This is a genomic window from Pantoea phyllosphaerae (genome assembly GCF_051025595.1).
GTDB lineage: Bacteria > Pseudomonadota > Gammaproteobacteria > Enterobacterales > Enterobacteriaceae > Pantoea.
The window spans coordinates 1-114,456 of record NZ_JBPFDE010000007.1 but is presented as its reverse complement, the minus strand read 5'-3'; the positions used below and the strand labels follow the sequence as shown (position 1 = coordinate 114,456).

Here is a 114,456-nt window from a genome sequence, read left to right as displayed (position 1 = left end):
CTGGTGGAGATTGGGCATACCCAGATCGATCCCTACGGTCAGCAGTGCTACTGCGGCAATCACGGCTGTCTGGAGACGGTTGCCAGCACCGGTAGCCTGCTGGCGCTGGCTGCGCAGCGCCTGGCCGCGCAGCCCGACAGCGTGCTGCACCAGCAGCCGTTAACGCTGGAGACGCTCTGTGTAGCGGCCCAGCAGGGCGATCGGCTGGCGCGCGATGCCATCGCGAGCGTCGGGCATCATGTCGGCCGGATGCTGGCGATGATGGTCAATATCTTCAATCCGCAGCATATCCTGATCGGCTCGCCGCTCAACGAGGCGGCTGACGTCCTGTTTCCCGCCGTCAGCAACACCATCCGCCAGCAGGCGCTGCCCGCCTACAGCGAGGCGATTCAGCTGGCCCCCACGGCGTTCCGTGAACCGGGCACCCTCGGCGCGGCGGCCCTGATTAAAGACGCGCTCTACAGCGGCTATCTGCTGGTGAAGCTGTTGCAAGGTTAAGCGCGACTGAACCTTGCGCTAACGCAAGCTGCCTGCTGTCCGCACTCCTTACAATGGGTTTTGCTTTTTTGTAAAACAAAACCGTTACGTTGAGGAGGAGTGGGGTGAAAAATCTGTTCATTACCGGCACTGATACCGCTGTAGGGAAGACCGTTGTTTCGCGCGCGCTTCTGCAGTATCTCGCCCGCGCTGGCCTGAGCGCAGTCGGTTTCAAACCGGTTGCCCGAAACGCCACGCGTAGCGCGGAGGGCCTGCGCAGTAAAGATGCGCTGGTGTTGCAGAGCAGTTCGACCGTAACCCTGCCATACGACGCGATCAATCCGTTGATTTACGAAGAAGATGAGGTCAGCATTCGGCCGCGCAGGCCCGTGGACTATCCGCTGCTGAGTCAAAGCCTGCAGCGGCTGGGTCAGCAGGCCGACTGCGTCGTGGTCGAAGGCACCGGCGGCTGGCGCAGCCTGATGAACGATGCGAAGCCGCTTTCCGGCTGGGTGGCGCAGCACCACATGCCCGTGGTGCTGGTGGTCGGCATCAAGCAGGGCTGTCTCAGCCACGCGCTGTTGACCGCCGAGGCGATCGCGCGCGACGGGCTGCCGCTGGCCGGCTGGGTCGCCAACCGCATCAACCCCGGTCTGGCGCACTATGCCGAACTGATCGATGTGCTGCGCGACAGTCTCGACGCGCCGCTGCTCGGGGAGTTGCCCTATCTGCCGCGCGCCGAACAGCGCGACCTGGCCGGTTATCTCGATCTCTCTTCGATGGGCATCACCGCACTGCCCGATTCAGGTGCAAAGATCGCCTGACAGTGAAACAGGATGTTGCAAAGCCGCTGCGGCTGAATCGATGGTTTCAGGGTTCAGCGCAGCGCTTCCTGTTTTTAACTGCTTCGTGATCAACAGGTTACCTCTTTAACCTTTTGCTGCCCGCGCGCGTGGCGTGATAAATGCATTAACAGCGTTAATCACAATACCGCCGGAGCACGATTATGTCGCATTCAGAAGAGAAAACATTGCTGTACGGGCTGGACGAGCGCATCAGGCCCGCGCCCGCGTTTTTCGCCGCGCTGCAGCATCTGCTGGCCAGCGTGGTCGGCATTATCACGCCGCCGCTTATCATCGGCTCGGTGCTGGGGCTGCAGGCTTATATTCCCTATCTGATTAGCATGTCGCTGCTGGTTTCCGGCATGGGCACCTTTCTTCAGGCGCGGCGCATGGCGGGGATCGGCGCAGGCATGATCTGCCTGCAGGGCACCAGCTTCGCCTTTCTCGGCGTGATCCTTTCCGGCGGAATGATCGTCAAAAGCCGCGGCGGGTCGCCGGAGGATATTATGGCGATGATCTTCGGCTGCACGCTGGTCGCCGCGCTGATCCCCTTATTGATTAGCCGCTGCGTCGCACAGCTGCGCCGCGTGCTGACGCCGGTCGTGACCGGGACGGTGATCACGCTGATTGGCATCAGCCTGATTAAGGTGAGCATCACGGACTGGGCGGGCGGGCATAACGCCGTGAATTTCGGCGCGCCCGGCAACCTGGCGCTCGGTGCCCTGACGCTGCTGGTGATTATCGCGCTGAACCGGATGCGCAACCGCTGGGCGCGGCTGATCGCGGTGATCGCAGGCATTGCCGTCGGCTGTCTTGCCGCAGCGCTAAGCGGCACGCTGGTGCTGAAGCCGCTGCCGGAGACGGGCTGGCTGGCGCTGCCGGGCTTTTTCCGATTCGGCTTCGCCTTCGACTGGACCATCTTTCTGCCGATTGCGCTGGTGTCGGTGATTTCAGTGATTGAGGCGGTGGGCGACCTGACCGCCAACTGTATGCTGTCGCAGCAGCCCATCAGCGGCCCGCAGTTTCAGCGCCGCCTGCAGGGCGGCATCTGCGCCGACGGCGTGAGCTGCGTGCTGGCGGCGGTTTTCTCCGCGTTTCCCAACACCACCTTTGCGCAGAATAACGGCGTGATTCAGATGACCGGCGTGGCGAGCCGCTATGTCGGCATGGTGATGGGGGGAATGCTGGCGCTGCTCGGGCTGTTTCCCGTCGTGGGCGCGCTGATGCAGCAGATCCCGCCGCCGGTGCTGGGCGGCGCGACGCTGGTGATGTTCGGCAGCGTGGTCGCCGCCGGGATCCGCGTGATGACGCAAACCCCGCTGGGGCGTCGTGAGATGCTGATTGTCGCTGTCTCTTTTGGTCTGGGGCTGGGCGTCGAAGCGGTGCCGGAAGTGCTGAAGCAGTTCCCGCCGCTGGTGAGTCAGATTTTTGGCCATGCGGTAACCACCGGCGGCGTGCTGGCGATCCTGCTGAATCTGGTACTGCCCAGCGAGCCGCGCGCGGTCGCCTTGCCGCAGGGTGAAGCGGTGGAGAAAGGGCTGTAAAAATGAGGCAGCCCAGGCGATAAGGTTTGCGTCTGGACTGCTTCCCCCCGAAACAAAACCTTCCCGCTATAGCGTTCTTCGCCCTTGACCCTCCATGAACTCTCGGCATCCAGCGCGGCTGTACGCCTGCAGCCTGATCTTTCCTGTCGTTATCGCCGCACGCCGGGCACAGCAGCAACGCGAATTTAGGCTAGCCTTGCTGAATAACAAAAGGGAGAGATATGACTGAGAGCGCACACCTGCAGGTCAGCCACCGCGGCTGGATCCTCTTCGCCTGTATGCTGGCGATGTTTATGGCCGCTATCGAGGTGACCATCGTCGCCACAGCGATGCCGACCATCATTGCCGACCTGGGCGGTTTTTCACAGTTTGGCTGGGTTTTCTCTGTCTATCTGCTGACGCAGGCGGTGAGCGTACCGCTCTATGGTCGCCTCGCGGATATGTGGGGGCGGCGCAAAATGTTTTTCATCGGCACTTCGCTGTTTCTGATCGGCTCGGTGCTCTGCGGCTTTGCGCACAGCATGCTGTGGCTCATTCTCTTCCGCGCCTTTCAGGGGCTGGGCGCTGGCGCCATTATGCCGCTCAGTTCGACCATCGTGGCGGATATCTATTCGCCGCGCGAGCGCGCCAGCGTGCAGGGCTGGCTCTCCAGCGTCTGGGGCGTGGCGGCGATCGTCGGTCCGCTGACCGGCGCCTGGCTGGTGCAGCACTTTAGCTGGTCGCTGATCTTCTGGGTCAATCTGCCGATAGGGCTGCTCAGCATGGCGATGCTGGCGCGCTTCCTGCCCGCCCACTGCGTCGATGAGAAGCCGCAGCCGCTGAACGTCGCGGGCAGCCTGTGGCTGACGATCTGCGTCAGCGCGCTGCTGATGGCGCTGCTGCAGGCGGAGTGGCTCGGCTACTGGCTGGTCGCCTTTCTCATTCTGGCACTGTTCGCCGGCTGGCAGCTGAAAAGGCATGAGCTGCGCGCCGATGCGCCGCTGTTTCCGCTGGCGATCTGGCGTAGCCGCCTGATTATCGCCGGCAACGCCGGAAACTTGATTATCGGCGCGGCGATGATGGGGATCAGCGCCTTTCTGCCGACCTGGATCCAGGGCATCACCGGCGGCACGCCGCTGCAGGCGGGCAGCGCGCTGGCGATGATGTCGATCGGCTGGCCGCTCGCCAGCACGCTAAGCGGGCGGCTGATGCTGCGCACCTCGTACCGCTTTACCGCCCAGCTCGGCGCGTTGCTGCTGGTGGCGGGCAGTGCCTTGCTGCTGCTGCTGCGCGCGGAGAGCCCAATCTGGCAGGCGGGTGCGACCGCCTTTGTTATCGGCACCGGCATGGGAATGACCAGCACCACCTTTCTGGTCTCGGTGCAGAACCATGCGCATTACGATATTCGCGGCATCTGCACCGCATCGATCATGTTCAGCCGCATGATGGGATCGGCTATCGGCACCGCGCTGATGGGGGCAGTGCTGAACCTGAATCTGGTGCAGCGGCTGCCGCACGCCGCCGATCCGGTGCAGCAGGTGATGTCGTCGCCGTCGCGTGAGGCGCTCTCCAGCGAGACGCTGCACCATATGGTGCAGGCGATCGCCGCCTCGCTGCACTGGGTGTTCGTGGTGGCGCTGGTCATCGCGCTGTTTGCGCTGCGGGTGGCGTGGATGATGCCGCGACAGCGGCCGGAACAGGCGGAATAGAAAAGGGCGACAGCGTCGCCCTTATCAGGAGCCGACGCGGATAAGAGGGTCGGCTTTGGCAGCAGCGTAAGCTTACTGCGCTGGCGCATCCTGCGAGCTGCCTGCGCTGTCAGGCACGCTGCCTTCGTCGCCGCGTCCCACGCGCTTATAAACGATTTTCTGCGTGTCGTTTTCGCAATGGCCCACGACCTGGCCGCCCGCCTGGTCGACCTGATCGTTAGGCACGATATCCAGCGAAAAACCCGATTCCGGGACGCCGTTCTGAATGATTTTCTGGCTGATGTCCGCTTTCACGGACTCGCAGGAGGCGTGCGCCAGCATCGGCAGCGCCAGTAAAGTTGCGATTAACATTCCGGTCTGTTTCTTCATCACCTTCTCCTTTTGCGTAGTGAACCTTACTGACTATAGCAGCCCGTAGAAAAAATCAGGGCGCGACCGGTCGGCCGGTGCGGCGATCGAGACAGCGCAGGGTATTGGCTTCCCAGTAAGCGTTGACGTTATAGCTCTTTTCGCAGGCGTCGCGGGTATCGAAGGCGCGATCTGCTTTATCGAACTCTTTCTCTACGCGGGAGTTCACCTTATGGCGCAGCCGTTGCGTGTCATTCCATTGCTCTTTGCTCTGGCGCGCGGCCTCATTACTGGCGGCATTATTGCCATCTTCAATAATCAGACGGCTGGTATTGGCGCTGGCCTGCACGGCGGTCAGCATCGCACTGCTGGCGAGCAGCGCGGCGAACAGGGTCGGAAACCATTTTTTCATCGTCTTTTCCTTCGGTTAATGCCTGGCGCGCAGGGATGGTTCAGGGTTGCGGCAGACGAGGCATAGTATATCATCGCGCTTTATTTGCTCACCAGTGGTGGGCGATCGGTTTATCTTTGCGAGAGGATCCCATGCTGATCAAAACCGCGCTGCTCTTTTTTCTCACCGCCATCGCAGAGATTGTCGGCTGCTTTTTACCCTGGCTCTGGCTGAAAAAGAACGGCTCCGTCTGGCTGTTGTTGCCTGCCGCCCTGAGCCTGACCGCCTTTGTCTGGCTGCTGACGCTGCATCCGGCGGCGAGCGGGCGCGTCTATGCGGCCTACGGTGGGGTTTACGTGCTGACCGCGCTGTTATGGCTGCGGGTGGTGGACGGCGTGAGGCTCAGCGCCTGGGACTGGAGTGGGGCGCTGGTGGCGTTTTGCGGCATGCTGATTATCGTGGCGGGCTGGGGGCGCGCCTGAGAGGAGACCAGCCCGGCGGGCTGGCCTCAGGCGCCGTCAGGGCTTGTGCACTTTCAGGCCAGCCTGCGTCTGGCTCACCGGCATCATCTCCAGGGTGTTGATATTGACATGCTTCGGCAGCGTCGCGACCCAGTACACCGCCTCGGTGACATCCTCCGCCGTCAGCGCCGTCGCGCCTTCGTAAACCTTATCCGCTTTTTCATCGTCGCCTTTAAAGCGCACGTTAGAGAACTCGGTGCCGCCGACCAGGCCGGGCTCAATATCGGTTACGCGTAGCGCCGTGCCGTGCAGGTCGGTACGCAGGTTGAGGCTAAACTGGCGCACAAAGGCTTTGGTCGCGCCGTAAACGTTGCCGCCCGCGTAAGGCCAGCTGCCGGCGACGGAGCCGATATTGATAATGTGGCCGACGTTGCGCGCCACCATATCCGGCAGCAGGGCGCGGGTCATAAAGACCAGCCCTTTGGTGTTGGTGTCAATCATATTTTCCCAGTCGTCGACGCTGGCGCGATGCGCCGGCTCGATGCCAAGCGCCAGTCCGGCGTTATTCACCAGTACGTCGATATTGCGCCACTCGGCGGGCAGCGAGGCGACCGCTTCCTCGATCGCGGCGCGGTTGCGCACGTCGAGCTGTAGGGGATAGAGGTTCTCACCCAGCTCCTCTTTCAGCGCCTGCAGACGTTCGGCACGGCGGCCGCTGGCAATCACCTTATGACCTGTTTCAATGAATCGGCGGGTGATACTTTGACCAAAACCGGCCGTCGCGCCGGTAACAAAAATAATCATCTCACTGTTCCTTAACACGTTTTCAGTTGACCTGTTGTCACCATACCACTTCAGCGCCGCGGCTGCGCAACAAAAGCACGCGCGGGCCGTAAAGGAATGTTGCGGGCGTTGCGCTGCGCTATTCTGGCGCGCGCTGCACCAAAGACGGGCAGCGGCGCGCGCAATCTCCACGGCCTGTTTTCAGCGCGGTTATCTTGCCAGGGAAGCAACCGGTTGCGCATACGATACCGTTTTTCTCGCCGTGGCAAAAATGCCTTTTTTACATAACATATTGAACAGGCAGGAGGTTCTGGCATGCAGGTTGCACTTTATCGCCACGCTATTAACGGTTAACTCCCTGTGTACGGAAAAGGAAAGCGTATGACATCCCCCCTGACGGCCATTCGCGCCAGCTTTTTTGATTTTACCGATGTGGCGCGGCAGCCCGAGGCGATTATGGCGCAGGCGCGCTATATCGACGATGGCGTGCTGCTGCTGGAGGAAGGGCGCATCGTCGGGCTGCATGCCTGGGAGAGGCGGCCGCAGGTGCCAGACGATCTTATCGATCTGCGCGGCCACCTGATTGTGCCAGGCTTTGTCGACACCCATATCCACTATCCGCAGACCGAGATGATCGGCGCCTACGGCGAGCAGCTGCTGCAGTGGCTCAGCCACTATACTTTTCCGGTGGAAAGCCAGTATCACTGCGCCGACCACGCCGCCGCCATGTCCGCCTTTTTTCTGCAGCAGCTGCTGGCGAATGGCACCACCAGCGCGCTGGTATTCGGCACGGTGCATCCCCAGTCGGTGGAGGCGCTGTTCAGCGCCGCCGACGCGCTCGCTATGCGGCTAATCGCTGGCAAGGTGATGATGGATCGCCATGCGCCGGACGCCCTGCTGGAGACGCCGGAGCAGAGCTATGCCGACACGCGGGCGCTAATTGAACGCTGGCACGGGCGCGGTCGGCTCAGCTACGCGCTGACGCCGCGCTTTGCCCCCACCTCGACGCCAGCGCTGCTTGAAAAGGTGCGTCAGCTGCGTCAGGAGTATCCCGACGTCTGGCTGCATACTCATTTGAGCGAAAACCCGCAGGAGGTCGCCTGGGTGAAGTCGCTGTTTCCGCAGCATGATGGCTATCTGGATGTTTATCATCGCCATCAGCTCACCGGACGACGCAGCCTGTTCGCGCACTGCCTGCATCTGGAGGATCATGAGTGGCAGTGTCTGCATGACACCGATTCCGCCATCGCCTTCTGCCCGACCTCGAACCTGTTTCTCGGCAGCGGACTGTTTAACCTCAATCGCAGCTGGCAGCAGGGGGTCAGGATCGGCATCGGTACCGACGTCGGCGCGGGCACCACCTTCAATATGCTGCAGACGCTGGGTGAGGCCTACAAGGTCGGGCAGCTGCAGCAGTATCGGCTCAGTGCGGCAGAGGCGTTCTACCACGCCACGCTTGGCGGCGCGCACGCGCTGGATCTGCACCCGCACATCGGCAACTTTGCGCCCGGCAAAGAGGCGGATTTTGTGGTGCTGGATCTGGCCGTCTCGCCGCTGCAGCGGCTGCGCATCAGCAACAGTAAAGATATCTGGGAGCGGCTGTTTGTCCTGATGACGCTGGGCGACGATCGCAATATCGCCCAGACCTGGGTTAACGGACGCGCGGTATGGCGGCGCGACGAGGCGAAAGCGAGTTGTTGCGAGCGCGGCAACCTGCCAGGATAGTTTTTTGCACGGTAATCAGGAGCGAGGCATGAACGTCAGACAAAATCCGTTTTTTCAGGTAAGCACGCTGCCCTGGCAGGCGCCGCCGTTTGATCAGATTCAGGAAGCGGACTTTCTGCCTGCGCTGCTGGCGGGCATCGAGGAGAAGCGTAAAGAGGTGCAGGCGATTGCGCAAAATCCGGAGACGCCCACCTTTGCCAACACCTTTGAGGCGCTGGAGCGCAGCGGACAGCTGCTTGAACGCGTTAACCTGGTCTTCGGCGCCATGACCTCCGCCAATACCAGCGATTATCTGCAACAGGTCGATGAAGAGATCGCGCCGCAGCTGACCGCGCTCAACGACGAGATTGTCCTGAACAGCGCGCTGTTCGCCCGCCTTGACGCTCTCTATCAGCAGCGCGAGACCCTGGCGCTCGATCCGGAATCGCTGCGGCTGGTGGAGGTGACCTGGCAGCACTATCAGCTGTCGGGTGCCAGTCTGGAGGAAGGGGCTAAACAGCGGCTTAAGGCGCTCAACCAGCAGGCGGCGCGCCTCAGCACGCGCTTTACCAATAAGCTGCTGGCCGCGACCAAAGCGGGCGGGCTGGTAGTGCAGCACGCCGAGGCGCTGGCGGGCCTGAGTCCGGCCGATCTAGCGGTGGCGCAGGCGGCGGCGCAGGCGCGCGGGCTGGAGAACGCCTGGCTGCTGGTGCTGCAGAATACCACTCAGCAGCCAGCGCTGCAGGCATTGCGTTCGCGCGCGACGCGCCAGGCGCTGTTCGCCGCCTCGGTCGGCCGCAGCGAGAAGGGCGATGAAAACGATACCCGCGCGCTGGTGCTGGAGCTGGCTCAGGTGCGCGCGCAGCAGGCGCAGCTGCTCGGCTTCGCCAGCTTCGCCGAATGGCAGCTGCAGGATCAGATGGCAAAAACTCCCGACGCGGCGTTCGCCTTTATGCGTCATATTGTTCCGGCCGCGCGGGCGCGCGCCGAACGCGAAGCGGCCGCCATCCAGCAGATTATCGACCAGCAGCAGGGCGACTTTACCCTGGCCGCCTGGGACTGGAGCTTCTATGCCGAGCAGGTGCGCAAAGCGCAGTACGATCTCGATGAAAGCGAAATTCGCCCCTATTTCGAGCTTAACAACGTGCTGGAGAAAGGGGTGTTTTGGGCGGCGAACCAGCTTTACGGCATCCGTGTCAGCGAGCGTCACGATCTGCCGGTCTACCATCCCGACGTGCGCGTTTATGAGATCTTCGATGTCGACGACGCGCCGCTGGCGCTGTTCTATACCGACTACTTTAAGCGCGACAATAAAGGCGGTGGCGCGTGGATGAGCAACCTCGTCAACCAGTCAAGGCTGCTGGCGACGCGTCCGGTGATCTACAACGTCTGCAACTACACCCGACCGCCGAAAGGCGAACCCGCGCTGCTCAGCTGGGACGAGGTCATAACCCTGTTCCATGAGTTCGGCCATACGCTGCACGGGCTGTTCGCCACCCAGCGCTATCCGAGTCTCTCCGGCACCGCGACGCCGCGCGACTTCGTCGAGTTTCCCTCGCAGTTCAATGAGCACTGGGCGAGTGAGCCGCTGGTGTTCCTTAACTATGCGCGTCACTATCAGAGCGGCGAGGCGATGCCGGAGGCGCTGCACCAGAAGATCGTGCGCGCCAGCCGGTTTAACAAAGGCTACGACATGAGTGAGCTGCTGGCCGCTGCGCTGCTGGATCTGCACTGGCACAGCGTTGCCGTCGGCGAGACGCCGCAGTCGGTAGAGGGCTTTGAGCAGCAGGCGCTGCAGAGCGACAACCTGGCGCTGAAGGCCGTGCCGCCGCGCTATCGCTCCAGCTATTTCCAGCATATCTGGGGCGGTGGCTACGCGGCCGGTTATTACGCCTATATCTGGACACAGATGCTGGCAGACGACGGCTATCAGTGGTTTGTGGAGAATGGCGGCCTGTCGCGCGAGAACGGCGACCGTTTCCGCCAGATGATCCTGTCGCGCGGCAACAGCAGCGATTTGAAACAGCTCTATGAGAACTGGCGCGGCGGTGAACCGCAGCTGGAGCCGATGCTGAAAAATCGCGGCCTGGCCGACTAACCTTTAGCGGGCGCAATGCCCGCTTTTTTTATCCCAGCGGGCCGCCCTCAATGGTTTCGCACATGCCCGCCAGCACGCGTTCGCCGGTTTCCTGACGCAGTTCCTGATACCAGGCCGCGGTCGCTGCGGGATCTTTGCCGTGGGTCACGTCGCAGCGCTTGCGCGCTTTCAGCACCAGATCGCGGGTGCGGCTCACGCGCCGCGCCTCATAGCGCAGCAGCGCATCCTCAATGCCCAGCGAGTGGGCAGCGAGCGAGGCAGCCAGCACCAGCGCATCCTCCATTGCCGCGCAGCCGCCCTGACCAATGTCCGGCGTGGTACTGTGCGCCGCATCGCCCAGCAGCGCGACGCGACCGCTGACGAAACGGCTGAAGGGATCGATATCGTGGATTTCGACGCGGTTGGTGGTCGCCGGATCGATGGCGTCGATAAGACACTGCACCGGCTGCGCCCAGCCCTGGAAGTAGCGGCGCAGGTCCGCTTTTACCGTACTGCGGTCTTCCGCGAGGCCTTTCGGCAAAGGTACGTCAAAAAAGAAGTAGAAGCGGTTGCCGCTCACCGGCATCAGCGAGACGCGTTTGCCTTCGCCGACGAAGGTGGTCCACTGATCGGCAGGCGCCAGCGCCGCGTCGATCTCCACCAGGCCGTTCCAGTTGACGTAGCCAGCATAGCGGCGTTCAACTTTTTCGCCCAGTACGCTTTGACGGATTACCGAATGCGCGCCGTCGGCGGCGATCAGCAGGTCGCCGTGGGCGGTGGTGCCGTCTTCGAAGCGCGCGGAGACGCCGTGCTGATGCTGTTCGACCTGCGCGACGCGTTTGCCAAAGCTGACGCGTTCGCGTCCGTAGCTGTCGATTAGCATCGCCTGCAGCTCGGCGCGCGCCACCGGCGAGGGATACTCCCCAACCTGGCGCACCAGCGGTTCCATGCTGAAGCGCGTCAGGGTCGCGCCGCTGGCGAAATCCTGATAGGCCATAAAGGCCATATTGCCGCTCAGGGCGCGCAGCTGCGCTTTCAGACCCAGCGCGTTCAGACATTTCACGCCGTTCGGCCAGACCGAGATGGCGGCGCCGACCGGCTTCATCTCTTTTACCGCTTCAAACACCGCTGTTTCAATACCTGCCTTTTCCAGCGCGAGCGCCGCGCTCATGCCGCCAATGCCGCCGCCAATTACAATCGCTTTCATATCTGTCTCCTTTTCGATGGGAGAAAAGCTGCAACTTTTGTACCAACCCGACAGCGCCCGTCAGGCAGGCTTCTGGCCCTGCCAGCAGGCGAGGGCGCGCCAGCAGCAGGCACCCAGGCAAGAGAAATGCTTTATTTTGGTGCTTAACCGGCCGGATGAATCTTTTGTTTCAGGCTGACCGCTGAAGTGTGACCGCCAGGCGCTTTTGGGTGCGGGCCGCAGACGTTTTTCTGTTCGCCAGCCATACTTAGCCGGTATCAAATCCGGGGAGAGTCAAAATGAAAAGTCGTTACATCATACTGCTACTTACTGCTTTACTGCTGGGGCAGAGCGCTACCGCTCAGCCGACGGCGTCATCAGCGCTGCTGTTTAGCGGACGGGCGCCCATCGCTCAGCTGACGCCGATAGCGGCGAAGTGCGACCTCGCCAGCTGTCAGCAGAACTGCTACGTCGAGCGCTCGCACTGCAATACGCGCGGCAACGGCTCCTGCAGCAGCCAGACGCAAATCTGCGTGCAGAACTGCGCCAGCCAGTGCAGATAGGGTCCTGAGCGGCAAATCTGTTGGTTTGCCGTTTATTGATTCAGGTCAAACCGGCCTGCTGCCGTTTCCCTTTCCTGCCGGTCATCGCCTAAAATAGCGCTTTTGCGCTGCCTGAAGCGGCGCTGCCGCCGGACAATCTTCGCGCTTTTTTAGGGATGTTATGACTTACCTTTATCTGTTTATCGCCATCGTGGCGGAAGTGATTGCGACCAGCAGCCTCAAGGCTTCGGCATCCTTTACCCGGCTCTGGCCCGCCGTGGTGACGCTGGTCGGCTACATCATCGCTTTCTATTTTCTGACGCTGGTGCTGCGCACCATGCCAACCGGCATCGCCTATGCTATCTGGTCCGGAGTGGGTATCGTGCTGATTTCCGTTGTCGGCTGGGTGGTGTTCAAACAGAAGCTCGACCTGCCTGCTATTATCGGCCTCGGGCTAATCATCGCTGGGGTGCTGGTAGTGAATCTTTTTTCCAAAACGGTGGGGCACTGAAGTTATCTTTTTTCCTTTATCGACGCGAGATAAACGTGAAAAAACAGCTCACCGAGTCCGATATTCATGGTTGAGGTGGGTGGCATCGCCTTATACGCCAGCTGTGCATAGCCGTCGCCTGGCCGCTGAACGCGAGCATTCCAGCCAGAAGAGAGGGGCACAAAAGCGGGAGAGACAGGGCTCCCTTTTTCCATATGTCACGAATTATATAGCAAGCATGAAGAACACAAGATTGGCCTTCTGTATTAGTTACATCATACAATAGCACCTGTAAAAACATCGCACTTAACTTCTGTGCCTGTCATAGAGGTCAAGCAGGTAAAAAAGCGGCTGGCTTAACGATCCGGAAGCGCAAGGCTTCCGGATGTTTGCCGCCTGTCAGACACCATGCTCCAGCCACGCCGTAATCTGCGTCACCATTGCCTGCGTCGAAATGCCATAGCGATCGTGCAGCGTTGGCAGCGCGCCTGCATCGAGAAAGGCGTCGGGCAGGGCGACCTGCCGGAAACGGGGCGTCACGCCGTGGCGCAGCAGCGTCGCCGCGATAGCTTCGCCCAGGCCGCCGGTAATTGAGTGGTTTTCCGCTGTAATCACCAGCCGTCCCGCGCTGACCGCTTCGCCGGCCTCGCGCAGTATCGTCGCCTCGTCCAGCGGCTTGATCACCGGGGAGTGCACCACGCCGACCTCAATGCCGCGGCTTTCCAGCTGTTCAGCCGCCTCCAGCGCGCGCATCGTCATTAAGCCGCTGCTGATAATCACCGCATGTTTGCCTGAGCGCAGCCGCTGCGCTTTGCCGTGCTGATAGTGATAGTCATACTTATCCAGCACCAGCGGCACCTTGCCGCGCAGCAGGCGCATATAAACCGGCCCCTGATGGTCGGCGATGGCTGGCACAACCTGGCTGATTTCCCGCGCATCGCAGGGATCGATAATCGTCAGGTTGGGCATACCGCGAAAAATCGCCAGATCCTCGGTCGCCTGATGGCTCGGGCCGTAGCCGGTGGTGAGGCCGGGCAGGGCGCAGGCGATTTTCACGTTCAGGTTCTCTTCGGCGATCGCCATGCAGATAAAGTCATAGGCGCGGCGAGAGGCGAACACCGCGTAGGTGGTGACGAAGGGCGTAAAGCCTTCGCGCGCCATGCCGGCGGCGGCGCTCATCAGCAGCTGCTCCGCCATGCCCATTTGAAAGAAACGGTCGGGGAAGGCGTCGCCGAAGAGGTGCAGATCGGTATATTTGCTCAGGTCGGCGGTTAAACCGACGATATCCTGACGCTGACGCGCCAGTTCGACCAGCGCATGGCCAAAAGGCGCCGCCTCCGTTGGCTGTCCTTCGGCGGCAATCGAGGCGATCATCGCCGAGGTGGTCAGGCGTTTTTTTGCTGTTGATGTGCTCATCTTATTCTCCCTGTTCCAGCGCAGTAAGGGCTTTATCCCACTCATCGGCATCGACGCGGATAAAGTGAGTTTTCTCCCGGGTTTCCAGGAAAGGCACGCCTTTGCCCATTCGGGTATCGCAAATAATGACGCGTGGCTGCGCTTGCGGCCAGTCACGCGCAGCGTCAAAGGCGGCGACCAGCGCATCAATATCGTTGCCGTCCACCCGCTGCGCATACCAGCCGAAAGCCTGCCAGCGATCGACGATAGGCTCGAATGCCAGAATCTCGCTGCTGTGTCCGTCCGCCTGCTGGTTATTGACGTCGATAATCGCAATCAGATTATCGAGCCGCCAGTGCGACGCCGACATAGCGGCCTCCCAGGTCGAGCCCTCATTCAGTTCCCCGTCGGAAAGCAGGTTATAGACCCGCGAGGTCGAGCCCTTACGCTTCAGCCCCAGGCAGGCGCCAACCGCAATGCCCAGGCCGTGGCCGAGCGAGCCGCCGGTGATCTCCATACCAGGCGTATAGGCTGCCATGCCCGACATCGGCAGACGGCTCTCGTCGCTGCCGTAGGTTTCGCGCTCCGCTTCAGGGATGACACCCGCCTCCAGCAGCGCCGCATAGAGGGCGATAGCGTAGTGGCCGATAGAGAGATAGAAACGATCGCGACCTTCCCATTCGGGATCCTCGGCGCGATAGTTCAGCGCATGGAAATAGCTCACGGCGAGCAGATCGGCGGCGCCCAGCGCCTGACCGATATAGCCCTGGCCCTGAACCTGGCCCATCAGCAGCGCATGGCGACGAATGCGCGTGGCGCGCTGCCGCAGGGTCAGCGGAACCGATGAAGTAAGAGTATGCATAGAACCTCCAGATTAACGATTAACGTCCGCTGCCCGAATACGCAGCACGCAGAGCGCGCCGAGCAGCAGAACCGCAGCGATAAAGTACATGCCCGACGCGGGCGAGCCGGTCAGGGTGGTAATTGAGCCGATAAGCCAGGGCGAAAAGAAGCCGGCGAGATTAGCGATACAGTTGACTGCCGCGATGCCCGCGGCGGCGGAGACGCCGCCCAGCAGGTTGGTCGGCAGCATCCAGAACAGCGACGAGGCGGAGAGAATGCCCGCAGCCGCCAGACAGAGAAAGAGCAGCGACAGCGTGACGCTATGGCCCAGCAGGGTCGCCATCGTCAGGCCCGCCATGCCGAGCACCATCGGCACGATAAGGTGCCAGCGCCGCTCACGATGGCGATCGCCGCTGCGGCCCGCCATCAGCATAAACATGATGGCGCACAGATAGGGCAGACTGGTCAGCAAACCGATATGCAGCGGCTCGCGGATGCCGGCGTTTCTCACCAGCGTCGGCAGCCAGAAGGTCAGGGCGTACTGACCCATCACGACGCAAAAGTAGATCGCCGCCAGCGTCCAGAGGCGTTTGTCCGCCACAAACTCTTTAATGGTGCCGTGATGCGACTTCTGCTGGTTATCCTCATCCAGATCGGCGCGCACCATGCGTTTTTCGCCCTCATCGAGCCAGCTCGCCTGCTCGACGCGATCTTTCAGCACCACCAGCACCACAAACCCCATCAGAATGGTCGGGATCGCCTCCAGCATGAACATCCACTGCCAGCCGGCCCAGCCGTGCGAACCAGCAAAGGTTTCCATAATCCAGCCGGAGAGCGGGCCGCCGATCATACCGGAGAGCGGAATGGCGACGAACCAGAGCACCGTCATGCGCGCCCGACGTTGAGCGGGAAACCAGTAGGTGAGATAGAGCAGCAATCCGGGCGCCAGTCCGGCTTCGGCCACGCCAAGCAGGAAGCGCAGCAGATAGAACTGCCAGGCGGTCTCGACAAAGGCGAAGGCGCCAGAGATCAGGCCCCAGGTGATCATAATGCGGGCGATCCATCGGCGCGCGCCGACGCGATGCAGGATCAGGTTGCTGGGCACCTCAAAGAAAAAGTAACCGAGAAAAAAGATCCCGGCGCCAAGGCCGTAGACCGTTTCGCTTAGCGAGAGATCGTCCATCATTTGCAGCTTGGCGAAGCCAACGTTGACGCGATCAAGATAGGCGCAGAGGTAGCACAACATTAAGAACGGCATCAGGCGCCAGGCAATTTTGCGATAGGCGCCGTCGCGCGCAGCGACCGCCGCACCGATATTCAGCGTTGTCATGGTTATCACTCCGGGAGTGAACCAGCAGCCAGGCTGCTGGAGAAAAGGGGGACGATCAGTGGATCAGCATGCCGCCGTTCACGTCTAAAGTGACGCCGGTGAGGTAGCTGGAGAGATCGCTGGCGAGAAACAGCGCGGCGTGCGCCACATCGTCAGCTGCGCCGAGGCGTCCAAGGGGAATCGAATCGATAATGGCGTGACGGCGCTCGTCGTGCAGGAGTCCGCCGGTGATATCGGTCTGGATGAGGCCGGGCGTCAGGGCGTTGATGCGGATCTGATCCGGCCCGAATTCGCGCGCCATCGCTTTGGTCAGGCCCAGGACGCCCGCCTTTGCGGCGCTGTAGTGCGGACCGCCGAAGATGCCGCCGCCGCGCTGCGCCGATACCGACGAGAGAGAGACGATACTGCCACCGCCCTGGCGCTGCATCGTAGGGATCACCGCCTGGGACATCAGCAGCGTGCCGCGCAGGTTGACATCCAGGATGCGGTTATAATCTTCAAGCCCAATCTCCAGCGTTTTCACCGGCTGCGTAATACCAGCGTTATTCACCAGCACGTCGATGCGGCCATACTCCTTCAAAACCTCCGCGACAGCGCGCTGAATCGCCTCGGCGTCGGTGACGTTGGCTGCAAGGCCCAGATGGCCAGATCCCAGCTCCAGCGCGGTACGCTGCGCTGCCGCTTCATCGAGATCGAGCACCACTACGCGCGCGCCATGGTGAGCGAAGCAGGCGGCGGTGGCGCGTCCGATACCGCGCTGGGACGCGGCGCCCGTAATAATCGCAACTTTCTCTTTCAGCAACATAAGTGACTCCAGATTCTTTTTTTATAGGGTTCGGTATCGCTACCGGCAGGGTTCATCCTCAGCATCAGAAATAGCGCTCAAAGTGGCAATGCAAAAAAATTCATTTGATGCTGAATGAAATTGTTGGTTTGATGCAGTTAACAATTTTCAATGTTTAAAACGGACATAAATCACAAAATTTTGAGCGGGAAGAGTTATGGAAAAGCCAGTCAGCCAGCTTCCTTCATTAAAATCGCTGCGCGTGTTTGAAGAAGTGGCGCAATCGGGAAACGTGGCGCGTGCGGCGGAAAAATTAAATATCACCCCCTCAGCGGCGAGCCACCAGCTGGCGAAACTGGAAAAAGAGCTGGGCTCGATTCTGTTTAACCGCTCGGCGAAAGGGGTAGCGTTAACCCTGGCGGGCGAGCGCTATTTAGCGGAGATCCGGCCGCTGATCCTCAGCCTGACGCAGGCGACGGCACGGCTGCGCAACGAGAAAGATCGCAGCGCGCTGCGCATTCACTGCGCGCCCAGTTTTGGGCTGTTATGGCTGCTGCCGCGTATTCATCAGTTTCGCGAAGCGCACCCGGACATACAGGTTTCGCTCTCCTGCTCCTATGAGAACTTATCTTTCAGTCGCGATAATATCGATATCGCGGTGCGTCATGGCTTTCCGGAATGGAAGGCGTTTGAAATAAAAACGATTCGCCATGAAAAAATGTCGGTACTGGCGTCGCCCGACTATCTAAATAAATATCCGCTGCGCTCGCCGGACGAATTAAATAACCACGCGCTGATCCTTTCCGAATCGCCGTTAATTCAGTGGCCGCAGTGGTTCGCCACGCAGCAATTGCCGCAGCCGACCCAGGAGTGGCTGTTTCGCTTTGACCGATCCTACATGAGTCTGGAGGCGGCGATGCTCGGCCACGGGCTGATTTTCGAAAGCGAACTGCTGGCCGCCGACTATCTTCGCAGCGGCAAACTGGTCAGGGTATTTGATGACGCCATGAGTCTGCCGGTCAGCGCGCATCACCTGGTTTATCCGCGCGGCTATGCGCAGTTCCCGCGCGTCAGCTACTTTTTGCAGTGGATTCAGGCGCAGCTGGAAGACTGACGCGCGCCCTCAGCCGCGATAGCGGATAGCCTCAACAAAAGCGGCGAAGGCGGAAGAGGTATTGCGTCGGTTGGGATAGTAAAGGTGATAGCCTTCGAACAGCGGGCTCCAGTCGGCGAGCACTTCAATCAGGCGGCCCGCCTCGATATGGGGACGCGCCATATGCTCCGGCACGCAGGCCAGACCGATACCGTCCAGCGCGCCGTTCAGCACGTGAATAATGCTGTTGGACAGCAGTGGACCGTTGACCCGAATCGATAACTTGCGGCCTGCTTTTTCAAACTCCCAGGCGTAGACGCTGCCGCCCGGCGAGTGGCGGATATTGATACAGCGGTGCGACGTGAGATCCTGCGGAACCACCGGAACCGGATGCGCCTGAAAATAGGCGGGCGTGCCGACCACCGCCAGTCGCCAGTCAGGCCCGAGGCGCACCGCAATCATATCGCGGCTGATCGATTCCCCCAGCCGAATGCCGGCATCGAAACGTTCGGTGACGATATTGGTAAAGCCGTAGTCGATGCAGATTTCCACGCTGATATCGGGATAGGTGGCAAAAAAGGTGGGCAGCGCAGGGCGCAACAGGATCTCGGCGGCATCGTCGGAACAGGTGATGCGTATATTGCCAGCCGGGGTATTGCGTAATTCGCCAATGCGCGCAATTTCGCTGTTTATCTGTTCGAACAGGGGCGCCACGGACTGCAGCAACCGTTCGCCCGCTTCGGTCGGCGCGACATTGCGCGTGGTGCGCGCCAGCAGGCGCACGCCGATACGCTCTTCCAGATTGCGAATGGTATGGCTGAGCGCCGACGGACTCACACCCAGGCCTGCCGCTGCTTTGGTAAAACTCTGCTCGCGCGCCACAGCAATAAATGCCTGAATATCATTCATCTTATCCCGTCCTTATTTATGATTTTAATTCACAGAGACTGGAAAATTAGCCTGGTCAGGAGAGGGAATCCAACGCCATTTCGCGAATCGCACGGATCATTAAAACCTGCAACGCGCTGTTAAATGGCGCTGTGCGGGCGTTTCGTTAATTAATGAATTTTATTCAGCAGCGTATGCGGCGAGAGCCGGTTAATCATTCCACTCATCTCTGTAAGGATAGGGCGAAAGCAAAAGCCATTAAGACCGGAGCACTATGGATATTCAGATAAATAATAAAAACGTTCAGGTCGATGCCGAAGGGGACACGCCATTACTCTGGGTATTACGCGACGATCTGGGCATGACGGGAACGAAATATGGCTGCGGTCTGGCGCAGTGCGGCGCCTGTTCGGTGATGATCGACGGGCAGGTGGTACGATCCTGCGTGACCCCGATCGATAAGGTCGCCGGAAAGCAGATCACTACCATTGAAGCGATCGAGAGCGACGATGTGGGCAAGCGCGTGGTGGCGGCCTGGGTGAAGCATCAGGTGCCGCAGTGCGGCTACTGCCAGTCGGGACAGGTGATGGCGGCGACCGCGCTACTCAGGCAGAACGCGCATCCCTCGGACCAGGAGATCGCGGCGGCGATGGTCAATCTTTGCCGCTGCGGCACTTATAACGCCATTAGCGCGGCCATCCACGAGGTGGCGGGCCAGGGAGGCGATCGGTGAGAGAAAAGTCCGCATCATCCGAATTTCCCCGCGGCGAAGACCCCGCCAACCTGTCGCGCCGCCGCTTTTTACTGGCGTCGGGCAGCGTAGCGGGGGCGCTGGTGCTGGGCATTGGCCTGCCATTAGGCCAGCCGCGCGCCCAGGCGGCGCAGCAGAGCCTGCCGCCCGGCACGCGCGTGCCCGCCTTTCTTGAGATCCGTCCAGACAGCAGCGTGCGTTTTCTATCACCGTTTATCGAAGGCGGACAGGGGATCTTTACCGCTATGGCGCAGATCGTCGGCGAAGAGCTGGATGCCGATCCCGCCACCTTTGTCGTTGAGAACGCACCGGCCGGCGACGAGTACAAGGTCATGGACAGCGGCATGCGCATCACCGGCGGCAGTCAGTCGGTGCGTACCAGCTACACCACCATGCGCCGCCTCGGCGCGCTGGCGCGCCATATGCTGCTGCAGGCGGCGGCAAGCGCGCTGGCGGTGCCGCTCGCCTCGCTGCGAACCGAGCCGGGGAAGGTGATACACGACGCTTCAGGGCGGACGCTGACCTACGGCGAGCTGGCCAGCCGCGCGCGCGATCTCCCGATTCCGCCTGCGGACGCGGTCAGCCTGAAAGATCCCGCGCAGTTCCGCTGGATCGGCAAGCCCATCAAGCGCCTGGATGCCTGGGAGAAATCAACCGGGCAGGCGGTTTACACCATCGACTGCCGCGTCGACGATATGCTGCATGCGGCGGTGCAGCACGCGCCGCGTTTTGGCATGACGCCGGGCGCATGGCGCAACGAGTCGCAGGTCAGGGCGATGAAGGGCGTGCACTCGGTGCACCGGCTGCCGGGCGCGGTGGCGGTGGTCGCCGAGCGTTGGTGGCAGGCGAAACGCGCGGTTGAGGCGCTCCAGGTCGAATGGCTGGCGCCTGCCGACGCCGGGCTAATGCCGCCGGATTTTTCCTCCGACGATTTCGCCCGCACGCTGGCGAACGAACCGGGCGACGGCCAGGAGGCGGAGGTCAAAGGCGACCTGGCTGCGGGCATGTCCGCCGCCAAAACCACTCTCAGCGCCACCTACCACAGTCAGTATCTTAATCATGCTCAGCTGGAGCCGCCTTCGGCGCTGGCGCGCTTTAACGGCGACGGCACGCTGGAGCTGTGGATCCCTAACCAGGCGCCAGAGATGTTTCAGGGCGAGGTGGCGAAGCGCACCGGGCTCGACGCCAGCAAAATCCTGATTCACTCCCCGTTGCTGGGCGGCTTTTTCGGGCGACACTTTGTCTATGACGGCGCGATGGCCTGGCCGCAGGCGGTTGAGCTGGCAAAGGCGGTCGGCCGTCCGGTTAAGCTAATCTGGAGCCGCGAAGAGGAGTTTCTGCGCGACACCCATCGCCCAATGGCGGCGGTGCGCTTCCGCGCCGGACTGGATGACGAGGGCTATCCGCTGGCGCTGGAAGCGGTCAGCATCTGCGAAGGCCCGACCGAAGGCATCTCCGGCAAACAGGGCGATAAGCTCGATCCCACCGCTACCGAGGGGTTGACCGGCAAATCCTATGACATTCCTCACCTGCGCATCGCGCAGATCTATAAAAAAGGGCCGGTGAAGCTGGGCTACTGGCGCTCGGTCGGCAACTCGATGAACGACTTCCTCTACGAGAGCTTTCTCGACGAAATCGCGGACCACGGCAGGCTCGATCCCTTTGAGCTGCGTCTGCGGCTGCTGAAGGGCAATGCGCGCCTGACGACGCTGCTGCACGCGGTGGCCGATCTCTCCGGCGGCTGGAAACCGGGCCCCTATACCGCCGAAGATGGCAGCCGGCGCGCCCGCGGCGTGGCGATGGCGTCGCCGTTCGGCACCGAAGCGGCGGCGATTGCGGAAGTCGCGATTGAGAACGGGCAGGTCAGGGTGCACCGGATCTGGGAAGCGATCGATCCCGGCAGCATCGTTAATCCGGCCATCGTCGAGGCGCAGGTCAACAGCGCGGTCGCGCTGGGGCTGTCGCAGGTTCTGCTGGAAGAGGCGCAGTTTGAGAAAGGACAGCCCGTAGCGCGTAATTTCGATCTCTATCCGATCCTGCCAGCGTCGCGCATGGCGCAGGTCGAGGTACGCATTATCGAGAGCGGCGCCAAAATGGGCGGCATCGGCGAACCGCCGCTGCCCGCCGTGCCGCCCGCGGTGGCGAATGCGGTCTCCAGGCTGACCGGTCAGCGTATCCGCTCTATGCCGCTTTCACGCTACAACTTTACCTGAGCCGCAGGTTCGTAAGGAAAACATCATGACCAGGAAAAGGCTCTGCCTGCTGCTGATTGCAGCGCTCACTATCGTGGCGGGCGCGCTGCTTTGGATGCTGCGTACGCCAGCGTCGCCTTTCGACAATGAAGCGAACGCCGGGACCGCCGCGCCGCCGGATCTTATCCAGCGCGGCGAATATGTCGCGCGTCTGAGCGACTGCGTCGCCTGCCACAGCACGCCGGAGAACGCGCCGTTTTCCGGCGGCCTGGCGATGGAGACGCCGGTCGGGAAAATCTATACCACCAATATTACGCCCGACCGCGAGAGCGGTATTGGCCGCTATTCGCTGGCTGACTTCGATCGCGCGGTGCGTCAGGGCGTGGCGCAGGACGGACATCGGCTCTATCCGGCAATGCCATTTCCCTCTTATCAGAAGCTGAGCGATGAAGATATTCGCGCGCTCTATGCTTTTATGATGCACGGCGTGCAGCCCGCCTCGCGGCAAAATCAGCCGTCAGAGATTCCCTGGCCGCTCAATATGCGCTGGCCGCTGGCGCTGTGGCGCGCCGCCTTCGCCAGCGGTGAACCCTGGCAGACGGTGGCGAACCGCGACGCGCTCTGGAACCGCGGCGCCTACCTGGTGGAGGGCCCCGGCCACTGCGGCAGTTGCCATACGCCGCGCGGCCTGGCCTTCAACGAAAAAGCGCTGGATGCGCGCAGCCCGGACTATCTGGCGGGCGCGCTGCTTGACGGCTGGTATGCGCCCAGCCTGCGCGGCGATGCCAGCACCGGGATAAGCCGCTGGAGCGAAGAGGAGGTGGTAACCTTTCTGAAAACCGGACGCAACGCCCACGGCGTGGTGTTCGGCTCGATGACGGATGCGTTCAACAACTCCACCCAGTTTATGCGTGACGACGATCTGCGCGCCATCGCGCACTACCTCAAGTCGCTGCCGCCGGGCAGCAACGACAGCGGCAACGGCTGGCATTACGCGGCGAGAAGCGAACAGGGCGCGCGCCCCCCCGGCGAGCAAACCTTTATCGCGCGCTGCAGCAGCTGCCATGGCGCCGACGGACGCGGGCAGGCGCCGTGGATTCCGCCGCTGGCAGGCGCCACCTCGATGCAGGTCGATGCCTCTTCGGCGATCAATATCGTGCTGAATGGCTCCGCCCGCGTGGTCGCCAACGGCGTGCTGGACGCCTATCGGATGCCGCCATACCGCAAACAGCTTTCCGATCGTGAGGCAGCGGACGTGCTCAACTATATTCGCTTATCCTGGGGCAACAGCGGGGCGCAGACAGAGGCGAAAGCGGTAGCGGAGATGCGTCAGCACACCGATCCCGCCAGCAGCAACCCCATTATTTTGCAGATGCGTTAGGCCATACCGAGGGGCGCTACCTGGTTTTAGCACGGCGCCCCTAGGCTATTACTGAATTTTATTCACAATTACATCCCGTTTATCCAGGTTAATTCATGCCGGCAGTTTGGGTAGCATTTTACGGCATTGAAACTTATGGATTAACGTATGACAACGATGACAACACACTCCGCCTCGCGTCACCACGCTGCCTGGGGCGCTATCTTCTCTATGGCGCTTGGCGTGGTGGTGCTGATCGCCTCGGAATTTATGCCCGTCAGTCTGTTGACGCCGGTGGCGCAGGATCTGGGCATTAGCCAGGGACAGGCGGGCCAGGCGATCTCCGTCAGCGGTTTTTTCGCGGTGCTGACCAGCCTGCTTAATACGCCGTTAACCGGTCGTTTCGACCGTAAAAAAGTGCTGCTCGCCTTTACGCTTTTACTGACAATTTCCGGTCTGACTGTCACATTCGCGCCAGACGGACTAATTTTTATTGTCGGACGCGCGCTGCTCGGCGTGGCGATCGGCGGATTCTGGTCGATGTCGACGGCGACCATTATGCGCCTCGCGCCGCCGCATGCCGTGGCGAAAGGGCTGGCGCTGATTAACGGCGGCAACGCGCTGGCGGCCACCGTCGCCGCGCCGCTGGGGAGTTTTCTCGGCCAGTATATCGGCTGGCGCGGGGCGTTTTTTATCGTCGTGCCGCTGGCCGTCGGCGCCTTTATCTGGCAGTGGCGCGCGATTCCGTCGCTGCCTGCGCAGGGCGACAACCACACCGCGAATCCGCTGCGTCTGCTTGGCTTGCCGCACGTCGCGGCAGGCATGGCCGCGCTGCTAACGCTGTTTATGGGGCAGTTTGCGATTTTCACCTATCTGCGCCCGTTTATGGAGTCGGTTACGGGAGCCAGCGTCAGCGAGCTTTCGTTTATTTTGCTACTGTTGGGCGCAGCGGGTCTGCTGGGAACCTGGTCGGTTGGCCTGCTGCTGCAGCGACATCTGTTTCGCTGGCTGATCCTGATCCCGCTGGCGATGGCCGCGCTGGCTGCGCTGCTGATCTGGCAGGGAGATTCGCTGCTGATAACCGGCGCGCTGTTAGCCGCGTGGGGCCTGATCTCCACGCCGGCGCCGGTCGCATGGGGGCTATGGCTGAGCCGCGCGCTGCCGGAAAACGCGGAGGCGGGCGGCGGCCTGATGGTAGCCGTGATCCAGCTGGCGATTACCCTGGGCGCGGCGCTGGGCGGCGAACTGTTTGACGCAGTAGGTTGGTGGAGTCCCTTCGCCTTTGGCCTGGCGCTGCTAATTATCTCGGCTATCTTTGCCGTGCTGGCGAGCCGCCGCGATCGTCACCGACATGCCGTACGCTAAGGCGGCATTGTCGACTTAATTACCGCCAGGGCAAGCGCCCTGGCTTAACCGTTGCCGGAGGCACCAGGTCATGCACAACCTTGATATGCAGGTATTAAAAGCAGGATTGCAGTGGGTTGACGCGCATGAAGTATGGCTCTGTACGGTGCTTTCTACCTATGGATCGTCGCCGCGTCCGCCCGGCGCGATGATGATTATCCGCAAAGGGGGGCATCACTGCGGTTCGCTTTCAGGCGGCTGCGTTGAAGAGAGTTTTATCGAACGCATCGATCGCAACGCTTTCCCGGCCGCCAGCCAGGTGGTGCGCTACGGCGAAGGCGGATTTGAGCCGGACAGGGCGCTGCCGTGCGGCGGCGTGCTCGATATTCTGGTGGAAAAGCTGTCGCCCGGCGCTGAGAGCCGCGCCTATTTGCAGAAGATGCACGATGCGTTGGTCGCCGCCACAGCGGTGAAAAAGAAAATTTTTCTGCCGCATGCCTGTCATGCGCTGGAGCCGGCCGCCTATACCAACAGCACCCTGACTTACCGCGACGGCGCCGCCATTACCCTGACGCTCTCCACCGCGCCCAGGCTGGTGATCGGCGGGCTTTCCAGCGTCGCGGTGTTCTGCGCCAATTTTGCCGTCGCGCTCGGCTTCGAAACCATCGTGTGCGAACACCGGGATGAGGCGCTGGAGAATATGGCCGCCTTGCTGGACGCGAACGTCAGGCTGATTAAGCAGTTTCCCGCCGTGTATCTGGAGCGGGAAGGGTGTCATGCCGGGACGGCGATCCTGTCGCTTACCCACGATCCGCGCATTGACGATCTCACCATGATGGAAGCGGTCAATCTGCCAGCGTTCTATATCGGCGCGATGGGGTCAAAAAAGAACAGCCTGAGAAGAAAAGAGCGGCTTGGAGAGTATGGCGATCTTACGCCGGAGCAGGTCAGCCGCATTCACGCGCCGGTCGGGATCGATATCGGCAGTAAAACGCCGTCGGAGATTGCGCTGTCGGTAATGGCGGACATCGTGCGCTATAAAAACGGCTGCGCAGAGGCGGTTGAGCCAGCTCTGGCAGAGCCGTGGGAGCAGGGAAGTCTGCTATGAGATTCGCCATTCTGGTGATGGCGGCAGGCTTCAGCCGCCGCTTTAAGGCGAGCGGCGGAGAGCATAAGCTACTGGCCTCGCTGAACGGCAAGCCGGTTTTGCAGCACACGCTGGAGCATGCTGTTGCCACGGAGCTCGACGTTTTCGCGGTGACGCGGCCGGAGGATACGGCAATCCATGCGCTGATTTCCGGTGGTCGTGCGATTGTCTGCAGCAGCGCGGGCATCGGCGACTCTATCGCCGCGGGGGTAAAAGCCACCGCAGAGTACGACGGCTGGCTGATCACGCTGGGCGATATGCCGTTTTTAACTGTGGAAAGCCTGCTGGCCGTGGCGGAGGCGCTGCATCACGCGCCGCTGGTTCGGGCAGAAGTCGAAGGCGTGCCTGGACATCCGGTGGGATTTCAGCGCGCCTTCTTTTCCGCGCTCGCCAGTCTGAGCGGCGACAGCGGGGCGCGTGCGGTACTGAAGCGCGCGCCGTGCCTGCCAGTAGCGTTATCCGATCAAGGCTGCCTGCTGGATATTGACACCCCTTCAGATCTCAGTCGCAATTAAATCTGTCAGCGCAGACGATCGCCACTGCCGCAAATTCCCTGCATAGCGCGATCAGAGAGAGTCTGTCGACGGTGCGGCAGTGAACGCACAGGCCAGCCCAGGCGTGAGCATGGTATTATTCAGGGCGGTTTTATGCGTCTGGAGGATGCACTGCCTGGAATCACATTGGTTCGCATAATGTATATTATGTTAAATAAGAAATCACTCAGAGTCAGGACGCTGCGCGCATACGTCCTCTCTCTTCCCTTTTCTCTTCTTACAACTTAAACAGCGCAATCTGCCACAGCACCGATCGGCTTGTCGTCTTTCGTCTGTGATAAAGCGCCAACCCTTGTCGGCGCGTAGATTTTGCGAGCCGCCTCGGCTGCTGCGCTTTTCCCACTTTCGCATGCTAAAGGCGACTGCTAAGGTCCGGCAGACAAAAAGCTGGCCGAGACTTCAGGATGAAGCGAACTTGCACGCCGCATGATGCGGTCTTTAAAACCTTTCTGACACACCCGAGAACCGCTCGCGACTTTTTAACGCTGCATCTGCCGCCTGGGCTGCTGGCGCTCACCGTCAATAAGAACCGCCGCTTCAGGCGGTTCTTATTGTGTGCCCGCCTGCCTGCTACTGCTTAAAGCTGACGATACTCACCCAGTTTGCATCCTTGCCTACGGGCGCTTCAGCGACCCTTTTCAGTTCGCCGCTCGCTTTGGCAATAGCATAGCTGCCAATGACCGCGCTTTTCTCACCGCTGGCGATCAGCCAGCGTCCGTCAGGCGTAATCGCGATACCGCGCGGCTGCTTCTCAACCGGCCAGCTGTTAATGAGCTGCAATTTTCCATCCGGCTGGCTGATGCGATAGCCCGTTACCGTGCTGCTGGTTCGCTCTGTCACGTAAAGAAAACGCCCGTCAGGCGTAATCTTGATATCGGCCGCCCAGATGCGCGGCGTGGTGTCGCTGTAGCTGGCGGTGCGTTCTACGCCGTGCTGCAGATGATATTTCTCCGCGACTGCGTTGGGATAGTCAGCTACCCTGGTCAGCGTGCCATCCGCTTGCCGCGCGAACTGCACGATGGCGCCGCTCATTTCACCAACGTTATAGAGAAAGCGGTTATCTGGCGACAGCGCCGAGTGCCGCGGGCCGTTTTTCTCCGCCGTCGCGACGAAGCCTTTTCCGAGCGGCGTCAGCTGGCCATCCGGGTGCAGCGCCAGCTGCAGAACGCGATCGGTGCCCAGGACGCCAACGTAAGCGAAGCGATTTGTCGCGTCGACAATGACCGAATGCGCGGCGTGGCCGGTCTTGATCTCGTCAATGAATGGCGTCTCTATTTTTCCGCCAGCGCCGAGGCGATAAACATGCACCAGGCCGCTATCGTAGGAGGCCGCCAGTAAAAATCGCCCTTGCCTGTCCAGGCTGATATAGGGATAGCTTGCCGCGGCCGCGCCCTCAGACGACGGCGTCAGCGCCCCGGTTTTGCCGTTGATGGACCAGCTCACCAGCCGCATCGGCTGGCTGCGCACGGCGGCATAAAGCGTCTGCTTATTGGGACTTATCGCCATCGGCATCACTTTGCCGCCCGCTGGCGTTTCGCCAAGGTGCTTTAGCGCGCCGCTTCGATCGTCTAAGGCGTAGCGTGCGATAGTGCCATCTTCCGCCGCCGATACGTAAACAAAGGTCTGCGCTATCAGCGGGCCGCTAAAAGCGACGCCAGTCAGTAAAAATGCGTGACGTAATGCCGGGTTTACCTTCATGCCCCTCTCCTTTTAAGGCCTTAGCAGCGCAGGCCGCTTAGCGTCATAGCGCCAGTTTTCGATTAAATATTGCATACCAAGTGCATCGTTGCGGTTCTTTTCCGGCAGCGCGTTATAGCGCGCATGAGCCTGTTCCACCCGTTCCATATCCAGTTCGATGCCAAGCCCCGGGCCTTCTGGCAATTCAAGGTAACCGTCTCTTATCTGCGGAGCCTGACGTGTCAGCTGCTGACCATCCTGCCAGATCCAGTGAGTATCAAAGGCCGTCTGGCGATCGCCAGGTGCCGCGGCGCCCAGATGAGCAACCATCGCCAGCGACACGTCAAAATGATTATTGGAATGGCAGCCGGTAGTCAGCCCCCACTCGTTACATAGTTGCGCAACCACGTTAGCGTTACGCATGGTCCAGAAATGGGGATCGGCCAGAGGAATATCGATGGCGTTGAGCTGCAACGCATGATGCAGTTGACGCCAGTCATTGGCAATCATATTGGTTGCGACAGGCACGCCGGTTGCCCGGCGAAACTCCGCGAGGGTTTCACGCCCAGAATAGCCCTGCTCTGCGCCGCAGGGATCTTCCAGATAGGGAACCTTTCCCGCAAGCTCTTTGCCGTAGCGGATAGCGTCGTCCAGAGACCAGCTGGCGTTGGGATCGACGGTCACGCGGGCTTCAGGGAAACGCTGCAGCAGCGCATTGACGGTTTCTACCTCCACCTCGCCATGATGCACCCCTCCCTTGAGCTTAAAGTCACGAAAGCCATACTGCGCCTGTGCCGCTTCAGCCAGACGCACGACAGCCTCACTGGTCATAGCCTTTTCATGGCGCAGTCGGAACCAGTCGCTCTGCTGGGTGGTGCCCGACTGGTAATCCATCGGAGTTAACTTGCGGTCTGCGATATAGAAGAGATATCCCAGCACCGGTATGCGATCGCGCTGCTTGCCGCTGGCCAGCAAATCCGCTACAGGCAGGTTCAGATGCTGGCCCAGTAAATCGAGCAACGCCGCCTCAATCGCAGCGGCGGCGTTGTAGAATTTCTCTGGATTCATTTGCGGTATATGAATGTCGTTGGTATGCGCGGCGTGCTCAGTACGCGCATCGCTGCTGAATAGCTGGCTCAGCGTGGCATTAACCCGCAAAAGCGAGCTGCCTACCGTCTGCGCCTTAAAACGCTCCAGCAGCCTTAGCGTAGAAGCGTGACAAGGCGCTTCACCTACCCCGGTATGACCAGATGAATCGGTCAAAATAACCAAAATCCGGGTAAAGTAGCAGTTATGGGCGCCGCCGATATTGAGCAACATGCTGTCATAACCCGCTACGGGCACAATACGCATCGTCTTAATGACTGGACTGTCTGACATGAGAAGCCTCCTTGTTAGTCTGACCAGGGCGCATCGATTTGCGACGCAGCAATAGCCATAATCCCGTGACAACCGATACGCTGGTTAGCGCGTAGAGTCCGCCGGTGGTACTGCCGGTTTTCATTTCGAGATAGCCAAATAATGTCGGCGCAAAAAATCCGCCAAGGTTACCGATGGAATTAATCAGGGCGATGCCAGGCGCAGCAATGGAGGCAGGAAGTTCAGCCTGCGGCATTGGCCAGAAGAAAGCCGCGCTTACTTTTGAACCGATACAGGCGACAATCATCGCAACGAACCCAAACCAGGGCGTGCCCAGGGTTGCCATAAAGGTGCCGCAGCCCGCCAGCAGCATGGCCAGCCCCAGCCCTCTGTCCAGCCGCTCGTGCAGGCGATCGGTGGTTTTCCCCAGTAAAAAAATGGCGACAATCGCGCACAGCCACGGAATGGCAGTCAGCAGGCCTGTTTCAAAGCTGTTAAAACCTTCTATACGCTGAATAATCTGCGGTAGCCAGAACACCAGCGTATAGCCGGTCATGGTCATGGTAAAAAAGATCAGACAGTAAAACAGCAGGCCGCGATGGCCAATCAGGCCCCAGCGCCCTGACGCAGTCTGCTGCTCTTCCCGGGCCTCATCTTCCAGCTTCAGCTGCTGAGTCAGCGCCCTTTTCTCCTGCTCGCTAAGCCAGCTGGCCTTTTCCGGTCGCGAAACCAGCACCAGTGCAGCCAGTAACCCCACGATGACCGAGCCGCCGCCCTCAAGAAACATCACCCATTTCCAGCCGGCAATGCCCATAAAGTCGTGCATCATCAGGATGGCGCCGGTGAGCGGGCCGGAAAAAAGGAATGCGCTGGCGGTGGCGCTTAACGCCATTGCCGTGGCGCGACCGCGCCACGCATTGGGCACCCACTGGCGGAAATAGAACAGCACGCCCGGAAAAAAGCCCGCTTCGGCTACGCCAAGTAAGAAGCGCAGCAAATAAAAATGCAGCGGTGTGCTGACGAAGCCGGTAAGAAAAACCACAATCCCCCAGGTGATCATGATGCGCGTCAGCCAGACGCGTGCGCCTAGCTTTTTCAGCATCATGTTGCTCGGCACTTCAAATAACGCATAGCCAATAAAAAAAAGCCCGGCTCCCAGACCAAAGGCCGCTGCGCCGATACCGGCATCGGTTTGCAGCTCGGCCTTAACGAAGCCAATATTGGCGCGGTCAATCTGATTGATAATCAGCATTACCGCCAGCACAGGAATAATGCGGCGGAAGAATTTTCTGGTCGCGGAAGCGATCGCCATTGCGCGTTCGTCATGGGTCACGATGGACATGGTTTATCCCCTGTTAAAGCGTACCGCTACAGGTATACGCAGTCAGAGGCGCTGCCGTTATGTGTAACTGCCCGAGGCACATTGTGTACTCGCCCAGGAGACCAGCGGATTCAGTATGTTATAAAAATGTTGTAATTCATCGGTGTTCGAAATTGTGTGCTGGCTCACTCTGCTATCACCGCCAACGCTTTGAGCGAACAGAGATTATTTCCCATGGCCAGTGCGGTTAAATCTGGCCCTGCCCGAACCTGCTACGCTTAGCCTCCACACCAGGAGGATCCATGAATTCACTTATTGAAATTTTTACCAGCCATAAAAGCGAACGCAGTTTTACCGAGCAGCCTGTTGACGACGCGATGCTGGATCGCATTATCAGCACCGCCTGGCGTGCGCCGACCTCGGTCAATTCGCAGCAGGTTTCTGTGGTGGTGACCCGCGATGCGGCGAAGCGTAAGGAAATTTCGCAGATCGCCGGCGGCCAGCCGTGGATCGCCAAAGCGCCGGTGTTTCTGACCTTCGTGCTGGATATGCATAAATCACGCGTGGCGATGGAGGCGATTGGCCGCGAGCAGATCGCGCAGCAGAGTATCGAGAGCATCGTCTCCGGCGCCACCGATGTGGGCATCGCGCTGGGTTCCGTGATGGCCGCCGCGCGCGCGGAAGGCCTGGGTATCGTGCCGATCGGCGGCATCCGCCGCGATCCTGAGGCGTTAATCAGCCTGCTGGAGCTGCCGGAATATACCTTCCCGGTTGCGGGCGTGGTGATTGGCTATGTCGATGAGCCGTCGCACCAGAAGCCGCGCCTGCCGCTGGAAACCTTCCGCCATGAAGAGGCCTACCGCACCGCCGGGCTGGAGGAGAAGATCGCCGCCTATAATCAGGAGATGGTGCAGCACTGGCAGAACATTGGCCGTTCCGATGGCGAAAGCTGGAGCGAAAGCGTCAGCGGCTATTATCAGAACATCTATTTCCCACACGTGCTGGGCGCGCTAAAAAAACAGGGCTTCGGCAACGATAAGTAACTCTCCGCATAAAAAAAGCGCCCAAATGGGCGCTTTATCTTTTTCTGCGCGAGACGCAGCCACATCGCTATTTAAGCCGGAACGCCACCACGCTGTCGCCGCTTTTGGTGCCGAGCGAGCCGTGGCCGCCAGCGGCAATCACCACATACTGCTTGCCATCTTTACCCATAAAGGTCGACGGTGTAGCCTGCGCGCCCGCGCTCAGCTCGGTCTGCCACAGCAGCGCGCCGGTGGTACTGTCATAGGCGCGGAAGAAGTTATCCGCCGTCGCGCCGTGGAACACCACGTCGCCAGCCGTCACCAGCGGACCGCCGTGCGCCACCATCCCCATCGGGAAGCCGATCGGGAAACGCCCCGGCAGGAACGAGGTGTTGAGGTTTTTGGTGGTGCCGATGCGGCGCAGCCATTCGGTCTTGCCGGTTTTCAGATCGACGCCCACCATACGGCCCCACGGCGGCGCGATACAGGGTATGCCCAGCGCTGACGCGAACTGCTGAATATGGATCGCGTAATCGCCGTGGAAGTTTTCATTCCAGTAAGGCGAGCCATCTTTGGTGAACAGGCGCTCGGTCGCGGTCGCTGGCGTGCGCTTGATCAGGTTGTACTTATAGGCCAGACGCACCGGCGCGGCGATCAGCAGCTGACGCTCCGGATCAACCGCCACCGACCCCCAGTTAAATACGCCGATATTGCCCGGGAAAATCAGCGAGCCCTTCTCGGTCGCCGGCGTCCACGGGTTGCCGTCATAGCGCAGCTCGCGGAAGCCCATGCGGCAGCTCATCTGGTCAAACGGCGAAATGCCCCACATCGCTTTTTCCGTCAGCGGCTGCGGAATAAAGTTGAGGCTGGAGACCGGCTGCGTAGCGGCGAACTTCTCGCCTTCGACGCCGCCTTCTGTCGAGACCTTCACCTGATTAACCGGATAGATCGGCTGACCGGTCAGGCGGTTGAGCACGAACAGGTTGCCGGTTTTAGTCGGCAGGATGACCGCCGGCTGTTGGCTGCCCTGATAGTCGATATCCACCAGCGACGGCTGAGACGGGTTATCGCGGTCCCAGAGATCGTGGTTGGCGCTCTGATAACGCCATTTAAAGGCGCCGGTTTTCAGATCCAGCGCCACCAGCGCATCGCGGAACTTCTCCGTGTTGCTGTCAGGATCGCGCTCGATGCCTACTTCATCCGGCGAGGCGTTGCCGAACGGCACATAGACCAGGCCGTTTTTCAGGTCGGCGCTCAGCGTCGCCCAGGCCACCGGGGTATCCTGCGGATAGGTCGCGTCCGCCGCAATCGGCTGGGTCGCCTCCGGCTGAGCCGGATCGAAGTTCCACACCAGACGGCCGGTAACGGCGTCCCAGGCGCGGATGACGCCGGACGGGTTGCCGCGGTTAAAGCCGTTGTCCATTACCGAGCCGCCAACAATCACCAGGTTGCCCGCCACCAGCGGCGCAGAGGTTTGCATCAGCGCATGCGGACGCACCTCGCCCATATTGGCATGCAGATCGACCACGCCGTTCTGCCCAAAATCGGCGCACGGCTTGCCGCTGTCAGCATCCAGCGCCACCAGCTTCGCATCGGTGGTCGCGTTGTAGATACGCTGACGGCAGAGCGCCGGCTGCGCTGCGCTGCCGTCAGCTGCCGCACTGCCACCGTCGTAGAAGCTGACGCCGCGACAGGTCTGATGCTGCTGCATATAGGAGCGATCCTGCGGCGGCGCATATTTCCATTTTACCGCGCCGGTTTCCGGATCGAGGGCATGCACCTCGTTATGCGGCGTACAGAAGTAGAGCATGCCGTTCGCCTTGAGCGGCGTCGCCTCAAAGGTGTATTCGGTCGCGTCGTCGCTCTGACGCAGATCGCCGGTATGGTAGGTCCAGGCGACCTCAAGATCTTTCACGTTATCTTTGGTGATCTGATTCAGCGAAGAGAAGCGCAGCGCATTGGTGGAGCCGCCGTAGGCTGTCCAGTCGTTGCCCGCGCCATTTGAGGCAGACGGGGCGCGCGCATTGGCAATGGTTCCCTGCTGCGGCAGCGGATCGTAAAAGCAGAGACCGATCACCAGCGCGATCATCACCACTACCGTGGTGCCGAGGAAAGGATGGAACCGGCGCTGAGTCAGCGGACGCACCACCCAGGGCAGCGCCAGCCAGACGCCGAACAGACCAAACAGGTCGCCACGGGGGATCCACTGCCACTTGTCAAAGCCCACTTCCCAGATAATCCAGAACAGGGTAATCCACATCAGCAGCGCGTAAAGCGACAGCGCGCTGCGTTTATTCAGAAACAGCAGTATCGCGGTGAGCAGTAAGCCTGCGGCCATCAGCGCATAGAACGCGCTGCCCCCCAGCAGCAATAGCTTCCCGCCCATATAGAGCATCGCCACGGCGACAATCGCCATCACGATACTGGTTAGCTTGTTAACCATGATCCTTTTTTTCCTCATTAAAGGGTCGAAATAAAACAAATACACATAACTTCAACGTTATTTTAACTTAGGTAAATTTTTGTTAAAAACGCAATAACTTACGAGCCTTTAGCCGGGCTAATGGATCTGGTGCTGCGAAAGATGAAGCAGACGCGATTTGCAGGGGGCCATGACGAGCACAACCGAGCGCCATGGTACGATACGGCTTATCAGTTACCTGGCTTTACCGCATCATTTGTTCAATATGCTGACAAATAACACACATAAATTTAACGTCACCGCGCTTTATCGGGCGGGCTCCTCCCTGTGGACGCCGTCGGCGTTGCGTGACTGCACCTTAATGATGCGCAGGCTAACCATTAGGCTGGTTATTTCATCTCTGCCTCGCGCGTAGCGCCCAGCCAGCGGGCCTGCTAACGATTCGGCACCGATTTTGCTTCTCCCATGCAGACCCTATTCATGCAGGAGAGGCACCATGCAGCCAAGTCGCTATCGTTACGTTATCTTTTCCCTGTTGTTCTTTGTCGCGCTGATCAATTACATCGATCGCGGCGCGCTGTCGTTTGCCGCTAACGCCATCTCTCAGGAGTACCACTTCACTAAAGTGCAGCTCGGCGCAGTGCTGGGCTATTTCGGTTTCGGCTATCTGTTTGGATCGCTGTGCGGCGGATTCCTTGCGGATCGGCTCGGTACCCGTAAGGTCTGGCTGATGGCGGGCGTGCTCTGGTCGCTGCTGGAGATCGCCACCGCCTGGGCGGGTGACCTGGGCATGGCGCTGTTTGGCGGCTCGGCGATTATGGGCTTTGCCGCCCTGCGCATTCTGTTCGGCTTCTCCGAAGGCCCAGCTTACGCGCTGATGAACAAAGCCATCGCCCACTGGGCGCCGGATAACGAACGCGGCTTCGCGCTGAGCATCGGCCTGCTCTCCACGCAGGTAGGATCGCTGCTGACCGCGCCGATTGCGGTCGGCCTGCTGCTGTTGACCCATGACTGGCGCATGATGTTTATTCTGCTGGGCGCCTTTTCGCTGCTGGCGATGCTGCTGTTTGCGCGCACCTTCAGCGATACCCCGGAACAGCGACCGGCGGCGAACGCAGCGGAGCGCGCGCTGATCCGCGAGGGTCAGCGTCAGGAGGCGCACACCGATACGGTGCTGCCCTGGTGGCGTTTTTTCACCAGCCGCACCCTGGTGTGCAATGCCCTCGGCTACTTCTCCTTTCTCTATATCACCTTTACGCTGGTGACCTGGCTGCCGAAATATCTGCAGGACAGCTTCCATTACGATCTCCATTCGCTCTGGTACGTGGCGATGATCCCCTGGAGCGGCGCCTGCCTGACCGTACTCCTCGGCGGCCGACTCGCCGATCGCCTGCTGGCGCGCTTCAATAACCTGCGCGTGGCGCGCAACCTGTTCGCCGCCGTGACGCTGCTGGGCACCGCCTGCTGTTTTATGGCCATTCCCTACGCCGGATCGGCAACGGCGATTATTGCGCTAATGACGCTGGGCAACGCGCTCAACGCCATGGTGAACAACGTCTACTGGTCGGTGGTGATTGACGTGACGCCGAAGGCCTCCGTCGGCGCCTATAGCGGCATGACGCTGGCGATCGCCAACCTTGCCGCCATCGTCTCGCCGATGCTGTGCGGCTGGCTGGCGGAGTACTACGGCTACAACGCGATGTTTACCGTCACCGCCGTGATTGCGCTGGGCAGCATGCTGGCGATGACGCTATTGCAGCCGGAGAAACCGCTGCAGCCGCACAGCGCCAGCGGCGTGGTGCAGCAGGCGCTCTGACCTCTGGCGGCGCGCTACAGCTGGTTACGCGCCACCACGCTCTGCAGCGCTTTCTGCGCCGATAGGCCTCTTCGCGATGGGCGTCGGTACTCTTTTTCAGCTCCTGCGCCCCCGCGGCGGTCCAGCGCTGCGGATAGTCGCCATAGGTAAAGATGGGATAGACGGCGGCGACCAGCCACACCAGCCAGTGACAAAAACGCGCGCGCTGCGGGTCGCCGTGAGGCGGGATCAGCGCAGGATGGCGATCCGCCAGCATCAGCGCAATGGCGGCGCTCTCCGTCAGCACCGCGCCATCTTCGCTTTGCAGGGTCGGCACCTGCCCCAACGGATTAAGCGCCAGCAGCCGATCGCGCGCCTCGCCCGGCTGGTCGAAGCCGGAGACATCTACCCAGCGATAGAGTTCGCCGCAGAGGCTAAACATTAGCTCGCTGATGGCCGAGCCCCAGCCCGGTGCGCCATAGAGCGTGAACATAGCGCTCTCCTTTCAGGGTTGCGATGCGGTAAGTGTAGTCAGCCGTGGCGATTGCAGAAGCGCGCGATGTCGCCGGACTGAAAATCAGCCAGGTTCGCCATCAGCTTCTCCAGCGGCCACTCCCACCAGGCGATCTGCCGCAGGCGCGCGGCGATGGCGGGCGTAAAGCGCATGCGGATCGGTTTCGCCGGCACGCCGCCCACGATGCTGTAGGGCGCAACATCTTTCGTCACCACCGCGCCCGCCGCCAGCACCGCGCCGTCGCCGACCGTAACGCCCGGCAGCACAATCACGCCGTGGCCAATCCAGACGTCGTGGCCGACGATAACGCGCGCGGCGCGGCGGTCGGCGAAAAAGCCGCTGTCGCGCGCCGCGCTGGCGTCGTAATACTCCGGGCAGTAGATAAAGCGATGCTGCGAAGCGCGATCCATCGGGTGATTGGGCGCGCCAAGGCGCACAGGGTTGGCGATAGCGGTAAAGCGGCCTATCTGCGCGTCCGCCACGTGGCAGTGTTCGCCGATATAGGAGAAGTCGCCCAGGGTGCTGTATTCGAGGTAGCTGTGCGCCAGGATTTCGCACTGCTGCCCGACGGTGGTGTCGCGCAGGCGTACACTGTTGTCGATACAAGTCTGCTGCAGTCGGGCGGAAGAGAGAGCGTGCAAAGTCATAATGGCCTCGTCTGATCGGATGTCTGGATAAGCGGCGTGTGCGGCGCGGCGGAAACAGCGCTGACGGTAACGGGCGAAGATGACAGGCGGAAGACAGTGCGATGCGGCGGACTAGCGGGATAACGCGACGAAAAAGGCGGAGTGGTTAGCTCCGCCTTTGTTCAAGTTCCGGCTAGTGAGCCTGGCCGGTCAGTTGCAAAAGGGCAACGATGATCTGCAAGATGACCCGGACAAGATCCAGGAGCAATCTAATCAGTTCCATCACTTTCCTTCTCCTTCAACAGGAGCGCGCTGTTCGGCTACCGAGGCTTTGACTCTACCCGCCGGGCGCCTAAGCACATCTTGTGGAGAGCGCTGAGCGGCACTCGTTGCTAAAGCCACAGGCCAGCACCACCTGATGCCTGCCGGGATTTTTAAAACCGTGCCCCTGGGAGCGGCCAGTCAGCAAGTCGGCTCTGCTTCGCGCTCAACACCTGTATAACCATACAGTATTTTGGCGAAACTTGAAATATTTCTCCGCGCTATTTAGAATCGCAGGTGTGGAGAGTGCTGAGCACCTCGTTCGCAACGCGGTCACCAGCCGTTAAGCGAACAAAAAAATGAAAGGATTTGGCCGTGACGCCAAATCCTTTTTTTATGCCTGTAAAACGCTACTTCGCGCTGACGCGCCACACCGTGTTGCCGGCGTCATCCGCAATCAGCAGCCCGCCCTGGCGATCGGCGGCCAGACCGACCGGCAACCCTCTGACCTGCTTCTGATCGTCGGTCAGGAATCCCGTCACCACCGGCTGCGGCAATCCGACCGGCCTGCCGTTTTCAAATTTCACCCACACTACCTTGTAGCCGTTAAGCGGCGTGCGGTTCCAGCTGCCGTGCTCGCTGACGAAGGCACCGCCGCGATACTGCGGCATATTGTCCGCCTGATAGAAGAGCAGCCCCAGCGGCGCAACGTGCGAGCTGAGCGCATAGTCCGGCTTAATCGCCTTCTCCACCAGATCGGGACGCTGCGGCTGCGCGCGCGTATCCACATGCTGACCAAAATAGCTGTATGGCCAGCCGTAGAAGCCGTTCTCCTGCACCGACGTCATATAGTCCGGCACCAGATCGGAGCCGATCTCGTCGCGCTCGTTGACGATAGCCCACAGCCGGTTACTCTGCGGCTCAAACTGCAGGCCGGTCGGGTTGCGCAGCCCGGTGGCGTAAAGGCGCGTTGCACCGCTGGCGGCGTCGACCTCGAGCACCGCGGCGCGATGGTACTCCGCGCCGATGCCGTTCTCGGTGATATTGCTGTTAGAACCGATGCCGACATAGAGTTTGCTGCCGTCCGGGCTGGCGACCAGCGCTTTGGTCCAGTGGTGGTTAATCGGCCCGCCGGGCAGATCGGTTACAAGCTGAGGCGGCGTACGGATCTGGGTTTGCCCTTCCTGATAGGGAAATTTCACCAGGCTGTCGGCGTTGGCAACATAGAGCGTATTGCCGATCAGCTGCATGCCGAAGGGCGAAAAGAGGTTCTCGATAAAGACGTGCTGCTCCCACTTGCCGTTCACGTTGCGCAGCAGCGTGATGCGGTTGCCGCCCTCGCCGCCTTTGCCTGAGGCTTTCTGCACGATGCCCATAATCAGCTGCTTGGGACGCGTGGTGGGTTTGGCCGGGCCGTTGGCCTCCGCCACCAGCACGTCGCCGTTCGGCAGCGTCAACAGCTGACGCGGATGCTTGAGGTTCTCCGCGATCTTCTCGATTTTTAGCCCCTGCGCCACTTTCGGCATCTCGCCCTGCTTCCACGGCACCCCTTCCGGCACCTGCATCGGCGGCATAAAGAAGTTTTTCGCCTCAGGCAGCTCCGGGTTTGGCCCGGTCTGCTTCTGCGGATCGAGCTGTGCGCCGCTGTCGCAGCCCGCCAGCAGCGCGGTCAGCGCCATCGCGATAAGCGTTTGCTTTTTCATCGGTGCTTCTCCTTAAGCCGTGCGCTGACGCAGCGCGAGTTGAACATTGGCGATTAGCATCAGCGCCACCACGAGAGTCGACAGAATGACGCCGGACGGCACCACGGCGTAAGCGTCGCGGCTGTGAACGAAGGCGTTAACGATCGCCAGCAGGATCGCTACCAGCGTGAGCCAGAAGTGCACCTTCTCCTCGCGGCGGCTGCCGCCGAACAGACCGATCAGGGCGACAAAACGCGGAAGAATGGCGATAACCAGCCCGATGGCGATCAGCCAGCTGGCGGCGTGCGTCCACTCCACGACGTAACTGTTAAGGTAAATAATGTCGAAGATCCACGCCGCCACGAAAAAACCGAGCGGCACAGGTTCGAACAGCGTGTAAAGCGCCACGGCGAAAGCCGATCGTCCCGAAGTTCTGGTCATTATCCTCTCCCTATCAGTAAGCGTTACAGCGCGAAAAACGCGCTGCGCCTGTAAAATATTAGTAAATATGAAGAAAGATGACGGAAAGATTCAGGCGGTAACGCGGCGTCCCTGCCGCGGTGCGGCAATTAGCGCTTGTCGGCAGGCAGGGTTACCCAGTAACCGGGCTGGTAAGGCAGCGGTAAAAATTTCTCATGAAAGGCGCGGAAGGTCGCGTCCGGATCGAGATCGGCGAAGAGATCGGGATGCAGCCACTTCGCCAGCGCCTGAATGGCGACGAACTGATACGGGCTGTCGTAGAACTGATGCCAGATGGCGTGCGCGTGGCCGTTGTGCGCCACCGGCAGGGTTTTAAAGGCGTCGCGCATCATCAGCATCTGCAAACGCTTCTCCGCCGCCTTCACGTCGGCACCCGGCCCGACGCCGACCCACTTGCCGACGGTGTTATAGTTTTTCCAGTTGGCACCGGTCACCACCACCACGTCGGGACGGCTGGCGATAATCTGTTCAGGGTTGAGGGTGCCGAAGGTGCCGGGAATCAGATCCTTCGCGATATTGCTGCCGCCCGCGATCTCCACCATCTGCCCGAAGTTTTCATTGCCGAACGACATGCAGCACTCGTCGGTGTAGCCGCCTGCGCGGTCAATCATCACTTTGGGGCGCGTGCCGTGAAAATCGTTCAGCCGCGCGGTAACGCGCTCAATCTGCTGACGGCGAAAATCGATAATCGCCTGGGCACGTTGCGGCTTATTCAGCAGTTCGCCCATGATGCGAATGCTTTTTTCCGCGTTAACCATCGGCGCTTCGCGAAAGTCGATAAACACCACCGGGATGCCGACCGCCTGCAGCTTCTCAATCAGCTTGCCTTCGTCGGTCGCCGCTTTCGACTCCAGGTTCATCAGCACCAGATCGGGCTTCAGCGTCAGGGCCTGCTCGACGTTGAAAGTGCCGTCCTTGGCGCCGCCGAAGGTCGGCAGCGTTTTAATCTGCGGATAGCGCTTTTCGTACGCCTGATAGCCGTCCCAGTCCGCCTTATGAAAATCGTCGCGCCAGCCCACTACGCGCTGAAAAGGCGCGTCAGTGTCAAACGCTGCCAGCAGATAGATCTGCCGCCCCTCGCCCAGAATAATGCGTTTCGACTCAGCAGCGACCTCAACCTGACGGCCCGCCACGTCGGTGATGGTTTTGGCCGCAGCCGTCCCCGCCATGCACAACAACCCCAGCGCTAACATCCATTTCTTCATTGAATTAACCCATTCAAACGATAATGATAATTATTTATGTAAAGCGCCGTTACTATTACGCAAAATGGGTTGCAGGAAAAGAGATAAACAGAAATCTTTTACCGGCTGTCGAGCAGGCCCAGCTCGCGCCGGTCATGGCTGCAGAACAGCGTCACCTGCGCATCGGGTTGCAGGGAGAGCGCGCGCAGCCGCTGCTGGTTGGTGCGCCAGGCGTCGCGATCGCTGCACATCATCCACTGGTAGAAGCGCAGCCCTGGCGTGCAGTGCCGCTCCGCCTGCCGCATCTCCTCGCGGTAAAACCAGGCGTCGCCGCCGTGCAGCAGCCAGCCGTCGCCCTGCCGCACCGCGATGCCCGCGTGGCCGAGCGTGTGGCCGGGCAGCGGCACCAGCAGCACCTCGTCGTTGAGATCGTCGAGCGCCCTTACGGCATCAAAGCCAAACCAGCGTTCGCCACCGGCGGCATAGCCGCGCCAGCCGCTGTGGTTGCCCCACTGCTGCGGCCGGAAGCGCTGCCGCTGCAGCCAGCTCTGGCGCTGCGGCGCGGTATCCAGCTCCCGCTGCAGCAGATGCACGCGCGCCTGGGGAAAGTCGCTGATGCCGCCCGCGTGATCGAAGTCGAGGTGCGTCAGGATGATATGCCGCACATCCTCCGGCTTAAAGCCGAGATCGACAATCTGCTGCCAGGCGCTGAGCCTGCGGTCGAACTGAATATTGTTGAAGAGCCGGAAAAAGCCCGACAGGCGGCCGCGATGCACCATATCCTGCAGGCCGATGCCGGTATCCACCAGCACCAGCCCGTGCGCGTCGGTTTCCAGCAGCAGGCAGTGACAGCTCAGATGCGCCAGCGGCGAGCGGCTGAAGCCGTCGTAGAGCGCGCCGCCGAAGGGACACATACAGCCGCAGTTGAGGTGATGAACGCGCATGGTTTTCTCCTTGCCTTTCGCCATAGCGGCCAAAGAGCGGGTTAATGATGAACGGGTTAATGAAACAATAATGGTCAGCCCTGCCGCATCTGCAAGCGTGAGCGGCACAATCGGTGGCGCGTTTTTACGGTGCGGCCTTGCTCACAAAGTGGCCAGGCTTCGTGAATTTGTTCACATCGCCCTGTGCGGCTGCCCTAATTTACGGCTGCATTTACCTCGCTTTGGCTAATGCGTAAACAATCGGTGAACGCTAGATTACGAAATGAAACATCGTTTTACTTTTATTTCACACCCAGCGAGAGCCGTCGCATAAGGAGCCTGTGCCGTGAAGATCAGCGCCATAGAAGTCACCCAGTTTACTTATCCCAGCAGGCGTCATGCCGACAGCGCCGGACACTCCCACCCCGGTGATGAAACCGAGGCGCAGATGGCGCTGCTGACCCTGACCACCGAGGAGGGCCACAGCGGCTACGCCTTCGCGCCGCCGGAGGTGATCCGGCCGCACGTGGTCAACGCCTTCTTCCGCAAAGTGCTGATCGGGCAGAACGCCATGGATCGCGAACGGCTGTGGCAGGATCTGGCCCACTGGCAGCGCGGCAGCGCGCATCAGCTCACCGAGCGCGCCCTCTCCGCCGTCGAGCAGGCGCTGTGGGATCTTATCGGTCGCCGGCTGCAGCAGCCGGTGCACAAGCTGCTGGGCGGCTATCGCGAACGGGTGCCCGCCTACGGCAGCACCATGTGCGGCGACGAGCTGCCCGGTGGGCTGGCGACACCGGACGACTATGCGCGCTTCGCCGAGACGCTGGTGGCGCGCGGCTATAAGGCGATCAAGCTGCACACCTGGATGCCGCCGGTGGCGTTCGCCCCCAGCCCGCAGATGGATATCAACGCCTGCGCCGCGGTGCGCGAAGCGGTCGGCCCCGATATCGCCCTGATGCTCGACGGCTACCACTGGTACAGCCGCAGCGAGGCGCTCACCATCGGCAAGGCGCTGGAGAAGCTCAACTTCAGCTGGTTCGAAGAGCCGATGGAAGAGGAGAGCATGGCCTCCTACGCCTGGCTGGCGGAAAACCTCAGCATCGACGTGCTGGGGCCGGAGAGCCTCGGCGGCAAGCACCACAGCCGCGCCGACTGGGTGCGCGCTGGCGCCTGCGACATCCTGCGCGCCGGCGCCAACGGCGTGGGCGGCATCGCCGCCACTATGAAGGTCGCCAGCCTGGCGGAGGCGTTCGGCATGGACTGCGAGGTGCATGGCAACGGCGCGGCCAGCCTGGCGGTGGTCGGGGCGATCCGCAACTGCCGCTGGTACGAGCGCGGCCTGCTGCACCCCTTCCTCGACTATGAGCAGCCGCCGGCCTACCTCAACAGCCTGATCGATCCGATGGATGGTGAGGGCTATGTACAGCTGCCGACCCGGCCCGGCCTGGGCGAAGACATTAACTTCAGCTGGATTGAGACCCATACGCTGAACCGCTGGTAACGCTGAGAGAGAAGTACAGCAAAAAACAATAAACCTCTGACCTGCTGGACTGACCTTATGACTATCCGCACCCGCTGCGGCGCGTGGCTCGCCACGCTGCTGCTGCTGGCGGGCAGCGCGTCGCTTCAGGCGAATACGCCTGACGACCAGCTGATCGTCGGCATGAATATGAACAACCTGCTTACGCTCGATCCCGCCGCCATGACCGGCAACGAAGTGGTCGGTATCGTGGTTAACCTCTATGACGGGCTGGTGGAGCTCGATCCGCAGCAGCTGACGCATGTGCGACCGGCGCTGGCGGAGAGCTGGCGCATCAGCCCGGACAACAGCGCGCTGACCTTTCGGCTGCGCGACGACGTGCGCTTCCATTCGGGCAATGCCCTGACCAGCGCCGACGCCGTCTGGTCGATGCGCCGCGTGCTGCACCTTAACCTGGCGCAGGCGTCGGTGTGGAAATCCTACGGCTTCACCAAAGCGAACGTCGATGAGATGATCGCCGCGCCCGACGCGCGCACCCTGGTTATCCGCCTGCCGAAGCCCAACGATCCTCGTCTGGTGCTCTACTCCCTTGCCGCGCTCGGCAGCATGGTGGTGCTCGACAGCAAAACCGTGCAGGCGCACGCCGTCAATAATGACTGGGGCAACCGCTGGCTCACCACCCATGCGGCCGGTTCCGGCCCGTTTCGGCTCGACGGCTGGCAGGCGAAAGATGTGCTGACCATGAGCCGCGCGCCGGACTACTGGCGCGGCGCGGCGAAAATGCAGCGCGTGGTGTTTCGTCACCTCCAGGAGTCGCAGACCCTGCGCCTGATGATGGAGAAAGGCGATCTCGATATCGCCAGCAATATGGCGATCCCGGACGTGCGCGCCCTGCGTAACGATCCCGATCTCAGTATCGACAGCGTGCAGCGCGGCACAATCTACTACCTGGCGATGAGCATGAAAGACGCCCATTTCGCCAACCCGAAGGTGCGCGAAGCGCTGCGCTATCTGGTGGACTATCAGGGGATCAATAAAACGCTGATGGCAGGCTATGGCGTGCTGCATCAGCGGCCTATCCAGGCCGGGATGCCCGCGACGCTGCCCGATCCCGGCTACCGGCTGGACATAGCACGCGCCCGCACCCTGCTGGCGGAAGCGGGCTATCCCGACGGCTTCGACACCACGCTGCGCGTGCTGGCGGATCAGCCCTTTCTTAACGTCGCCATCGCCATCCAGTCGACGCTGATGCAGGCGGGGATCCGCGCGCGCATCATCACCGGCACCGGTAACCAGATCTATGGCGCGATGCGCGACCGGCAGTTCGGGCTGCTGGTGGGGCGCGGCGGCAGCGGCGTCGAGCCGCATCCCCACTCCAGCCTGCGCTCGCTGGTTTACAATCCGGACAACGCCGACAGCGCGCGGCTGACCAACTTCCAGGGCTGGCGCACCAGCTTCTACGACGCCCGGCTCAACAGCATGATTGACCAGGCGCTGACGGAGCGCGACCCGGCAAAGCAGCAGCAGGCCTATTTCGCTATCCAGCAGCGCTATGACCAGCTGATCCCGGCGCTGATGCCCCTTTCCCAGATGGTGGATTCGGTAGTGGTGAATAACCGCGTCCAGGCCTATCAGCCGCATCCGTCCGCCACCACCTTTTTACGCGACGTCTGGAAAACGCCAGAGAGCCTGGCAGGAGGCACCCCATGATCGCCGCTCTTCCGCAGCTGCGCCGCGTCAGCAAGCGCGCGACGCAGGTGTTTATCACCCTGTTCGGCCTGCTGCTGCTGACGTTTTTTATCGGCCGCGTGATGCCGCTCGATCCGGTGCTGGCGATCGTCGGCCCGGACGCCGATCAGACGACTTATCAGCAGGTTTACCATCAGCTCGGCTTCGACAAGCCGCTGTGGGCGCAGTTCGGCATCTATCTGAACGGGCTGCTGCACGGCGACCTCGGCCATGCGCTGCTGACCGGCCAGCCCGTCAGCCAGGATATTCTGCGCGTCTTTCCCGCCACGCTGGAGCTGGCGACGCTGGCGATCGTTATCGGCGCCGGCCTCGGCGTGCCGCTTGGCGTCATTGCCGCAGCGCGACGCAACGGCGCGATCGATTATGCCGTGCGCGTGGTAAGCCTTGCGGGCTACTCCACGCCCATCTTCTGGGTCGGCATGATCGGCCTGCTGCTCTTCTATGCCCATCTGGGCTGGGTCGGCGGCGCGGGCCGCGTCGATTTCAGTCTGGACGGCGTGGTGCCGCGCCGCACCGGCCTGATGCTGGTGGATGCGCTGCTGGCAGGCAACGCCACGGTCTTCTGGAACGCGCTGAACCATCTGGTGCTGCCCGCGTCGCTGCTCGGCTTTCACTCCCTCGCCTATATCAGCCGCATGACGCGCAGCTTTATGCTGGCGCAGCTGTCGCAGGAGTTCATTCTCACGGCGCGCGTTAAAGGGCTGACGGAGTGGCAGGTGATCTGGCAGCACGCCTTTCGCAATATTCTGGTGCAGCTGCTGACGGTGGTGGCGCTCGCCTACGGTTCGCTGCTGGAGGGGGCGGTGCTCATCGAGACGGTCTTCTCCTGGCCGGGCTTCGGCTCCTACCTGACCAGCAGTCTGATGCTGGGCGATATGAATGCGGTGATGGGCTGCGTGCTGGTGGTCGGGCTGATCTTCGTGCTGCTCAATCTGCTCTCCGACCTGCTCTATCAGGTATTTGATCCGAGGACCAAAGTATGACGCTATCGATCGATACGCCGCCCGTCGGCGCCGCGCGCGAACGGCTGGCGCGCTGCCAGCGCTTTGCCCTGCGCGCCGGCCATTTTCTGCTGCGCATGGCCTGCAACCCGCTGACCGCCATCGGCGGCGGCATTGTGCTGCTGCTCTGCCTGACGGCGCTGTTCGCGCCCTGGATCGCCCCCTGGCATCCGCTGGTGCAGGATCTTGACAACGCCCTCAGCCCGCCGGGCGCACAGCACTGGTTCGGCACCGACGAGTTTGGCCGCGACATCTTTAGCCGACTGGTGTGGGGCGCGCGCATTACGCTCTACATCGTGCTGCTGGTGTCGGTCACCGTCGGTCCGCTCGGACTGCTGCTGGGCGTCACCGCCGGCTATTTTGGCGGCAAGGTAGACGCGGCGCTGATGCGCATTACCGATATTTTTATCTCTTTCCCCAGCCTGGTGCTGGCGCTGGCGTTTGTGGCCGCGCTCGGCCCTGGCCTGGAGCATGTGGTGATCGCTATTACCCTTACCGCCTGGCCGCCCATCGCGCGGCTGGCGCGCGCCGAAACCCTGTCGCTGCGCCAGGCGGACTTTATCTCCGCCGTGCGGCTGCAGGGCGCGTCGCCGCTGCGCGTGCTCTGGCACCATATCGTGCCGCTCTGCCTGCCGTCGGTGATTATCCGCATCACCATGAATATGGCGGGCATTATTCTCACCGCCGCCGGGCTCGGCTTTCTCGGGCTCGGTTCGCAGCCGCCCGCGCCGGAATGGGGCGCGATGATCGCCAGCGGCCGGACCTACATGCTGGAGTGCTGGTGGGTGGTTACCGTGCCGGGGCTGGCGATCCTGATCAACAGCCTGGCATTTAACTTCTTAGGAGATGGCCTACGTGACCTGCTCGATCCCCGCAGTGAGTAACGGCGCGCCGTTGCTGGACGTGCACGATCTGCGCGTCGATTTTGTTAACGGACGTCACAGCACCCCGGCGGTGCGCGGCGTCTCCTTTCAGCTCGGCCGGGAAAAACTGGCGATCGTTGGCGAGTCCGGCTCAGGCAAATCCACCGTGGGCCGCGCCCTGCTGCAGCTGCATCCGGCGAAGGCGCGCATTGAGGCGGCGCGCATGCAGTTCGGCGAGATCGATCTGCTGCGCGCCAGCCCGGCCCAGATGCGTGACATCCGCGGCAGGCGCATCTCGATGATCATGCAGGATCCGAAATATTCGCTTAATCCGGTGGTGCGCGTCGGTGAGCAGATCGCCGAGGCCTGGCGCAGCCACCATCGCGGCCAGCATGCCGCCGCGAAAAAGCGCGCGCTGGAGATGCTGGAGGTGGTGCGCATTCGCGAGCCGGAGCGCCTTTATCAGCGCTATCCCCATGAAATTTCCGGCGGTCAGGGGCAGCGCGTGATGATCGCCATGATGCTGATCACCGAGCCAGAGCTGGTCATCGCCGATGAGCCAACCTCCGCGCTCGACGTCTCGGTTCGCCTGCAAATTCTGGCGTTGCTGGATGAGCTGGTAAAGGCGCGCGGGCTGGGGCTGATCTTTATCAGCCACGACATCAGCCTGGTGCGCAGCTTCTGCGACCGCGTGCTGGTGATGTACGCCGGGCGCGTGGTGGAGTCGCTGGCGGCAGGCGATCTCGATCGCGCACGCCATCCCTATACGCAGGGCCTGCTGGCGGCGCTGCCCGATATCGACCAGCGCCGCCCTCGTTTGCCGGTGCTGCAGCGCCAGGCAAGCTGGCTGAATGATTAAGGAGCGCGCATGATCGCTGTTGAGAATCTGAACCTGAGCTTCGGCGAAGAGGCGGCCCGAACCCAGGTGCTGTTCGACGTCGCTCTGAAGGTTAACGAAGGGGAAATCTTCGGTCTGGTGGGCGAGTCCGGCTCGGGGAAAACCACGGTGCTGAAGTGCCTGGCGGGGCTGATTACCCACTGGCACGGCGCGCTGGCGATAGGCGGAGCGCCGCTCGGGCACCGCATCGATCGCGCGCGCTGCAGACAGGTGCAGATGGTGTTTCAGGATCCTTACGGCTCCCTCCATCCGCGCCACACCATCGGCGATATTCTGGAGGAACCGCTGCTGATCCACGGCATCGGCCAGCGGCAGGCGCGCGTGGTGGCAATGCTGGAAAAAGTCGGGCTGAATCGCGCCTGGCTGACGCGCTATCCGCATCAGCTTTCCGGCGGTCAGCGCCAGCGCGTCGCCATCGCGCGCGCGCTGATACTCGAGCCGCGCGTGCTGCTGCTGGATGAGCCGACCTCGGCGCTCGACGTCTCGGTGCAGGCGGAAATACTTAACCTGCTGAGCGATCTGCAGCAGCAGGCGAATCTTACCTATCTGATGGTAACGCATGATTTAGGCGTAGTGGCGCATCTCTGCCATCGCGTGGCGGTGATGCAGCAGGGTCGCGTGCTGGAGACGCTCGACGTGCCGACGCTGGTGGGCGACCGCGCGGCGATGCCCTATACGCGCATGCTGGTAGAGGCGAGCCGTCACTACAGTCCGGCGCTGGCGAAAGAGATTTAGAGAGGAAAAAGAGGCGCGCGGCGAAGGCGGCGCGCCAGGAAGGCGTTACTGCGTCATCTGACGCACGAAGTCGGCGATTTCCGGCACCTGCCCATGCTCAAACAGGCAGTGCTGCACGCGCGGGCCGCTGAGCGCGGTGCGCACCAGCTCTGGATCCAGCGCGCGCAGCGTATCGAGATAGTTCTCTTTCAGCATCGCCGCTTTTACCTGATTCAGAATGCCGGCGTTACGCACCTGCGGCTCTTTACGCTCAGGCGGATAGCCCAGCCCTTTTTCACCGGTGAAGGCTTTTTCAAAAATAAAGCGCAGGTTCAGCTCCGCGCCCCAGCCAAAGCCTTTGGCGAACGGCAGCGACAGCGCGTTGCCGTTGTTGATCTGGGCGAACAGATAGGCGTCCGCCGGATCGATGCAGTAGCCGCAGACGACGCCCGGATGCAGGTTAAGGGACATTAACGCGCCCTGTCCGGTGCCGCAGCCAGCGATAACGAAATCGACCGCTTTGCTGTTAAGCAGCACGCTGGCCATGATACCGAGGTGAATATAGGTCAGATGGTGATCCTGTTCGTCGCTCATGCCGACGTTAAAGACCTGATGGCCCAACGGCTGCGCGACGTTTTCCAGCTCCTTGCGCACGACGGCGTTTTTAGCGGCCTGGCTGTTTTCCATCATTAATGCGATTTTCATGATCTGCCCTTAAGTATTTATGAAACACCGTTTCATTTTAATCAAAAGCGGCTAAAGTGCATGGACTAATCGCGCACTGAGGCGTGAGGCGTATCACAAAAACGGCAGGCAGAGGCCGATCCGTATGAGGAGGATAAATGTTTGTATATCGATCGCAGATGCAGCCTGAAGCAGCAGGCAATGGCGTGACGCGGCGCGTGCTGGCGCACGGCGGCACCATGATGGCGGTGGAAGTGACCTTTGAACAGGGCGCGATCGGTCCCCTGCACCATCATCCTCATGAGCAGCTGACCTGGGTGCTCAGTGGGCGCTTCGCTTTTACCATTGATGGCGTGACTCAGGAGGTCGGCGCAGGCGACACGCTCTATAAAGGGCCCAACGTGGTGCACGGATGCGTCTGCCTGGAGGCTGGCACGCTGCTGGATACCTTTACCCCGCAGCGTGAGGATTTTCTGTCGCCGGATTAAGTTCAGGCATGCAGGAACCGGCCAGGAAAATCAGGGGATACCGGGTGCTGCTTCTCATAGCGGCCAAACAGCCGGTAGCGATTTAGCGCAATACGGTTATATAAAAAGTCGCTGATAAAATGGGGGATCAGCAGGCCCGGCAGCGACAGCAGTCCCCAGGGAAAAGGCAGTAGCCGCATCACGCGTAAAATCGCCTGAGCACGGATCCAGTGGCGGTCACCATCAATCAGCACAATGGTGCGGATATTTTCATCGGGCAGGCCAGCAAAACGCAGCAGCGCCTTGCCCTCTTCACTCTGTACTGCCGCAAACCGGACGCGTCGGGAAAGCTTCAGGCGCAACAGGATATTGACCCAGCTATTACAAATTTTGCAGACGCCGTCATAGAGCACGACCTTTTCGCCGGGCTTGAGAAAGGGTGGCTGTGGCATAATTATCTCCTTAATTTAATGACGGGTACGATAGTTAAGTACGGTCATTAATTGCGCAGGCGTCAAGCGCAACGCAAATATAAAAAAACCGGCACGGCGGCCGGTTCTGTTTTAACCCTTCTGAATCAGGATGTTAATTTATTCAGAATAGCAAATAAGCGGAGGTTTATTTTGCGTAAGCTTCGGTTGAAATTGTTAGCGTCACGTCGTCGCTGACGGCCGGCACATATTTATCCAGCTTAAAGTCAGAACGCTTAATAGTACCGGTGGCATCAAAGCCGATCGCCTGCTTCTTCACCATCGGATGCTCGCCCTGCTTGTTCAGCGTGGCGTGCAGCGTTACCGGTTTGGTGATGCCTTTCAGCGTCAGGTTGCCCTCCACGTCGAATTTATTATCACCCTTTGCGGTCACTTTGGTGCTGTGGAACGTCGCGGTCGGATATTTCGCCGTGTCGAAGTACTCCGCGCCCTTGAACTCTTTGGTCAGCGCAGGCACATGGCTGTCGATGCTGGTTATCGGCAGGGTCACGTTAACGCGCGAAGCGGCCGGATTTTCACTGTCAAACACCAGCGTTCCTTTTGTGTCAGGAATGTCGGCGGTGGGATGTGAAAAACCGAAGTGGGTCCAGGTCACAATCACTGAAGTATGCGCAGGGTCAAGCTCATACTGTTGAGCGGCCGCCTGCGACAGCGGAGCGTAGAGTACAGAAGCGGCCAGCAGCGGCAGCGCGAGACGTTTGATCTTTTTCACTTTTAGGTTCCTTTTAAAACAGCCGAATCCATTCGAGTGTCCCCTAAACGCCCCCGCAGACATAGTGAAGAGTTTTGGTCTTAATTTTCAAATAAATTCAGCAATATCCTGGCGTGACTATTGCGGGTTAGCGTGGCGCGACTCCACCACAATGGTGTCATGCCAGCGGCGAAGCAGTTCCGTCTGCGCCTGACGGAGTTGCGCAGTCGTCAGCGCTGTGAGCGACGCGCGGTCGAGATCGCGTAGCCCGCCCTCCTGACGCAGCCCAAGCTGCAGCGCCGCTGTCGCGTCGGGCACGGCGTCCAGCTGGGCACACAGGCGCGCGCGTAACCTCTCCAGTACGTCAGCCTCCTCGGGGATCTGCAGCTGCTGCACGAAAAGGTGGCACGCTTCCAGCAGCGCGGCGGGCGCAACGTCTGGTGACTGCAGGGCGAACAGCACGCCGTCGCGATCGGCGCAGCGGTGATAGCGGCAGCTGACAACATAGCCGATCTGCTGCTCAACGCGCAGGCGCTGGAAAAAGCGCGGCTCCATCAGCAGCGCCAGCGCACGCAGCGCCGCCAGCGAGATCGCAGGCGGGCAAGGCAGAAACAGCAGCAGCGCGCCGTCGCGGCTCTGATGCGCCACCGTCAGCCGTTTGCCCTGCTCCGGCTCGGCACTATCGCCATGGCCCGCGCCCGCCAGCAGCGTCAGCCATCGCGCAATAACGGCATGCTGCGGCGGCGAACCGCCGTAGAGGGCCGCCCGCCAGCCGCCCGCCGATGCAGAAGCGGCAACCGCCTGCGGCAGCCGACGCAGCAGTTCGCGGATCGCCACATCATCGGGCGGCGGCTCGCCTTGCGGACATTCGTCAAGGCGTAACGCGTCCGGCAGCGACGCCAGCCAGGCCTCGCTGCCCGGGGGCAGCTGCGCCTCCAGCAGCCAGACGCCCTGCCTCTCCCGCCAGCTTGCCGCGCCCCCCTGATGACGCAGCAGCGCGAAAAGCGGACGCAGACGCCGGTCGATAGCCGCCGCCTGCGCGAGAGTAAGCGTGGTGAAAAAAGCCGGACGCAGCATCAGGGTGGCTGGCGGCTCGCCGGGCGCCAGATGCAGCAGCGGCGCGGATGCTGCGGGCGGCGTCCGATCGGCAAGCGGCTGCGCCAGCGGGTAAAACTGCAGGGCCGGCAGCGGTTCGTCAACGCGCGCGGGCCGCCAGGGCTGAAGCGCCAGGCTAAACCCCTGCGTCTCAATCGCCGTGCCCTGCACGTCGGCCGCGCTCCAAAGACGCGCTGGCGGCGCCTCTGCAAGCTGGTGCAGCAGCGGCGTAAAACCGGCTGTGTCGGTGGGCGGCGGGAAACCAAACGCCCGCTCGCGCAGCTGATCGAGCGGCGTCAGCGCCTTAAAGCGCCGCTGCGCCAGGCGCAGGTAGTGCTGCTGCTGCGCTGGTGAACTCTGCGCCAGCGCGCGCAGCACCTGTGGATACCAGGCGCAAATCGCGTCGGGCCGTTCCGTTTCTACCTGTAGCGCCAGCCATCCGCCTGCGCTGTCAAGATTCAGCCAGGCAAATTCAAGCCGCTGCGCCCAGCCGCGCTGGCGCAGACTCTGCATCGCCCCGCCTGGCGCCTCATCCTGTAAAAACTCCCGGATTAAGGTGACACTGTCACGCATCGCCGCCATCTCGCCGCGCAGCGCGGTAGCAATCCACAATTCGCTCGTGCCCTGCGTCTTCAGCGCAATATCCGCTTCTGCAACGAAGTGCATTTCTCTGGGCCGCGGCGCGCTTTCACCTGAGGGCAAAAGCGCCCCAAAAGCGCGCGCGATCTGCTCGAGCGTGGCCAGCGACTGTGGCCCCTGCAGCCACAGCTGCATCTGGCCCGCCAGAAAGAAACGCTGATGGAACTGGTGCAGCGCCTGCTTAAGCGCGCCGACGTCGTCGCCGAAGGCGACGCGGCTGCCAATATGAAAACGCTGGAAAGCGGCGGGCGCGCTGACGCGCGTATTGAGCGCCGCTTCCCGTCTGGAGGGGGTATGCTGCTGGATCAGCCGATATTCAGCATCGATGACCGCCGCTTCCTGAGCGATGGCCTCAGGGGCAAACTGCGGCGCGGCCAGCATATCCGCCAGCCGCGCCGCGCCTTCGCCAAGCAGGCCCGGCTCGGTTTCGAAAAACCAGGCGCTGCTGCGCGGCAGCGTGGTGGCGTTGAGCCGCCCGCCTGCCGCCTGCACCCAGGGCATCAGCCGCGCATCTCCCTGAAACCGGGCGCTGTCGCTGAACAGCAGATGCTCCAGCAGATGCGCCAGCCCTGGCCAGGCGTCGGGCTCATCGTGGCTGCCCGCCGCCACCTGCGCCAGCGCGGCGGCCTGGCGCGCGTCGGGCTGGTTAATCAGCGTGACGTGCAGACCGTTGCGCAGCCTCAGCTGACGCGTCTCCGCCATGATTAAAAGGTCCGGGTTTTATAGATAAGCTGCGAGTTGGCGCGGTTGCGGAACTGCAGCTGCCCGATTTTCACGTCGCTGCAGGCCGCTTCGCGTCTCGCCTCAAGGATCACGTCGTGGTGCGGCGACTTGCTGCACACCGGATCGGTATTATCGGCGTTGCCGGTCAGCATAAAGGCCTGGCAGCGACAGCCGCCGAAGTCCTTCTCTTTCTCGTCGCACGAGCGGCAGGGTTCCGGCATCCAGTCGAAGCCGCGATAGCGGTTGAAGCCGAAAGAGCGATACCAGATATCCTCCAGCGACTGTTCCAGCACCGACGGGAACTGCACCGGCAGCTGGCGTGCGCTGTGGCACGGCAGCGCGGTGCCCTCGGGCGTGACGCTGAGGAAGATCGCGCCCCAGCCGCCCATACAGGGCTTGGGACGCTCTTCATAGTAGTCCGGCGTCACGAACAGCAGGTTGGTCAGGTTGCCGCTGCCGCTCATGCGTTCGCGATAGCGGCTGACCACCGTTTCCGCCTGCGCAATCTGCTCGCGCGTCGGCAACAGGCCCTGCCGGTTAAGCTGCGCCCAGCCGTAAAACTGGCAGGTTGCCAGCTCGACATCGTCCGCTTCCAGCTCGATGCAGAGGTCGATAATCTTGTCGATCTGGTCAATATTGTGACGGTGTAACACAAAGTTCAGCACCATCGGGTAGCCGTGCTTCTTCACCGCGCGCGCCATCTCCAGCTTCTGCTGAAACGCTTTTTTCGATCCCGCCAGCGCGGCATTCAGCGTCTCGTCGCTCGCCTGGAAGCTGATCTGGATATGGTCCAGGCCCGCCTCGGCGAAGGCGTCGAGTTTCTTCTCGGTCAGGCCGATGCCGGAGGTGATCAGGTTGGTATAGAAGCCGAGATCGCGCGCGGCGCGGATCAGCTCCGGCAGATCTTTACGCGTCAGCGGTTCACCGCCCGAAAAGCCGAGCTGGACGCTGCCCATAGCGCGCGCCTGGCGGAAGACCTCAATCCACTGTCCGGTTGTCAGCTCTTTCTCCTGCTGCGCAAAGTCGAGCGGATTGGAGCAGTAAGGACACTGCAGCGGACAGCGGTAGGTTAGCTCCGCCAGCAGCCAGAGCGGCGGATTGACGGCGGGTTTATTCTGGGTCACGAAACATTATCCACTTTTGTTCATACGCCGCGCGCAGAAACTCTCTGACATCTTCGCCGACGCCGCCCGCTTCCGGGAAGCGCGCGTCGAGGGTGGCGATAATCGCGCTGACGCTCTCTTTGCCGTTGACCTGTTCCAGGATGGCGGCGGCGGTTTCATTCAGCTTCGCCATGCCTTCCGGATAAAGCACCACGTGGCTCTCCTGCGCGGCTTCCCACTGCATGCGATAGCCGCGGCGGAACGCGGGAATTGAGTTGTCATTCATGGTGTTATACCAGTCTCGTCGTGTGCCAGGCCGCCTTATCGGTGACCGTGTGGTAAGGCGGACGCTGCAGCGCGTAGGCCATGGTCATGGCGTCCAGCATCGTCCAGAGAATATCGAGCTTGAACTGCAGGATCTCCAGCATGCGGTTCTGTTTCTCGACCGTATCGCAAAACTCCAGCGCCAGCGCCAGGCCGTGCTCGACGTCGCGGTTCGCCTGGCTCAGACGGCTGCGGAAATAGAAGTAGCCCTCTTCCTTGATCCAGGGATAGTGCTGCGGCCAGCTGTCGAGACGCGACTGGTGGATCTGCGGCGCGAAAAGCTCGGTCAGCGAGCTGCAGGCCGCCTCCTGCCAGCTGGCGCGGCGCGCGAAGTTGAGGTAGGCGTCAACCGCGAAGCGCACGCCCGGCAGCACATGGCGTTCAGAGAGCAGCGCCTCGCGCGTCAGCCCGACCGCTTCGCCCAGCTGCAGCCAGGCTTCGATGCCGCCTTCGTGGCCGTTGCTGCCGTCGTGGTCGAGGATGCGCTGCACCCACTTGCGGCGCGTGGCGGGATCGGGGCAGTTCGCCATGATCGCTGCGTCTTTCAGCGGGATGCTGGTCTGATAATAGAAGCGGTTTGCCACCCAGCCCTGGATCTGCTCGCGCGTCGCGTCGCCGTTGTGCATCGCGATATGGTAAGGATGATGAATATGGTAGTAAGCGCCCTTATCGCGCAGCGCCTGTTCGAACGCCTGCGGCGTCAGCGTTTCGGTGATCTGCATCACTCACTCCTGAAGATGAATCGCCATGCCGTCCCAGCTAACTTCAATGCCCTGCTGCGTCAGAAACTGGCGCTGCGGCGACTGCTCGTTGAGGATCGGATTGGTGTTGTTAATGTGAATAAGGATCTTGCGTTTCGCCGGCAGCGAGGCGAGCAGCGCCATTAGCCCCTGCTCTTCAGAGAGCGCCAGGTGGCCCATCGCCTTGCCGGTGTTGGTGCCGACCCCGGTGGCCTGCAGCTCGTCATCTTTCCAGACGGTGCCGTCGATCAGCAGGCAATCCGCCTTCTGCAGCCAGGGCATAATCACCGCGTCCGGCTCGCCGAGGCCAGGCGCATAGAGCAGCGTCTGCTTGCTGGCGAGGTCCTCAATAAACAGCGCCACGTTGTGTCCCGGCAGCGGACGGCCGCGGTATGGCGAGTAAGGCGGCGCGTTGCTGAGGATGGGGATAGCGGTAAAGCGCAGGTTCGGACAGACGTCGACGCTGAACGGCTCCAGCGGCGCGATGGGACGATGCTGTAGCCCGCCGTTCCAGTGCTTCAGCATGGTGAACACCGGAAAACCGCTGGAGAGATCGGCGTGCACCTCCGGCGTGCACCAGACCTGATGCGGGCAGCCTTCGCGCAGGCTGAGCAGGCCGGTGGTGTGATCGATCTGGCTGTCGGTAAGAATAATGGCGCCGATGGCGGTGCCGCGCAGCACCCCTTTTTTTATCAGTTCAGGCGTATGGGCGATCTGCTGGCTGATGTCCGGCGAGGCGTTGCATAACACCCAGTTTTCGCCGTCGTCGCTGAGAATAATCGAGGACTGCGTACGCGGGCTGGCCTGAAGGGTGCCCTCGCGCACGCCCTGACAGTTAGCGCAGTTGCAGTTCCACTGAGGAAAACCGCCGCCAGCGGCGGATCCAAGGACTTTGATGAACATAGGAGAAACCCGGCGTTGAAACAAAATGCCCGCGCAGCTGGCGGGCATGAATATTAACGGTTGGAGATGTAGAGCGTTACTTCCAGACCGAGACGTAAGTCAACAAATTCAGGTTTTTTCCACATAATAGTCTTCCTCTAAGGTGAATGAACAAAGCGATACCCGTCAGGCATCATTACGTAAACAATCCAGTGATTATGCACGCAATTTTAGGCGGGCTGATGGTGCGCTAACGGCGCATCGAGATCAACCCGCAAATGTTAAGGAAATCAGTCAGCCCTGCCAGACCTGGCGCAGCACGCGCAGCCAGTTATCCGAGGCGAGCTTCTCCAGCCGATCCTGATCATAGCCCGCATCGCGGAATGCCGCGAACAGACGCGGCAGTCCCGCCACATCTTTTAGCGCGTCTGGCACGGAGATGCCGTCAAAATCGGAGCCGAATCCCACCCGATCGCTGCCCATTATCATTATGAGCCGTTCGTAGTGCCTGACGATGTCGCCCAGCGGCGTATTACCGTCGCGCTTGCCGTCGGCGCGCAGAAACGCATTGCCGAAGTTGATGCCGACCAGGCCGCCGCTGTCGCGAATAGCGCCCAGCTGCGCATCGGTCAGGTTGCGCGGCTGGGCGCAGAGCGCATGGGCATTGGAGTGGGTTGCCACCAGCGGCGAGCGGGAGAGCGCGGCGGTATCCCAGAACGCTTTTTCGTTCATATGCGACACGTCGATCAGCATATTTAGCGCGCTGGCCTGTTTAATCAGCGCTTTGCCAGCCTCGGTCAGGCCGGGCCCGCTGTCCGGCGAGCCGGGAAAGCCGCCGATCACGCCGACGCCGAAGCGGTTAGGCAGATTCCAGAAGGGCCCGATGCTGCGCACGCCGGCAGCGTAAAACGCCTGTAGCTGTTCGCCCTCTTCGTCCAGCGCGTCCGCGCCTTCGATATGGGCCACCAGCGCCAGCACGCCCGCGTCGCGGCAGGCGACAATCTCGGCGGCGCTGCGGCACAGCCGCGCCCGGCCCTGCGACTGCTCGGCGATCTGCGTGAGAATGTCCAGCTGCTGCCACATGATCTCCAGCGGCTGATAAAGCGTCTCGGCAAGGTGCGGCGCCATCTGGGCGATATAGGCCTGCGGCGGCACGAAGATAGCGAACAGGCCGCCGAAAAAGCCGCCCTGACGCATGCGTGGAAAATCGAGCTGGCCGCGTTCGATGCCATTAAAGAAGGCGTCGACCGGCGCGTCGCGATGATGCAGCCACAGATTGAGCAGCAGATCGTTATGGCCATCAAAAGTTAACATCGGAGAAATAAGCGCTTAAAGAACTCAACATCGCGCTATGTTACGCGGCTGCGGGATAAACGCCAAATCAGAGGGCACGAATGGTTACTCTGACTGCGGCGCAACCGAGAACTGGTCAAAAATCTTGTAGGTCGCGACGTCAAACAGCGAAACCGCCTCGACCTCCGCCATGGGAATCAGATGCCTGAAGTGCTGCAGGTTAAGGGGCTGGGAATCGGGGGTGATGTTTTGCGCCAGATAGAGCTCATAGTAGCGGTGCTGCTCGCAAAAGCGCAGCGTCTCTTTGTCGCGATAGCCGCTGATATAGGGTATAAGCGCCAGATGCTCCGTTTGCGTGTGTTCGATGCGCGGCGCGGCGACGTAGCCGATATAGACCTTGCGCGATTTCAGCGTCACGAACACCAGCTTCTCTTCTTCGATCGCCTGCAGCAGCAGCGACTCCATGCCATCTTCCCGCGCGACTTTCCGGTATTCCGCCATGCTGCTTTTCCCGTCTCGCATCGCGCGCCGTGCCGCTTCGCCCGCGCGCCAGGCGCGCAGCGCGGCGAGCGCCAGCCCCAGCTCGAAAAAGAGCGGATAGTTCATCAGGGTGGTATGGGTTAGCCAGGAGTAATAATCCTGCACGGCATAGCCTGTGAAAAAGAGATGGGGAAGAGAGAGCAGCAGGCTGAGCAGAAAAAGCGCCAGGTAGAGCAGCGCCACGCCGGAGAAGCCCTGAAGGGCAAATTTGGCGCCGTGCATCGCCACGTAAAAATAGGCGAGCCAGCCGCTTGAGCGCGCCTGCCGCGTGCGCGAGGGGTAGTGGTTTTCCGTATACCAGTAGCCGCAGACCAGTACGACCATAATGACCAGCGGTCCCATTACACGTCCTTAAGGTTTTTGCGCCAGCTCTTCCATACGGGCGCGCATCGCTCTGCCGACCTCCGGGTTATTCATATTCAGACGGGCGTTGCCGTTAACGTCGAGGATCAGCTTATCTTGATCGGAGTAGCGAAGATCTTCATTGGTTAAGCCGCGCATAAACTTATCCGGTGCGGCGAACCACGTGCCCATTAACCTTTTTAGCCTGTTCATTTTTCCACCTCGCCTTAACGGTGCGGCAACCTGAGCGGTTGCACCCTGTTGAGTATACCTCAGCCGCTGCAAACATTCCTTGTTCCGTTTTCTACGCTGTTTTGCGCGGGCGCGCAACCGCATCCTGATTTAACCGCCCTGCGCCACCGTCAGGCCGCGATAAAAGGTCGGCTTCACCTCGAGCGGCCGCTGGATCAGGCCATATTTCTGGTAAAAGTCGGCGGTCTCCTGCTGCTGCCGCACCGTCTGGTCGTCAATGCTCTGCCAGTGCGACTGGCGGCGCGAAAACGCTTTTTCCGCTGCCGCCGGTGGAAAGCCGATAATTTTCGCCAGCGTCTGCGCGTAGTCGGCGACATGGCTGTTGGCCCAGCGATCCGCCGCCGCCAGCCGGTTGACGTAGTCCTGTAGCGCAGCGCGCTTTTCGCTATCGTTGATGGCGCCGTCGGTGGCGGCCAGGAAGCTGTTGCCGGTCGAGAGCCCTACGCCGTTGACCAGTATGCGCCCGCTCTGGGTCACTTCCGCCAACGCGGTATAGGGATCCCAGGTCGCCCAGGCGTCTACCGCACCGGTAGACAGCGCAATACGCGCGTCGGCAGGCTGCAGAAAGCGCCAGCTGACATCCTTATCGCTCAGGCCCGCCTGCTCCAGGGTTTTCAGCGCCTGAAAATGGCCGATAGAGCCGCGTCCGGTGGCGATGCTTTTTCCTTTGAGATCGGCGGCGGTTTTGATGGACGAATCGGGCCGCACCAGTACCGCCAGACCGGCAGGCACCGATTTGCTGACCGCCACCGCTTTCACCTGCGAGCCGGCGGCGAGCGAAAAGAGCAGCGGCGCGTCGCCGATAATGCCCGCGTCCACCGCGCCCGCATTAAGCGCCTCCGCCAGCGGCGCGGCGGCGGGAAACTCCACCCACTCGATAGCGTAGCTTAGCTTGTCGAGCTGATGCGCCGCCGTCATCTCGGCGCGCATATTGCCTTTCTGATCGGCGATGCGCAGCGTGACGGCCTGCGCAGAGGAGGCGCTGGCCAGCGCAAGCGCGATATAAAGAGCATGGTATTTCATCCTGTTTTCTCCTGGCGCAAAAAAAACCAGCATAAACCGGACGTTGAGAAACGCCGATGCCGATTCCGCATGAGGTTAGCCAGCGGCCGCATAAGGCTGTCGCTTTTGCGTTATCGGTTGTCATTTTTGCGCGCGCGGCGGCGCGGTGCGACACGGCAGACTGCGTTGACACCATCAAGGAGGTTTTATGCTGACGCAACCCACCGAGAAGTACCGCGCTTTTCCCGTTATCGCCCTGCCCGATCGTCAGTGGCCAGATCGCCAGCTGACAAAGGCGCCGCGCTGGCTTTCCACCGACTTACGCGACGGTAATCAGGCGCTGGCGGAGCCGATGGACGCAGAACGCAAGCTGGCGTTTTGGGATCTGCTGCTGGCCTGCGGCTTCAAAGAGATAGAGGTCGCCTTTCCCGCGGCATCGCAAACCGATTTTCAATTTGTGCGCGATCTGATTGAGCAGCGCCGCATCCCCGAAGGGGTCACGATTCAGGTGCTGACGCAGGCGCGCGAAGCGCTTATCGCCCGCACTTTTGAGGCGTTGCAGGGCGCACCGCGCGCTATTCTGCATCTCTATAACGCCACTGCGCCGCTGTTTCGCGAACGGGTGTTCGGCCAGAGCCAGGCGGAGATCGTCGCGCTGGCCTGTGCGGGCGCGCGCCAGATCCGCGAGGGCTGCGACGCCCGGCCTGAAACCCACTGGACCTTCGAATACTCCCCGGAAACCTTCTGTTTTACCGAACCGGAATTTGCGCTGGCGATCTGCGAGGCGGTCGCGGATATCTGGCAGCCCTGCGCCGCCCGGCCGATGATCGTCAATCTGCCTGCGACCGTGGAGGTCAATACTCCGAACGTCTATGCCGATCAGATTGAATATTTTTGCCGTCACTTCAGCCGCCGCGATGCCGTTTGTATTAGCGTCCATCCCCATAATGACCGCGGCACCGGCACCGCCTGCGCGGAGCTGGCGATGCTGGCGGGCGCGGATCGCGTTGAAGGCTGCCTGTTCGGCAACGGCGAGCGCACCGGCAACGTCGATCTCGTCACGCTGGCGCTGAATCTCTACAGCCAGGGGATCGCACCTCATCTCGATTTCAGCGATATCAGCAAGGTGACGGAGGTGGTGACGCGCTGCAACCAGCTGCCGGTGCATCCGCGTCATCCTTATGCGGGCGAGCTGGTGTTCACCGCTTTTTCCGGTTCGCATCAGGATGCGATCCGCAAAGGGTTCGCCCTCCGTCAGCAGCGGCAGGAGACCATCTGGCAGATGCCTTATCTGACGATCGATCCGGCCGATATCGGCTGCAGCTATGAGGCGGTGATCCGCGTCAACAGCCAGTCGGGCAAGAGCGGCGCCGCCTGGCTGCTGGAGCAAAACCATGGCCTGACGCTACCGCGTGCGCTGATGCAGGATTTCAGCCAGCGGGTGCAGCAAGAGACGGACCGCCACGGCAAGGAGATGACGCAGCGCGCCATCTGGCGCAGCTTCTGCCTGCACTACGGCGTAGAGCAGCCGACGCTGAGGCTGCTGGAGGCGGAAAGCCGAAGCGACGGCGAAATGACGCGGCTTGAGGCGAGCCTGGAGATAAACGGCGGCATGCGCCGCCTGCGCGGCAGCGGTAACGGCCTGCTGTCGGCGGCGGTGGATGCGCTGCGCCGCGCGCTGGGTCTGGAGCTGACGATAGCGGATTACCACGAGCATACGCTGGGCAAACGCAGCGACAGCCGTTCGGTCGCCTACGTCTGCTGCCTGAATAGCCTGGGCGAGCGCGCCTGGGGCGTCAGTATCCACAGCGATATCGCCCGCGCCTCGGTACAGGCGCTGCTTAACGCGGCGACGGCCTCTCTGCCTGAGGAAAATAGGCGGCAGGCGCCACCCCCAGCAGGCGACGAAACATTGCGCTGAAGGCGCTGGGGCTGTCATAGCCGAGATCGAGCGCCACGCCCAGCACCGACTCGCCCTGCGCCAGCCGGGTCAGGGCGATGACCAGGCGCGCGCGACGCACCCAGTCGCTGAAATGCAGCCCCGTCTCGCGCTGAAAGTGGCGCGCCAGGGTGCGGCTGGAGAGGTTTAGCCGCCGCGCCCCCTCCTCCAGCGTCCAGCGATCTCCCGGCGCCTGCTGGATGGCGCGGCAGAGGCTTTGCAGCCGGGCGCTCTGCGGCTCTGGCAGATTGAACGGCAGCACGTCCAGGCCGCGCAGCTCATCGAGAATCAGCTCATAGATATGCTCGCTGCGGCTGCCGGGTGCGTAAACCTCCGGCAGGGGCAGCGCGCTGACGATCAGCTCACGCAGCAGCGGCGATACCGGCACTACCTGACAGCTGGCGGGCAGGTCGGCACGCGCCAGCGGATCGACGAATAAGGTGCGCGCAGCAACCGGACCGGTGATCTGCAGCGCATGGCGCGTATAGGCAGGCAGCCAGACGCCGCGGCCCGGCGGAACGATCCAGCTGCCCTGCGCGGTATCAACGCGCACTACGCCGCTCAGCGTATGAATGAGCTGTGCGCAGCTGTGGTGATGCCAGGGTTCACTTTCGCCGTGCGCATAGTCATGGGCGTAAGAGACCAGCGGACGAGAGGTGAAATCGAACGACAGCCGCGCCGTCACGATTATTCCTTCAGGTAGCGATGGATCGCCGCCAGATCCTGCTCGCCGTAGCCGGCGTCCACCGCCTGCTGCCAGAGTGCGGCGATCTGCTCCAGCGCGGGCAGCTTCGCGTCGCCCTTCGCCTCTAACGCCAGCTTCGCATCTTTCAGCGCCCACACCAGGCTCATCTGCGGGGTGAAATCTTCACTGGCGATCATCGCGAGCTTCGCTCTGGCGTAAGGCGCCGCCAGCGGGCCGCCGTCCAGCACCTTCCAGAGGTCGTCGGTGCTGAAGCCAAACTCCTCCGCCAGGCGCGTGCTCTCCGCCAGGCTCTGCATCAGGCCGATCAGCCAGCTGTTGACCACCAGCTTCATGCGCGACGATTTGCCCGCCTCGCCCAGCCACTGCGTGCCTTTGCCAATCGCGGCGAAGACCGTTTCCGCCGCCTGCGCGCGCGTCCGATCGCCGCTGGCCATCACCAGAATCTGCGCATTTTCGGCTGGCGCTTTGGTGCCGGAAACCGGCGCGTCGATAAAGGTTACGTCCGGGCGCTCGCTGGCGAACCAGGCGATCAGGGCGTCGGTTTTCTCAACGCCGATGGTGCCCATCTGCGCGAAGGTCGCGCCCTGCTTCAGCGCCTCTTTCACCTGGTGCAGCGTTTTTTCCGTGGTGTCGCCGTCGGCGAGCATGGCGATAACCACGTCAGCGTCGCGCACCGCCGCTTCCGGGCTGTCGCTCAGCGTCAGGCCGGAGGCAATCAGATCTTCGCCGCGCGCCCGCGTGCGGTTCCAGCCATAGACGGTAAAGCCTTTTTTCAGCAGGTTGGCGGCAAACGCGTGCCCCATGGCGCCTAACCCTAATACGGCGACGGCAGGTTGTTGACTCATTCTGACTCCTCTGGTTATCCGGGAACTAAGCATTTAACACTGAAGGGAAAGTCCCGAAAAATCCAGTCGGTAAAAACATTTTTCAACGCTGAACTTCGCATAAAACCCCCTTATTATTTACGCTTTTCAAATAATCGTAAAAAGCCGTAACATACGCGCGCAATGTCCCGCTTGGTTCATTTCATCTCTTAATAACGGTCTTTCATTCATGAAAATTGCATCACTGCGACAGGTCGGCGTGCTGCTGCCTGCTATGCTGCCGCTGCCCCTGCTGGCGGCTGAGGATAACGGCAGCGCGACCATGGTGGTCAGCGCCGCGCCGGCGCAAACCGGCCTCTCTGAGCTCGATACGCCCGCCGCGGTCAGCGTGGTCAACGGCGAGGATATGCGCCAGGCCGCGCCGCGCGTCAATCTGTCGGAAAATCTCGGCAGCGTGCCGGGCCTGCAAATCCAGAACAGGCAGAATTACGCCCAGGATCTGCAGCTCTCGGTGCGCGGGTTTGGTTCGCGCTCTACCTACGGCGTGCGCGGGCTGCGCCTCTACGTCGACGGCATTCCCGCCACCATGCCCGACGGCCAGGGCCAAACCTCCAATATCGATATCGGCTCGATCGACCATATCGAGGTGCTGCGCGGCCCCTTTTCCGCGCTCTACGGCAACGCCTCGGGCGGCGTAATTAACGTTGACACCCAGACCGGCCAGCAGCCAGCGACGCTGGAAGCAGGCAGCTGGTACGGCAGTTACGGCAGCTGGCGCAACAGCGTCAAGGCGAGCGGCGCGACCGGCGACGGCACCCAGGCGGGCGACGTCAACTACACCGTTTCCGCCTCGCGCTTTACCACGCACGGCTACCGCGACCACAGCGAGGCGCAGAAGAACCTCGGCAACGCGAAGCTGGGAGTGCGCATTGACGACGTCAGCACCCTGACGCTGCTGTTCAACAGCGTGCACATCGAGGCGCAGGATCCCGGCGGCCTGACGCCGGATCAGTGGCGCGCCAACCCGCGCCAGGTGGTCAGCAACGTCACGCTCTACAACACGCGTAAAACCGTGGATCAGACCCAGGGCGGCCTGCACTATCAGCGCCAGATGGGCGAAAACGACGATCTCAGCGTAATGATGTACGCCGGGATCCGCGAAACTACCCAGTATCAGTCGATCCCGAAAAATGTGCAGCTCAGCCCGAAGCATCCTGGCGGCGTTATCGACCTGACGCGCCACTATCAGGGCATCGACACGCGCTGGACCCACCGCGACAGCCTGTTCAGCGTGCCGGTGACGCTGACTGGCGGCCTCGACTACGAAACCCTGACCGAGCGCCGCAAGGGATTCGAAAACTTCAGCGGCAGCGACCTCGGCGTGAAGGGGGACATTCGCCGTAACGAACGCAACCTGATGTGGAACCTGGATCCCTACCTGCAGACCGCCTGGCAGCTTACCGACAGCTGGTCGCTGGACGCCGGGCTGCGCTACAGCACGGTTAATTTCGACGCCAACGACAACTATATTACCGCCGCCAACGGCGACGACAGCGGCGACGCGCGCTACCACAAATGGCTGCCCGCCGCGTCGCTGAAGTACGCTATCGACAGCAGCTGGAACGCCTATCTCTCGGCGGGCCGCGGCTTTGAAACCCCGACCATTAACGAGCTCTCCTACCGCGCCGACGGCGAAACCGGCCTGAATACCGGCCTGAAACCGGCCACCAGCGACACGGTCGAGCTGGGCACCAAAAAACGCATCGGCAACGGCCTGGTCACCGCCGCGTTGTTCCAGACCGACACCCAAAATGAGATCGTGACCGATACCAGCCTCGGCGGCCGCACCACCTACAAAAACGCCGGCGAAACCCGGCGGCGCGGCCTGGAGCTGGGTATAGATCAGCAGTTCGCCGCCGACTGGCGCGCGAAGGCGGCCTGGACGCTGCTCGACGCGCGCTATCGCAGCAACGCCTGCGGCGACGCGAGCTGTGACGGCAACCGCATTCCCGGCATTGCGCGCAATATGCTCTACGCCACACTGGCCTACGCACCGGAACAGGGCTTTTATGCGGGCGCGGAGATGCGCTATATGAGCAATATCGCCGCCGATGACGAAAACGACGTGAAGGCGCCCGCCTATACCGTCGCGGCGCTTAACAGCGGCTACAAATGGCTGGTGCAGAACTGGACGCTCGATCTCTTCGGCCGCGTCGATAACCTCTTCGACCGCAACTACATCGGCTCGGTGATCGTTAACGAAGGCAACGGCCGCTACTTTGAGCCGGCACCGGGTCGCAATTACAGCGTGGGTATAACGGCGAGTTACCGCTTTAATTAAGCGTTATGGTCGGCTTCTTTGAAGCCGACCATAACCTCTCTTTTATCAATAATAAGAATTTTCGCGATCTCTCCTGTCTTTCTAACACCCCAAAAACATAAAATAAAAACCCATTCCAAATTAACAACAATTCACGCCAGCCTTTGCCAACATTTCCCCATTAAATTGCCATCAAACTGATAAATTATTGCCAGCTGAGCAGCTAATAAAATACCCCCTGAGCAACGCAACAGGTTACCTCATCATAAATACAATGGAGTGTTTTAATGAAAAGCGTAATTAAAAGCGGATTCAAGCCGCTGACAATATTCATCGCCTTTATTTTAACGGGAAATGCCTCTGGCGCCGAAACAGGCAGTATGAGCGGAGCAAATATTAAGCTGAACGATGGCGATATACTTACCGGTGATGCGCTTTATTCGGGCGGGCTTTATGGAATAATAAATCCCTACCGGGAAACGGGAGAGATAGATTTAGCTAACAACGCCACTATTAACGTGACCGATAAAGATAATTTTGCGCGCGGCATTAATATCCTGGGTGACAATAGTACCTTAACCGCTAATAGCCTGACGGTTAACGTCACAGGAAAAAGTGCGAATGGCATTACCCTCTGGGGCGACAATATTACCGCGGATTTAGGCACTCACAGCGTGGTTAATACCACAGGCACAGGCAACATTAATGCGAACGGCATCTCCGTTAGCAACGGCTCCTCACTCACCGCCAGCGAGCTCACCGTTACGACCACGGGCGACTATGGCACTGGATTTGCTGTTAACAATCAGGGCAGTAGCGCCAGCCTCGGCGAAAACAGTTCAATTTCGACCAGTGGCAACAGAAGTAACGGGATTACCATTGATGCCCTGAATGGCACAACGAAAAAACCATCAACGCTGTCAGCCAGTCATTTATCGGTCACCACGCAGGGGGATTATTCTTACGGCGTTGAGTTACAGGAAAATGTGCAGGTCAATCTTGGAACGGGCAGTACGCTTACGACATCAGGAATCGGCGCGACCGGCATCTGGAACTTTGGCGAGTTAACGGCAGAGAATCTTTCGGTGACGACGACCGGGGAGTCAGCCATAGGCATTGAAACCCGGGGCAGCAGCCTGGTGAATATCGGTGCAGACAGCCATGTCACTTCAGCCAGGGCTGGCGGTATTGTGGCAAGCGGCACCAATGCCGTCATTAATTATTCAGGTACGGCGGAGCAGCGCAATACTCTCAATGCGGGAGGCTCTTATGGCGCCTCTGCGCAGACCTCAAACTCGACGGTGAATCTTGCTGAGACAGATATCGTCAGCAGCGATATGGGATTATGGGCGCTGTTTGGAGGCACCATCACCGGTCATAATCTCTCAATTGAAAGTGGAACCCAGCAGCGTGCCGCAGTGACCTCCATGGCGGGAGGCAAAGTGGATCTCACCGGCGACCTCACCATTACGATGCCATCGCCTGAATTCTATGCGCTTGCAGCAGCCTACACTGACGGCTATGCCACCAGCCGCATCAATGCCAATGGCAAGCTGGATATGACAGGCTCCGTCTTATCAAATGGCGGTCAAATTGATATGACCCTGCAACCCGGCTCTACCTGGACGGGCAGCGCGTATAGCGATAACCTCAACGGCGGTTACTTGAATGCCTCGCTTAATGAAAGTACGTGGCGCGTCAGCGACACATCAGTTCTCGACCTGCTGGCGCTAAACCAAAGTCGCGTCGATTTTACGCAGAGCAACAGTACAGCCAGCTATACCACCTTAACCGTTGCTGACTTAAAGGGAAGCGGTGATTTCACCCTGCGCGTCGACCTGGTCGGTGATGGCGACGGTGTCAATAATGCCGGGGATAAACTCATCGTGACCAATAGCAGTGAAGGGGATTATTCGCTGTCATTCGTTAACCGTGGCAGCCTGGCCACAACCGGCAACGAGAGACTGACCGTTGTTGAAACGCCGGATGGTCAGGCGAGCTTTTCGTCTAAGTCAGATGTCGAACTGGGCGGTTACCTTTATCAGGTGCGCCAGGCAGGAACCAACTGGGAGCTTTACGCCGCCGGCACCGCGCCCGTCGCCCCTGTTACCCCAGCCGATCCCGTTCCGCCTGCTGATACTGTTCCGCCTGCTGACACCGTCACCCCCGTTGACTCTGTCACCCCCGTTGACTCTGTCACCCCCGTTGACTCTGTCACCCCCGTTGATCCCGCTCCCCCTGCTGACGCCGTCGTTACGCCACCTCAACCTGGCGCAGGAAATCATAACGTCATTACCACCACCGCTGACGCAGGCGCGAATTATTTACAAATCGGCTATTTGCTCACCTATGCTGAAAACCAGACCTTACTCCAGCGCCTGGGTGACATTCGCCAGAGTGAGAGCCAGGGTAACGTCTGGCTAAAAGGCTACGGCGGCAAATTTAGTGCGTTCCCCGGCGGAAAACTGAGCCAGTTCAGCATGAGCTATAGCGGCTATCAGTTCGGCGTGGATAAAAACCTGATGGAAGGCACTAAGCTGTTTGGCGGGCTCTTTATGGGAGAAACCAGCGCCTCGCCCCATTACAGCCGTGGCGGCAGCGGCACGGCAAAATCCCAGCATTTCGGCGCTTACTTAACCTGGGTGGGCGAGAATGGCTTCTATATCGATCAGTTTATTAAATATAACCGAATGAGTAATGCATTTAACGTTAAGGACAGCCAGAATAATCCTGTTAACGGTGCCGCTAAAACCAACGGACTGCATGCCTCGGTTGAAGCGGGTAAGCGCTTTACCTTTTCACCTGACCAGCAAGGTTTTTATATTGAACCGCAGCTCCAGCTCTCTGCCGGTCGACAAAAAGGCACGCAGATTAAAGCCACTAACGGATTGACGGTGTCATTCCATGATTATGATTCGGTTATGGCAAGAGCGTCGACGCTGGCTGGCTTCACTCAGCAAACCTCCGCTGGCAGCCTCAACCTCTATTTAAAAACGGGCGTGGTCAGAGAATTTACTGCTCGTCCTGCCTATCTGCTTAACGGTTCTGCGGAGGAGAATAATTTTCGTGGCAACTGGTGGAATAATGGGCTGGGCGTTAGCGCAAGCCTGGGCAACCATAATCTCTACCTTGAAGCAGACGCGTCAACGGGGCACCGCTTCAATCAGCGACAGGTCAATGCAGGTTACCGCTTTACCTTCTGATGTCCCCTCATACCCCGCCGCATGGCGGGGTCGTTTCAGTCAGGTCGCCGCGCCATCCAGTTGGCGATCCAGCGCGACAAAATCGGGCCGGTGAACATCACCACGATAAAGCGCCCGGTCTGCATCGCCATTACAAACGGCATATCGACGTTGCTCGACGCGGCGATAATCGCCACCGAATCGGCGCCGCCCGGACTGGTCGCCAGATAGGCGGTCAGCGGATCGATACCGGCAAACTCCACCAGCAGAAAGGCGAACAGCCCGCAGATGGCGATCAGCGTCAGCACTGACAGCAGCACGCGCGGAAAGGCGTGCGCCGCGTAGCGCAGGATATCGGCGCTGAAGCGCAGGCCGATGCCCCAGCCCACGAAGGCGTAGGCCAGCGCCAGCAGCCACTTCGGCAGCGTGATATCGAGGCCGCCGAGATCCTGCGCCAGCGAGGCGACAATCAGCGTCATCAGCATCGGCCCGGCGGGAATGCGCAGCAGCCGCGCCGCCAGCACGCCTGCGGCGATGGTCAGCAGCGTAAACAGAAATGAGATCGGCGCGAACGGCGCGAAGAGATTCAGCGCGGGCGACGCTGTCGGGGTATCGCTTCCGCCAACCCAGAAGCGCGTCACCAGCGTGGCGACCAGCGCCACCATCATCACGCGCAGATACTGCATAAAGGCGACGAGGCGCACGTCGGCGCCGAAACTCTCCGCCATCAGGGTCATGGCGGTCGCCGCGCCGGGCGACGAGCCCCAGATGGCGGTCGAGCCCGGCAGCACGCGGAAGCGCGCCAGCAGGCCGCCAAGCGCCAGGCTGGCGACGATCACCGAGCCGACGCAGAGCACAAACAGCGGCCAGTCGTTGGCGATTTCATGAAATATCGTGGCGGGGATCGCCGCGGCGATCATCGCACCCACCGTCGCCTGCGCGCTGTTGAACAGCGGCCGCGCGATTTTCAGCGTGCGGCCGGAGGCAGCGAAGCCGATAGCGGCAAACATCGGGCCAAGCAGCAGCGCGGCCGGAATATGCAGCCACTCCAGCACCGCCACCAGCCCCGCCGAGCTGAGGATCAGCCCAGCCCAGCGCCCCAGGCCCGCCTGCGCCGACGCCATATTAGCGTGCGTCGACCAGCGTCAGCACTTCGGCGCTGGTGCCGGTTTCGCCCAGGCGCGGGAAGATCAGCTTCACGCTGTTGTTATGGGTGTCGAGATTGAGATCGGTCATGGCGTCGGTGGCCAGGGTGACGTTGTAACCTAACTCATACGCCTGGCGCGCGGTAGATTCAACGCCGATGCTGGTGGCGATGCCGCAGATCACCACCTGAGTCACGCCGCGCGCCTGCAGTTCAGCATGCAGATCGGTCTGGTGAAAGGCGCCCCAGGTTTTCTTGGTGACGGTGATATCGCCCGGCTGCGGCGTCATCTCCGGCACCAGCGTCGCCCAGTCGGCCGGCAGTTCGCCGCTGTGGCTGCCCTGCTCGTTTCGGCCCGGCGCGCCGCCGGCGACATTCACCAGCACCACCGGCAGCTGGCGGGCGCGGAAACCCGCGGCGAGCTGCGCGCAGCGGTCGATCACCGGCTGTGGCTCATGCACCACCGGCAGGCGAACAATGCCGTGCTGCAGGTCGATGATAATCAGTGCGGTATGGGTATCAAGGGTAGTCAGAGCCATGAAAAGTCCTCTCAGGATGCGTTGTCGGCAAGTCGTTGCAGTAAGGGGATCGCGGCGATCAGCCGCTGGCGCTCGTCGGCGCTGAGGCGGGTGTCGATGGCGCGCACCAGCCAGTCATCGCGCATCGCGCGGTTGGCGGCGATCAGGGTGCGGGCGGCTGACGTCGGCGAGTAGCGGGTTTTGCGGCCGTCGAGCGGATCCGCTTCGCCCTGCACCATGCCCGCCGCCAGCAGGCTGGCGACGGTCGCGCCCATCGACTGGCTGCGCACCCCTTCGGCGGCGGCCAGCTCGGTGATGGTCATCGCGCCGTCGCGTACCAGATAACCCAGTACCGACACCTGCGACCAGGTGAGATCGCCCGGCGGCGCAGATTCGCGCAGCCGACGGCTTAGCTTGCCAGTCAGCATGCGCAGCGCCGCGGCGGCTTCAGTGAGTTCGCTCATCGCCATTCTCCTTACGTTAGCGCCAGTATAGAGATGCGAAGGTAAACTGTGTAGTTTACCTTCGTATCAATTTGTAAGGTCTGGACGCTGCAGGTAGTGGATCAGACTGTGAAAGCGCAGCGGCGTGGCGAGCGGATTGCGGTAGCTGTGTGCCACGTCAGCGGCGAACTGCAGCGCTTCGCCCGTCTGTAGCCGACGCCAGACACCCCCCGTGCCGAGCAGCAGTTCGCCCTCGATCACCACCACCTGCTCGACGCAGCCCTGCTCGTGCGGCGAGGAGTCGCTCTGCGCGCCCGCCGCCAGCTCGACCGCCAGCAGATCGAAGCGCAGTCGCGCGTCGTAAGGCAGCAGCGGCCGCACCGTCATCTGGGCGTTGGGCTGGCTGAAGCGCGCGCTGTCGCCGCTCTGCAACCCGTTGCCCTGAATGAAAAAAGAGAAAGGAACGTTAAAGCCGGTGGCGATTTTCCACAGGGTTGCCACCGTCGGGCTGGACTCGCCGCGCTCGATCTGGCCGAGCATCGCTTTGCTGACGCCGGTGCGTTCCGCCGCCAGCGTCAGGCTCCAGCCGTTAGCCTGACGCAGCTGTTTCAGCGCCTCGCTAAGATGCTGATGCAGATTTTCCATGAGGTTCTCCTGAAATCATGGCGGCAGTGTAGCACTTGAGCGCTATAGCGCACACTGATACCATGTGCGCTATAACGCACAGCGGAGGTTTTATGCAGAGCATAGCGGCGCGATCCGCCTTTTCTTTTCCCATGCTGGTATCGGGTTTCGTCGCGGTACTGGTCGGCTACAGCAGTTCAGCTGCCATTATTTTTCAGGCGGCGCAGGCCGCTGGCGCTTCGCCGACGCAGATCGGCGGCTGGCTGTCGATGCTGGGCATCGCGATGGGGCTCTGTTCGCTGGGCCTGTCGCTCTGGACGCGTATGCCGATCCTCTGCGCCTGGTCTACGCCCGGCGCGGCGCTGCTGGCCACCAGCCTGCACGGGCTCTCCCTCAATGAGGCGATCGGCGTGTTTATCTTCGTTAACGCGCTGATTGTGCTGAGCGGCGTCACCGGCCTGTTTGCGCGCCTGATGAAGGTTATTCCGCCCGCGCTGGCCTCCGCGATGCTCGCCGGGATCCTGCTGCGCTTCGGGCTGGAGGCCTTTACCGGCTTGGAGCACGACGCCGTGCTGTGCGGCGCGATGCTGCTCGCCTGGCTGCTGGCGCGGCGCTGGCTGGCGCGCTACGCCATTCTGGCCACCCTGGCGGTGGGCGTCGCGATGGCGTTCGCCCGGCACGCGATCCATTTTCCGGCGCAGATGGCGAGCGTTGCGCTGCCGCAGGGCATCATGCCGCACTTTGGCCTGACCGCGCTGCTCGGCGTCGGCCTGCCTTTCTTTCTTGTCACCATGGCGTCACAAAACGCGCCGGGCGTCGCCACGCTGCAGGCGCACGGCTATCAGCCGCCGGTCTCCGCGCTGATGAGCTGGACCGGGCTGGTCGCCCTGCTGCTGTCGCCCTTCGGCGGTTTTTCCGTCTGCATCGCCGCCATCACCGCCGCCATCTGCATGGGCGACGAGGTCGATCCCGACCCGCGCCGCTGCTGGATGGCCGCCGCGCTGGCCGGTCTGTTTTATCTGCTGGCCGGGCTCTCGGGCGCGCTTATCGCCGCGCTGTTCGTGGCGCTGCCGTCGCCGCTGATCGCCACCCTTGCTGGCCTGGCGCTGCTCTCTACCCTCAGCGGCAGCCTGACGCGCGCGCTGGCGGAGCCGGATACGCGCGACACCGCCGCCATCACCTTTCTGATCACCGCCTCCGGCCTGTCGCTGTTCGGCATCGGTGCGGCGTTCTGGGGGCTGGTCGGCGGCCTCGTCGCGCATGCCGTGCTGACGCGTCGCGGCGCTTAACCGACTAGACAGGCTGCGCATTTTTTATCGCAGCGCGCGAAAAACGCCCTTAATCACCGTTTTTTCCGGCGTTTGATTTGGCGTTGCTCCGCGTAAAATCGCTCCAGTCGTCGATATCACACGATTTTCTGCCTCACACTTTGACCGATAAGGGCCCAACAGGTGGCAAAAACTTTTCTGCGCAGCGGCAATCTTGACGCGGTGCTGGCGCTGGGTGAAAACGGCCAGCCGGTCTACGCATCCGCCCTGCAAATTCGTGAAACGCTGCGGCTGCGCCGTCAGACCGTGCTGGCAAACTGCCTGGCCATTCCTCAGCCTAACGCGCGCGGCGACCGCCTCGACTGGTACGCGCCCTTCAGCGGCAAGGTAAAATCCTGGCTGGGCGCCAGCGATCGCGAGCGCCGTCTGGCGCTGGAACAGCTGACGGCGACCCAGCAGGAGATGCGCGATCTCAGCGCGCGCGCGCGCGAGGCGGACAATCCAGCGATGCGCCTGTTCGGCGCGCTGCTGGGCAAAACGCTGCAGTTTCCCGATCAACAGTATGTCTACCTGGTGGACGGCAAGCCGGTGATCACCTTCTGGGGCTTTGTCGACGCGCAGGCGCGCACGCGCGACGACGCGCTCGCCTGCCTGCGCGATACGCTGGAGGTGTCGCTGCCGCCGCTGCTGCCGGAAGTGGCTGTCGTCGAGCCGCAGCCAGCGGTAGCGGAGACGCTGCCGACGATCGCTGAGCCTGAACCGCTGCCGGCGCCCGCTGTCGAACCGCCTCTGGTCGTCGCGCCACCTGCGGCTGCGCCAGCCGCCGCGGCCCCTGCCGTGCCAGCCACGAAGCGCCATGCCTTCCGCCTCCTCTATCTGGCGCCGGTGGCGCTGGCCGTTGCCGGTGCCGCCGCGTTCTGGCTGCATCAGCCAACGCCGGTCGCCGCATCGCAGCAGGCCGCGCCCGCTGCCGTTCCTGCTGCCACCGCTATCGCGCCGCCTGCCGCGCTGGTCGCCGCGCAAAAGCTTGCCACCACACTGCCGCAGACGCCCGCCAGCGTCGCCGCGCCCGCCGAGACGCCAGCGTCTTCAGCCACCCTTGCCAGCGTGGTGACGCCTGCCGTTCCCGTTGCGGGGGACGCGCTGAAAATGAGCGTGGAGGATGTCCGCACCGGCGCGATTAGCGTCGTCGACGGCCGCTGGCGCGTGGTGATGCAGAACTCTCTGCCGGGGGGCGCCTCGCCGGTGCTGCACTATACGATCCGCAGCGGCAAAGGCAGCGCCACCGTCACTCAGGGCAATAACCTGCGCTGCAGCGCCGACGAGGTTACCGCGGCTATGCTCAGCAGCGGCCAGCTCTCGGTGCGCAGCCGCTATACTGCCAAATGCAGCGACGGCTCGCGCTACCGCATGCCGCAGCTAATGTGTAAGCCGGGAGACGGTGCCGCCGTGTGCGAAGCGCTGTTTAGCGACGACAAATCCTTCCCGATGACGATTAAGCGTGAGAGTAAGTAACCATGTTGGCTCCCCTGATCGATGACAAACAAAAAATCACGCTGATTGAAGAGAGCGGCGTACAGTTTCTCGATTTTGGCCTGCGCATCGCCGCAGGCCAGGCGCGCCGTCAGTTTGTGCGCCAGACGGCAAACGGCCCGCTGCTGCGCCTCAACGTCGACGGCAACAGCGGCAAATTTCTGCTCTACCCGCAGGACGGCGGCGCGCCGGAAGTGGTGCGCCCGGAATCGGACGTGGCGCTGGCGGACTCGCTGGCGCTGCTGGCGGACTGCTGGCTGCCGCTGCCGATGCTGCGCTGCGCCAGCGGCCGTCGCTTTATCGGCGGCCCGGAGAACTGGGCGCGCCTGCGCCTCACCGCGCTGGCGCAGCCGGACGCGGCGGGCAATACCCACCGCGTGACCCTGGCGTTCGATACCCGCTGCGTGGCGCCGGAGGATGGCGGCGAACAGCTCGGCCTGACCGCCGCCGACGCGCAGAACGGCGTCACCTTCTCGCTCGCCTGGCACAACTACGAGCTGGGCGAGTTCCTCGATCACATTTGGGTCGACGGCTGGCTGCGTGAAACGTTCAGCGACCGCGTCGGCGACCGCCGCGAGCAGGCGATCGCGCAGGCCCTGCGCGAGTTCGAATACCAGGCGCACTACCTGAACCTGCTGGAGCTGCTCGGTGAGCAGCTCAACCTGAGCGATATCCACCTGCAGGCCGCCACCCAGCAGACCCCGGCGGTGAACGTCGACATTATTCTCGACGTCGGCAATTCACACACCTGCGGCATTCTGGTGGAAGATCATCCTGAAGAGAGCAACGGCCTGAAGCAGACCTATGAATTGCAGCTGCGCGACCTCTCGCAGCCGCATCAGGTCTATAACGAGCTGTTCGACAGCCGCCTGGAGTTTGCTGAAACCGACTTCGGCAAGGCGAGCTTTTCGCTGCAGAGCGGCCGCGAAAACGCCTTTATGTGGCCGTCGCTGACGCGCGTCGGGCGCGAAGCGAGCCGCCTGGCGCTGCAGCGCGCCGGCCTTGAGGGCAGCACCGGCATCTCCAGCCCACGCCGCTATCTGTGGGACGAGGCGCGCTATCAGCCCGGCTGGCGCTTTAATCAGCCGCAGGGATTGAACGAGCCGCAGGCCAACGCCGCGCCCTTTACCTTTCTGCTGAATGACGAAGGGGAGCCGCTGCACGCGCTCGCCGAGGACGATCGCCTGCCGGTTTTTTCCGCCCACTACAGCCGCAGCTCGCTGATGACCTTTATGCTGTGCGAACTGCTGGCGCAGGCGCTGATGCAGATGAACAGCGCCGCGCAGCGCCAGCGCATGCCGCAGAGCCACGCGCCGCGCCAGCTGCGTCACGTGATCCTGACGCTGCCGTCGGCGATGCCGAAGCCGGAGCGCGAAATATTCCGCCGCCGCATGCAGCAGGCGATCGCGCTGGTGTGGAAAGCCGAGGGCTGGCACGCGGCCGACGAGCCGTTCGACGCCGCCGCGCCGCCGACCTGCCGCAAGCCGGTGCCGGATGTGCAGATGGAGTGGGACGAAGCCACCTGCGGCCAGATGGTGTGGCTGTTCAACGAAACGCAGGTTAACTTCGCCGGTCGCGCGCAGGATTTCTTTAGCAGCACCGCACGCCCGGATCGTCCGCGCGAGGCGGATGAGGTGCCGGGCAAAAGCCTGCGCATCGCCTCAATCGATATCGGCGGCGGCACCACCGATCTGGCCATTACCCACTACCGTCTCGACGACGGCCAGGGCAATAACGTCAAAATCACCCCGCGCCTGCTGTTCCGCGAAGGCTTCAAGGTCGCGGGCGACGATATTCTGCTGGATGTAATTCAGCTCTGGATCCTGCCTGCGCTACAGCAGAGCCTGCAGAAAGCGGGCCTGACGCTGGCCGAGCCGCTGCTGAACAAGCTGTTCGGCCACGACGGCCGCCTCGACGGCCAGGCGACGCTGCGCCAGCAGGCGACGCTGCAGCTGTTTATTCCGCTGGCGCAGGCGGTGCTGGAGCGCTACGAGAACTGGGATCCGCTGGAGAGCCACGCGGAGATCAACGCCCTGTTCGGCGAACTGGTGGAGAGCCGGCCGGCCGACGCGGTGCTCGCCTTTATCAACGGCGAAATCCAGCGCGCGCTGGGCGTCGACAGCGGGTTTGATCTGCTGGAGGTGCCGCTGATCGTCAGTCTCGCCCAGCTGCACGCCGAGTTTATGCAGCACCGCATGGCAATCATCCCGGCGCTGCGCTCGATGTGCGAAGTGGTGTCGCTCTATCAGTGCGACGTGCTGCTGCTCACCGGGCGCCCGTCGCGCTTCCCCGGCATTCAGGCGCTGGTGCGCCATCTGCAGCCGCTGCCAGGCAGCCGCATTCTGTCGCTGGAGGGCTACCACACCAGCGACTGGTATCCGTTCAACAAACATGGCCGTATCGACAATCCGAAATCCACCGCGGCGGTCGGCGCGATGCTCTGCCTGCTGGCGCTCGATCTGCGCCTGAACAGCTTCTGGTTCCGCGCGGGCGATTTCGAACCCTATTCCACCATCCGCTACCTGGGCGTACTTGACGAGAATCAGGCGCTGACCAACGATAATCTCTGCTACAGCGAAATCGATCTCGACGACCAGCGCTTCGCGCTGGACCGCAAAAGCAGCTTCCGCATTCGCGGCAACGTCTGCCTCGGTTTCCGCCAGCTTGATAACGATCGCTGGCCCGCGTCGCCGCTCTACAGCCTGACCCTGAACGACGCCCAGCTGGCGCGCAAGGTGGCCGGAGAGAGCGTGCTGCGCGTGAAGCTGGCGGTGGCGCCAGGCCCGACGCTGCCCGGCCCGGAGCGGCTGGTGCTGAGCGACGCGCGCCTCGACGACGGCACCCGCGTGCCGCTTGAGCAGCTGAGCCTGAAACTTAATACTCTCTCACCGACGGGCAACGCCAACGCCCAGTACTGGATTGACAGCGGAAGCCTTTGCAAACGATGAGAACTGTAAAACCGCGCCAGCCGCAGACGCTGGCAAAACGACTTGGCCTGCTGCAGGAGGCGCTCAACGCCAGCCTGGGCTGGGTCGCCGACCACCGCGACGCCTCGCCCCGCCTGGCGCTGGAGGCGGAAACCTTTACGCGCCAGCTGCGCCGCGCCCGCGCGCAGAGCGATGCGCTTGCTCAGCAGGTCGCCCGTCCGGTGACGCTGGCGCTGTTCGGCCAGTCGCAGGCGGGCAAAGCCTGGCTGCTGAGCGAAATGGTTGCCGACGCTCAGGGCCAGCTGCTGACGCGTCTGGGCGAGAAAAACCTTAACGTCTTTCAGCAGATCAATCCCGGCAATCTCGACTTTGCCGCAGCGACCCGCTACTGCCATCAGCGCGAGCCGCTCTCCGGCGAATGGCCGGTAGAGCTGACGCTGCTGAGCGAGGCGGAAGTTTTGCGTCTGGTGCTGAGCTGCCGCCATGCGGCGCCGCAGCCGGAAAGCGCCCAGCTTGACCAGCAGCTGCAGCGCCTGCAGCGCCAGCGCCTTAGCGCGCCGGTCGGCGGCCTCGACAGCGACGCGCTGGTCACGCTCTGGGCCTGGAGCCGTCGTCACCGCTGTCACGAGCCGCGGCTTGACCGCCATTTCTGGCCGCAGGCGGTAGAGCTGGCGCCTGCGCTCAGCGTCGACGATCGGGTGCAGCTTTTCGCCCTGCTCTGGCCGACTCAGCCGGAGCTGAGCGACGCGCTGCGCGCGCTGCTGCATCTGCGCCATCAGCTGCGCAACGCCAGCCGCGTGCTCGCGCCGCTCAGTCTGCTGGCGGACGACGCGCTGCTGCCGAGCGAACAGCTGATCGCACCCGCCAGCGAGCAGGATCAGCAGCTGAAGGTGGAGGTTTGTCCGCTGAACGGCAACCGCATCGGCAAGCCGCAGCAGGCGCCCCTCGGCTGGCTGGCGCTGCTGACGCTGGAGCTGGTTATCCCCTTAAGCTCGACGCCGCGCACCGCACTGTTTGACGACGCCGATATGCTCGATCTGCCCGCCCCCGGCACGCCCGCCGAGGCGGCGGCGCGCGAGGAGCGCCAGCGTCTGGCGCAGCAGGATCCGCTGCGCGCCCGTCTGCTGGAGCAGAAGCGCGCCCTGCTGCCTGGCTTTTACGCCACGCGCCAGGGGATCGATTTAATGCTGATCTGCACCGCCGCCAGCCAGCGTCAGGATGTCGATGTCGCCAGCCGGGCGCTGCGCGAATGGCAGCTGCATCAGCCGCCGCGCGAAAACGGCGAAAAGCCGCGCCTGATCTGGGCGATCACCCCATACGACGCGCGCCATCAGCAGATCAACGTCGATGAGGCGGTGCAGCGCCAGATTGGCCAGCCCGGCCAGCGCTGGGGCTCGATGCTGGCGCTCGATCGCGCCGGTGTCGATCGCATGGCGGAGTGGCTGCAGGAAGAGATGCAGCCCGACGCGCGCCGCGATCGGCTGCTGGCCGAGCTGCGCGCCCTGCAGCACAGCGTGCTGGAGCGTCGACTGCTGCCCTGGATTGACGCCGAGGCGAGCGCCGAGCAGGCGGCGCGCAGGCAGACCATCGCCGATACCCTGCTGAAATGTCTGCAGCACCGTACCGGCCTGCACGGCGAACTGCTGGAGCGTCTGCAGCCGCCGCGCGAAACGCTGCGTCAGCTCTGGCTCAGCCAGCATGATGCGCCGACCACGACCGCGGCGATCCGCGCCGAGGCGCCCGCGCAGCATTTCGGCGTCGGCTTTGAATTTGATCTTTTTAGCGATACGCCGCTGGCTGAACCGGCGGCCGTGCAGCATCACGTCAGCGCCGCGGGACAGAGCTTCGCGCGCCAGGTGATGGCGCTGTGGCTCGATCATCTGCGCGAACTGCCGGAGAACCGCAGCCTGCTGACGCTGTTGAATGTGGATCGCGGCACGCTGGAGTGGCTGGTTGAAGAGCTGATTGTCGCCAGCTTCCGCCTCGATATGCTGACGTCGCTGGAGCAGGCGCTGCACGAGCCGGATAACCCTTCCGTCAGCCATGAGTCGCGCGCCGATCGTCAGGTTTCCCGCGCCATGACGGTGCTGGGGGATTTTGTCGCCTGGCTGGGCTTTTTGCAGCGAGACGAGGCTGAGCGGCCGCCAAGCCGCGTCAATCGCGGTCAGCCGATTTTCTCGCGTCCGCCCGCGCCGAGCGTTAACTTCTCTGCCGGACAGCGGCTGACGCGTCTCTCCGCCGCGCCCGCCAACCATACCGCCTACTACATTTACGACTGGCTGGTCGGGCTCAATTCCGTGATTCTGGAGAACAACGGCTACGCCGGCGGACGCGACGTGACGCCCGCCGCGCGCGCCGCGCTGGCCGCGATCCTCGCGCCGCTGCGCGGCTAATCCCGCTTCAGGCGCAGGTCGCCCTCCAGCACCTGCGCCGCCTCTTCCAGCAGCGCCAGCACGGCGGCGAACTCGTCGCGCCTTTCCGCCTCCGCCACGTGGCGCAGATGAATGCGCGCCGGCAGCGCCATGCCGCCGGTCAGCCAGTCCCACAGCGCATCGAGATTATTGCCGAAGGCGAACGGGCAATGGCTCTGCTGCGCCAGCGTCCGGTAGAGCGCGTCGCGATCCGCCAGGCGACGGAAGTCGAGCGTAATGGTCAGCATTTTCAGGGCACCTGCTTAAAGCTGCGGTAGTGATCGGTGGTGATATAGACCAGGCCGTCAGAGGAGTAGACCAGCCGATCCGCCTCGCGATGGCCGCAGCGATAGTTGACGTCCGCCTCATACCATAAGCGACCGCTACGCTGCGGCAGACGCTTTTCGCGGTTGCCGAAACGGTCGCCGCCTATCGCCTTGCCCGGCAGCACCTCGCACAGATTGCCTTTGGCGGGATCCCAGCCGCGGCGGCGCGCCTCATTTTTGCTGATGTAATAGGTCGGCAGCTGCTGATGCTGCAGCAGGTAACGCGCTACGGTGCGCGCATCGGTCAGCGAGCTGATGTCGCCAGATTCAGGCGTGGATGAGAGATTCAGATGGGGTTTTAAACCGGCCCAGGCGGCCGCAAGCACGATGAACAGTGCAATCCAGAGTTTTTTCGACATGATGGCATCCCAGACAACAGGACGCTGATGATACCAGCTTTAGCGGGCAGATACAGCGCGGGCCAGCGAAGCTGGCCCTGCGGGGATCACTGCATCGCTTGCATCTGCGCCCCGTGGCGACGCCAGGCGCCTGGCGCAACGCCGTACTGGCGTTTAAAGCTGCGGTTGAAAGACTGCTGTGAGTCAAAGCCCAGCGAAATCGCGACGTTAAGGATCGGCTCATTGGTGGTGGTCAGCCGATCCGCGGATTTCTTCAGCTTCTTGATGCGGATGTACTCACCCAGCGGATAGCCGGTGTGCTCTTTAAACATACGCTGCAGGTGCCATTTGGAATAGCCTGCGCGCTCCGATACGGTGTCCAGATCCAGACGTGCTTCGATGTTGTTATCGATCCAGTCGATTAGATCGTGAATAAATGCGTCGCTCATCATCCCATTTTCTCCCGTCGCCGTTGCGAACAGTATCAGTATCAGTTGCAATTACACTTTAAGGGTGACTGACTTTGCCATTTAATGCAAGTTGGATTGATACATTAAATGCCGCACTCGCCGTAAGGACATTCTCCGCCCCGCTCTGCCTCAGTCAAAACCGCACATAAAGTGTATCAGATATTCTTGCAGTTGCTGGATGCCCAAGCCTACACTCCTCGCGATTAATTGCAATCTTAAAAGTTGCAAATATTGGCCCGCCCTTGTGGGCTCTTTTTTAACGCTATGCGGAATAACAATAATGAACAGACAAACGAAGTGGGTTCGTCAGGGTTCAACCCTTCTGGGCGCGGTGCTGCTCAGCAGCATACTTAGCGGATGTGACAAAGGCGTGGCGCAAAACGCCCCGCCGCCGCCCCCTCAGGTCAGCGTCGCCGACGTGGTGGTGAAGCCGGTCAGCCAGTGGGACAGTTTTAACGGCCGCATCGAAGCGGTGCAGAGCGTGCAGCTGCGCCCGCGCGTCTCCGGCTATATCGATTCGGTGAACTACCGCGAAGGCGACGAAGTGAAAAAAGGCCAGGTGCTGTTCACCATCGACGACCGCACCTATCGCGCCGCGCTGGAGCAGGCGAAGGCCGAACTGGCGCGCGCCCGCAGCCAGGCGGCGCTGGCGCGCAGCGAGTCGGCGCGCACCGAGAAGCTGATCGGCACACAGGCGGTGTCGCGCGAGCAGTGGGAGCAGCGGCGCTCCGCCGCCAGCCAGGCGCAGGCAGACGTGCTCTCCGCCGAGGCGGCCGTGGATATGGCGCAGCTCAACCTGGACTTTACCCGCGTGACTGCGCCGATCGACGGACGCGCCAGCCGCGCCATGATCACCACCGGCAACCTGGTGACCGCCGGCGACAGCGCCAGCGTGCTCACCTCGCTGGTGTCGCAGGATCGTATGTATGTCTACTTCGACGTCGATGAAACCACCTTCCTGCACTACCAGGCGATGGCGCGTCAGGGGCAGCAGCGCGGCTCGCTGCCGGTCGAAATCGGCCTGGCGGGCGAAAGCGGCTATCCGCACCGCGGCCAGGTGGACTTTACCGACAACCAGCTCACCGCCAGCACCGGCACCATCCGCATGCGCGCCCTGCTTGATAACCGCCAGCGTCAGTTTACGCCCGGCCTCTTCTCCCGCGTCCGCCTGCCGGGCAGCGCCGCATTCCAGGCGCTGCTGATTGACGACAAGGCGGTGCTGACCGATCAGGATCGCAAATATGTCTATGTCATGGACAAAGAGGGCAAGGCGCAGCGCCGCGACATTCAGCCTGGCGCAATGGTCGAGGGTTTGCGCATTGTGAAAAGCGGGCTGCAGCCGGGCGATCGCGTGATCGTCGACGGGCTGCAAAAAGTGTTTATGCCCGGAATGCCGGTAACGGCTCAGCAGGTCGCGATGCGCGCGGCTAACGCCAACTAACCGAGGCTACTGCCGCTATGGACTTTTCCCGCTTTTTTATCGACCGGCCGATATTCGCCGCCGTTTTGTCGATTTTGATTTTCGTTACCGGCCTGATCGCTATTCCGCTGCTGCCGATCAGCGAATACCCGGACGTGGTGCCGCCCAGCGTGCAGGTGCGCGCCGAATATCCCGGCGCCAACCCGAAGGTAATTGCCGACTCGGTGGCGACGCCGCTGGAAGAGGCGATCAACGGCGTTGAGAACATGATGTATATGAAATCGGTGGCCGGTTCCGACGGCGTGCTGGTGACCACCGTGACCTTCCGCCCCGGCACCGATCCCGATCAGGCGCAGGTGCAGGTGCAGAACCGCGTCGCCCAGGCGGAAGCGCGCCTGCCGGAAGATGTGCGCCGCCTCGGCATCACTACCCAGAAGATGTCGCCGACGCTGACGCTGGTGGTGCATATGTTCTCGCCGCACGGCAAGTACGACTCGCTCTACCTGCGCAACTACGCCACGCTGAAGGTCAAAGATGAGCTGGCGCGCCTGCCGGGCGTGGGGCAGATTCAGATCTTCGGCGCGGGCGAATATGCAATGCGCGTCTGGCTCGATCCCAATAAAGTCGCTGCGCGCGGCCTGACCGCTGCCGACGTAATCGCGGCGATGCAGGAGCAGAACGTGCAGGTGTCGGCTGGCCAGCTCGGCGCTGAACCGCTGAAGAAGCAGTCCGACTTTCTGCTCTCTATCAATACCGCAGGCCGCCTCGAGAACGAGCAGCAGTTCGGCAATATCATCCTGAAAACCTCGGATGACGGCTCGCTGGTGCGGCTGCGCGACGTGGCGCGCATCGAGATGGGATCCGGCAGCTATGCGCTGCGCTCGCAGCTCAACAATAAGGACGCGGTCGGCATCGGTATTTTCCAGGCGCCGGGCGCCAACGCCATCGATCTCTCTAACGCGGTGCGCGCCAAAATGGCCGAGCTGGCGACACGCTTCCCGGACGATGTGCAGTGGGCCGCGCCTTATGACCCTACCGTGTTCGTGCGCGACTCCATCAGCGCGGTGGTGCATACGCTGCTGGAAGCGGTCGCCCTGGTGGTGCTGGTCGTGATCCTGTTCCTGCAGACCTGGCGCGCCTCGATTATTCCCCTGCTGGCGGTGCCGGTTTCGGTGGTCGGCACCTTTAGCGTGCTCTACCTGCTCGGCTTCTCGCTTAATACCCTGAGCCTGTTCGGGCTGGTGCTGGCGATCGGCATCGTGGTGGATGACGCCATCGTGGTGGTGGAGAACGTCGAGCGTAATATCGCGCTGGGCCTCTCGCCGCAGGCGGCGGCGCATCAGGCGATGCGCGAGGTGTCCGGGCCGATTATCGCCATCGCGCTGGTGCTCTGCGCCGTGTTCGTGCCGATGGCGTTCCTCTCCGGCGTCACCGGCCAGTTCTATAAGCAGTTCGCGGTCACCATCGCGATTTCTACGGTGATCTCCGCCATCAACTCGCTGACGCTGTCGCCGGCGCTGGCGGCGAAGCTGCTGAAGGATCACCATGCGCCGAAAGATATCCCGACGCGCATTATCGATCGCCTGCTTGGCTGGCTGTTCCGTCCGTTCAACCGCTTCTTTAACAGCAGCGCGCACGGCTACGAAGGGCTGGTCGGCAAAACGCTGCGCCGTCGCGGCGCGGTATTTGGCGTCTATGTGCTGCTGCTGGCGGGCGCGGGCTTTATGTTCCACGCCGTGCCGGGCGGCTTTATCCCGACGCAGGATAAGCTCTATCTGATCGGCGGCGTGAAGATGCCTGAAGGCTCGTCGCTGGAGCGTACCGACGAGATGATCCGCAAGATGAGCGAAATCGGCATGAATACCGAAGGCGTGGCCTACTCCGTCGCCTTTCCCGGCCTGAATGCGCTGCAGTTCACCAATACGCCGAATACCGGCACCGTTTTCTTTGGCCTGAAGCCGTTCAGCGAGCGCAAGCACAGCGCCGCAGAGATTAACGCGGAAATCAACGCCAAAATCGCCCAGCTGCAGCAGGGCTTCGGCTTCTCGATTATGCCGCCGCCGATTCTGGGCCTCGGCCAGGGGTCGGGCTATTCGCTCTATGTGCAGGATCGCGCGGGGCTGGGCTATGGCGCGCTGCAGACGGCGATCAATACCCTTTCCGGTGCGGTGATGCAGACGCCGGGCATGCACTATCCCATCTCCTCTTATCAGGCGAACGTGCCGCAGCTCGACGTGCAGGTCGACCGCGATAAAGCCAAGGCACAAGGGGTATCGCTGACCGATCTTTTCAGCACCTTGCAGACCTATCTTGGCTCGTCATACGTCAACGACTTTAACCGCTTCGGCCGCACCTGGCGCGTGATGGCGCAGGCGGACGGCGAGTTCCGCGACAGCGTGGAGGATATCGCTAACCTGCGCACCCGCAACGACCGCGGCGAGATGGTGCCTGTCGGCAGCATGGTGCATATCACCACCACCTACGGGCCCGATCCGGTGATCCGCTACAACGGCTACCCGGCGGCGGACCTGATTGGCGATGCCGATCCGCGCATCCTCTCTTCCGCGCAGGCAATGACCCAGCTGGAGGCGATGTCCAGCCAGCTGCTGCCAAACGGCATGAATATTGAGTGGACCGATCTCAGCTACCAGCAGGCGACGCAGGGCAATACTGCCTTTATCGTCTTCCCTGTGGCGGTGCTGCTGGCGTTCCTGGTGCTGGCCGCGCTCTATGAGAGCTGGACGCTGCCGCTGGCGGTGATCCTGATTGTGCCGGTGACCATGCTGTCGGCGCTGGTCGGCGTCTGGCTAACGGGCGGCGATAACAACGTCTTCGTGCAGGTCGGTCTGGTGGTGCTGATGGGGCTGGCGTGCAAGAACGCCATTCTTATCGTGGAGTTCGCCCGCGAGCTGGAGATGCAGGGCAAAGGCATTGTGGAAGCGGCGCTGGAGGCCTGTCGTCTGCGTCTGCGCCCTATCGTGATGACCTCCATCGCCTTTATCGCTGGCACCGTGCCGCTGATCCTCGGCGAAGGCGCGGGCGCAGAAGTGCGCGGCGTCACTGGCATCACCGTGTTCGCCGGGATGCTGGGCGTTACCCTGTTTGGTCTGTTCCTGACGCCGGTATTTTACGTCACGCTGCGTAAGCTGGTGACGCGTAAGGCGCCGAAAGAGGCGATGCAGACAGCGTAACTATCTATTAAGGGCGGTCAGCGACCGCCCTTTCTTTAAGGAAGGTATTTTTGCTATAGCGTGGGTAAGTCTGTTGCGGCTGAAGAGAAAAACATTCTGGAAGGAATCGGGTGCGCCGCGCTGCGGGGCATAAAAAAAGCCGCTGTTAACGGCTTTTTTTGCACAGGTCTTCGATAGCATCCGGTTCCAGCACCGGCGCGCACTCGGTTTCGTTGCCTTTCTTCAGCTCTTCAAGCGCGTCGGCGACGGTGCGTTTTTCCAGCACCTCCAGCGAAGCCTGCTCGGCTTCATCGGCAATCGATTTGAAGTACCAGCAGAGATTGGCGCTGACCAGACAGCGAGGCGCAACGTCCGGACGCGACGCCCATAGCTTTTTATCCTCAATCACCGAGGTATAAATATCGCGCAGCGTGATTTCGCTGGCCGGACGCCCCAGATGAATCGAACCGGTGCGGCCAAGCGTCGAGACGATAATGCCATCTCGGGTGAGCGGAACCATCAGCTTACGGATGAAACTGGGATTTGCCTCAAGGCCGTATGCCAGAATGGCGCTGGTCGAGCGTTTACCCATCTGCTCCGCCATCGCTACGCTAAGAACCATTTGCAAAGCTGTCGGGAAGCGGTAATCAAGCATTTCTTTATCCTGAGTTGCGGTGCATCTTATTGTTTTATTGCCGCGTAAGTGAACATTCAGTGAGCAATAAATATAACAAACACTGTTGCTTTTTAGAAGCAAGGCAGCGGTGCCAGGGCACGTATTCATTAAAAGCCAGCTGCCGATAGCACAAGCTGTTCAGCCTGCGTCGCGCCAGCCGCCGCCCTGCCCTTAAAGCGCCTCTGGCGCCGCTGAGGGCAGCCGATTCTTCAGCAGCACTACCAGCGCCACGTTAAGCAGCGCCAGCGCGCAAAGCGTCCACAGCGTAACGGACGCGCCGAAGGTTGCAAACAGATATCCGCCCGCCAGAGGCGTCAGCGCCTGACCGATAAGCGCCGGACGCGCCATCCGGCCGACCACTACGGCATACGCTTCCGGTTTGACCATCGCCAGCGGTAAAGTTCCCCGCACAATGGCGCGCAGGCCATTTCCTGCGCCGTAAAGCACCATGCTGAGCAGCACAAGCTGCGGGAACAGCGCCAGCGACAGCAGGCCGAGCGCCACCAGGCCCACCGAGAACAAGGCCGTCCAGATGGGATGGCCGCGTTTAAACAGAATATCGACCACGCGCGACCCCACCTGACACGGCCCCAGAATGGCGCTGAGCCCCAGCGCGGCAGCCAGGGTGTAGCCGCTCGCCTGCAGTAAAGCGATCAGCTGTACCGAGATTGCCGTCATGATCACCGAGGCGAGCGTAAAAATGGCGCACAGCAGCCAGAACAGCGACGGCGCGATATCGCTTTGCGGCGCAGGCATCGTCGCTGATTTTGGCTTCACAACCGCCGCCTTGTCCGGCAGCGCGTAAAAATAGGCGGGCAGCACCAGCAACAGCAGCACTGCGGCGATAGCGAAACAGGCGCCGCGCCAGCCCAGCAGATGAATCAGCAACGCGGTGCCAGGCCACACCAGCGAGGTGCAAAAGCCGGAGATCAGCGTAATGCTGGTAATGGCGCTGCGCGCCTGGCCGCCGTAGCGCGTGCCCAGCGTGGCGAACAGCGCGTCGTAAAGCCCCATCGCCATGCCGACGCCGATAATGACCCAGGCGGCAAGGAACAGCGGCAGCGAATGGCTTAAGGCCATCACCGCCCCGCTCAGCGCCAGCAGCATCCGGCCGCCGCTGCGCGCGATTATACGTCCGCTCAGCGGCGCCAGCAGGCCGGAAACCAGAATGCCGAGCGACAGCGCGCCGTAGACCCACTGCTGTGACCAGCCGGTTTCCGCGACGATCGGGGCCGCCATCACCGCCATCAGATAAAACGAGCCGCCCCAGGAGAGTATCTGCACCAGCCCCAGCACCACTACCGCCATCACGCCCGGTTTATTCCGTTGATTCACATCCATCACCTTTTTGTACAGTAGCAGCTTTTATAACATGCTATGAGATAAGGAAAAAACCGAAACGGTGCCGGTTGCTTCGCTTTGCCTGTTTAGCCGTCAAGCCGCACCGTTTGTTTGATCAACTCACAAGTATGCTGTAACTAATAGAACAGATTGCGTGCAGCGTCGCTCTCTGTCACAGTAAGGTATGTTGTAACTATGGAGACCGCTGATGCGCTACGACCTGATTTCCGACCTGCATGACTGCGCTAACCGCCTCGAAGCGTCGCTGGGGGAGTTGCGCGAGATGATAATGACGCAGCCGCTGCTGATCGCGCGGGTGTTCTCGCTGCCGCCGATAGAAAAAGGCCACGAGCATGACGCCGTGACCGAAATCGCCGTTGAGCAGCACCTGGGGGAAGCCGCGCGCGAGATGGCGCTGGCGCACTTCTGTCGCCTTTTTATGCAGCATCAGTCAGAAAAACTGAGCACCAAAGCGGCCGTTCGCCTGCCCGGCGCCCTCTGCATCGAAGCCGAAGGCGAACGCGAAACTGCCCTTATCGATCAGATCGCGCTGGTGAATCAATACAAAGCGCGGCTGGAGCAGATCATCACCGTGGAGTCAGGCCTGCCGAGCGAAGCGCGCTTTGAGTTCGTGCACCAGCATCTGCGTGGCCTGATTACCCTTAACGCCTATCGCACCATCACCCTGCTGCAGGCGCCGGACAGCCTGCGTTTCGGCTGGGCCAACAAGCATGTGATTAAAAACGTCAAGCGCGAGGAGATTATCGCGCAGCTGGAAAAGAGCCTCAGCGCGAATCGCGCGCAGGCGCCCTGGACGCGCGAGCAGTGGGCGGAAAAGGTGCAGGATGAGCTGGAGAGCGTGCGCGCCCTGCCCGCCACCGCGCGGCTGAAGATCAAGCGCCCGGTAAAGGTGCAGCCCATTGCGCGCGTCTGGCGCGCCGACGAGAAAAAACAGACGCAGCTCGCCTGTCCCTCCCCGATCGTTGTGCTGTGCCGCGACTGCAGCCAGGTGCCGGTGCTGGGCGAACTGCTGAACTACAATGCGGATAACGTGCAGCACCGCTACAAGCCAGCAGCGCAGCCGCTCAACCTGCTGATCCCGCGGCTGCACCTGTGGGTTGACTGTCCGATATAATGTAAAAAGGCCAGCAGCGCTGGCCTTTTATCACGACGGCGGGTTACGCCTTCATGCTGCCGACCATCTCTTCCGGACGTACCCAGGCGTCAAACTCCTCTTCGGTAAGATAGCCCAGCTTCAGCGCCGCGCCTTTCAGCGTCAGCCCCTCTTTATGCGCCTTCTTCGCAATTTCGGCCGCTTTGTCGTAGCCAATATGGGTATTCAGGGCGGTCACCAGCATCAGCGACTCATTGAGCAGCTGCGAAATGCGATCGCGGTTCGGCTCGATGCCGACGGCGCAGTGGTGGTTGAAGCTGTCCATGCCGTCGGCCAGCAGGCGTACCGACTGCAGAAAGTTGTGGATCACCATCGGCCGGAAAACGTTCAGCTCGAAGTTGCCCGACGCGCCGCCGATATTGATCGCCACATCGTTGCCCATAACCTGGCAGCAGAGCATGGTCATCGCTTCGCACTGGGTCGGGTTGACCTTGCCCGGCATGATTGAGCTGCCCGGCTCGTTTTCCGGTATAGAGAGTTCGCCGATGCCGCAGCGCGGGCCTGACGCCAGCCAGCGCACGTCGTTGGCGATCTTCATCAGCGAGGCGGCCAGCCCTTTCAGCGCGCCGTGCGCATGCACCAGCGCATCGGTGGTCGCCAGCGCCTCGAATTTATTCGGCGCGGTGACGAACGGCTGTCCGGTCAGTTCAGCCAGCGCTTTTGCCACGCGCACCGCGTACTCCGGATGGGTATTCAGCCCAGTGCCGACGGCGGTGCCGCCCAGCGCCAGTTCAGCGACGTGAGGAATGCTCTGCTCAATGTGCCGGAGGTTGTGCTCCAGCATCGCCACCCAGCCGGAGATCTCCTGGCCCAGGGTCAGCGGCGTCGCATCCTGCAGATGGGTGCGGCCGATCTTGACGATATCCTGAAAGGCGCTGGACTTCTCGCTCAGGGTTTTCTTCAGCGTTTCAATCTGCGGGATCAGCTTTTCGCGCAGCGCAATCACTGCCGCCACGTGCATGGCGGTCGGGAAGACGTCGTTTGAGCTCTGGCTTTTGTTGACGTCGTCGTTGGGGTGCACCAGGCGCGACATGCCGCGCTCGCCGCCGAGGATCTCGCTGGCGCGGTTGGCCAGCACCTCGTTCATGTTCATGTTGGTCTGGGTACCGGAGCCGGTTTGCCAGATCGCCAGCGGGAATTCGCCGCTGTGTTGATCGGCCAGCACTTCGTCGGCGGCTTTAACAATGGCGTCCGCGCGTTCAGCCGGCAGCAGGCCAAGATCGCGGTTGACGGTGGCGGCGGCGCGCTTGGTCTGCGCCAGCGCATAGACCAGCTCGGTGGGCATTTTTTCTGTCGAGATACGGAAGTGTTCCAGCGAGCGCTGCGTTTGCGCGCCCCATAACTTGTCTGCGGGTACATCAATGGGCCCCATTGAATCTTTTTCAATGCGCGTGGCTGCCATGTCTACGTCTCCTTTAGCACAGGTTGTGGTGATTGGTCGCCCAGCGCGGGAAGAATGCTGGACGCGCAGAATGCTTGCATACAAGAATTTAACATTATGCGAGTCATAAGCGATGTTTGCACTTCATATGTATTCCCGGTGCCATTTTCTGCTTTAATAGGCGCAATAACTTCCCGTGATTAAAGGGTTAATCATGCAAAAAATGGTCAATTCGCTGCAAAATTACGCATGGGGCAGCAAAACTGCCTTAACGGAACTCTACGGCATCGCTAACCCCAGCGGCGCGCCGATGGCGGAGCTGTGGATGGGCGCGCACCCAAAAAGCCCTTCGCAGGTCGAGGTCAAGGGCGAGCGCCGCTCGCTGCGCGACCTCATCGACGCCGCGCCCGAAGAGACGCTCGGCTATGCGGTAGCGAAACGCTTTGGCGAACTGCCGTTCCTGTTTAAAGTGCTGTGCGCCGCTCAGCCGCTCTCAATTCAGGTCCATCCCAGCAAAAGCGCGGCGGAAGAGGGTTTCGCACGGGAGAACGCGGCAGGCGTTCCGCTCAATGCGCCGGAGCGCAACTATAAAGATGCCAACCATAAGCCAGAGCTGGTCTATGCGCTGACCCCTTTTCAGGCGATGAACGGCTTCCGTGAGCTGCCGGAGATCGCCTCGCTGCTGCAGCCGCTGGCAGGCGCGCATCCGCAGATCGCCCACTTTTTGCAGCACCCCGACAGCGATAATCTGGCGGCGCTGTTCACCACCCTGCTGTCATTGCAGGGGGAAGCGAAGTCGCTGGCGCTGGGCGTGCTGAAAGCCGCGCTCAACGCGCGCGACGGCCAGCCGTGGGAGACCATTAAGGCGATTGCGGCGGATTACCCGGACGACGGCGGACTGTTTTCGCCGCTGCTGCTGAACGTGATTACGCTGCAGCCGGGCGAAGCGATGTTTCTTTACGCCGAGACGCCGCACGCCTACCTCAACGGCGTGGCGCTGGAGGTGATGGCCAACTCCGATAACGTGCTGCGCGCCGGCCTGACGCCAAAATATATCGATATCCCCGAGCTGCTCGCCAACGTCAGGTTTCAGTCAAAACCGGCGTCGCAGCTGCTGACCCAGCCGCAACAGCAGGATCGCGCCCTGAACTTCCCTGTTCCGGTGGAGGATTTCGCTTTCGCCATTCACGCGCTGGACAGCGAACCGCAGCCCCTCTCGCAGGAGAGCGCGGCAATCCTGTTTTGCATTGAAGGCGAGGCGACGCTGACGCTGGGCCAGCAGCAGCTGACGCTACATCCCGGCGAATCCTGCTTTGTGCCCGCCAGCGACGGCACCCTGAAAGCCACCGGCAGTGGTCGCCTGGCGCGCGTTTTTAACGCATTGCGCTGATTAGCCTGACGGAACTGGCGCTAACTGCTATTATTTCAATCTATTAGCGAAAAACGCCCGCGGGCGTTTTTCTTCCCTCGCCGGACGTCGGACAGCGGCGTAAGCGGACACAAGGATAAGGACGACTCAGCAATGAAAAAGACCAACGTTGCCGTAGGTGTGATTATCGCCCTGGGCGTAATCTGGACCGGCGCGGCATGGTTTACCGGTAAGCAGCTGGAAAGCCATATGGATGAACTGGTGCAGAACGCCAATACGCAGCTTAACGCCCTGGCGCCCAACAGCCGCCTCAAGCTCAGCTATCAGGATTACCAGCGCGGCGTCTTCAGCAGCACCACGAAGCTGGTGCTGCAGGCCAACTCGCAGACCGAAGATAACGCGTTCCTGAAGCCCGGTCAGAGCATCGTCTTCAACGAAACCATCGATCACGGCCCTTTCCCGTTCGCCCAGCTGCGTCGCTTTACGCTGATCCCAAGCATGGCGTCAGTGCACACCGAGCTGGAAAACACCGATGCGCTGAAAAACCTCTTCGCCCTGACCGACAATAAGTCACCGGCAAATGCGGATACCCGCATCGGCTACAGCGGCGCGACCGATACCGCCCTGCACTTTTTACCGGTTAATTATCAGAATGCGCAGACCGGCCAGCGCGTGGCGACCAACGGCGGCACGCTAAACGTCAGCGCAGACAGCAAAGGCGATAAAGTCTCAGTAGACAGCGATATCGACAGCATCGCCATCACCAGCAAAAACGAGATGGGCATGCCGGTGCTGTTTACCGCTAACGGCGTGAAGGTGAGCGGCAATACGCACCTGACGCCAGAAGGCGTGCGCATCGGCGATCAGAAAGTCGAGCTGGAGAAATTCAACGCCAGCGTCAACGGCAAGGATGCGCTGACGCTGCAAAAGCTCAACGGCACCTCATCGTTCGATAACAAAGCGGGCAAAATCAGCGGCAATATCGACTATCGCGTCGATAACGTGCACCTGCAGAACAACGATTTTGGCGAAGCGAAGCTGAGCATGAAGCTGGCGCAGTTTGACGCTCAGGCGGTGAAAGCGTTCTCCGATAACTATCATGCGCAGATGCAGGAGCTGCTGAATCAGCCGGGCCTGGCGAACGACCCGATCCGCTATCAGGCCGGCGTCAACACGATTCTGCTGAATAACCTGCCGACGCTGCTGAAAGGCGCGCCGATGGTCAGCATCGCGCCGCTGAGCTGGAAAAATGAAAAAGGCGAAAGCACCTTTAACCTCACGGCTAACTTCAACGATCCCGCGACCGTTACCGGACAGCCGCAAAATCTCTCCGGCATGGTGGATCGCGTGCTGAAGAGCTTATCGGCCAAGCTGGTGATCAATATGCCGATGGCGACCGAAGTGATGCGCAACGTTGGCCTGGCCGAAGGCTATACCGGCGACGACGCGCAGAAGCTGGCGGACCAGCAGGTGAAAGGCCTGGCGGCGATGGGCCAGATGTTCCGCCTGACCCAGCAGCAGGATAACAATATCGTCACCAGCCTGCAGTACAACGGCGGCCAGGTGAACATGAACGGCGACACCATGACGCTGGAGCAGTTTATGTCGCGCTATATGCTCGGCCTGCCCACCAGCGAAGGCATGCCGCAGTAAGCGCAAGCGGCACGATAGCTAAAGCGACCTGCAGGTCGCTTTTTTTATTTCCTGCCGCCGCTAACAAGGCTCGGCGTTAAAATCGTATGCTGGCTGGCGATATCCGGCGCGCTAAGCCGCAGCAGAATGCGCGCCGCGGCGGCGCGCCCCATCTCGCGCGCCGGGCTGCAGATATAGGTGAGCGGCGGATCGCCTGGATTCGCCTGCGGCTCGTCGCTGAAACCTACCAGCGCTATCTGCTGCGCCTCCTCGCTGTCAACCGCGCCCTGGCCCAGCGTCTGTCCGCTACGCAGCAGTGCGACGTAGCTGCCGAGCGCGGTAGCGGTGTCGGCGGCGATAAGGGCCGTCAGCTGCGGGTGGCGCTGCAGCAGCTGCGTAGTCGCCTCAGCCGCCGCCTGCTGGCTCATTTCACACGCGATAATCCACTCCGGCTTAAACGGCAGGCCGTACTGCAGCAGCGTGGCGCAGTAGCCGCCGATACGCTCGGCGCGCATCAGCGACGCGTTGCTGCCGCCTAGCCAGGCAATATGCTGATGTCCCTGACGGATAAGGTATTCGGTCGCCATGCGCGCCCCCAGCGCATTATCGGGCCGCAGGCTGTCCGTTCCCTCCAGATAACTGGCGCGTGAGGCGCAGATCAGCGGCAGCTCAAGCTCGGCAGCGCGCGTGACCAGCGCCGCGCCGTTATCCGCGTCGCCGCCCAGCACTATGCCGTCGACACCCTGCGCCACCAGCGACTCGAAGGCGCGCGCCAGGTGCTGCCCCTGCGCGCCGCTCTGAGCCAGCACCAGCATCCTGTCATGCGCCGCCAGCGCCTCGCTGAGCCCGGCCGTCATCTCTGCATAAAACCGCTGGCTCATCTCCCTGACGATCAGGCCGATGACGCCGCTGGTACCGCCGCGCAGCGCGGCCGCGCTACGGTTACGCACATAGCCTGACTGCTCGATCGCCTCATTGACCCGCGCCGCCGTAGTGGGAGAGATACGGCCTTTGCCGGACAGCACCAGCGAAACGGTGGTGACAGAGACGCCAGCCGCTTCAGCGACATCGTTAATGGTGATTTTTTGCTGCGACATAGGGCACGCCTGCGAAAAGGAGGTTAAGTAACCGCATTATAAAGGTAAAACGTTTAACCTGAAAAAAAACTTGCTGATTTACCCGCCTGTTATCAGGCGGAATGCGGGTTAAACACAAGGTAAAACGTTTTATCTTTTACTTTACCTGTCGGCTCCCCTGGCCGTGTCCGGTTGCTCTGTCTGCTGGTCAGGCTCAGAATGCCGACGCTATTCCTCTCTGGTTCTGGCTAGCCTGATGGAGATAACTGGCGCAGACGCCAGAAAGCGCGGGCGATCGCCACCGACAGGTGTGACAACGTCACGAAAAGCGGCTGTGCTTGCGCCGAAAAAAGCGAACCCGGTCTCCGTCTGCCATGCCCGCCCTGATGCGCGCTTAAGCCCTTTCGCTTACTATCCCAGCAGTTGTGGCGCAGGTTGCGCAAAGGGCTCGCCATGTTGCGCACCTTGTTTCTATAATGGTCTGCACTTTTATTCCTGTCAGAGAGTGCAGCATGTTCGATTCCAGCCTTCCCGTTACCGATATCCATCGCCATCTTGACGGCAACATCCGCGCGCAAACCATTCTGGATTTAGGCCGCCAGTTTAACCTCGCCCTCCCCGCCGCCACGCTGGAAGCGCTGCGCCCCCACGTTCAGGTGGTGGAAAACCAGCCCGACCTGGTAAGTTTCCTGAATAAGCTCGACTGGGGCGTTAAGGTGCTGGGCGATCTGGACGCCTGTCGCCGTATCGCGCTGGAAAATGTGGAAGATGCGGCGCGCGCCGGCATTCACTACGCCGAGCTGCGCTTCTCGCCGGGCTATATGGCGATGAACCATAACCTGCCGGTGGCGGGCGTGGTGGAAGCCGTTATTGACGGGATTAAGGCAGGCTGTCAGAAATATAACGTCGACGTGCGCCTGATCGGCATTATGAGCCGCACCTTCGGTGACGAAGCCTGTCTGCGCGAGCTGGAAGGCTTGCTGGCGCACCGCGATCATATTACCGCCGTCGATCTGGCTGGAGATGAGCTGGGCTTTCCCGGCAGCGAGTTTCTGAGCCACTTTACGCAGGCGCGCGACGCCGGTTTTCGCGTGACGGTGCATGCGGGCGAAGCGGCCGGTCCGGAGAGCATCTGGCAGGCGATCCGCGAGCTGGGCGCCGAGCGTATCGGCCACGGCGTGAAGGCGATTGAAGACCGCGCGCTGATGGATTTTCTCGCCGAGCACCGCATCGGCATCGAGTCCTGCCTGACCTCCAATATCCAGACCAGCACCGTCTCCTCGCTGGCGCACCACCCGCTGAAAGCGTTCCTGGAGCACGGCATCCTGGCAACCATCAATACCGACGATCCGGCGGTTCAGGGCATTGAGCTGGCGCATGAGTATCAGCACGCGGCGCCTGCCGCCGGGCTGAGCGCCGCGCAGATCCGCCAGGCGCAGGAGAACGGTTTGACCATCGCCTTCCTGAGCGACGCTGAGAAAACCGCTATCCGCAATAAAGTGCAGGCGTAAAAAAAGGCCGCGAAGGCGGCCTTAGCTTGTTTGTAATGTGCTGACGCAGGTGACATAGTCCGATCGCAAAAACGCCATCCCTGGCGGCTCGGCCCGCGCAGATACGCACCTCATCCTTGAGGTGCGCCCGTCGCCGGGCCAACGCTTTGCGTTGTCCAAAAACGTTCCCGACGTTTTTGTCCTTGCGCGGGACGCTTTGCTCTTCGGGCTATGTTACCCGCGTTTTGAGTTTTCAGTCGTCTGCGGGCGGGCGATGGCTTTATATATGCAGCTCGATGCGCAGTAAACCTTTTCTCGTTACTTCAGCGAGAGCGTCTGGCGCTTCTCCGCCGACTGCAGCCCCAGCTCGATCAGCTCCATCACCTGGATCGCCTCTTCCGCCGTCACCGGATTATTGCCGCGCCCGTTAATCGCATCGCGCACCGCCGCATAATAGGCAGGATAGTTGCCCGGCTGCGTCATCAGCGTCTCTTCCTTGACGCCTTCGCCGTCGGCCAGCGTCAGCACGCCGTCGCGCATATCGTAGCCCCACTCTTCAGCGGGCGGAAAATCGCCCGCCTTCAGCCGATCTTCCTGCGGATCCAGACCATATTTCACGTAGCTGCCGCGCATGCCGTGTACCACATAGCGCGGCGACTCGGCCGCCACCAGCATGCTGGCGTGCAGCACCACGCGACGCTGCGGATAGGTCAGCGTGGCGTGGAAGTAGTCGGTGGTCTGCGCGCCGGGGCGCATCTCCGCCATATCGACGTTAATGGCGACCGGCGCGCCGAAGAGCTGCAGCGCCTGATCGAGCAGATGCGGTCCCAGATCGTACCAGATGCCGCTGCCGGCGCCTTTCATCTCGCGCCAGCGCTGACGCACTTCGGGGCGGAAGCGGTCGAAATGGGATTCAAAATAGCGCACGTCGCCCAGCGTGCCCTCTTTCAGCAGCTGTTTCAGGGTCAGGAAATCGCTGTCCCAGCGGCGGTTGTGGAAGACGGAAAGCAGCAGGCCTTTGGCCTTCGCCAGCGCGTCCAGCTCGCGCGCCTGTGACAACGTCACGGTAAAGGGCTTATCTACCACTACATGCTTGCCTGCGTTCAGCGCAGCCTTGGCCAGTGGAAAGTGGGTATCGTTGGGCGTCGGGATCACGATCAGCTGCAGCGACGGGTCCTCTAACAGCGCCTGAGGATCGGCCACAACGGTTACCTGCGGCCAGTCAGCGTGCACTTTCCCTTCGTCGCTACTGGAGATGGCGGCCAGCTCAACGTCCGGCGTGCCCGCAATCAGCGGCGCGTGAAACGTCTTGCTCGCGAAGCCGTACCCTATCAGTCCAACACGAAGTTTGTCGCTCATTATCACTCCTCTTATTCGCATACCCGACTGATTTAAGACCATAGCGCTGGTCAGGACAAGCAGGAATCCCCCGAAAAATCAGGAGATAGCCCGCTGCGCCATCGGCCAGGGCGTTTCCGCGAGCAAGGTATCCTGTGCATCCTGGTTGCGACGGCGAAAATCGCTGGGGCTGACGCCGACCCGTTTGCGGAAGACGCGTGAGAAGTAGAGCTGGTCGTCGTAGCCTACTTCACGCCCGACGCTGGCAATCGGCTCCTGGGTGGTTTGCAGCAGCAGCCTGGCGCGGATGACGCGCTGGTCTTCGCGCCAGCGCAGCAGGTTGACGCCCATCTGTTCGCGGAACAGGTGCGCCAGCCGCGACGGCGACAGGCAGACGTGGCGCGCCACCTCTTCGATCTTCACTTCGCTGGCCAGATGGTTGGTAACGTACTGGCAGGCCTCAATGATGCGCGGGTCACGCACCTGCTGGTGGCTGCGCGGATCTTCCTCTACCGCGCGCAGCAGCAGGCGCTCCAGCAGGTTCATCGCCAGCTCTTCGGCAAAGCGGCGACCGGAATTATGGGTTTGCTCGATGCTGGCAAAGAGGCGGTCGAACTCGGCGCGCAGCGTTTCGTTGAGGTGCAGCCGTCCGACGCCTTCGCGCGCGTCCTGCCACTGCAGCCAGTCGTTCCAGTAGGCGCGCGGACGGAAATAGACCCAGCGGTGATGCCACTCCGGGCTGTCCGGCGCGCGCCCGTAGTAGTGCGGCGTTTTCGGCTGAAACAGCAGCATATCGCCCGGCAGGCAGTCAAAGCCGTTTTCGCCGTCGAACACCCGGCCCTTGCCTTTAATCGTGAGGTTAAGAATGAAGCCTTTCATGCCGTGCGGACGGTCGATAAAAAAGTCGAGCGGACCGTCGGCCGCAATGGGCGTCAGCCCGGCGACCAGCCAGGCATTGAAGGGATAACCGGGCAACAGAGGATTTTGCTGCGCCGCTGTGGTTTCACGGTGGTACATAACGTCCTCACTCAGTCAGGGTTAAGCAGAGCGCGGCGCCTGAGCGCCGCCTTTTTTGCCGTCAGGCTTTATGCTTTTGTTTATAGCGGTCAAAAATCACCGCCGCTAACAGTATCAGACCACGCACCACGTACTGTGAGAACGGCGAGATATTGAGTAAATTCATCGCATTTTCAACGGTGCCGAGGATCAGCACGCCAGCAACCACATAGGAAATTTTGCCGATGCCGCCCTTCAGCGAGACGCCGCCCAGCACGCAGGCGGAGATCACCACCAGCTCATAGCCCAGCGAGGTCATCGGCTGGCCGCTGGTCATGCGCGAGGCGAGAATAATGCCCGCCGCCGCCGATACCAGCCCGGAGAGAATAAAGATGATGATGCGGGTGCGCACCACCGGCACGCCCGCCAGTCGCGCCGCCTCTTCGTTGCCGCCGATCGCCAGCGTATTGCGGCCAAAGGTGGTTTTGTTGAGCAGGAAGCCGAAAATCAGCATGGTGGCGATAGTGAGCCAGATCGGCGCAGGCACGCCGAGCCAGTTGGCAAAGCCGAGGGTAAAAAAGCGCTCATCTTCTATGCCCACCGCCTTGCCGTCGGAGAAGATATAGGCCAGGCCGCGCACGATCTGCATGGTCGCCAGCGTGGTGATCAGGGCGTTGATTTTCAACCGCGCAATCACAAAGCCGTTAACAAAGCCGGTAGCGACGCCAATCAGCAGGCCAGCGAAGACGCCGATCCACAGGCTTTCCGTCATGTTGATCACCACTGCGGTGACCACGCCCGCACAGGCGATCACCGAGGCGACCGACAGGTCGAAATCGCCGGAGGCGAGGCAGAAGAGCATGCCGCACGCCACCATGCCCGACATCGACATCGCCAGGCCCAGCCCTTTCATATTAATGAAGGAGCCAAAGTTAGGCACAAACACGGCGCAGGCGACGAACAGCAGCGCGAACACCACCAGCATGCCGAAGTTATCCCAAATACGCCCGAAGCGCATGCCGCTGCGCTGCTGCACCGGCGGCGTACCTGAAGTTGTGGATGAAGACATAATATTTTCCTCTGTCAGGCCACAGCGGCCGCTTGGGTAGTTTTAGGCATCGCCAGGCTCAGCGTCTGCTGCTCCGTGGCGGCGTCATGCAGCAGTTCGCCAGCGATGGCGCCTTCGCGCATCACCACGATGCGGTCGGCCAGCCCCATCACTTCCGGCAGATCGCTGGAGGCGAAGAGCACCGCGATGCCTTTGCTCGCCAGCTGGTAAATCAGGTTATAGATTTCATGTTTGGCGCCGACGTCGATGCCGCGCGTCGGCTCATCCAGCAGGATCACTTTCATCTCTTCCGACAGCCAGCGGCCAAGAATCGCCTTCTGCTGGTTGCCGCCGGAGAGATTCATGATCAGCTGCTCGGCGTGAGGCGTTTTGATATTGAGCGAGCGAATATGGCTGTCGGCGTTGCGGGTCTCCCACTGATTCTGGATCAGGCAGCCGGCGGTCAGGTTGTGGCGGCGCGCGCTGATATTAATGTTGTCGCGCACCGAGTGCACCGGGATGATCCCCTCGGCTTTGCGGTCCTCCGGGCAGAGCATCACGCCCGCGCGGATCGCGTCAATCGGCTCGCGCAGCTTCAGCACCTCGCCGTCCAGCAGAATGCGACCGCCGCGCAGCCGGGTCGCGCCAAAGATGCCCTTCATCAGCTCGCTGCGTCCGGCGCCCACCAGCCCGAACAGGCCGACGATTTCACCGGCGCGCACCTCGAGAGAGATGGGCTCGCGCACGCCCTTCGCCTCGACCTTTTCCAGCACCAGGCGCACCGGCCCGTGCGGACGCGGCGTATAGCCGTAGATGTCGCCCAGATTGCGTCCCACCATCGCCTGCACCAGGTCGTCGTGATGGGTATTGGCCATATCGGTAAAGGTGCGCACGTAGCGGCCATCTTTAAAGACGGTAATGGCGTCGCTGAGGGCGAAGATCTCCTCCATGCGGTGCGAGACGTAGAGCACCACGCGCCCTTCCGCGCGCAGCTGGCGGATCACGCGGAACAGGTTTTCGATTTCACGCGCCGACAGCGAGCTGGTCGGCTCGTCGAAGGCGATAATGCGCGCATTGCGCGCCAGCGCCTTGGCGATCTCCACCATCTGCCACTGGCCGAGGGAAAGGTATTTCAGCGGCATATCGGGATCGATATCCATGCCAAGGTTTTTCAGCTGCAGGCCCGCTTCGTAGCGCAGCAGCTTGCGGTTCACCAGGCCACGCCTGTGCGGGATCTGACCGAGGTAGATGTTCTCCGCCACGCTCATCTCCGGCACCAGATGCAGCTCCTGGTAGATAATGGCGACCCCGGCATCCAGCGCCTCGCTGGTATGCTGAAAGCTGACCGGCTCGCCTTTTATGCGGATTTCGCCGCCGCTGGGCTGATAGCTGCCGCTGAGAATTTTCAGCAGCGTCGATTTGCCTGCGCCGTTTTCGCCCATCAGGGCGTGCACTTCGCCGCCGCGACAGTCGAATGAGATATCCTGCAGCGCCTTAACGCCGGGAAAGGTCTTGCTGATGCCATGAAACGACAGAAAGGTTGGCTCGCTATTCATGGTAACTCCTCTGGTTTACCGTAAAGGTGCCGCCGCGCAGGCGGCGGCACGGTACGCGGGTTTACATCAACCCTTTCTTCGCCAGTTCGGTTTTGAAATTGTCGCGGGTAATCAGCACCACGTCGGTGACCTCAGTGAATTTCGGCGGCTCCACCCCTTTGCTCACCCACTCATAGAGCATCTGGCTGCTCTTGTAGCCGTGCACGTCCGGGCTGGGCAGCAGCGAGCCGTAGAAGCCGGTCGCTTTGTCTTTCGACAGTTCGCTGATGGCGTCGACGCCGTTGATGCCGATGCCGATGACGTCAGCCGCCTTAAAGCCCTGGCCTTCGGTGGCGCGCACGCCGCCCAGCACGGTGTTGTCGTTCATGCCGACGATCAGCCAGTGTTTCACTTCCGGATGCTGCACCAGCAGCGAGTTGCCGGCGTCAAATGCGCCAGGGATATCGTTAGATTTGGTCGGCACCTGGTAGATTTGCGCCGCCGGGAAGCCGGCCGCTTTCAGCGCATCCATCGATCCGCCGGTGCGGCGGCGTGCGGTATCGAGCTCGTTGGCGGTGATCGCCATTACGCCGGTCTCTTTAGTGTTCCAGCCGCGCTTCTGCATCTCTTTATAGAGTTCCTGCCCCTGACGCTCGCCGATTTTGGTGGCGGCCATCATCACCAGCGGCACGCTCTCCATCGGCTTGCCTTTGGCGTTGACGAACTGGTCGTCGACGGCGATCACCTTCAGATCGTAGCCGCGCGCCTTAGCGACGATAGCGGAGCCGAGTTTAGGATCGGGCGTACAGATGACAAAGCCCTTCGCGCCGCTGGCGGCCAGGCTGTCGATGGCGTTAAGGGTTTTTTCGCCGTCGGGAATGGCGATTTTGATCACTTCAAAGCCTAAATCCTTGCCGGCTTTGTCCGCGAATTTCCATTCGGTCTGGAACCAGGGTTCTTCAGGCTGCTTAACGAGAAAACCCAGCTTCATGGTTTCGGCGATAGCGGAATGTGACATAACCGCTGCCAGGCCGATGGCCGCGAACGCTTTAGTGAATTTATGCATGATGCTCTCCGGAGCCAGGGTGTTTTTCCCTGCTGTTGACGAATCGGTGTAAACGCTACCAGTCAATTTTCTTTTTTGGGTACAGATGAAAATCAGCGCGTTAGACAAGTGAATGAGTAAAGCCTGTACAAACGCTGGGCTAGTTGTAGCGGGAAAGGCGATGAAAAATGTAGAGCGGTATCACACCCTGAAATCACGGCAAAATGTTCCATATATTCAGCAATTTTAACCGACTGGTAACTTTTGTTGGCGATCACAAAATCGCTGCCCATGACAGAAAAGTGCATATTCTCAGCGATTGGGGAATAACGTTTCCTGCGCCGCCGCCACAGGATAGAGGACGACTATTCATAACAGGAGATTTCCGATGCGTGCTGGAGCCATCACTCTGGGCCTCGACTTTGGCAGTGATTCGGTGCGTGCGCTGGCGGTGGACTGCGACAGCGGCAGCGAGCTGCGAACCGCCGTCGTGAACTACGCGCGCTGGCAGCAGGGACTGTACAGCGATCCCCACACCAACCGCTTCCGCCACCATCCGCTGGACTATATCGAGGCGATGGAGAAGGCGCTGCTGGGCGTGCTTGACGCATTGACGCCAGCGCAACGTGACAGCGTCACGGGAATCGGCGTCGATACCACCGGTTCGACGCCTGCCCCCATCGACCGCGACGGCAACGTGCTGGCGCTCCGTCCCGACTTTGCCGACAACCCCAACGCCATGTTCGTGCTATGGAAAGATCACACGGCGATTGAAGAGGCGGAAGCGATTAACCAGCTCTGCCGCAGCGGCCGCTTTACCGACTACAGCCGCTATATTGGCGGCATCTATTCGTCTGAATGGTTCTGGGCAAAAATTCTGCACGTCTCGCGCGCCGACGCCGCGGTTCGCGACGCCGCCGTCTCCTGGGTTGAGCTGTGCGACTGGGTGCCGGCGCTGCTGAGCGGCACCACTGCCCCGGCCAGCCTGCGCCGCAGCCGCTGCGCCGCCGGGCATAAGGCGCTGTGGCATCCCGACTGGCAGGGGCTGCCTGACCCCGACTTCCTCAACGCGCTTGACCCGCTGCTGACCCAGCAGCTCGACTCGCCGCTGTTCCACGACACCTGGACCGCCGATGTTCCCGTCGGCACGCTGAGCGTTGAATGGGCGCAGCGGCTCGGCCTGAAGCAGACCGTCACTATTGCTGGCGGTGCGTTCGACTGCCATATGGGCGCCGTCGGCGCTGGCGCGCAGCCTTACACGCTGGTGAAAGTGATCGGCACCTCTACCTGCGACATCCTGATCGCCGATGCCAGCCAGGTCGGCGATCGCGCCATTAAAGGCATCTGCGGCCAGGTCGACGGCAGCGTGATGCCGGGCGCCATCGGCTGCGAAGCGGGCCAGTCTGCGTTCGGCGATATTTACGCCTGGTTCAGCCGCCTGCTCGGCTGGCCGCTGCAGCAGGCGGCGGCGCAGCATCCTGAGCTGCAGCCGCAGCTGGCTGAGCTGCAGCGCAACCTGATCCGCCAGCTGACCGAAGCCTGGGCTGCGGATCCGCAGCTGGATCATCTGCCGGTGGTGCTCGACTGGTTCAACGGTCGCCGCACCCCCAACGCCAACCAGCGCCTGAAAGGGGTTATCACCGATCTGAATCTCGGCACTGACGCGCCCGCGCTGTTCGGCGGCCTGATCGCCGCCACCGCCTTTGGCGCACGCGCCATTATGGAGTGCTTCGAACAGCAGCAGATCCCGGTCGAGAACATCCTGACGCTGGGCGGCATCGCGCGCAAATCGCCCGCCATTATGCAGGCGTGCTGTGACGTGATGAACCGTCCGCTGGATATCGTCGCCTCCGACGAATGCTGCGCGCTGGGCGCGGCGATTTTCGCCGCCGTCGCCGCAGGCGTGTACGCCTCGGTGCCCGAGGCGCAGAAAGCGATGGCCAGCCCGATTGCCGTTACGCTCCAGCCCGATGCCGCGCGCGTCGCACGCTATCAGCAGCTTTATGAACGTTATCAACTCTGGTGCGCCGCGGCTGAGCCGCAGTATGCGTCGCGCCCCGCCAACGCTAATTGAGGAGTGGTTTTATGGATCAGTACAACGCGCACAGCGTATGGTTTGTGATTGGCACCCAGCATCTTTACGGCGCAGAAACCCTGCGTCAGGTAGAAGAGCATGCGCGCCAGGTGGTCGAGGGCCTGAACGCCTCTGCCGCCTTGCCGTTAAAGCTTATCGCCAAACCGCTGGTGAAGTCGCCGGATGAAGCGCTGGCGCTCTGCCGCGACGCCAGCCACGACAGCAGCTGCGTCGGTATCATCACCTGGCTGCACACCTTCTCGCCCGCCAAAATGTGGATCGGCGGGCTCAGCGTGCTGAACAAGCCGCTGCTGCAGTTCCATACCCAGTTCAACGCGGAGATCCCGTGGGACAGCATGGATATGGACTTTATGAACCTGAACCAGACCGCGCACGGCGGCCGCGAGTTCGGTTTTATCGGTGCGCGCATGGGGCTGCAGCACAGCGTCATCACCGGCCACTGGCAGGATGCGGCGAGCCAGCAGCGCATCGGCAACTGGATGCGCGCCGCCTTCGCGAAGCAGAGCAGCCAGCAGCTGAAAGTGGCGCGCTTTGGCGACAATATGCGCGAAGTAGCCGTGACCGAAGGGGATAAAGTTGCGGCGCAGATCCAGTTCGGCTATGCGGTCAACGGCTGGGGCGTCGGCGATCTGGTTGAGGTGATCAATCAGGTCAGCGACGGCGAGGTCAACGCGCTGATCGACGAGTATGAAAGTCTTTATCGCTTTAGCGACGTGGCGGCCAGCGGCGGCGAGAAGCGCCAGAACGTGCTCGACGCGGCGCGTATTGAGATCGGCATTAAGCGCTTCCTCGACGACGAGGGCTGCAAAGCCTTCACCACCAACTTCCAGACGCTGCACGGCATGACGCAGCTTCCCGGGCTGGCGGTGCAGCGTCTGATGGGCCAGGGCTATGGTTTCGCCGGCGAAGGCGACTGGAAAACCGCCGCGCTGCTGCGCATTTTCAAAGTGCTGGCGGGCGATCGTCCTGGCGGCACCTCCTTTATGGAGGACTACACCTATCACTTCTCACCCGGCAACGACCTGGTTCTAGGCTCGCATATGCTGGAGGTCTGCCCCTCCATCGCCAAAGAGGAGAAGCCGCTGATCGACGTGCAGTTCCTCGGCATTGGCGGCAAAGCGGATCCGGCGCGCCTGATCTTCTCAACGCCAGCCGGACGCGCGGTTAACGCCAGCGTGATCGATATGGGCGACCGTTTCCGCCTGCTGGTGAACGTGGTTGATGCCATTGAGCAGCCGAAGCCGCTGCCGAAGCTGCCGGTGGCGCGCGCGCTGTGGCGTGCCCAGCCGTCGCTGTCCGTGGCGTCAGAGGCCTGGATTCTGGGCGGCGGCGCGCACCACACGGTGTTCAGCCAGGCGCTGACGCTGGAAGATATGTATCTTTACGGCGAGATGAACGACATCGAAGTGCTGGTGATTGACGAGCACACGCGACTGCCGGCGTTTAAAGACGCGCTGCGCTGGAATGAGGTCTATTACCGCTCGAAACGCTAGGTCGTAGGTTGTGGTTTGATAAAAATCAGCGCCGACTTTTAAAGTCGGCGTTTTCTTTTATCAGGCCAGAGCTGATCAGTCGGGAAGATGGGCAGTTCCGTGAAGACGGCGTAAATCCATCCCTGGAGCCTCGGCCTCGCCTTACTCGCCCCATCCCTGGGGCTCGCCCGCAAGCGGGCCACAAGGATGGGGCGAGTAAGACAAGGCCGATCGCCATAAATACGATGGGTTTAAACAGCCATAAAAATGCTCATGCGTGGAAGGGGGTTCTGCCCGAAGAGCAAAGCGTCCGAGCCAGGATGGCGAGGCCGACCCGCATGGATGCGGGCATTCTTTGCGATCGGGCAGAACCCGCTTTCACACTGCACATTCTCACAGCCACGCCACACACTCTCATAACCACGCCACACACTCTCATAACCACAAAAAAGCCGCCCGCAGGCGGCTTAACTCGCATCCGACCGTTTAGGTCGCTATCCGCTTCACCGGCGCATTCTTCTGCCGATCCCACATCACCGTCAGCAGACGCTGCAGCGCGATAAATGCAAACAGCAAAATACCGATGGCGATCTTGGTCCACCAGGAGCTCAGCGTACCGTCGAAATTAATCCAGGTCTGAATCAGCCCCTGAATCAGCACGCCAAACAGCGTGCCCAGCACCGTCCCGACGCCGCCGGAAAGCAGCGTGCCGCCGATCACCACCGAGGCGATAGCATCCAGCTCGACGCCCAGCCCCGCCAGCGCATAACCCGCTGAGGTATAAATCGAGAACACAATGCCCGCCAGCGTCGCCAGCGTCGTCGACAGCATATAAATGCGAATTGTGGTAGCGCGCGTGGAGATGCCCATCAGCTGCGCCGAGGTCACGCTGCCGCCGACGGCATAAACCTGATTGCCGAAGCGCGTGCGGTGCGCCAGCAAAATGCCGCCCGCCACCACCAGCAGCATCACCAGCGCCAGCAAACTCAGACGCCCGCCGCCCGGCACCTTCCACGCCAGGCTGGAGAGCGTGGCGTAGAGCGGATGATCGATGGGAATCGAATTCTCCGACACCAGATAGCTACAGCCGCGCAGAAAAAACATCCCCGCCAGCGTAATAATAAACGCCGGGATCTTCAGCGCGTCGATCAGCCAGCCCATCATGGCGCCAAACAGCGCGCCCGCGGCCAGCATAATGGCGAACGCCAGCAGCGGATGAATATGCAAATCGCCGATGGCGCGCGCCAGAAACACGCCGGTAAAGGCGATCACCGCGCCCACCGACAGATCGATACCGCCGGAGAGGATCACAAAGGTCATGCCGACGGCGATAATGCCCAGAAAAGCGTTATCGGTCAGGATATTGCAGATCACGCGCGTCGAGGCGAAGCCGGGAAACTGGCTCAGACAGAACAGATAGCCAGCGACAAACACCAGCAGCGTAATCATCAGGGGAAGATGACGTTTAATCATTGAGGCCGTCTCCGTTTCAACATCGCCAGAAAGCGCGGCGACTGCAGCAGCAGCACGCCCATCACCACCACCGCCTTCACCACCTGATTCAGCTCCGGCGGAAAACCGGACAGCAAAATGCCGGTATTCATCGCCTGAATAATCAGCGCGCCGATCAGCGACAGCACCAGATTAAAACGGCCGCCCATCAGCGAGGCGCCGCCGATCACCACCGCGAGAATCGCATCCAGCTCCAGCCACAGACCGGCGTTATTGGCATCCGCGCCGCGAATATCGGCGGTCACGATCAGCCCCGCCACCGCCGCGCAGAGCCCGCTGATCACATAGGTGGACATCACCACCAGCCAGCCGGTCACGCCCGCGTTGCGCGCGGCGCGCAGGTTAATCCCTACCGCCTCAATAAACAGCCCGAGCGCCGTCTTGCGCGTCAGCAGCCAGACCAGCACTGCCGCCGCCAGGGTAATCCACACCGGCACCGGCAGCAGCCAGAGCGACCCGCTGCCCAGCCAGCCGAGCGCCGCGCTGTCAAAGGTGACAATCTGCCCCTGGGTAATCAGCTGCGCGATGCCGCGCCCCGCCACCATCAAAATCAGCGTGGCGACAAACGGCTGAATGCGCAGCAGCGCCACCAGCACGCCGTTCCAGAGCCCGCACAGCAGCCCGGCGCCCAGCGCGGAAAAAATCACCGCGGTCAGGCTATGGCCCGACACCGTCAGGGTGGCGGCGGTCGCGCCCGCAATCGCCATCACCGCGCCGACCGAAAGATCGATACCGCCGGTGGCGATCACCAGCGTCATGCCGATCGCCAGCAGCGCCACCGGCGCGGCGCGGTTAAGAATATCGATCGGGCTGCCGAACAGACGGCCCTCCTGCAGATGCACGGCGAAAAAATTATTGGCCACCAGGCTATCTACCAGCAGCACCAGAATCAGCGCGGCGATCTGCGGCAGGCCCGGCGGCAGGCGAAACTTACGGCGTTCTGGCTTCGTCATATGGGATTCAAGCATGTTGTGCCCCTCCGTCCGCGATGGCGTTCACAATCGACGCCACCGAAAGCTGCTCAAGCGGGATCTCCGCCACCTGCTTCAGGTCGCGCATAATCACCACGCGATCGGCGTAGCCCACCAGCTCCTCCAGCTCGGACGAGATCACCAGCAGCGCCAGACCGTCGGCGCAGAGCGATTCAATCAGGCGAATAATCTCGGCGTGGGCGCCGACGTCAATGCCGCGCGTAGGTTCGTCCAGGATCAGAAACTGCGGTTTGGTCACCAGCCAGCGCGACAGCAGCACCTTCTGCTGATTGCCGCCGGAAAGCAGCTCCACCGGCTGCTCGGCGTGCGGCGTGCGAATGCCGAGGCTCTTAATAAAGCGCTCGGCGATCGCCTGCTGCTCGCGCCGCTTAATCGGCCGCAGCCAGCCGCGCTGCGCCTGCAGCGCCAGGATAATATTTTCGCGCACCGAGGCGGCGCCGATAATGCCGTCGGTCTTGCGATCCTCAGGACAAAAACCGATACCGAGCCGCGACGCCTGCGCGGGCGAGCGGATCGTCTGGGGTTTGCCTTTAATGGTCGCCGTGCCGCGATCGGGCCGGCGAATGCCGAACAGCACCTCGGCGGTCTCGGTGCGGCCGGAGCCGAGCAGCCCAGCCAGACCCACTACTTCTCCCGGGCGCACCTCAAGGTCGAAAGGCTCAATGGTGCCCTTCTTACCGTAGTCGCGAAACGACGCTACCGGCTGGTTGCTGCGCAGCGTGCTGCCCTGGCGCTGCAGGGCGGTCTCCAGCAGTTCGCGCCCCAGCATCAGCTTGATCAGCTCAATCTGCGGCAGCGTAGCGGTGTCGCGCGTGGCGATAAACTGGCCGTTGCGCAGCACCGTGATCCGGTCGGTAATGCGGTAAACCTGATCGAGAAAGTGCGTGACAAAAATCAGGCTCATCCCCTTCGCCTTCAGCTGCGCCATCAGGGTGAAGAGCATCTCCACTTCGCTGGCGTCGAGACTGGCGGTCGGCTCGTCGAGGATCAGCACCTGCGCCGAGAGATCGACCGCGCGGCAGATGGCGATAATCTGCTGCATCGCCACCGAGTAGTGCCCCAGCGGACGCGTCACGTCGAGAATAAAACCGTAATTGCGCATCAGCGCGTCGGCATCGCGCACCATTTTGCGGCGATCGACCATGCCGAAGCGGCGCGGCTCGCGCCCGATAAACAGGTTGTCTGCCACCGACATATTGGGTAGCAGATTGACCTCCTGATAAACGGTACCAATGCCCACCTTTTGCGCATCGGCTGTGCTCCGCGGCGCAATGGTCTGCCCGTTTAGCGTCAGCGTGCCCGCGTCGCGGCTGTAGACTCCGGTCAGCACCTTAATCAGCGTCGACTTGCCCGCGCCGTTTTCGCCCAGCAGCGCCATGATCTCGCCTTTGCGCACGCTAAACGACACGTTGTCCAGCGCCTTCACGCCGGGAAACCCTTTGCTGACGCCGCTGATGGTGAGCAGCGTATCGTCATTGTGCCTAATCATCTTGTCAGCCCCGCCTCAACAGATAAAAAGCCGCTCCGGAGAGCGGCTCGCGGCTCAGTAACCCATGCCCTTTTTCAAATCCAGCTGCGCCTGTGCATCGGCTGGCAGAAAAAGCCGGGTTTCGGTTTTGGTGATCTTCGGCGGTAGCGTGCCGTCTTTTTTGAACTTCTCCAGCGCGTCAAACGCCGGGCCTGCCATATTCGGCGTGAGCTCGACGTTGGCGTTGGCCTCGCCTGCCAGCATCGCCTTATAGATATCGGGCACGCCGTCGATTGAGCCGGTGAGAATATCTTTGCCGGGCTTGAGCCCCGCCTCTTTGATCGCCTGAATCGCGCCGATCGCCATATCGTCGTTATGGGCGTAAACCATGCAGATGTTTTTGCCGTTATTTTCCGCCTTGATAAAGCTCTCCATCACCTCTTTGCCCTTGCTGCGGGTAAAGTCGCCTGACTGCGAGCGCACCACCTTGATATTGGGATGCCCGGCGATCGCCTCGGCAAAGCCTTTCTTGCGATCGATGGCGACGCTGGCCCCCACGGTGCCCTGCAGTTCGACCACGTTGCACGGCTTGTCGCCGACGGTTTTCACCAGCCAGTCACCAATCAGCTTGCCTTCCAGCACGTTGTCAGCGGTGACCACCGTCATATAGAGCGATTTATCTTTCACCACGATGGCGCGGTCGAGCAGGAAGACCGGGATTTTGGCGTCTTTCGCTTCTTCCAGCACCGGCTCCCAGCCGGTCTGCACCACTGGCGCGATAAAAATCGCGTCGACGCCCTGCGCGATGAACGAGCGTACCGCCTTGATCTGGTTCTCTTGTTTCTGCTGGCCGTCGGCAATTTTCAGCGTGATGCCGCGTTTCGCCGCTTCGCTTTTCGCCACGTTCGTTTCCGCTGCGCGCCAGCCCGATTCGGAGCCGACCTGAGAGAAGCCGACCGTCAGGTCTGCCGCCATGACCGGCGCGGCTAAGGCGGCGCTGACCAGACTGGTCAAAAGTAAACGTTTCCACATAGTTTGCATTCCTCTGAAGGGCTTTTGCGAGTAAGGGTAAAGAGCCCGTTTAGCCTGGCGTAAATCGGCGTGAATAAGGGCGACGCGCCTCACAAATCGGTTCAAATTAAAGGGGTTACGTGCAGGTATGGCAGTCTGGCGAGGTAGCGTTCATGGACAAAACGACTGCGTTATTTAAATGTGCTGGTTAAATAAATGTAATAAACAGAATCGCTTATGAAATCTTCCTCTGGAAGCGATTACAATAATACGTAAACATTGGTCACCGCCTGTTATGCAGGCGAGATAGTGATTTTGTGATTTTCCGCACAGTGGCGCGCCGCAGGCGGCGCAGTGCCTCGCCCTCAGCGCAGGGGATAAAAAAGCTAAAAAGAGGATATTACTGGCTTTGATCCAGCCAACGCAGCGCGGGACGTTATTCGTGCTCTTTTTATCCCCTTAGCGCAGCGGATTTTGCCTGAAGAAGAGCAGTAACGCCTCTCTCCTGCCCTGGCGCCGGTTAGCGCAGCAGCGCAGCGCTAAAAGCGGCACGCCAGATTTTTGCCGTTTCGCTTTATGGAGACACGGGCTATAAAAAGTGGGTTTTTTAGCGCATTGATAAACAAAAATTAAGAATTTCTCTTTTTTCCAGAATAAGTCGCTGGACAGCCCGCGCCTGCCCCCTATACTGACCGCTTCTCTGTTCTCTCTCATAATGGCAATCATGACTGCGCAAGATTACCTGCTCAAATTTCGCAAAGTGAACAACCTGGAAAGTCTGGAAAAACTCTACGATCACCTTAACTACTCGCTTACCGATGACCGCGAGATTATCAATATGTACCGCGCGGCGGATCACCGACGCGCTGAGCTGGCGTCCGGTGGACGACTCTACGACCTGGGCTGCGTGCCGAAAACGGTGTGGCGCTACGTGGTCTGATTAACGCTTATCAGGCCTGCCGCTTCTGCGCAGGCAGGCCCTGTCAGAACGTGTTATTCTCTCCCGCTCTCCTTGTCGCAACAGGATCTCCCTCATGAATGAATCGGTGACCGCGCCGCGTCTGGGCGGCTGGCTGCTTGTGCCGCTCGCCTGGCTGATAATGATGATGCTCACCAGCGCGATGGTGCTGGCGATGTATCTCAGCCCCCTGTTTAATCCGGTATGGCGCGCTACGCTCTTTTCGCACGGCGGCATGCTGGTCACCAACTGGGCGATCTCCCTGCTGACCGCGCTCGCCGTCTGGCTCTACAGCCTCTGGGTCTGCTGGATGTTCTGCAAACGTTCGCGCCGTCTGCCGCGCCACTACATTATCTGGCTGCTGGTCACGCTGCTGCTGGCGCTGAAGACCTTCGCTTTCACGCCGGTCTCCGACGGCAAGGCGGCTCAGACCCTGCTGCTGGCGCTGCTGGCCGCGGCAGTGTTCGTGCCCTATTTCAAACGCTCTCAGCGGGTGAAATCGACCTTTGTCCAGCCGTAACGCCGTGAGTTTCGTCAACAATTTAATCCTGAGTGCGAAACCGCGCACTGCGTTTCGCGCAGTGGTTGAGATAGCGTCACAGATCACAGATAATGGGCCGCTTTCCGAATCAATGGCGAAAAAATGACCGATTATCTGCTGCTGTTTGTAGGCACTGTGCTGGTGAACAACTTCGTTCTGGTGAAATTTCTTGGCCTCTGTCCCTTTATGGGCGTTTCCAAAAAACTGGAAACGGCGATCGGCATGGGCCTGGCGACCACGTTCGTCATTACGCTGGCGTCGATTTGCGCCTGGCTGGTGAACCACCTGATACTGGTGCCGCTCGACCTTGTCTACCTGCGCACCATGGCCTATATCCTGGTGATCGCCGTCGTCGTGCAGTTCACCGAAATGGTGGTGCGTAAAACCAGTCCGTCGCTCTACCGACTGCTCGGCATCTTTCTGCCGCTGATCACCACCAACTGTGCGGTGCTCGGCGTGCCGCTGCTCAGCGTCAACCTTAATCATACTTTTCTGCAGGCGGCGCTTTACGGCTTCAGCGCCTCGCTCGGTTTTTCGCTGGTGATGGTGCTGTTCGCCGGCATGCGCGAACGTCTGGTGCTGGCAAACGTGCCTGCGCCCTTTAAAGGCTCCTCTATTGCGCTGGTGACCGCTGGCCTGATGGCGCTGGCGTTTATGGGCTTTACCGGTCTGGTGAAATTCTGATGAGCGCGATCTGGATTGCTATTATCGTTCTGAGCGCGCTGAGCCTGGTGTTCGGCGCCCTGCTGGGCTACGCCTCGCGCCGCTTCGAAGTCGAAGAAGATCCCATCGTCGAGCAGATCGACGAGCTGCTGCCGCAAAGCCAGTGCGGCCAGTGCGGCTATCCTGGCTGCCGCCCCTATGCGGACGCGGTGGGCAATAACGGCGAGGCGATTAATAAATGCGCGCCGGGCGGCGAGCAGACCATGCTCAAGCTGGCGGCGCTGCTGAACGTCGACCCGCAGCCGATTGACGGCGACGAAACGGCGAAAGAGCCGGTGCGCACCGTCGCCTGGATCGATGAGGCGAACTGCATCGGCTGCACCAAGTGCATCCAGGCCTGTCCGGTCGACGCTATTGTCGGCGCAACGCGCGCCATGCATACCGTGCTCAGCGATGTCTGCACCGGCTGCGACCTCTGCGTCGCGCCCTGTCCCACCGACTGCATCGAGATGCGTCCAGTGGCGACCACTACCGCTAACTGGAAATGGGATCTTGAAACCATTCCTGTACGGGTGATCCCGGTAGAAAGTCATGCTTAATCTGTTGAATATCTTTCGTAAAGAGAAGCTGTGGGATTTCGAGGGCGGCATTCATCCGCCGGAAATGAAAACCCAGTCGAACGGCACGCCGCTGAGTCAGCTGCCGCTGCCAGACCGCTTTATTATCCCGCTGAAGCAGCATATCGGCCATGAGGGCGAGATTTGCGTCGCGCCGGGCGATCGCGTGCTGCGCGGCCAGCCGCTGACGTTCGGCAACGGCCGGATGCTGCCGGTGCACGCGCCGACCTCCGGCACCATTGACGCCATTGGCCAGCATATGACCGCCCACCCCTCCGGGCTGTCGGAGCTGTGCATTTTTATGTCGCCGGACGGCGAGGATCGCTGGACGCTGCTTGAGCCGATGGCGGACTATCGCCAGCGTGAGCGCGCCGCCGTCGTGCAGCGCATTCATGACGCGGGCGTTGCCGGCCTTGGCGGCGCGGGCTTCCCTACCGGCACCAAGCTGCGCGGCGGCCTGCGCGGGGTAAAAACCCTGATTATCAACGCCGCCGAGTGCGAACCCTACATCACCGCCGACGATCGCCTGATGCAGGATTATGCCGCCGAAGTGCTGGAAGGCAGCCGCATCCTCGCCTGGGTGCTGCAGGCCGAGCGCGTGCTGATCGGCATCGAAGACAACAAGCCGGAAGCGATTGCCGCGCTGAAGCGGGCGCTGGGCGGCGAGCGCGATCTGCAAATCCGCGTGATTCCGACCAAATATCCCTCCGGCGGCGCGAAGCAGCTCACCAAAATTCTTACCGGACTGGAAGTGCCGCACGGCGGACGCTCTACCGATATCGGCGTGCTGATGCAGAACGTCGGCACCGCCTGGGCGGTGAAACGCGCGGTGATTGACGGCGAGCCGCTGACCGAGCGCGTGGTGACCCTGACCGGCGAGGCGATCGCGCAGCCGCGCAACGTCTGGAGCCGTATCGGCACCCCTGTCAGCCATCTGCTGCATCAGGTCGGCTTTACGCCCGCGCCGCGTCAGATGGTAATTATGGGCGGCCCGCTGATGGGCTTTACCCTGCCGTCGCTCGATGTGCCGGTAGTGAAGATCACCAACTGCATCCTCGCGCCCTCCGTCAGCGAAATGGGCAACAACGACGAAGAGCAGTCCTGTATACGCTGCTCCGCCTGCGCCGACGCCTGCCCGGCGAAACTGCTGCCGCAGCAGCTCTACTGGTACAGCCAGGGCGGCGATCACGATAAAGCGCGCGCCCACCATATCGATGACTGCATTGAGTGCGGCGCCTGCGCCTATGTCTGCCCGAGCAATATTCCGCTGGTGCAGTACTACCGTCAGGAGAAGGCGGAGCTGCGCGCCATCGATCTTGAAGCGAAGCGCACCGCCGAAGCGAAAGCGCGCTTCGAGGCGCGCCAGGCGCGTCTGGAACGTGAGAAGCTGGCGCGCGAAGCGAAGCATGAACAGGCGAAGCAGCGCGTGGCGCGCAGCGACGAAGGCGAGCTGGCTGCCGCCCGCGAACGCGTGATGGCGAAACGCCAGGCGGCGGGCGTGGTCGATCCGGCGGTGGAAGAGGCGCAGCGTCAGGCGCGTCATGCGCAGGCGCATCTGCGTCAGGCGGAAGCGCAGGCGGAAACCCAGCCGGTAACCCGCCAGACGGACGATCCGCGCAAGGCGGCGGTGGAAGCCGCCATCGCCCGCGCCAAAGCGAAGAAAGTCGCGCAGCCAGAAGCAGCGGAAGAACCTCAGGCAGAGGCGGCCGATCCGCGCAAGGCGGCAGTTGAAGCCGCCATCGCCCGCGCCAAAGCGAAGAAAGCGGAAGCGGCGCAGGCCGCGGCAGGCACGCCGACCGAGGAAGTACAGCCGGTCGACGACGCGCCAGCGGTCGACCCGCGCAAGGCGGCGGTTGAAGCCGCCATCGCCCGCGCCAAAGCGAAGAAAGCGGAAGCGGCGCAGGCCGCGGCGGGCACGTCGACCGAAGAGGTGCAGCCGGTCGACGACGCGCCAGCGGTCGACCCGCGCAAGGCGGCGGTTGAAGCCGCCATCGCCCGCGCCAAAGCGAA

100 protein-coding genes and 1 pseudogene (1 of these 101 only partly in view) are annotated in these 114,456 nt (G+C 61.5%); 46 read left to right on the top strand and 55 right to left on the bottom strand.

All coding sequences use genetic code 11. The features are described 5' to 3' along the window. The 4 genes from mlc to ACR6A7_RS11410 form a co-directional block, all read left to right on the top strand. Positions 1-498, top strand: partial view of a sugar metabolism global transcriptional regulator Mlc gene (gene mlc, locus ACR6A7_RS11425; RefSeq protein WP_434124961.1) — the 3' portion only. Its footprint begins 720 nt before the window's first position; the window shows 498 of its 1,218 coding nt (coding positions 721-1,218); the start codon falls outside the window, past its left edge; it ends in the stop codon at positions 496-498. Between the two features lie 104 nt (positions 499-602). Beyond that, a complete protein-coding gene (gene bioD, locus ACR6A7_RS11420; protein ID WP_434124960.1) occupies positions 603-1,301 on the top strand; it encodes a dethiobiotin synthase in 699 nt (232 codons plus the stop codon). Positions 1,302-1,483: 182 nt separating this feature from the next. Continuing rightward, positions 1,484-2,863, top strand: coding sequence for a nucleobase:cation symporter-2 family protein (locus ACR6A7_RS11415; RefSeq protein ID WP_434124959.1), 1,380 nt, complete (start codon positions 1,484-1,486; stop codon positions 2,861-2,863). A gap of 221 nt (positions 2,864-3,084) precedes the next feature. Then, positions 3,085-4,551, top strand: a complete 1,467-nt coding sequence (locus tag ACR6A7_RS11410) for an MDR family MFS transporter (RefSeq protein ID WP_434124958.1) — start codon at positions 3,085-3,087, stop codon at positions 4,549-4,551. Positions 4,552-4,623: 72 nt separating this feature from the next. On the opposite strand, the gene ACR6A7_RS11405 is transcribed toward ACR6A7_RS11410, so the two are convergent. Beyond that, positions 4,624-4,920, bottom strand: coding sequence for a DUF1161 domain-containing protein (locus ACR6A7_RS11405; RefSeq protein WP_033747186.1), 297 nt, complete (start codon positions 4,918-4,920; stop codon positions 4,624-4,626). Between the two features lie 55 nt (positions 4,921-4,975). Continuing rightward, a complete protein-coding gene (locus tag ACR6A7_RS11400) occupies positions 4,976-5,311 on the bottom strand; it encodes a DUF1283 family protein (protein WP_434124957.1) in 336 nt (111 codons plus the stop codon). Between the two features lie 131 nt (positions 5,312-5,442). Between ACR6A7_RS11400 and ACR6A7_RS11395 the strand changes: the two genes are divergently transcribed. Then, positions 5,443-5,772, top strand: coding sequence for a YnfA family protein (locus ACR6A7_RS11395; protein WP_434124956.1), 330 nt, complete (start codon positions 5,443-5,445; stop codon positions 5,770-5,772). A gap of 36 nt (positions 5,773-5,808) precedes the next feature. On the opposite strand, the gene ydfG is transcribed toward ACR6A7_RS11395, so the two are convergent. Next, on the bottom strand, positions 5,809-6,555 hold the full coding sequence (gene ydfG / locus ACR6A7_RS11390; protein WP_434124955.1) for a bifunctional NADP-dependent 3-hydroxy acid dehydrogenase/3-hydroxypropionate dehydrogenase YdfG: 747 nt from the start codon (positions 6,553-6,555) through the stop codon (positions 5,809-5,811). Positions 6,556-6,915: 360 nt separating this feature from the next. Here ydfG and guaD point away from each other — a divergent pair, with 360 nt between their 5' ends. Together guaD and dcp are read left to right on the top strand one after the other, a co-directional pair. Further along, entirely contained in the window at positions 6,916-8,259 is a 1,344-nt protein-coding gene (gene guaD, locus ACR6A7_RS11385) for a guanine deaminase (RefSeq protein ID WP_434124954.1), read from the top strand. A gap of 28 nt (positions 8,260-8,287) precedes the next feature. After that, positions 8,288-10,336: a peptidyl-dipeptidase Dcp gene (gene dcp / locus ACR6A7_RS11380; RefSeq protein ID WP_434124953.1), complete on the top strand. Its 2,049-nt coding sequence runs from the start codon at positions 8,288-8,290 to the stop codon at positions 10,334-10,336. 28 nt (positions 10,337-10,364) lie between these two features. Here dcp and hpxO read toward each other — a convergent pair whose 3' ends face one another. Continuing rightward, positions 10,365-11,522, bottom strand: a complete 1,158-nt coding sequence (gene hpxO, locus ACR6A7_RS11375; protein ID WP_434124952.1) for an FAD-dependent urate hydroxylase HpxO — start codon at positions 11,520-11,522, stop codon at positions 10,365-10,367. Between the two features lie 278 nt (positions 11,523-11,800). On the opposite strand from hpxO, the gene ACR6A7_RS11370 reads away from it, so the two are divergent. Both ACR6A7_RS11370 and ACR6A7_RS11365 read left to right on the top strand, forming a co-directional pair. Next, on the top strand, positions 11,801-12,064 hold the full coding sequence (locus ACR6A7_RS11370) for a hypothetical protein (RefSeq protein ID WP_434124951.1): 264 nt from the start codon (positions 11,801-11,803) through the stop codon (positions 12,062-12,064). A 160-nt stretch (positions 12,065-12,224) separates the two neighbouring features. Next, positions 12,225-12,554 (top strand): SMR family transporter, encoded by a 330-nt coding sequence (locus ACR6A7_RS11365; protein WP_434124950.1) that lies wholly within the window; start codon positions 12,225-12,227, stop codon positions 12,552-12,554. A 378-nt stretch (positions 12,555-12,932) separates the two neighbouring features. Here ACR6A7_RS11365 and ACR6A7_RS11360 read toward each other — a convergent pair whose 3' ends face one another. The 4 genes from ACR6A7_RS11360 to ACR6A7_RS11345 are packed head-to-tail and all read right to left on the bottom strand — an operon-like array spanning position 12,933 to position 16,906. Further along, positions 12,933-13,949: a transketolase family protein gene (locus tag ACR6A7_RS11360; protein ID WP_434124949.1), complete on the bottom strand. Its 1,017-nt coding sequence runs from the start codon at positions 13,947-13,949 to the stop codon at positions 12,933-12,935. A gap of 1 nt (position 13,950) precedes the next feature. Then, positions 13,951-14,790 carry a transketolase gene (locus tag ACR6A7_RS11355; protein WP_434124948.1) on the bottom strand — a complete coding sequence of 280 codons (840 nt, stop codon included), beginning with the start codon at positions 14,788-14,790 and terminating at the stop codon, positions 13,951-13,953. 12 nt (positions 14,791-14,802) lie between these two features. Then, the gene (locus ACR6A7_RS11350; RefSeq protein ID WP_434124947.1) at positions 14,803-16,101 is read right to left on the bottom strand and encodes an MFS transporter; all 1,299 of its coding nucleotides are present in this window, start codon (positions 16,099-16,101) and stop codon (positions 14,803-14,805) included. 55 nt (positions 16,102-16,156) lie between these two features. Next, positions 16,157-16,906 (bottom strand): SDR family NAD(P)-dependent oxidoreductase, encoded by a 750-nt coding sequence (locus ACR6A7_RS11345; RefSeq protein WP_434124946.1) that lies wholly within the window; start codon positions 16,904-16,906, stop codon positions 16,157-16,159. Between the two features lie 196 nt (positions 16,907-17,102). Between ACR6A7_RS11345 and ACR6A7_RS11340 the strand changes: the two genes are divergently transcribed. Then, positions 17,103-17,999 (top strand): LysR substrate-binding domain-containing protein, encoded by an 897-nt coding sequence (locus ACR6A7_RS11340; RefSeq protein WP_434124945.1) that lies wholly within the window; start codon positions 17,103-17,105, stop codon positions 17,997-17,999. Between the two features lie 9 nt (positions 18,000-18,008). Here ACR6A7_RS11340 and ACR6A7_RS11335 read toward each other — a convergent pair whose 3' ends face one another. After that, a complete protein-coding gene (locus tag ACR6A7_RS11335) occupies positions 18,009-18,887 on the bottom strand; it encodes a LysR family transcriptional regulator (RefSeq protein WP_434124944.1) in 879 nt (292 codons plus the stop codon). Positions 18,888-19,140: 253 nt separating this feature from the next. On the opposite strand from ACR6A7_RS11335, the gene ACR6A7_RS11330 reads away from it, so the two are divergent. The 7 genes and pseudogenes from ACR6A7_RS11330 to ACR6A7_RS11300 form a co-directional block, all read left to right on the top strand. Further along, the gene (locus tag ACR6A7_RS11330; protein WP_216492724.1) at positions 19,141-19,599 is read left to right on the top strand and encodes a (2Fe-2S)-binding protein; all 459 of its coding nucleotides are present in this window, start codon (positions 19,141-19,143) and stop codon (positions 19,597-19,599) included. Next, the gene (locus tag ACR6A7_RS11325; protein ID WP_434124943.1) at positions 19,596-21,830 is read left to right on the top strand and encodes a xanthine dehydrogenase family protein molybdopterin-binding subunit; all 2,235 of its coding nucleotides are present in this window, start codon (positions 19,596-19,598) and stop codon (positions 21,828-21,830) included. Before ACR6A7_RS11330 ends, ACR6A7_RS11325 begins: the two co-directional genes overlap by 4 nt. A gap of 25 nt (positions 21,831-21,855) precedes the next feature. Continuing rightward, positions 21,856-23,190, top strand: coding sequence for a c-type cytochrome (locus tag ACR6A7_RS11320; protein ID WP_434124942.1), 1,335 nt, complete (start codon positions 21,856-21,858; stop codon positions 23,188-23,190). Between the two features lie 147 nt (positions 23,191-23,337). Beyond that, on the top strand, positions 23,338-24,534 hold the full coding sequence (locus ACR6A7_RS11315; protein ID WP_434124941.1) for an MFS transporter: 1,197 nt from the start codon (positions 23,338-23,340) through the stop codon (positions 24,532-24,534). Between the two features lie 70 nt (positions 24,535-24,604). Next, positions 24,605-25,621, top strand: a complete 1,017-nt coding sequence (locus ACR6A7_RS11310) for an XdhC family protein (protein WP_434124940.1) — start codon at positions 24,605-24,607, stop codon at positions 25,619-25,621. Then, on the top strand, positions 25,618-26,175 hold the full coding sequence (locus ACR6A7_RS11305) for a nucleotidyltransferase family protein (RefSeq protein ID WP_434124939.1): 558 nt from the start codon (positions 25,618-25,620) through the stop codon (positions 26,173-26,175). Before ACR6A7_RS11310 ends, ACR6A7_RS11305 begins: the two co-directional genes overlap by 4 nt. Before the next feature lie 443 nt (positions 26,176-26,618). Continuing rightward, positions 26,619-26,729: pseudogene (locus tag ACR6A7_RS11300) on the top strand (Rpn family recombination-promoting nuclease/putative transposase); the annotation flags it as partial. Positions 26,730-26,784: 55 nt separating this feature from the next. Here the strand turns inward: ACR6A7_RS11300 and ACR6A7_RS11295 are convergent. From ACR6A7_RS11295 to ACR6A7_RS11285, 3 genes are read right to left on the bottom strand one after another with little or no spacing between them, the layout of a single operon-like run. Then, a complete protein-coding gene (locus ACR6A7_RS11295) occupies positions 26,785-27,912 on the bottom strand; it encodes a lactonase family protein (RefSeq protein WP_434124938.1) in 1,128 nt (375 codons plus the stop codon). 12 nt (positions 27,913-27,924) lie between these two features. Then, complete coding sequence (locus ACR6A7_RS11290) at positions 27,925-29,271, bottom strand: enolase C-terminal domain-like protein (RefSeq protein ID WP_434124937.1); 1,347 nt, start codon at positions 29,269-29,271, stop codon at positions 27,925-27,927. After that, on the bottom strand, positions 29,249-30,592 hold the full coding sequence (locus tag ACR6A7_RS11285; RefSeq protein WP_434124936.1) for an MFS transporter: 1,344 nt from the start codon (positions 30,590-30,592) through the stop codon (positions 29,249-29,251). The genes ACR6A7_RS11290 and ACR6A7_RS11285 overlap by 23 nt, the downstream gene beginning before the upstream one ends. Positions 30,593-30,873: 281 nt before the next feature. Here ACR6A7_RS11285 and ACR6A7_RS11280 point away from each other — a divergent pair, with 281 nt between their 5' ends. Continuing rightward, complete coding sequence (locus ACR6A7_RS11280; RefSeq protein WP_434124935.1) at positions 30,874-31,614, top strand: nitroreductase family protein; 741 nt, start codon at positions 30,874-30,876, stop codon at positions 31,612-31,614. A gap of 67 nt (positions 31,615-31,681) precedes the next feature. On the opposite strand, the gene ACR6A7_RS11275 is transcribed toward ACR6A7_RS11280, so the two are convergent. After that, positions 31,682-34,036: a membrane-bound PQQ-dependent dehydrogenase, glucose/quinate/shikimate family gene (locus tag ACR6A7_RS11275; protein WP_434124934.1), complete on the bottom strand. Its 2,355-nt coding sequence runs from the start codon at positions 34,034-34,036 to the stop codon at positions 31,682-31,684. 475 nt (positions 34,037-34,511) lie between these two features. Here ACR6A7_RS11275 and ACR6A7_RS11270 point away from each other — a divergent pair, with 475 nt between their 5' ends. Beyond that, a complete protein-coding gene (locus ACR6A7_RS11270; protein ID WP_434124933.1) occupies positions 34,512-35,831 on the top strand; it encodes an MFS transporter in 1,320 nt (439 codons plus the stop codon). Here ACR6A7_RS11270 and ACR6A7_RS11265 read toward each other — a convergent pair. The 6 genes from ACR6A7_RS11265 to ACR6A7_RS11240 form a co-directional block, all read right to left on the bottom strand. Then, complete coding sequence (locus ACR6A7_RS11265) at positions 35,725-36,303, bottom strand: glutathione S-transferase (protein WP_434124932.1); 579 nt, start codon at positions 36,301-36,303, stop codon at positions 35,725-35,727. The two genes, ACR6A7_RS11270 and ACR6A7_RS11265, sit on opposite strands and share 107 nt — an antisense overlap. A gap of 38 nt (positions 36,304-36,341) precedes the next feature. After that, entirely contained in the window at positions 36,342-36,971 is a 630-nt protein-coding gene (locus ACR6A7_RS11260) for a DapH/DapD/GlmU-related protein (RefSeq protein ID WP_434124931.1), read from the bottom strand. A 650-nt stretch (positions 36,972-37,621) separates the two neighbouring features. Then, positions 37,622-38,914, bottom strand: a complete 1,293-nt coding sequence (locus ACR6A7_RS11255; RefSeq protein WP_434124930.1) for a PQQ-dependent sugar dehydrogenase — start codon at positions 38,912-38,914, stop codon at positions 37,622-37,624. Between the two features lie 12 nt (positions 38,915-38,926). Then, entirely contained in the window at positions 38,927-39,334 is a 408-nt protein-coding gene (locus tag ACR6A7_RS11250; RefSeq protein ID WP_434124929.1) for a DUF2231 domain-containing protein, read from the bottom strand. Between the two features lie 128 nt (positions 39,335-39,462). After that, positions 39,463-40,578: an ABC transporter substrate-binding protein gene (locus tag ACR6A7_RS11245; RefSeq protein ID WP_434124928.1), complete on the bottom strand. Its 1,116-nt coding sequence runs from the start codon at positions 40,576-40,578 to the stop codon at positions 39,463-39,465. Positions 40,579-40,676: 98 nt separating this feature from the next. After that, complete coding sequence (locus ACR6A7_RS11240; RefSeq protein ID WP_434124927.1) at positions 40,677-41,501, bottom strand: MBL fold metallo-hydrolase; 825 nt, start codon at positions 41,499-41,501, stop codon at positions 40,677-40,679. Positions 41,502-41,826: 325 nt separating this feature from the next. On the opposite strand from ACR6A7_RS11240, the gene ACR6A7_RS11235 reads away from it, so the two are divergent. The 6 genes from ACR6A7_RS11235 to ACR6A7_RS11210 are packed head-to-tail and all read left to right on the top strand — an operon-like array spanning position 41,827 to position 48,206. Further along, complete coding sequence (locus ACR6A7_RS11235; protein WP_434124926.1) at positions 41,827-42,981, top strand: mandelate racemase family protein; 1,155 nt, start codon at positions 41,827-41,829, stop codon at positions 42,979-42,981. A gap of 57 nt (positions 42,982-43,038) precedes the next feature. Then, positions 43,039-44,670, top strand: coding sequence for an ABC transporter substrate-binding protein (locus ACR6A7_RS11230; protein WP_434124925.1), 1,632 nt, complete (start codon positions 43,039-43,041; stop codon positions 44,668-44,670). Continuing rightward, complete coding sequence (locus ACR6A7_RS11225) at positions 44,667-45,692, top strand: ABC transporter permease (RefSeq protein WP_434124924.1); 1,026 nt, start codon at positions 44,667-44,669, stop codon at positions 45,690-45,692. The genes ACR6A7_RS11230 and ACR6A7_RS11225 overlap by 4 nt, the downstream gene beginning before the upstream one ends. Next, complete coding sequence (locus ACR6A7_RS11220) at positions 45,689-46,594, top strand: ABC transporter permease (protein ID WP_434124923.1); 906 nt, start codon at positions 45,689-45,691, stop codon at positions 46,592-46,594. Before ACR6A7_RS11225 ends, ACR6A7_RS11220 begins: the two co-directional genes overlap by 4 nt. Then, positions 46,566-47,432, top strand: a complete 867-nt coding sequence (locus tag ACR6A7_RS11215) for an ABC transporter ATP-binding protein (RefSeq protein ID WP_434125073.1) — start codon at positions 46,566-46,568, stop codon at positions 47,430-47,432. Before ACR6A7_RS11220 ends, ACR6A7_RS11215 begins: the two co-directional genes overlap by 29 nt. A gap of 9 nt (positions 47,433-47,441) precedes the next feature. Further along, positions 47,442-48,206, top strand: a complete 765-nt coding sequence (locus ACR6A7_RS11210; protein ID WP_434124922.1) for an ABC transporter ATP-binding protein — start codon at positions 47,442-47,444, stop codon at positions 48,204-48,206. A gap of 45 nt (positions 48,207-48,251) precedes the next feature. On the opposite strand, the gene ACR6A7_RS11205 is transcribed toward ACR6A7_RS11210, so the two are convergent. Further along, positions 48,252-48,890, bottom strand: a complete 639-nt coding sequence (locus ACR6A7_RS11205) for an RpiB/LacA/LacB family sugar-phosphate isomerase (RefSeq protein ID WP_434124921.1) — start codon at positions 48,888-48,890, stop codon at positions 48,252-48,254. Positions 48,891-49,027: 137 nt separating this feature from the next. On the opposite strand from ACR6A7_RS11205, the gene ACR6A7_RS11200 reads away from it, so the two are divergent. Further along, a complete protein-coding gene (locus ACR6A7_RS11200) occupies positions 49,028-49,357 on the top strand; it encodes a cupin domain-containing protein (protein ID WP_434124920.1) in 330 nt (109 codons plus the stop codon). Positions 49,358-49,359: 2 nt separating this feature from the next. Here ACR6A7_RS11200 and ACR6A7_RS11195 read toward each other — a convergent pair whose 3' ends face one another. The 12 genes from ACR6A7_RS11195 to ACR6A7_RS11140 form a co-directional block, all read right to left on the bottom strand. Beyond that, positions 49,360-49,788, bottom strand: coding sequence for a thiol-disulfide oxidoreductase DCC family protein (locus tag ACR6A7_RS11195; protein ID WP_434124919.1), 429 nt, complete (start codon positions 49,786-49,788; stop codon positions 49,360-49,362). Positions 49,789-49,954: 166 nt separating this feature from the next. Further along, the gene (locus ACR6A7_RS11190; protein WP_434124918.1) at positions 49,955-50,539 is read right to left on the bottom strand and encodes a YceI family protein; all 585 of its coding nucleotides are present in this window, start codon (positions 50,537-50,539) and stop codon (positions 49,955-49,957) included. 117 nt (positions 50,540-50,656) lie between these two features. After that, on the bottom strand, positions 50,657-52,954 hold the full coding sequence (pqqF, locus tag ACR6A7_RS11185) for a pyrroloquinoline quinone biosynthesis protein PqqF (protein ID WP_434124917.1): 2,298 nt from the start codon (positions 52,952-52,954) through the stop codon (positions 50,657-50,659). Between the two features lie 2 nt (positions 52,955-52,956). Beyond that, complete coding sequence (gene pqqE, locus ACR6A7_RS11180; protein ID WP_434124916.1) at positions 52,957-54,099, bottom strand: pyrroloquinoline quinone biosynthesis protein PqqE; 1,143 nt, start codon at positions 54,097-54,099, stop codon at positions 52,957-52,959. After that, a complete protein-coding gene (gene pqqD / locus ACR6A7_RS11175) occupies positions 54,086-54,364 on the bottom strand; it encodes a pyrroloquinoline quinone biosynthesis peptide chaperone PqqD (RefSeq protein WP_434124915.1) in 279 nt (92 codons plus the stop codon). The genes pqqE and pqqD overlap by 14 nt, the downstream gene beginning before the upstream one ends. 4 nt (positions 54,365-54,368) lie before the next feature. Then, a complete protein-coding gene (pqqC, locus tag ACR6A7_RS11170; protein ID WP_434124914.1) occupies positions 54,369-55,124 on the bottom strand; it encodes a pyrroloquinoline-quinone synthase PqqC in 756 nt (251 codons plus the stop codon). Positions 55,125-55,127: 3 nt separating this feature from the next. Beyond that, positions 55,128-56,045 (bottom strand): pyrroloquinoline quinone biosynthesis protein PqqB, encoded by a 918-nt coding sequence (gene pqqB, locus ACR6A7_RS11165; protein WP_434124913.1) that lies wholly within the window; start codon positions 56,043-56,045, stop codon positions 55,128-55,130. 53 nt (positions 56,046-56,098) lie between these two features. Beyond that, positions 56,099-56,170 carry a pyrroloquinoline quinone precursor peptide PqqA gene (gene pqqA, locus ACR6A7_RS11160; protein WP_010617686.1) on the bottom strand — a complete coding sequence of 24 codons (72 nt, stop codon included), beginning with the start codon at positions 56,168-56,170 and terminating at the stop codon, positions 56,099-56,101. Positions 56,171-56,318: 148 nt separating this feature from the next. Beyond that, complete coding sequence (locus tag ACR6A7_RS11155; protein WP_434124912.1) at positions 56,319-57,338, bottom strand: dipeptidase; 1,020 nt, start codon at positions 57,336-57,338, stop codon at positions 56,319-56,321. Positions 57,339-57,422: 84 nt separating this feature from the next. Next, the gene (locus ACR6A7_RS11150; protein ID WP_434124911.1) at positions 57,423-58,199 is read right to left on the bottom strand and encodes a hypothetical protein; all 777 of its coding nucleotides are present in this window, start codon (positions 58,197-58,199) and stop codon (positions 57,423-57,425) included. A gap of 9 nt (positions 58,200-58,208) precedes the next feature. Then, positions 58,209-58,391, bottom strand: coding sequence for a hypothetical protein (locus tag ACR6A7_RS11145; RefSeq protein WP_434124910.1), 183 nt, complete (start codon positions 58,389-58,391; stop codon positions 58,209-58,211). Between the two features lie 150 nt (positions 58,392-58,541). Continuing rightward, positions 58,542-59,474, bottom strand: coding sequence for an ABC transporter substrate-binding protein (locus tag ACR6A7_RS11140; protein ID WP_434124909.1), 933 nt, complete (start codon positions 59,472-59,474; stop codon positions 58,542-58,544). A gap of 187 nt (positions 59,475-59,661) precedes the next feature. Between ACR6A7_RS11140 and leuA the strand changes: the two genes are divergently transcribed. Continuing rightward, complete coding sequence (gene leuA, locus ACR6A7_RS11135; protein WP_434124908.1) at positions 59,662-61,374, top strand: 2-isopropylmalate synthase; 1,713 nt, start codon at positions 59,662-59,664, stop codon at positions 61,372-61,374. On the opposite strand, the gene ACR6A7_RS11130 is transcribed toward leuA, so the two are convergent. Together ACR6A7_RS11130 and ACR6A7_RS11125 are read right to left on the bottom strand one after the other, a co-directional pair. Then, entirely contained in the window at positions 61,295-62,077 is a 783-nt protein-coding gene (locus ACR6A7_RS11130) for an AraC family transcriptional regulator (RefSeq protein WP_434124907.1), read from the bottom strand. The genes leuA and ACR6A7_RS11130 overlap by 80 nt on opposite strands. 2 nt (positions 62,078-62,079) lie before the next feature. Further along, positions 62,080-62,943, bottom strand: coding sequence for an NAD(P)-dependent oxidoreductase (locus tag ACR6A7_RS11125; RefSeq protein ID WP_434124906.1), 864 nt, complete (start codon positions 62,941-62,943; stop codon positions 62,080-62,082). Between the two features lie 208 nt (positions 62,944-63,151). On the opposite strand from ACR6A7_RS11125, the gene pqqU reads away from it, so the two are divergent. Both pqqU and ACR6A7_RS11115 read left to right on the top strand, forming a co-directional pair. Continuing rightward, the gene (pqqU, locus tag ACR6A7_RS11120) at positions 63,152-65,263 is read left to right on the top strand and encodes a TonB-dependent receptor PqqU (protein WP_434124905.1); all 2,112 of its coding nucleotides are present in this window, start codon (positions 63,152-63,154) and stop codon (positions 65,261-65,263) included. A 266-nt stretch (positions 65,264-65,529) separates the two neighbouring features. Beyond that, positions 65,530-68,445, top strand: a complete 2,916-nt coding sequence (locus ACR6A7_RS11115) for an autotransporter outer membrane beta-barrel domain-containing protein (RefSeq protein ID WP_434124904.1) — start codon at positions 65,530-65,532, stop codon at positions 68,443-68,445. A gap of 35 nt (positions 68,446-68,480) precedes the next feature. On the opposite strand, the gene ACR6A7_RS11110 is transcribed toward ACR6A7_RS11115, so the two are convergent. The 4 genes from ACR6A7_RS11110 to ACR6A7_RS11095 all read right to left on the bottom strand — a co-directional run bounded on the left by ACR6A7_RS11110 (position 68,481) and on the right by ACR6A7_RS11095 (position 71,174). Then, positions 68,481-69,548: an AbrB family transcriptional regulator gene (locus ACR6A7_RS11110; RefSeq protein WP_434124903.1), complete on the bottom strand. Its 1,068-nt coding sequence runs from the start codon at positions 69,546-69,548 to the stop codon at positions 68,481-68,483. A gap of 1 nt (position 69,549) precedes the next feature. Beyond that, entirely contained in the window at positions 69,550-70,107 is a 558-nt protein-coding gene (locus ACR6A7_RS11105; protein WP_434124902.1) for an isochorismatase family protein, read from the bottom strand. An 11-nt stretch (positions 70,108-70,118) separates the two neighbouring features. After that, positions 70,119-70,550, bottom strand: coding sequence for a MarR family winged helix-turn-helix transcriptional regulator (locus tag ACR6A7_RS11100; protein ID WP_434124901.1), 432 nt, complete (start codon positions 70,548-70,550; stop codon positions 70,119-70,121). A 66-nt stretch (positions 70,551-70,616) separates the two neighbouring features. Continuing rightward, entirely contained in the window at positions 70,617-71,174 is a 558-nt protein-coding gene (locus ACR6A7_RS11095; protein ID WP_033747303.1) for a helix-turn-helix domain-containing protein, read from the bottom strand. Between the two features lie 92 nt (positions 71,175-71,266). Here ACR6A7_RS11095 and ACR6A7_RS11090 point away from each other — a divergent pair, with 92 nt between their 5' ends. The 4 genes from ACR6A7_RS11090 to ACR6A7_RS11075 all read left to right on the top strand — a co-directional run bounded on the left by ACR6A7_RS11090 (position 71,267) and on the right by ACR6A7_RS11075 (position 79,274). Continuing rightward, positions 71,267-72,442 (top strand): benzoate/H(+) symporter BenE family transporter, encoded by a 1,176-nt coding sequence (locus ACR6A7_RS11090; protein ID WP_434124900.1) that lies wholly within the window; start codon positions 71,267-71,269, stop codon positions 72,440-72,442. Positions 72,443-72,604: 162 nt separating this feature from the next. Beyond that, positions 72,605-73,936 (top strand): SrfA family protein, encoded by a 1,332-nt coding sequence (locus ACR6A7_RS11085; protein WP_434124899.1) that lies wholly within the window; start codon positions 72,605-72,607, stop codon positions 73,934-73,936. 2 nt (positions 73,937-73,938) lie between these two features. Continuing rightward, entirely contained in the window at positions 73,939-76,902 is a 2,964-nt protein-coding gene (locus ACR6A7_RS11080) for a virulence factor SrfB (RefSeq protein ID WP_434124898.1), read from the top strand. Beyond that, positions 76,899-79,274 carry a virulence factor SrfC family protein gene (locus tag ACR6A7_RS11075; protein WP_434124897.1) on the top strand — a complete coding sequence of 792 codons (2,376 nt, stop codon included), beginning with the start codon at positions 76,899-76,901 and terminating at the stop codon, positions 79,272-79,274. Before ACR6A7_RS11080 ends, ACR6A7_RS11075 begins: the two co-directional genes overlap by 4 nt. On the opposite strand, the gene ACR6A7_RS11070 is transcribed toward ACR6A7_RS11075, so the two are convergent. The 3 genes from ACR6A7_RS11070 to ACR6A7_RS11060 form a co-directional block, all read right to left on the bottom strand. After that, a complete protein-coding gene (locus ACR6A7_RS11070) occupies positions 79,271-79,540 on the bottom strand; it encodes a barstar family protein (RefSeq protein ID WP_434124896.1) in 270 nt (89 codons plus the stop codon). The two genes, ACR6A7_RS11075 and ACR6A7_RS11070, sit on opposite strands and share 4 nt — an antisense overlap. A gap of 2 nt (positions 79,541-79,542) precedes the next feature. Then, positions 79,543-79,977: a ribonuclease domain-containing protein gene (locus ACR6A7_RS11065; protein ID WP_434124895.1), complete on the bottom strand. Its 435-nt coding sequence runs from the start codon at positions 79,975-79,977 to the stop codon at positions 79,543-79,545. A gap of 86 nt (positions 79,978-80,063) precedes the next feature. Next, positions 80,064-80,408: a helix-turn-helix domain-containing protein gene (locus ACR6A7_RS11060; RefSeq protein WP_033747323.1), complete on the bottom strand. Its 345-nt coding sequence runs from the start codon at positions 80,406-80,408 to the stop codon at positions 80,064-80,066. Positions 80,409-80,706: 298 nt separating this feature from the next. On the opposite strand from ACR6A7_RS11060, the gene ACR6A7_RS11055 reads away from it, so the two are divergent. Further along, positions 80,707-81,867 (top strand): efflux RND transporter periplasmic adaptor subunit, encoded by a 1,161-nt coding sequence (locus tag ACR6A7_RS11055; protein ID WP_434124894.1) that lies wholly within the window; start codon positions 80,707-80,709, stop codon positions 81,865-81,867. Between the two features lie 17 nt (positions 81,868-81,884). Continuing rightward, complete coding sequence (gene oqxB, locus ACR6A7_RS11050) at positions 81,885-85,037, top strand: multidrug efflux RND transporter permease subunit OqxB (RefSeq protein ID WP_434124893.1); 3,153 nt, start codon at positions 81,885-81,887, stop codon at positions 85,035-85,037. 145 nt (positions 85,038-85,182) lie between these two features. On the opposite strand, the gene ACR6A7_RS11045 is transcribed toward oqxB, so the two are convergent. Both ACR6A7_RS11045 and ACR6A7_RS11040 read right to left on the bottom strand, forming a co-directional pair. Next, the gene (locus tag ACR6A7_RS11045) at positions 85,183-85,671 is read right to left on the bottom strand and encodes an RrF2 family transcriptional regulator (RefSeq protein WP_224481430.1); all 489 of its coding nucleotides are present in this window, start codon (positions 85,669-85,671) and stop codon (positions 85,183-85,185) included. A 192-nt stretch (positions 85,672-85,863) separates the two neighbouring features. Then, the gene (locus tag ACR6A7_RS11040) at positions 85,864-87,033 is read right to left on the bottom strand and encodes an MFS transporter (protein WP_434124892.1); all 1,170 of its coding nucleotides are present in this window, start codon (positions 87,031-87,033) and stop codon (positions 85,864-85,866) included. Between the two features lie 205 nt (positions 87,034-87,238). Here ACR6A7_RS11040 and tus point away from each other — a divergent pair, with 205 nt between their 5' ends. Then, a complete protein-coding gene (gene tus, locus ACR6A7_RS11035) occupies positions 87,239-88,168 on the top strand; it encodes a DNA replication terminus site-binding protein (protein ID WP_434125072.1) in 930 nt (309 codons plus the stop codon). Between the two features lie 43 nt (positions 88,169-88,211). Here tus and fumC read toward each other — a convergent pair whose 3' ends face one another. Further along, a complete protein-coding gene (fumC, locus tag ACR6A7_RS11030) occupies positions 88,212-89,609 on the bottom strand; it encodes a class II fumarate hydratase (protein ID WP_434124891.1) in 1,398 nt (465 codons plus the stop codon). Between the two features lie 193 nt (positions 89,610-89,802). Here fumC and manA point away from each other — a divergent pair, with 193 nt between their 5' ends. Together manA and ACR6A7_RS11020 are read left to right on the top strand one after the other, a co-directional pair. Beyond that, positions 89,803-90,978: a mannose-6-phosphate isomerase gene (gene manA / locus ACR6A7_RS11025; protein WP_434124890.1), complete on the top strand. Its 1,176-nt coding sequence runs from the start codon at positions 89,803-89,805 to the stop codon at positions 90,976-90,978. Positions 90,979-91,110: 132 nt separating this feature from the next. Further along, entirely contained in the window at positions 91,111-92,610 is a 1,500-nt protein-coding gene (locus tag ACR6A7_RS11020; protein WP_434124889.1) for a YdgA family protein, read from the top strand. Positions 92,611-92,654: 44 nt separating this feature from the next. Here the strand turns inward: ACR6A7_RS11020 and malI are convergent, their stop codons facing one another. Continuing rightward, on the bottom strand, positions 92,655-93,686 hold the full coding sequence (gene malI, locus ACR6A7_RS11015; RefSeq protein WP_434124888.1) for a Mal regulon transcriptional regulator MalI: 1,032 nt from the start codon (positions 93,684-93,686) through the stop codon (positions 92,655-92,657). A gap of 491 nt (positions 93,687-94,177) precedes the next feature. Here malI and add point away from each other — a divergent pair, with 491 nt between their 5' ends. Next, complete coding sequence (gene add, locus ACR6A7_RS11010) at positions 94,178-95,176, top strand: adenosine deaminase (RefSeq protein ID WP_434124887.1); 999 nt, start codon at positions 94,178-94,180, stop codon at positions 95,174-95,176. A 297-nt stretch (positions 95,177-95,473) separates the two neighbouring features. On the opposite strand, the gene ACR6A7_RS11005 is transcribed toward add, so the two are convergent. The 5 genes from ACR6A7_RS11005 to ACR6A7_RS10985 all read right to left on the bottom strand — a co-directional run bounded on the left by ACR6A7_RS11005 (position 95,474) and on the right by ACR6A7_RS10985 (position 101,138). After that, positions 95,474-96,514: an oxidoreductase gene (locus tag ACR6A7_RS11005; RefSeq protein ID WP_434124886.1), complete on the bottom strand. Its 1,041-nt coding sequence runs from the start codon at positions 96,512-96,514 to the stop codon at positions 95,474-95,476. A 78-nt stretch (positions 96,515-96,592) separates the two neighbouring features. After that, positions 96,593-97,510 carry an arabinose operon transcriptional regulator AraC gene (araC, locus tag ACR6A7_RS11000; protein WP_434124885.1) on the bottom strand — a complete coding sequence of 306 codons (918 nt, stop codon included), beginning with the start codon at positions 97,508-97,510 and terminating at the stop codon, positions 96,593-96,595. 61 nt (positions 97,511-97,571) lie between these two features. Further along, positions 97,572-98,558: an L-arabinose ABC transporter permease AraH gene (araH, locus tag ACR6A7_RS10995; RefSeq protein ID WP_434124884.1), complete on the bottom strand. Its 987-nt coding sequence runs from the start codon at positions 98,556-98,558 to the stop codon at positions 97,572-97,574. 14 nt (positions 98,559-98,572) lie between these two features. Continuing rightward, positions 98,573-100,093 (bottom strand): L-arabinose ABC transporter ATP-binding protein AraG, encoded by a 1,521-nt coding sequence (araG, locus tag ACR6A7_RS10990; RefSeq protein WP_434124883.1) that lies wholly within the window; start codon positions 100,091-100,093, stop codon positions 98,573-98,575. A gap of 61 nt (positions 100,094-100,154) precedes the next feature. Continuing rightward, positions 100,155-101,138: an arabinose ABC transporter substrate-binding protein gene (locus ACR6A7_RS10985; RefSeq protein ID WP_434124882.1), complete on the bottom strand. Its 984-nt coding sequence runs from the start codon at positions 101,136-101,138 to the stop codon at positions 100,155-100,157. A gap of 367 nt (positions 101,139-101,505) precedes the next feature. Between ACR6A7_RS10985 and ACR6A7_RS10980 the strand changes: the two genes are divergently transcribed. Both ACR6A7_RS10980 and araA read left to right on the top strand, forming a co-directional pair. After that, the gene (locus tag ACR6A7_RS10980) at positions 101,506-103,191 is read left to right on the top strand and encodes a ribulokinase (protein WP_434124881.1); all 1,686 of its coding nucleotides are present in this window, start codon (positions 101,506-101,508) and stop codon (positions 103,189-103,191) included. Between the two features lie 11 nt (positions 103,192-103,202). Continuing rightward, the gene (gene araA, locus ACR6A7_RS10975) at positions 103,203-104,705 is read left to right on the top strand and encodes an L-arabinose isomerase (protein ID WP_434124880.1); all 1,503 of its coding nucleotides are present in this window, start codon (positions 103,203-103,205) and stop codon (positions 104,703-104,705) included. Between the two features lie 465 nt (positions 104,706-105,170). On the opposite strand, the gene yjfF is transcribed toward araA, so the two are convergent. The 5 genes from yjfF to ACR6A7_RS10950 all read right to left on the bottom strand — a co-directional run bounded on the left by yjfF (position 105,171) and on the right by ACR6A7_RS10950 (position 110,393). Beyond that, the gene (yjfF, locus tag ACR6A7_RS10970) at positions 105,171-106,157 is read right to left on the bottom strand and encodes a galactofuranose ABC transporter, permease protein YjfF (protein WP_434124879.1); all 987 of its coding nucleotides are present in this window, start codon (positions 106,155-106,157) and stop codon (positions 105,171-105,173) included. Continuing rightward, positions 106,154-107,164, bottom strand: coding sequence for a galactofuranose ABC transporter, ATP-binding protein YtfT (ytfT, locus tag ACR6A7_RS10965; RefSeq protein ID WP_434124878.1), 1,011 nt, complete (start codon positions 107,162-107,164; stop codon positions 106,154-106,156). Before ytfT ends, yjfF begins: the two co-directional genes overlap by 4 nt. Beyond that, positions 107,157-108,677, bottom strand: coding sequence for a galactofuranose ABC transporter, ATP-binding protein YtfR (ytfR, locus tag ACR6A7_RS10960; RefSeq protein ID WP_434124877.1), 1,521 nt, complete (start codon positions 108,675-108,677; stop codon positions 107,157-107,159). Before ytfR ends, ytfT begins: the two co-directional genes overlap by 8 nt. A 54-nt stretch (positions 108,678-108,731) precedes the next feature. Beyond that, positions 108,732-109,688 carry a galactofuranose ABC transporter, galactofuranose-binding protein YtfQ gene (gene ytfQ, locus ACR6A7_RS10955; protein WP_434124876.1) on the bottom strand — a complete coding sequence of 319 codons (957 nt, stop codon included), beginning with the start codon at positions 109,686-109,688 and terminating at the stop codon, positions 108,732-108,734. Positions 109,689-110,126: 438 nt separating this feature from the next. Next, positions 110,127-110,393, bottom strand: a complete 267-nt coding sequence (locus tag ACR6A7_RS10950; protein WP_434124875.1) for a hypothetical protein — start codon at positions 110,391-110,393, stop codon at positions 110,127-110,129. Here ACR6A7_RS10950 and ydgT point away from each other — a divergent pair. From ydgT to rsxC, 5 genes are all read left to right on the top strand, one after another. Beyond that, entirely contained in the window at positions 110,392-110,607 is a 216-nt protein-coding gene (ydgT, locus tag ACR6A7_RS10945) for a transcription modulator YdgT (protein WP_434124874.1), read from the top strand. The two genes, ACR6A7_RS10950 and ydgT, sit on opposite strands and share 2 nt — an antisense overlap. A 94-nt stretch (positions 110,608-110,701) precedes the next feature. Further along, the gene (locus tag ACR6A7_RS10940; protein WP_434124873.1) at positions 110,702-111,145 is read left to right on the top strand and encodes a DUF2569 domain-containing protein; all 444 of its coding nucleotides are present in this window, start codon (positions 110,702-110,704) and stop codon (positions 111,143-111,145) included. 123 nt (positions 111,146-111,268) lie between these two features. Continuing rightward, positions 111,269-111,850, top strand: coding sequence for an electron transport complex subunit RsxA (gene rsxA, locus ACR6A7_RS10935; RefSeq protein WP_033747388.1), 582 nt, complete (start codon positions 111,269-111,271; stop codon positions 111,848-111,850). Further along, positions 111,850-112,428 carry an electron transport complex subunit RsxB gene (gene rsxB, locus ACR6A7_RS10930; protein WP_033747391.1) on the top strand — a complete coding sequence of 193 codons (579 nt, stop codon included), beginning with the start codon at positions 111,850-111,852 and terminating at the stop codon, positions 112,426-112,428. The genes rsxA and rsxB overlap by 1 nt, the downstream gene beginning before the upstream one ends. Continuing rightward, on the top strand, positions 112,421-114,456 hold a 2,036-nt coding region (gene rsxC / locus ACR6A7_RS10925; RefSeq protein ID WP_434124872.1), incomplete at its 3' end, for an electron transport complex subunit RsxC. The genes rsxB and rsxC, both read left to right, overlap by 8 nt.

Bases quoted from the DNA above. Each gene is read 5' to 3' on its own strand.
- ACR6A7_RS11415 (WP_434124959.1), top strand. From the start codon at position 1,484: ATGTCGCATTCAGAAGAGAAAACATTGCTGTACGGGCTGGACGAGCGC.
- pqqU (WP_434124905.1), top strand. From the start codon at position 63,152: ATGAAAATTGCATCACTGCGACAGGTCGGCGTGCTGCTGCCTGCTATG.
- ACR6A7_RS11055 (WP_434124894.1), top strand. From the start codon at position 80,707: ATGAACAGACAAACGAAGTGGGTTCGTCAGGGTTCAACCCTTCTGGGC.
- ACR6A7_RS11310 (WP_434124940.1), top strand. From the start codon at position 24,605: ATGCACAACCTTGATATGCAGGTATTAAAAGCAGGATTGCAGTGGGTT.
- manA (WP_434124890.1), top strand. From the start codon at position 89,803: ATGCAAAAAATGGTCAATTCGCTGCAAAATTACGCATGGGGCAGCAAA.
- fumC (WP_434124891.1), bottom strand. From the start codon at position 89,609: ATGGCAGCCACGCGCATTGAAAAAGATTCAATGGGGCCCATTGATGTA.
- rsxA (WP_033747388.1), top strand. From the start codon at position 111,269: ATGACCGATTATCTGCTGCTGTTTGTAGGCACTGTGCTGGTGAACAAC.
- yjfF (WP_434124879.1), bottom strand. From the start codon at position 106,157: ATGATTAAACGTCATCTTCCCCTGATGATTACGCTGCTGGTGTTTGTC.
- ACR6A7_RS11360 (WP_434124949.1), bottom strand. From the start codon at position 13,949: ATGAGCACATCAACAGCAAAAAAACGCCTGACCACCTCGGCGATGATC.
- ydfG (WP_434124955.1), bottom strand. From the start codon at position 6,555: ATGATTATTTTTGTTACCGGCGCGACGGCCGGTTTTGGTCAAAGTATC.
- ACR6A7_RS11155 (WP_434124912.1), bottom strand. From the start codon at position 57,338: ATGTTAACTTTTGATGGCCATAACGATCTGCTGCTCAATCTGTGGCTG.
- ACR6A7_RS11270 (WP_434124933.1), top strand. From the start codon at position 34,512: ATGCAGCCAAGTCGCTATCGTTACGTTATCTTTTCCCTGTTGTTCTTT.
- ACR6A7_RS11105 (WP_434124902.1), bottom strand. From the start codon at position 70,107: ATGGCTCTGACTACCCTTGATACCCATACCGCACTGATTATCATCGAC.
- araA (WP_434124880.1), top strand. From the start codon at position 103,203: ATGGATCAGTACAACGCGCACAGCGTATGGTTTGTGATTGGCACCCAG.
- ACR6A7_RS11045 (WP_224481430.1), bottom strand. From the start codon at position 85,671: ATGCTTGATTACCGCTTCCCGACAGCTTTGCAAATGGTTCTTAGCGTA.
- ACR6A7_RS11115 (WP_434124904.1), top strand. From the start codon at position 65,530: ATGAAAAGCGTAATTAAAAGCGGATTCAAGCCGCTGACAATATTCATC.
- ACR6A7_RS11370 (WP_434124951.1), top strand. From the start codon at position 11,801: ATGAAAAGTCGTTACATCATACTGCTACTTACTGCTTTACTGCTGGGG.
- ACR6A7_RS11225 (WP_434124924.1), top strand. From the start codon at position 44,667: ATGATCGCCGCTCTTCCGCAGCTGCGCCGCGTCAGCAAGCGCGCGACG.
- dcp (WP_434124953.1), top strand. From the start codon at position 8,288: ATGAACGTCAGACAAAATCCGTTTTTTCAGGTAAGCACGCTGCCCTGG.
- ACR6A7_RS11195 (WP_434124919.1), bottom strand. From the start codon at position 49,788: ATGCCACAGCCACCCTTTCTCAAGCCCGGCGAAAAGGTCGTGCTCTAT.
- ACR6A7_RS11275 (WP_434124934.1), bottom strand. From the start codon at position 34,036: ATGGTTAACAAGCTAACCAGTATCGTGATGGCGATTGTCGCCGTGGCG.
- ACR6A7_RS11080 (WP_434124898.1), top strand. From the start codon at position 73,939: ATGTTGGCTCCCCTGATCGATGACAAACAAAAAATCACGCTGATTGAA.
- ACR6A7_RS11345 (WP_434124946.1), bottom strand. From the start codon at position 16,906: ATGTTGCTGAAAGAGAAAGTTGCGATTATTACGGGCGCCGCGTCCCAG.
- araG (WP_434124883.1), bottom strand. From the start codon at position 100,093: ATGAATAGCGAGCCAACCTTTCTGTCGTTTCATGGCATCAGCAAGACC.
- ACR6A7_RS11110 (WP_434124903.1), bottom strand. From the start codon at position 69,548: ATGGCGTCGGCGCAGGCGGGCCTGGGGCGCTGGGCTGGGCTGATCCTC.
- ACR6A7_RS11200 (WP_434124920.1), top strand. From the start codon at position 49,028: ATGTTTGTATATCGATCGCAGATGCAGCCTGAAGCAGCAGGCAATGGC.
- ACR6A7_RS11205 (WP_434124921.1), bottom strand. From the start codon at position 48,890: ATGAAAATCGCATTAATGATGGAAAACAGCCAGGCCGCTAAAAACGCC.
- ACR6A7_RS11210 (WP_434124922.1), top strand. From the start codon at position 47,442: ATGATCGCTGTTGAGAATCTGAACCTGAGCTTCGGCGAAGAGGCGGCC.
- ytfR (WP_434124877.1), bottom strand. From the start codon at position 108,677: ATGATTAGGCACAATGACGATACGCTGCTCACCATCAGCGGCGTCAGC.
- ACR6A7_RS11240 (WP_434124927.1), bottom strand. From the start codon at position 41,501: ATGCGCGTTCATCACCTCAACTGCGGCTGTATGTGTCCCTTCGGCGGC.
- ACR6A7_RS11365 (WP_434124950.1), top strand. From the start codon at position 12,225: ATGACTTACCTTTATCTGTTTATCGCCATCGTGGCGGAAGTGATTGCG.
- ACR6A7_RS11150 (WP_434124911.1), bottom strand. From the start codon at position 58,199: ATGGGACCGCTGGTCATTATGGTCGTACTGGTCTGCGGCTACTGGTAT.
- araC (WP_434124885.1), bottom strand. From the start codon at position 97,510: ATGTACCACCGTGAAACCACAGCGGCGCAGCAAAATCCTCTGTTGCCC.
- ACR6A7_RS11065 (WP_434124895.1), bottom strand. From the start codon at position 79,977: ATGTCGAAAAAACTCTGGATTGCACTGTTCATCGTGCTTGCGGCCGCC.
- ACR6A7_RS11280 (WP_434124935.1), top strand. From the start codon at position 30,874: ATGAATTCACTTATTGAAATTTTTACCAGCCATAAAAGCGAACGCAGT.
- add (WP_434124887.1), top strand. From the start codon at position 94,178: ATGTTCGATTCCAGCCTTCCCGTTACCGATATCCATCGCCATCTTGAC.
- ACR6A7_RS11295 (WP_434124938.1), bottom strand. From the start codon at position 27,912: ATGAAGGTAAACCCGGCATTACGTCACGCATTTTTACTGACTGGCGTC.
- ytfQ (WP_434124876.1), bottom strand. From the start codon at position 109,688: ATGTGGAAACGTTTACTTTTGACCAGTCTGGTCAGCGCCGCCTTAGCC.
- ydgT (WP_434124874.1), top strand. From the start codon at position 110,392: ATGACTGCGCAAGATTACCTGCTCAAATTTCGCAAAGTGAACAACCTG.
- guaD (WP_434124954.1), top strand. From the start codon at position 6,916: ATGACATCCCCCCTGACGGCCATTCGCGCCAGCTTTTTTGATTTTACC.
- ACR6A7_RS10985 (WP_434124882.1), bottom strand. From the start codon at position 101,138: ATGCATAAATTCACTAAAGCGTTCGCGGCCATCGGCCTGGCAGCGGTT.
- ACR6A7_RS11140 (WP_434124909.1), bottom strand. From the start codon at position 59,474: ATGAAATACCATGCTCTTTATATCGCGCTTGCGCTGGCCAGCGCCTCC.
- rsxB (WP_033747391.1), top strand. From the start codon at position 111,850: ATGAGCGCGATCTGGATTGCTATTATCGTTCTGAGCGCGCTGAGCCTG.
- ACR6A7_RS11290 (WP_434124937.1), bottom strand. From the start codon at position 29,271: ATGTCAGACAGTCCAGTCATTAAGACGATGCGTATTGTGCCCGTAGCG.
- ACR6A7_RS11320 (WP_434124942.1), top strand. From the start codon at position 21,856: ATGACCAGGAAAAGGCTCTGCCTGCTGCTGATTGCAGCGCTCACTATC.
- ACR6A7_RS11090 (WP_434124900.1), top strand. From the start codon at position 71,267: ATGCAGAGCATAGCGGCGCGATCCGCCTTTTCTTTTCCCATGCTGGTA.
- leuA (WP_434124908.1), top strand. From the start codon at position 59,662: ATGCTGACGCAACCCACCGAGAAGTACCGCGCTTTTCCCGTTATCGCC.
- ACR6A7_RS11395 (WP_434124956.1), top strand. From the start codon at position 5,443: ATGCTGATCAAAACCGCGCTGCTCTTTTTTCTCACCGCCATCGCAGAG.
- ACR6A7_RS11315 (WP_434124941.1), top strand. From the start codon at position 23,338: ATGACAACGATGACAACACACTCCGCCTCGCGTCACCACGCTGCCTGG.
- ACR6A7_RS11005 (WP_434124886.1), bottom strand. From the start codon at position 96,514: ATGAGCGACAAACTTCGTGTTGGACTGATAGGGTACGGCTTCGCGAGC.
- ACR6A7_RS11040 (WP_434124892.1), bottom strand. From the start codon at position 87,033: ATGGATGTGAATCAACGGAATAAACCGGGCGTGATGGCGGTAGTGGTG.
- pqqF (WP_434124917.1), bottom strand. From the start codon at position 52,954: ATGGCGGAGACGCGTCAGCTGAGGCTGCGCAACGGTCTGCACGTCACG.
- pqqC (WP_434124914.1), bottom strand. From the start codon at position 55,124: ATGCAGATCACCGAAACGCTGACGCCGCAGGCGTTCGAACAGGCGCTG.
- ACR6A7_RS11350 (WP_434124947.1), bottom strand. From the start codon at position 16,101: ATGACAACGCTGAATATCGGTGCGGCGGTCGCTGCGCGCGACGGCGCC.
- ACR6A7_RS10950 (WP_434124875.1), bottom strand. From the start codon at position 110,393: ATGATTGCCATTATGAGAGAGAACAGAGAAGCGGTCAGTATAGGGGGC.
- pqqD (WP_434124915.1), bottom strand. From the start codon at position 54,364: ATGAATGACAACTCAATTCCCGCGTTCCGCCGCGGCTATCGCATGCAG.
- ACR6A7_RS11250 (WP_434124929.1), bottom strand. From the start codon at position 39,334: ATGACCAGAACTTCGGGACGATCGGCTTTCGCCGTGGCGCTTTACACG.
- ACR6A7_RS11020 (WP_434124889.1), top strand. From the start codon at position 91,111: ATGAAAAAGACCAACGTTGCCGTAGGTGTGATTATCGCCCTGGGCGTA.
- ACR6A7_RS10940 (WP_434124873.1), top strand. From the start codon at position 110,702: ATGAATGAATCGGTGACCGCGCCGCGTCTGGGCGGCTGGCTGCTTGTG.
- ACR6A7_RS11405 (WP_033747186.1), bottom strand. From the start codon at position 4,920: ATGAAGAAACAGACCGGAATGTTAATCGCAACTTTACTGGCGCTGCCG.
- ACR6A7_RS11230 (WP_434124925.1), top strand. From the start codon at position 43,039: ATGACTATCCGCACCCGCTGCGGCGCGTGGCTCGCCACGCTGCTGCTG.
- ACR6A7_RS11340 (WP_434124945.1), top strand. From the start codon at position 17,103: ATGGAAAAGCCAGTCAGCCAGCTTCCTTCATTAAAATCGCTGCGCGTG.
- ACR6A7_RS11245 (WP_434124928.1), bottom strand. From the start codon at position 40,578: ATGAAGAAATGGATGTTAGCGCTGGGGTTGTTGTGCATGGCGGGGACG.
- ACR6A7_RS11255 (WP_434124930.1), bottom strand. From the start codon at position 38,914: ATGAAAAAGCAAACGCTTATCGCGATGGCGCTGACCGCGCTGCTGGCG.
- ACR6A7_RS11355 (WP_434124948.1), bottom strand. From the start codon at position 14,790: ATGCATACTCTTACTTCATCGGTTCCGCTGACCCTGCGGCAGCGCGCC.
- pqqB (WP_434124913.1), bottom strand. From the start codon at position 56,045: ATGTTCATCAAAGTCCTTGGATCCGCCGCTGGCGGCGGTTTTCCTCAG.
- ACR6A7_RS11335 (WP_434124944.1), bottom strand. From the start codon at position 18,887: ATGAATGATATTCAGGCATTTATTGCTGTGGCGCGCGAGCAGAGTTTT.
- malI (WP_434124888.1), bottom strand. From the start codon at position 93,686: ATGTCGCAGCAAAAAATCACCATTAACGATGTCGCTGAAGCGGCTGGC.
- ACR6A7_RS11060 (WP_033747323.1), bottom strand. From the start codon at position 80,408: ATGATGAGCGACGCATTTATTCACGATCTAATCGACTGGATCGATAAC.
- ACR6A7_RS11220 (WP_434124923.1), top strand. From the start codon at position 45,689: ATGACGCTATCGATCGATACGCCGCCCGTCGGCGCCGCGCGCGAACGG.
- ACR6A7_RS11145 (WP_434124910.1), bottom strand. From the start codon at position 58,391: ATGGGCACGTGGTTCGCCGCACCGGATAAGTTTATGCGCGGCTTAACC.
- ACR6A7_RS11125 (WP_434124906.1), bottom strand. From the start codon at position 62,943: ATGAGTCAACAACCTGCCGTCGCCGTATTAGGGTTAGGCGCCATGGGG.
- ACR6A7_RS11305 (WP_434124939.1), top strand. From the start codon at position 25,618: ATGAGATTCGCCATTCTGGTGATGGCGGCAGGCTTCAGCCGCCGCTTT.
- ACR6A7_RS11410 (WP_434124958.1), top strand. From the start codon at position 3,085: ATGACTGAGAGCGCACACCTGCAGGTCAGCCACCGCGGCTGGATCCTC.
- ACR6A7_RS11075 (WP_434124897.1), top strand. From the start codon at position 76,899: ATGAGAACTGTAAAACCGCGCCAGCCGCAGACGCTGGCAAAACGACTT.
- ytfT (WP_434124878.1), bottom strand. From the start codon at position 107,164: ATGCTTGAATCCCATATGACGAAGCCAGAACGCCGTAAGTTTCGCCTG.
- hpxO (WP_434124952.1), bottom strand. From the start codon at position 11,522: ATGAAAGCGATTGTAATTGGCGGCGGCATTGGCGGCATGAGCGCGGCG.
- ACR6A7_RS11070 (WP_434124896.1), bottom strand. From the start codon at position 79,540: ATGCTGACCATTACGCTCGACTTCCGTCGCCTGGCGGATCGCGACGCG.
- ACR6A7_RS11260 (WP_434124931.1), bottom strand. From the start codon at position 36,971: ATGACTTTGCACGCTCTCTCTTCCGCCCGACTGCAGCAGACTTGTATC.
- ACR6A7_RS10980 (WP_434124881.1), top strand. From the start codon at position 101,506: ATGCGTGCTGGAGCCATCACTCTGGGCCTCGACTTTGGCAGTGATTCG.
- araH (WP_434124884.1), bottom strand. From the start codon at position 98,558: ATGTCTTCATCCACAACTTCAGGTACGCCGCCGGTGCAGCAGCGCAGC.
- ACR6A7_RS11330 (WP_216492724.1), top strand. From the start codon at position 19,141: ATGGATATTCAGATAAATAATAAAAACGTTCAGGTCGATGCCGAAGGG.
- oqxB (WP_434124893.1), top strand. From the start codon at position 81,885: ATGGACTTTTCCCGCTTTTTTATCGACCGGCCGATATTCGCCGCCGTT.
- ACR6A7_RS11265 (WP_434124932.1), bottom strand. From the start codon at position 36,303: ATGTTCACGCTCTATGGCGCACCGGGCTGGGGCTCGGCCATCAGCGAG.
- ACR6A7_RS11400 (WP_434124957.1), bottom strand. From the start codon at position 5,311: ATGAAAAAATGGTTTCCGACCCTGTTCGCCGCGCTGCTCGCCAGCAGT.
- ACR6A7_RS11100 (WP_434124901.1), bottom strand. From the start codon at position 70,550: ATGAGCGAACTCACTGAAGCCGCCGCGGCGCTGCGCATGCTGACTGGC.
- ACR6A7_RS11095 (WP_033747303.1), bottom strand. From the start codon at position 71,174: ATGGAAAATCTGCATCAGCATCTTAGCGAGGCGCTGAAACAGCTGCGT.
- ACR6A7_RS11285 (WP_434124936.1), bottom strand. From the start codon at position 30,592: ATGTCCATCGTGACCCATGACGAACGCGCAATGGCGATCGCTTCCGCG.